Raw genomic sequence first — 113,062 nt, forward strand, 5'->3', positions numbered from 1 at the left:
ACGGCCCCTGCGTCACCACCGCGTCGCGCATCTGTGCCCACCCCTTGGCGGTGAGGGCGTCGTCGAGGCTACCGCGCAGGCCGCCACCCCGTTCGGTTTCGCCGTGGCGCAGCAGGTCCAGGTGCAAAATCATGCCGGGCGGTCCGCCACGGCGGCTTCGGCGAAGGTCGCCATTTGCCCGTGCAACGCACAGGCCAGGCGCAATAACGGCACCGCCAACGCAGCACCGCTGCCCTCACCCAGGCGCAAGCCAAGTTCCAGCAGTGGCTTGGCGTCGAGGCTCTGCAGCACATGGCGATGACCCGGTTCGGCACCGCCATGGCCGAACACCAGCCACTCGCGGCACGCCGGGTTCAAGCGCGTCGCGACCAGCGCCGCGACGGTACAGATAAACCCATCCACCAGCACCACGATGCCTTCCTGGGCACAGGCCAGATACGCACCCACCAGCGCGGCAATCTCAAAGCCGCCAAGATTGAACAACGTCTGCAATGCATCACCGTGCTGGCCGGCATGCAACGCCAGTGCGCGTTCGATCACCGCCACCTTGTGGCTGACGCCCTGGGCGTTCAACCCGGTGCCCGGCCCCGTGAGGTCGCTGACCTGGCAATCAAGCAAGGCACACGCCAACGCACTGGCAGCGGTGGTGTTGCCGATGCCCATCTCGCCACCGATAAACAGTTGCGTTCCGTTTGCCAACGCACGCCGTGCACTGTCACGACCGGCTTGCAGGGCGAGCTGTCCCTGGGCCTCGGTCATCGCCGGACCGTGGACGAAGTTAGCGGTGCCCGTGCCGATATTCAGGTGACGCACACCGGGCAGCTCCAGGGACGGCGTTACTGTCCCTAGGTCGACCACGTCCAACTGCGCATCCAGTTGCCGCGCCAATACGCTGATGGCCGCGCCACCGCTGACGAAGTTTTGCAGCATCTGCCCAGTGACTGCCTGGGGATATGCCGACACTCCTTCTGCAACCACGCCATGATCGCCAGCGAAGATGGCGATCCACAGCCGATCCACCGATGGCTTGACCTGGCCCTGCAAGCCAGCCAATTGCACTGCCAGCGCTTCCAGTTGGCCCAGAGAGCCGGCCGGCTTGGTCAGTTGCTGCTGGCGTGCCAGAGCGTGTTCGTATGCCTGCGCGTCGATCGCCTTACAAGGGTTGAGCCACCAGGTGTCAGTCATAACGCAGTACCTTTCAAAGTCAGGGGCAGGCCGGCGACGGTCAGGACAACACGCTGACACCGCTCGGCCAAGGCTTGATGCAGCCAACCGGCTTCATCCACATAGCGGCGAGTCAATTCGCCCAGCGGCACGACACCCAGACCGGTCTCGTTGCTGACAAAAATGAGTTCACCCGGCAGCGAGGCCAGGGTTTCCAGCAGTTGATCGCGCTCGAATGCCAGGCGCCCGGCGTCTTCGAGCATCAGCAGATTAGTCAGCCACAAGGTCAGGCAGTCCACCAGCAGGCACTGCCCGGCGGCTGCGTTTTCCCGCAACACACGCGCCAGTTCAATCGGCTCCTCGATCAGGCCCCAATGGTCCGGACGACGCTGGCGGTGCAGGGCGACGCGCTCGTTCATCTCGCCATCCAATGGCTGGCTGGTGGCGATGTAAGTGACAGGCAAGGCACTGTCGCTGGCGAGCTTTTCGGCCAGGCGGCTTTTGCCGGAGCGGGCGCCGCCGAGGATCAGTTGAAGCATGGGATGGCACCTCGGGTGGGCTGAAATGGGTTGACCGTCAGGCCGCCTTCGCGGGCAAGCCCGCTCCCACATTTTGAGCGTGGTGCGTCAGTTAAATCGCAGGCAAGCCAGTCCTCACAGGAGGGACGCGTGCGCACCCTTAAATCCCACATAGATTGCGCAACAACTCAGTATCCAAATGATTCTCCACCAGGTCAGCCAGGCGCTCGATATCGCGCTCGCGCAAGGCGTGGTAGTCAACCTCCTGCACGTCCTGCAACCCAGCCCAGCGCAGCAAGGCGCTGCAGGCAGCCGGGCTTTCGAACAGCCCGTGCAGGTAAGTGCCGAGGATCTGCCCGTCGTCACTCTGGGCGCCATCGCTGCGACCGTCATCGAGCAACACCGCCGCATTCGACAAGGCCTCGCCGGTCGTCACGCCCGCATGGATCTCATAACCGCTGACTTGCGCATCCTCCAGCAACAACCGCCCGCGCACATTGCGCAGTTGTTTCTCTTGTTCCAGCGTGGTGCTGAACGACAGCAGCCCAAGGCCATCGCTGGTGCCGGCAGGCCCCTCCAGGCCTAGCGGGTCGTGCACCTGCTCGCCGAGCATCTGCAAGCCGCCACAAATACCCAGCACCTTGCCGCCATAGCGCAAGTGCCGCGCCACAGCGGTTTCCCAGCCGTTGGCGCGCAGGTAGGCCAGGTCGCTGCGCACGCTTTTCGAGCCTGGGAGGATGATCAGGTCGGAGGCCGGAATGGGCTGGCCCGGGCCGACAAACTGCAGGTCCACTTGAGGATGCAGGCGCAGTGGATCGAAATCCGTGTGGTTGCTGATGCGCGGCAACACCGGCACCACCACCTTGAGCACCTGCGCCGCCTTGTCGATCTGGCGCTGGTCGATGCCATCTTCGGCTTCCAGGTGCAGGTCCATCACGTAGGGCAGAACGCCCACCACCGGTTTACCGGTGCGCGCTTCCAGCCAGTCCAGGCCCGGTTGCAACAACGCGATGTCACCGCGAAAGCGGTTGATGATGAACCCTTTGACCCGCACCTGTTCCGTGGGCGACAGCAATTCCAGGGTGCCGACCAGGTGGGCAAACACGCCGCCGCGATTGATATCGGCGATCAGCAGCACCGGGCAGTCGACCGCCTCGGCAAAGCCCATGTTGGCGATGTCATTGGCGCGCAGGTTGATCTCCGCCGGCGAGCCCGCGCCTTCGACCATCACCACCGGGTAGGCGTGGCTCAATCGAGCGTGAGAAGCCAGCACCGCCTGCATCGCAATGGCTTTGTAGTCGTGGTAGGCCACCGCGTTCATGCTGGTCACGGCGCGGCCATGGATGATCACTTGCGAACCCGTGTCGCTGTTGGGCTTGAGCAATACCGGGTTCATGTCGGTGTGCGGCGCCAGGTTGGCGGCCTGGGCCTGCACCGCCTGGGCGCGGCCGATCTCGCCGCCTTCGGCCGTCACCGCGCTATTGAGCGCCATGTTCTGTGGCTTGAATGGCGCCACTGCGACGCCCTGGCGTACCAGCCAGCGGCACAGCGCCGTCACCAGCGTACTTTTGCCGGCGTCAGAGGTGGTGCCTTGCACCATCAGCGTACTCATGTCGCTTCCTTGTAGGCGATCAGGGCCTCGTCGAGGCGCAGCCAGTCGGCCTCGGTATCGGGCAGGCCAAAGCGCAGGCTGCTGTCGTGGACAAACAGGCGCAGCAGGATGCCGCGCTGGGCCATGAATTCGTGCATGCGTTCGGCGTGGGGCGTGATCAGCCATTGGAACAAGGCACAGCCGCCCTGGGGTTGAAAGCCGTGGCGCTCCAGCAAGGCGAACAAGCGCTGGCCGGCCTCGATGCATCGCACGCGTTGCTGCACCTGCCCGGCCGTGTCGCGCAAACACACTTGGCCCAACACCCGCGTCGGCCCGCTGACGGCCCAAGGGCCGACCTGCTCGGCCAGTAACTTGAGCAGCTTGCGCTCGGCCAACACGAAGCCCAGTCGCACGCCGGCTAGGCCGAAGAATTTACCGAACGAGCGCAACACAATCAGGCCGACCTGATGCGCCTGGCCCGCCAGGCTCAGTTGCGGGGTCACGTCCATGAACGCTTCATCCACCACCAGCCAGCCGCCGCGCTGGGCCAGCCGCGAGTGCCAGTCCAACAAGCGTTGCGGGGTGAGGGTCAAGCCGGTGGGGTTATTGGGGTTGACCACCACCAACACGTCGAGGCCATCAAGGAAGAAATCGACTTCCTGCTCCTGCACTTCGCGCACCACGTAACCGGCGCGGCGCCAGGCTTCAGCGTGTTCGGCATAGCAAGGCGACAGCACGCCGACCTTGCCGGAGCGGCGCAGGCGTGGCAGCAACTGGATCGCCGCCTGGGAGCCCGGCACCGGCAATAGATGCGCAGCGCCGTAATACTCGCTGGCGGCCTGCTCCAGGCCGTCGTCGGTTTCGGGCAGGCGTGCCCAGGCGCGCAGGGGTATCTCGGGGATCGGCCAGGGCCAGGGCGCAAGGCCGCTGGAGAGATCAAGCCAGTCGGCCTCGGCTATCCCGTACTGAATCGCTGCCTTGCGCAGCCGGCCACCGTGTTCAAGCATAGAATTGCGCCCCTGCACATAGGATCAGCAGCCACAACCATACGCCGCGCTGCACCAGTTGCCAGCCCCGGTCGATGGCATCGGCATCTGCCGCCGGACCTTCGCCCAGTTGCGGGCGCTGGTGCACCTCACCGTGGTAGATCGCCGCACCGCCCAACGCCACGCCCAGGGCACCTGCACCGGCGGCCATCACCGGACCGGCGTTGGGGCTGTCCCAGGTCGGGCCCTGGGTGCGCCAGCATTTGAGCGCCAGGCGCGTCTTGCCCAGCACCGCGTAGGTCAAGGCCACCAGGCGCGCAGGAATGTAGTTCAGCACATCGTCGATTTTTGCCGCTGCCCAGCCGAAACGTTCGAAGCGTTCGTTGCGGTAGCCCCACATGGCGTCGAGGGTGTTGCTCAGGCGGTAAAGCACCACGCCCGGTACGCCGGCGACCACAAACCAGAAAATTGCGGCGAACACTGCATCGCTGCCGTTCTCCAGCACCGATTCGGTGGCGGCGCGGGCGACTTCGGTGCGGTCCAGCTCACTGGTCTGGCGGCTGACCAGGTAGCTCACGCGCTTGCGCGCTTGCTCCAGGTCGTCGCTGCGCAGGGCCTGGGCCACCGGCATCACATGCTCGCCGAGGCTGCGCATGCCGAGGGCGCAATACAACGCCAGGATCTCCAGGACCCAACCGATATACGGCGCCCACGACAACGCCGTGGCCAGCAGGGTCAGCGGCACCACGGCGATAAACCACGCCGTCACGCCATGGCTGCGCCAGCCGCGCCCCCCGGAGTTGAAACGTCGCTCGATGCGCCCGGCGAAATTGCCGAACGCCACCAGCGGATGCCAGCGCCTCGGTTCGCCCAGCAGCGCATCCAGCGCCACGGCAGCGACACACAACAAGGCCACACTCATTGACTCACTCCCCACGCATTCTCATACACCATGTCACTCAATGGCCGAGGCTCGGTCCAGCCTTCGAGTTGCAACATCGGTGCCGGGTAAAACTCGGTCACCGGCCCAAGGCACAGGACGGCCAGGGGTTTCGCGCCCGGCGGCAAACCCAGCAGATCGGCCAGCGCCTGGGGCTCGAACAGCGAGACCCAGCCCATGCCCAGGCCTTCGACGCGAGCTGCCAGCCACAGGTTCTGGATCGCGCAGGATAACGACGCCATGTCCATTTCCGGCAAGGTACGCCGACCGAAGATGTGCCGCTCGCGATCATCCATCAACGCCGCGACCAGCACTTCGGCACAGTCATGAATGCCTTCGACCTTGAGCTTCATGAATTCGTCGGAGCGCTCGCCGAGGGCCTCGGCGGTGCGTACGCGCTCTTCTTCCACCACCTGTTGAATCTGGCTACGCAAGGTGCGGTCGCTGATACGAATAAAACGCCACGGCTGCATCAGGCCGACACTCGGCGCCTGGTGCGCAGCCTGGAGCAGCCGTTGCAGCAATTCGGGAGCGACAGTGCCGCCGCTGAAGTGGCGCATGTCGCGGCGTTCGGCGATAGCGCGGTAGACGGCCTGGCGATCGGCCTCGGGAAAGGCGTTATCGGTCATGGCCTCTTCGCGGGCGAGCCCGCTCCCACAGGTTGATTGGTGAACACTGTCGATGTGGGCGCCGGCTTGTCGGCGATAACGGTCTCAAGGCTCGGCGCAAACAAGGCCGCTACCGCAGCCGGATTCGACGGGAAATAAAAATGCACGTAGGACGCGGTCATCCGCCCCTGCCGATACACCGCCTCGGCACCGCGCCCGCCATTGGGGCTCAGGCCACGGGCAATCGGCTGCCACTCGGTGCTGGTCAGGGAATGATGATAGGTGTGGCCACGCAGCGTGCCTTCAGGCAGGTCGACACTTTGCAGGGCCAGCGCCGCGAGTTTCTTTTGCATCACGGCATCGCCCTGCAGCAGGCCGACCAGTTCGGCGCGGGTGCCGTCGACGTCGGTCAGCGAGTCGAGCAGGTAGAGCATGCCGCCGCACTCGGCGAGCAAGGGTTTGCCGGCCGCGTGGTGAGCACGAATGGCGTCGAGCATCGAAGTGTTTTCCGACAGCGCCTGATGGTGCAATTCCGGGTAACCGCCGGGCAGGTAGAGGCTGTCGGCGTCAGGCAATTGGCGATCATGGATCGGCGAGAAGAAACTCAACTCGGCCCCCATCGCACGCAGCAGGTCGAGGCTGGCGCCGTAGGTAAAGGCGAAGGCTTCGTCACGCGCCACGGCGATGCGCACGCCTTTGAGCAAGGGCTCAGCCTCGATCACTTGCGGTGCGGCAAAGGTCACGGGCGGCGGCAAGGCCACTTCGCAACTGCTGCCCAACGCCTGGGCAGCAGCGTCCAGGCGCACGTCGAGGTCATTGAGTTCGCTCGCCTGCACCAGGCCGAGGTGGCGGCTGGGCAACTCGATACCGGTCTCGCGGGACAACGCACCGTACCAGCGCAGGCCTTCGGTGAGGCTACCTTCGAGCAATTGCGCATGGCGCAGGGTGCCGACACGGTTAGCCAGTACACCGGCGAACGGCAGATCCGGCTGATAACGCGCCAGGCCCAAGGCCAACGCGCCAAATGTCTGCGCCATGGCCGTGCCGTCGATCACGCCCAGCACCGGCACGCCAAAGTGTCGCGCCAGGTCGGCGCTGGACGGCGTGCCATCGAACAGGCCCATGACGCCTTCGATCAGGATCAGGTCGGCGTCCTGCGCCGCTTCCCACAGCAAGCGGCGACTTTCCTGCTCACCCACCATCCACATGTCCAATTGATACACCGGCGCACCGCTGGCGCGCTCGTGGATCATCGGGTCAAGGAAGTCCGGACCGCATTTGAACACGCGCACCTTGCGCCCCAGGTTGCGGTGCAAGCGGGCCAGCGCCGCGGTGACAGTGGTTTTGCCCTGGCCGGATGCCGGTGCGGCGATCAGGACAGCAGGGCAATGACGGGGCTGATTCAAAGTTCGACGCCCTTCTGTGCCTTGATACCGGCCTGGAACGCGTGCTTGAGCATGCCCATTTCGGTGACCGTGTCACCCATTTCGATCAACTCTGGCTTGGCGCCACGGCCGGTGACCACCACGTGCTGCATCGGAGGGCGGGCTTGCAGGTCGCTGAGGACTTGGTCGAGGTCGAGGTAACCGTGCTTGAGCGCGATGTTCAGTTCGTCCAGCACCACCAGGCCGACGGCCGGGTCTTGCAGCAACTCGCGGGACACCGCCCAGGCGGCCTCGGCGGCAGCGATATCGCGCTGGCGGTCCTGGGTTTCCCAGGTGAAGCCTTCGCCCATCACGTGGAAGCGCACTTGCTCAGGGAAGCGGCGGAAGAACAATTCTTCACCGGTGCTGTTACGCCCCTTGATGAACTGCACCACACCGCACTGCATGCCGTGGCCCATGGCCCGGGCCAGCATGCCGAACGCGGAACTGCTTTTGCCCTTGCCGTTGCCGGTCAATACCAGCAACAAACCGCATTCGTTGGGGGAATTGGCGATGCGCTCGTCGATCACGGCTTTTTTGCGCAGCATGCGTGCCAGGTGGCGTTCGTCGCGGTCGGGGGAATCGGTCATGGCAGCTCTCCGTTGGGGCTGGACAAAAACGGCGGGCAGGAAAAAAGAAAAACAGACAGCCAAGCATCGCCCACCGTGATGCTGTTGGATGTTTCAGGCCGGTCTCCGGGCTCATGAGTGGTGCGCCTGCTGTGTAGAGAGAGCAGGTGCTGGCCGACGCGGCGCCTTCCCATATCGCGGGCGATACAGTGGCAAAAAGCAGCGTCTTGTCTCATTTACCGTTGCGGGGGCAGCGCCGGAATCGCGGCAACACTGTGTACAAGTGCGCTCACTCACCGGCTTCCCTGTTTCACTCCGTCGACCCATGGGTCACAGAGCACCTGTAACAAGCGGCGAAGGTTAGTGGGTTGGGGGTGGAGCGTCAATTAAAGCTGACCTTACACTTGAACCATCGCACCGCCGCCCTCCTCTACCGTTACAGGTATCAAGGAGAACACCATGCATAAAACCAGACTCGCCCTACTCATCATGGTCGCCGGCACCCTCGCCGCCTGCGGTGAAAGCTCCACGCTTCAGGTCTCCGACGGCACCGGGCCTTCGCCCAAGTTGCCGGAACCGAACAAAACCCTGATCCCCACCGTCAACATCGCACCGGCCATCGGCTGGCCCGAGGGCGCGAAACCAACGGCTGCCGCTGGCACCCAGGTGGCGGCGTTCGCTGAGGGCCTGGACCACCCGCGTTGGCTGTACGTACTGCCCAATGGCGACGTGCTGGTGGCGGAAACCAACGCACCACCCAAGCCGGATGACGCCAAGGGCATTCGTGGCTGGGTCATGGAAAAAGTCATGGGCCGCGCCGGTGCAGGGGTGCCGAGCCCGAATCGCATCACACTGCTGCGTGACGCCGATCACGACGGCGTCGCGGAAACCCGCACGGTTTTCCTGGAGAACCTCAATTCGCCGTTTGGCATGACACTGGTCGGCAACGACCTGTACGTGGCCGACTCGGACAAGCTGCTGCGCTTCCCCTATCAACCGGGCGAAACCACGATCAAGCAAGCAGGCACCAAAGTTGTCGACCTACCAGGCGGCAGCATCAACCACCACTGGACCAAGAACGTGGTGGCCAGCAAGGACGGTAGCAAGCTGTATGTGAGCGTCGGCTCCAACAGCAATGTCGGGGAAAACGGGCTTGAAGCCGAACAGGGTCGGGCAGCGATCTGGGAAGTGGATCGCGCCAGCGGCGAGCATCGCATCTTTGCCTCCGGCCTGCGCAACCCGAACGGCATGGCCTGGGAGCCCCAGAGCGGCCAGCTGTGGACTGCCGTCAATGAGCGTGACGAGATCGGCAGCGACCTGGTGCCGGACTACATCACTTCAGTCAAGGATGGCGCCTTCTACGGCTGGCCGTTCAGCTATTACGGGCAGCACATCGATGTGCGCGTGACACCGCAGAATCTGGACCTGGTGGCCAAGGCGATTGCGCCGGACTACGCCGTGGGCCCGCACACGGCGTCTCTGGGGCTGACGTTCGCCGAGGGCAGCAAACTCCCGGCGCAGTTCAGCAACGGCGCGTTCATCGGCCAGCATGGTTCGTGGAATCGCAAGCCACACAGTGGCTACAAGGTGATCTTCGTGCCGTTCGAGGGCGGGCAACCCAAAGGGCAGCCGGTGGATGTGCTGACCGGGTTCCTCGACAAGGATGAGAAAGCCATGGGCCGGCCGGTGGGCGTGGTGATTGATCAGCAGGGGGATTTGCTGGTGGCGGATGATGTGGGGAATAAGGTGTGGCGCGTTTGGGCAGCTAAATAACTCATCTCAAGAACGCCACACAACAAGGGGGGAGCGGGCAAGCCCGCTCTCCCCTGTAGAGCGACGTCAACTCAGGGATTGCGCGCCAGGTTTGCTGGCAACACGCGCTTGGCGCTCAGGTAAGCATTCTGCCAATACGCCTTGGACAGGGTATCCAGCTTCACCGTACCGCCGGTTTGCGGCGCATGCACAAAGCGGCCTTCGCCTACATAGATCCCGGCGTGGCTCACCTGGGAACCGCCACCGGTGGCGAAGAACAGCAGGTCGCCAGTCTGCAGGTTCTGCTCGCTGACATCTTGTGCGCGCATCACGATCAGCTCGCGGGTGGTACGCGGCAGGGAGATCCCGGCCGCATCGCGGAAGACAAAACCGATCAAGCCGCTGCAATCAAACCCGGAATCCGGGGTGTTGCCGCCCCAACGGTAAGGCGTGCCGACCAGGCCCAGTGCGCGAAAGAGCACATCTTCGGCCGCAGGCGAGAAGTTTTGCGTGGAATAGTTGAACACCGGCTTGGGTTTGACCGCTACGGGAGCGGGCGGCGGTGGACGGTTTGCGCAGGCGCTGAGCAGCGCGGCGCAAACAATGAGAATCAGGCGGGCCGAGGTCGACATGTGCAGAACAATCCTGGTCTGGATGCGGCTTTCGCTGCCGAACGCTGAAAACCAGAACGCGCAAGCAAAGCTCGCGCGAACGGATTACAACAATGTCCAGGGATTCTAGCGCTTACACGTCAAACTTCAAGTATCACTTTAAGTTTACTTGCTAGCGGTAACCGTAGTCGGGGCCATGGCGAGTGCGCGCTTGGCTTCGATGAAGGTTTTGCTCCAGTAACTGTCACCCAGGTTGTCGACTCGAACACCGCCACTGCGACGGCTGCTGGAGTGGATAAACTGGTTGTCGCCCAGGTAGATACCGGCATGGCTCACTCGACCACGGCCAGCTGTACTGAAGAAAAGCAGATCACCAGGCTTGAGGTTGTTGCGCGCGACCAACGGTGCATTCACGTTGATCATTTCGCGAGTGGAGCGTGGCAGGTTCATGCCAGCTTCTTCACGAAACAGGTAGCCGATGAAGCCACTGCAGTCGAAACCGGCTTCAGAGGTACCGCCGAAACGGTAACGGGTACCGATCAGGGACATGCCGCGTTCGAGGATGCTGTCGGCCAGAACTGGAAGCTGATAAGGCTTGTTGCCGGAGAAATTGGCCAGTTCCTTTTCGGTTGCCACTTCTTCTTCGTAAACAGAAGCAGACTGTGCAGCAACGAATTTTGCCTGGTTTTGAACCTGTGGTTTTTGCTGTTCTGCCACCTGTTGAGGGTGGGAGGCGCAACCAAACAACAGGGTAACGAGTGCGAGAGGCACGAGGGGTGCGAAGCGATTTAGCATGGGCACGACCGTGGCTGATATGTAAAGAAGTCGAGACTATGCCCACTATCACATCGATTTGCAAATTCAATCGTGATCTATGTGACTTCTTGTTTGGACGATGACATCTAAGCCCTTAACACCCTTTACCTGCCTTTTGCGTGGCCAAACCGGTCAAAACGCAGGTTTTCTGGCGCCTGGAATTTGCCGGAACCCGCGAAAATAAAGGCCCGGCTACCAGCCGAGGGTTTCTTTCAGGAAAGGGATGGTCAGCTTGCGCTGGGCCTGCAAAGACGCCTGATCGAGCTGTTCGAGCAAGTCGAACAACGCGCTCATGCTGCGCGTGCCACGGGTGAGAATAAAGTGCCCCACCTCGTCGGTCAGGTGCAGGCCGCGCCGCGAGGCGCGCAATTGCAAGGCACGCAATTTGTCTTCGTCGGAGAGCGGGCGCATCTGGAAGATCAGCGCCAGGGTCAGCCGCGACTTGAGGTCGGCCAACTTGATCGGCAGCTCGCGTGGCGAGGTCGACGCGGCAATCAACAGCCGCCGACCGCTGTCACGCAGGCGGTTGAACAGATGAAACAGCGCCTCCTCCCAATCCGCCTTGCCGGCGATCGCTTGAAGATCGTCCAGGCACACCAGCTCGTATTGCTCAAGATGGTCGAAGATACCGATGCCGCGGTCCATCAACTCCGCCAGGGGCAGGTAAACCGCCGGTTCGCCCATTTGCTCGAAACGCAGGCACGCGGCCTGCAACAGGTGGGTACGCCCTACGCCGTGCTTGCCCCACAGATAGATCAGGCTTTCGGTCCACCCGGCGTCGGCTTCGCAGAGCCGCTCGACATAGCCGAGTGCAGCGGCATTGGCGCCTGGGTAGTAGTTGATAAAGGTGGCGTCATCACGCAGACGCACACCCAAGGGCAGCTGAATCGGTTTCATGCTGACTGAACGGCTCCAAACGAACCGTTAGTGGCCTCTATGTAAAGTTTGCAAAGTTTATACCCGTGACGCCGGGCGCACAATGCAACAGACCCCAAGCAAAATCAAAGGTTTGCGTTAACTTGTTGGATTTACGCAAATTGTTTGACACCGCCGCCCCTGAAACAACAAACCCGGCCTGAGCCGGGTTTATGACGAAGCCATTACAAGTCGGGGTCTTCAACCCCCGTATACACATCCGAATCCTTGTACAGGTCGTGCACATGGCGCACCAGCACCATGATCACCGCCGCCACCGGCAGCGCCAGCAGGATACCGGTAAAGCCGAACAGCTCACCGCCCGCCAGGATCGCAAAGATCACCGCCACCGGGTGCAGGCCAATCCGATCGCCGACCAGCAGCGGCGTCAGCACCATGCCTTCCAGGGCCTGGCCGACCATGAAGACCGCAACGATGCCGAGCATCGGATACAGGTCGCCGCCAAACTGGAACAGCCCCGCCACCAACGCCGCGCCGATACCAATCACAAAGCCCATGTACGGCACGATCGCAGCGAGGCCGGCGATCAGGCCGATCAACAGGCCCAGTTCCAGGCCGATAGCCATCAGGCCAGCCGCATAGATGATCCCCAGGGCCAACATCACCAGCAATTGGCCACGCACGAAGGCACCGAGCACTTCATGGCATTCTTCGGCCAGCGAGACAATGCGCTCCTCACGGTCACGCGGCAGCAGGCTGCGGATCTTGGCCATCATGAGGTCCCAGTCGCGCAGCAGGTAGAACGCGACTACCGGGATCAGCACCAGATTGGTCAGCCAACCGATCAGCGCCAGGCTGGACGCAGTGGCCTGGCTTAGCACAACGCCGACGATATCGGTGGTCTGCCCCATGTGCTCGCTGATCGCTGCCTTGACCTTGTCGAACTTCCAGAAACCATCCGCCAACCCCAGCTTGGCCTGGGCCCATGGCATCGCCGTGTGCTGCAACCAGTCGAGCATCTGCGGCGCCAGCTCATAGAGCCGGAACAGCTGCTTGGCCAGCATCGGCACCAGCACCAGCACCAACGCCGTGATGATCAGGGTAAACAGTGCGAACACCGCCACCACCCCCCAGGTACGCGACAGCCCGGCTTTCTCCAGGCGATCCACCACCGGATCGAACAGGTAGGCCAGCAGCAGCGCGACCAGGAACGGCGTCAGGATCGAATGCAGCAAGAATACAAAAACGCACAGCAGGACAATCCCGCCAAGCCACACCCAACGACGCGTATCCGCCATAAACCACTCCATCTATATAAAGAAGAAAACTTCTACCAACGAAAACGCAGTTGCGCCTGAGGTTCTGGTGCAGCCGCCGGCTGGGCACCCTCTGTCACCGGTTGCTGTACCGGCGCCTCACCCGCAGGAATTTCCTGCAGCTTGGCCAGGCTCAACTGCGTGCGCACCTGGTCAGCACTGCCGTTGACGCGATACACGATGCGACTGCCATCCACGAGCTGGGGCTGAGCGCCAAAAGGCTCGAGCAGATGACCCAGCGCGGCATAGCGCTCCAGGGTCATTCCCTGCACTTCCAGCAATTGTTCGGTGCTTACCCCAGGCTTGACCGCAAAGCGCGGTGCCAGTTTTTGGCTGACCGCCAGCATCACCGCATCGGCCACGGCGCCGGTGTCGGCTCCCTGGGCCGCGCCCTGCTCGCTCTTGTCGCCCAACCACAGACGCCACTTGGCTTGCCATTGACTGCCTTCCTGCCGCGCATGCACGGCCAGCAACGCGTCGGCGCCGTAACGCTCGGAAGCCGCGCGCAGCGGCGTGGCGTCGGCACTTTCCAGGTTAGGCGCGGTGGCGACCACCTGCTCATCCAGATCGCCCAACGGTAGACGCAACGGCAAGCCACGGTGCTGCGCCGCACGGCGCAGCGCCTGGGCCACGGTCTGGCCATCGCCCACCAGGCTGCTGCCTTCGGTAGAGTCGTTCAGCCACCAGCCGAGAATCGATGGCCGGTTGCTGCCCCAGATCGACAGGCCGGCATCACGCAGGGCGCGATCAGTGCTTACTGGGTCGAAATCCACTTGCAGGCTTTCCGGCGGACCGGCGTCGTAGCCATATTGGCTGATGATTTGTTGCGGGTCTTTGCGAACGGCCGCCAGGCCTGGGCCATCGGCAGCCTTGGCGTCGCCGGTCAGGCGGATCACCAGGGTCTGCACGGCACGCTGTGTGGCCTGGTCTCGCTCTTGCGGCGATTGGCTGCTGACGGGTTCGAGTACTTGATAAAGGCCATTGAGTGTTTCGGCATGACTCGCCAGGCTGACCAACGACAAGCAGCCTACAAAGAAGAATTTACACAGACGCATGGAAGATTCCCGAACGACAAATTTAGCGGCTGGAACAGACCGCGTGAACTCGGTTTGGCAAGGCTGTGACCACAACCACCGATAAAACATTCACAGGGTCTTGGCAGTTTTTGTACTGTCATAACGATAGCGGGTTAAAGGCTATACCTTAATACGCGCCAAAGCAGAGCCGATTAGCATTTTTTTAACCGGCTTTTTTTGCCTATATGGCCCTGCCCGTCGGCCCGAGGATGGCCGCTGCCCCTCAAGCCTGATAAAATCGCGCGCCTTCGCAGACCGTCAACGGCTGGGCCTTTTACCCAAAGCGCCTGCCCGCTCGGTCGTTACCCCTGAATCCCCCCTAAAGGCCTGGATCATGAGCAAGCAACCCTCCCTGAGCTACAAGGACGCCGGTGTAGACATCGACGCCGGTGAAGCATTGGTCGAACGCATCAAGAGCGTCGCCAAGCGCACTGCGCGCCCCGAAGTCATGGGCGGCCTGGGCGGTTTTGGCGCCCTCTGCGAAATCCCGGCCGGCTACAAGCAGCCTGTGCTGGTGTCCGGCACCGACGGCGTGGGCACCAAGCTGCGCCTGGCACTGAACCTGAACAAGCACGACACCATCGGCATCGACCTGGTTGCCATGTGCGTCAACGACCTGGTGGTGTGCGGCGCCGAGCCGCTGTTCTTCCTCGACTACTACGCCACTGGCAAGCTGAACGTGGACACCGCTGCACAAGTGGTCACCGGCATCGGCGCTGGCTGCGAACTGTCGGGTTGCTCCCTGGTCGGCGGCGAAACCGCTGAAATGCCAGGCATGTACGAAGGCGAAGACTACGACCTGGCCGGCTTCTGCGTCGGCGTCGTGGAAAAAGCCGAGATCATCGACGGCTCCAAGGTTGCCGCCGGTGACGCCCTGCTGGCCCTGCCGTCGTCCGGCCCGCACTCCAACGGTTACTCGCTGATCCGCAAGATCATCGAAGTGTCCGGCGCCGAGATCGAAAACACCCAGCTCGACGGCAAGCCGCTGACCGACCTGCTGATGGCCCCGACCCGCATCTACGTCAAGCCACTGCTCAAGCTGATCAAGGACACTGGCGCGGTCAAGGCCATGGCCCACATCACTGGCGGCGGCCTGCTGGACAACATCCCGCGCGTTCTGCCAAAAGGCGCCCAGGCAATCGTCGACGTGGCCAGCTGGCAGCGTCCTGCGGTATTCGACTGGCTGCAAGAGAAAGGCAACGTCGATGAAACCGAAATGCACCGCGTGCTGAACTGCGGCGTGGGCATGGTCATCTGCGTGGCTCAAGAGCATGTTGAAAGCGCGCTGAACGTACTGCGTGAAGCCGGCGAGCAGCCTTGGGTCATCGGCCAGATCGCCGCTGCCCCGGAAGGCGCAGCTCAGGTTGAGCTAAAGAATCTCAAGGCTCACTGATGTCGCAGACCTGTAATGTCGTGGTGCTGCTTTCCGGCACCGGCAGTAACTTGCAGGCCTTGATCGACAGCACGCGCACCGGCGACAGCCCGGTGCGCATCGCTGCGGTGATCTCCAACCGCAGCGACGCCTACGGCCTGCAACGCGCCAGGGACGCAGGTATCGACACCCGCTCCCTGGATCACAAAGCGTTCGACGGCCGTGAAGCCTTCGACAGCGCCTTGATTGAACTGATCGACGCCTTCAAGCCCCAACTCGTGGTACTCGCCGGTTTCATGCGCATCCTCAGCGCTGATTTCGTGCGGCATTACGAAGGGCGCCTACTGAATATCCACCCTTCCCTGCTGCCCAAGTACAAAGGCATGCACACGCACCAGCGTGCGCTTGATGCCGGCGACAGCGAGCACGGCTGCAGCGTGCACTTTGTCACCGAGGAACTCGATGGCGGGCCTCTGGTCGTACAGGCAGTGGTTCCGGTAGAGTCTGACGACTCAGCGCAGAGCCTTGCGCAACGGGTTCATGCCCAGGAACACAGGATTTACCCGCTGGCTGTTCGCTGGTTTGCCGAGGGGCGGTTGATTCTTGGTGACCAGGGTGCATTATTGGACGGTCAGTTACTCGCGGCCAGCGGCCACTTGATTCGAACCTAGGAGATTTTATGCGTCGCGCCCTGCTCTTCGCTTTTGCGCTGTTCGCCTTGCCTGCCGTGCAGGCAGCAGACCTTCACCCTTTCTCCGTAAGCTACACCGCCGACTGGAAACAGTTGCCCATGAGCGGTTCGGCTGAGCGCAGCCTGGCCAAGAACGGCGACGGCACCTGGACCTTGAACTTCAAGGCTTCCATGATGATCGCCAGCCTGACCGAAACCAGCGTGATCCAGTTTGACAAAGACGCCCTGCAACCGAAGAGCTACACCTTCGAACGCGGCGGCCTGGGCAAGGCGAAGAAGATCAACCTGGACTTCGACCAAGCCACCAAGAAAGTCACCGGCTTCGAAAACAAAGATCCGGTCAACGTGGCCCTGCAAAGCGGCATGCTCGACAAGTCGACCTACCAGTTGGCCCTGCAGCGCGATGTGGCTGCCGGCAAGAAAAGCATGAGCTACAACGTGGTTGAAGGCACCGACGTCGACACCTACGACTTCCGCGTGATCGGCCCGGAAAAGGTCCAGACCAAGGTCGGCTCCATCGATGCGATCAAGGTTGAGCGCGTGCGTGACCCGACACAAAGCAAGCGCATCACCCAGATGTGGTTTGCCAAGGACCAGGGCGGCATCCTGGTTGCCCTGCGCCAGGTCGAAACCGACGGCAAGGAATACAACATCATGCTGCAGGACGGTACTGTTGACGGCAAGGCTGTCAAAGGTAGCTGATCGGTAGATGGGACAAAGAGCCTCGCAGATGCGGGGCTTTTTTTCGCCTGGAGGTTTTGTGTTGAAGCGTCGACCGCTATCGCAGGCAAGCCAGCTCCCACATTTTGAAATGCATTCCAAAGGTGGGAGCTGGCTTGCCTGCGATAGCGGCGGCCCAGTCAATACAAGGCTGAAGCCTTACACCAACATGAAACTTTTGTCATAAAACTCAGCACCCTGCGACGCAATGTCACGGTTTACGCGGCCTGCGGCACTGTTGCGTTTTGTGCAATGAATTGTTGCGTGCAAAATCGGTTTACTTAGCAAGCTAACAAAACATATAACAAAGGCCTGCGACGACTTGCCGCAGATCCACCAGAGATTGGAGCAAGCAGATGACTGTAAAAGTAACTGAACGCGACGACGAACATATGTCCCACGAAGCACTGGGCCATGGGATTCATATCTGGGATGTACACCAACAAGACCTGTTGGTCGGCATGTTTCACAACGAGAGCGACGCTCATAATTATAAAAACGAGCTCGAAGCCCTTGAGATGAGACGCCAGGCGCAAGGCTCCTGAGACTCTGAAATCGCGCAGGCGTCCAGCCCCACACAGCAGCTGGACCGCCTGCAAACAAAAACCCCGCCTTTTGAGCGGGGTTTTTCGTTGCTACAGCCTTACCACATCAGATCATCGGGGATCTGGTAGGCGGCGTATGGATCATCCTCATCCGGCACTTGGCTTTCAGTGAGGATATTAAGCTGCACGATACGCTCCGGTGCGCGCTCCTGGATCTTCAGTGCCGCTTCGCGCGGGATCACCTCATAGCCGCCCCCATGGTGCACGATCGCCAGGGAGCCGTTGCTCAGCTTGTTGCGCATCAACGTGTTGACCGACAGGCGCTTGACCTTCTTGTCATCCACGAAGTTGTAGTAGTCCTCGGTGGTCAGCTTGGGCAGGCGCGAGGTTTCGATCAGTTGCTTGACCTGGGCAGCGCGGGCCTTGGCCTCGGCTTTTTCCTGCTGCTGACGGTTCAGTTCCTGGTCGCGCTTGACCTTCTCGGCCTGCGCCTCGGCAGCCAGGCGGGCCTGGGTGTCATCGGCCTCGATCTGGCCTTTGTGGACCAGGCGCTGCTGCTTCTGTTTCTCTTTGCCGACCTGCTTGGCCTGCTTTTGGTTGACCAGACCTGCTTTGAGCAACTGGTCGCGAAGGGAAAGGCTCATGGTGCTTACTCACTTAGGCAACTGCTCAACCGCAGCTGGACACATTCTTTTCCTGACGTTTGGCTTCGCCCCACAGGGCGTCCATCGTTTCGAGGGTGCAATCTTCTATGGATTGGTGCGTGTCGCGCAATGCTTGTTCGATAAATCGAAAACGTCGTTCGAACTTGGCATTGGCGCCACGCAGCGCGGATTCCGGGTCGACCTTGAGGTGACGCGCCAGGTTGACCGCTGCGAACAGCAGGTCGCCAACCTCATCGGCAATCGCCACCGGGTCGTTGTCAGCCATGGCTTCGAGCACTTCATCCAGCTCTTCGCGCACGTTGTCCACCACCGGTAAGGCGCAGGGCCAATCGAAGCCGACCTGGCCGGCGCGCTTCTGCAATTTGGCGGCACGGGACAGGGACGGCAAGGCGGTGGGCACATCATCCAGCAGGGAAAGCTGCTCGGGGGCGTCGGACTTCTCCGCGCGCTCCTCGGCCTTGATCTGCTCCCAGCGCTCCTTGACCTGCTCTTCGCTCAGTTGCGGGACATCCAATGGTGCATACAGGTCGCCGGTAGGGAATACATGGGGATGGCGACGGATCAGCTTGCGGGTAATGCTGTCGACCACCCCGACAAATTCGAAGCGCCCTTCTTCTCGCGCCAACTGGCTGTAATACACCACCTGGAATAGCAGGTCGCCCAACTCGCCTTGCAGGTGATCGAAGTCGCCGCGCTCGATGGCGTCGGCGACTTCATAGGCTTCTTCCAGGGTGTGCGGGACGATGGTGGCATAGGTTTGCTTGAGGTCCCACGGACACCCGTATTGTGGGTCCCGCAGGCGGTTCATCAGGTGCAGCAGGTCTTCAAGTGAATACATCAGTCAATCTCTACCCTTATTTCGAGCATGCTGAAGGTCAAATGTGGAAACTGGCTTGCCTGCGACGCGGGCGCCTCGGTAGGTCGGGCAGACCGAGTCGATGCTATCGCAGGCAAGCCAGCTCCCACCTTCTGAACCGCATCATGGGGTGCGATTGCGCCGCGTCTCGATGATGTTCGGCAACTGGGAAATCCGCCCCAGCAAGCGTCCCAAGGCGTCCAACCCCGGAATCTCGATGGTCAGGGACATCAACGCGGTGTTGTCCTCTTTATTCGAGCGGGTGTTGACTGCCAGCACGTTGATCCGCTCATTGAGCAGCACTTGCGACACGTCTCGCAACAAACCGGAACGGTCGTAGGCACGGATCACGATGTCCACCGGGTAGGTGAGCACCGGCACCGGGCCCCAACTGACCTGGATGATGCGCTCCGGCTCGCGACCGCCCAGTTGTAGGACCGAGGCGCAATCCTGGCGGTGAATACTCACGCCGCGGCCCTGGGTGATGTAGCCGACGATGGCGTCGCCCGGCAACGGCTGGCAGCAGCCAGCCATTTGCGTCATCAGGTTGCCTACGCCCTGGATCTGGATATCGCCGCGCTTGCCCGGCTTGTAGCCGGTGGCCTTGCGAGGGATCAGCTCCAGCTGTTCGCTGCCGCGTTCCGGCTCGACCAGTTGTTGGGCCAGGTTGACCAGTTGCGCCAGGCGCAGGTCGCCGGCACCGAGCGCGGCGAACATGTCTTCGGCGATCTTCATGTTGGCTTTTTCGGCCAACTTGTCGAAGTCCACCTGGGGCAGGCCCAGGCGCGCCAGTTCGCGCTCGAGCAAGGTTTTACCGGCGGCAACGTTCTGGTCGCGTGCCTGCAGTTTGAACCAGTGGACGATCTTCGCCCGCGCCCGCGATGTAGTGATATAGCCCAGGTTCGGGTTCAGCCAGTCGCGGCTCGGCGTACCGTGCTTGCTGGTGATGATCTCGACCTGTTCACCGGTCTGCAGGCTGTAGTTGAGCGGCACGATGCGCCCGTTGATCTTGGCGCCCCGGCAGTTGTGACCGATCTCGGTGTGTACGCGGTAGGCAAAATCCAGCGGCGTGGCACCTTTCGGCAAGTCGATGGCATGACCGTCCGGGGTGAAGATATAGACCCGGTCCGGCTCGATATCCACGCGCAACTGTTCGGCCAGGCCGCCGATATCGCCGAGTTCTTCGTGCCATTCCAGCACTTGGCGCAGCCAGGAGATTTTCTCTTCGTACTGGTTGGAGCCGGCCTTGACGTCAGTGCCCTTGTAGCGCCAGTGCGCGCACACACCCAGCTCGGCCTCTTCGTGCATGGCGTGGGTGCGGATCTGCACTTCCAAGACCTTGCCCTCGGGCCCGATCACCGCCGTGTGCAGCGAGCGATAGCCGTTTTCCTTGGGGTTGGCGATGTAGTCGTCAAATTCCTTGGGGATATGCCGCCACAGGGTGTGGACGATACCGAGTGCGGTGTAGCAGTCGCGCATTTCCGGCACCAGCACGCGTACGGCACGCACATCGTAGATCTGGCTGAAGGCCAGGCCCTTGCGCTGCATTTTGCGCCAGATGGAATAAATGTGCTTGGCACGGCCGCTGATGTCGGCTTCGACGCCGGTGGCCTGCAACTCCGAGCGCAGCTGATTCATCACGTCGGCGATAAAGCGCTCGCGGTCGAGTCGCCGCTCGTGCAGCAGTGTGGCGATCTGTTTGTATTGATCGGGCTCGAGGTAACGGAAGGACAAGTCCTCCAGTTCCCACTTGATATGGCCGATACCCAAGCGGTGCGCCAGCGGGGCGTAGATATCAAAGACTTCGCGGGCGACGCGGTTGCGTTTCTCGTCGTCGGCGGTTTTCACCGCACGGATCGCGCAGGTACGCTCGGCCAGCTTGATCAGGGCGACGCGTACGTCGTCGACCATCGCCACCAGCATCTTGCGCAGGTTCTCGACCTGGCCCTGGGTCCCCAGCACCATGGACTGGCGCGGGCTCAGGCTGGCGCTGATCGCGGCCATGCGCAGCACGCCATCGATCAGCTTCGCCACCACTGCGCCAAAACGCTGGCTGACGGTGGGCAACGGAATATGCCCTTCACGCACGCCGCGATAGAGCACGGCGGCGATCAGCGAATCCTGGTCCAGCTTGAGGTCCGCGAGGATCTCGGCGATCTCCAACCCGGTGCGAAAGCTTGAAGTGCCTTCGGCCCACAGGTTCTTGGCCGCATTGTCTTGCTGCTCAGACTCACGAGCGAACTCGCAGGCTGCTTTCAAGGCTTCACGGTCCAGTGCCGGGTCGACACTGATGGCATGATCCAGCCATGCCTCGAGATTGATACTGCCGTCGGTGTTGATCGGCTGGTGTGCTCTCACCTGTACCATCTTGCTTACCTTCCCTACGACGCACCTTGGATGCGTCAAAAATCATCGCTGACCTGCTTTACCGTAGCAAAGCTTACACACACTCCCTGGCAGGTCACGGCCTTGGAGAATGCAGGCCAGTCGGATTAAACGGGCATCCTAGCCCGCTTCAAATAACGCCATCGCCTCGACATGCGCGGTTTGCGGAAACATGTCGAGGATTCCGGCACGTTTTAGCCGGTAGCCTTGCTTGACCAACTCAACCGTGTCCCGCGCCAGCGTGGCCGGGTTGCAGGACACATACACCAGACGCTTGGCCCCAAGGGTCGCGAGCTTGCGCACAACCTCCAGGGCACCATCGCGGGGTGGGTCCAAGAGTACCGCAGAAAAGCCCTGTTTGGCCCACTCCGCGTCAGTCAAAGGCTGGGACAAATCGGCCTGAAAAAACTGCGCATTATGCAAATTGTTGCTGGCGGCGTTGCCGGCCGCCCTGTCCACCATGGCCTGTACACCTTCCACCGCCACCACTTCGCGCACCTGGCGAGCCAGCGGCAAGGCAAAATTGCCCAAGCCGCAAAACAGGTCCAGCACCCGTTCATCGGGTTGTGGCGCGAGCCACTCCAGCGCCTGGGCGACCATCGCCGCGTTGACCCCGGCGTTGACTTGCACGAAATCTCCCGGCCGGTAGGCCAGTTCCAGATCCCATGCATCCAGGCGGAAGCCGAGGGCCTGGCTTGGCTCGACAGGTTCCGGCTGTCCCTCGCAATGCAGCCACAGTTGCGCGTCATGGAAGGTGCAAAATTCTTTCAAGATGTGCACGTCCGCTTCCGACAGCGCCGCCATGTGCCGCAGCAACACGGCGGTGGACGTACCACTGAACAACTCCACATGCCCGAGCACCTGGGGCTTGCTCAAGCGACGCAGCATGTTGGGCAGGCGCTGCATGATCGGTTGCAAGGGCTGTACCAGCACCGGGCAATCGTCGATCGCGACGATGTCCTGGCTGGCCACGGCGCGGAAACCGACTTGCAGGTGCTTGGCCTTGGCATCCCAACGCACCGCCACACGGGCGCGGCGACGGTAGCCGAACTCCGGCCCACTCAACGGCGCGGCCCACTCTTGCGGTTCGACACCCGCCACACGGGACAGTTGCTCGGCGAGCATGCGCTGTTTGAGGGCAAGTTGTTCGGCATGGGGCAAGTGCTGCACGCTGCAACCACCGCAACGGCCAAAGTGCGCGCAGGGTGCCGGGCGACGCAGTTCGCTGGCCGTGAACACGCGCTCGGTGCGGGCCTCGACGATTTTGCCGTGGGTGCCCAGCACCCGCGCTTCCACGTCTTCGCCGGCCAGCGCGCCATTCACAAACCAGGTGCGGCCCTCAAAGAACACAATGCCGCGCCCGTCATTGGCCAGGCGCTCGATGACCAGGCGTTGTTTCTTGCCCACGGGAATCTGCGGGGCTCGGCTGCCGCCGGTCGGTTGGAAGCGCAAGCCTCTCTCGTGCTTGGCCATCAGTTGGGCGCGTCGAAGATGCCGGTCGACAGGTAACGGTCGCCTCGGTCACAGATGATCGCGACAATCACCGCGTTTTCCACCTCTTTGGACAAGCGCAACATACCGGCCACGGCGCCACCGGAGGACACGCCGCAGAAGATGCCTTCTTCACGGGCCAGGCGGCGAGTGGTGTCTTCGGCTTCACGCTGGGCCATGTCGATGATGCGATCCACGCGCGTGGCGTTGTAGATCTTCGGCAGATACTCTTCGGGCCAGCGGCGGATGCCCGGGATGGCCGCGCCTTCCATCGGTTGCAGGCCAACGATCTGGATCGCCGGGTTCTGCTCCTTGAGGTAGCGCGAGTTGCCCATGATGGTACCGGTGGTGCCCATGGAACTGACGAAATGGGTGATGGTGCCCTGGGTCTGGCGCCAGATTTCCGGACCAGTGGTGGTGTAGTGCGCCTCGGGGTTGTCACCGTTGGCGAACTGGTCCAGCACCTGGCCACGGCCTTCGGCGGCCATGCGCTCGGCGAGGTCGCGTGCGCCCTCCATGCCTTCTTCCTGGGTCACCAGCACCAGCTCTGCGCCATAGGCGGTCATCGCTGCCTTGCGCTCGGCGCTGCCGTTGTCGGGCATGATCAGCACCATCTTGTAGCCCTTGATCGCCGCGGCCATGGCCAGCGCGATCCCGGTGTTACCCGACGTGGCTTCGATCAGGGTGTCGCCGGGCTTGATCTGCCCACGCAACTCGGCGCGGGTAATCATCGACAGCGCCGGGCGGTCTTTTACCGAACCGGCCGGGTTGTTCCCTTCGAGCTTGAGCAACAGGGTATTGCTGGTTTCACCCGCCATGCGTTGCAAGCGGACCAGGGGTGTATTGCCGACGCAATCGGCGATTGTAGGGTACTGCAAGGTCATGGCGTATTCGCAATCCAGACTGCGGGGGCGAACATCATACCGGGAAAGCCTGGCGCGCCATATCACGCAAAGTGCGGTGCTTATGGCTTAAAGGAATAAGCAGGGACTGTGTCGACTGGGAGGACGCTATCGCAGGCGAGCCAGCTCCCACAGAGATCGTGGGATCAACCTGGAATCTGCGAAGCGGCCCCCTCCATGCAGGCGCTGGCTTGCCTGCTACTGCATCTGTCCGTCGCCATGATTCTTGCGAAATATCTCGTGCCCCATCGCTGCGATCTGCCCCTCGATCAATGCATCAAAAGGTCTGAGCAACGGCTCGAATGAAGTCGGCGCTTCCAACACCTGCAATGCCTGCACAATCGCCTCCACGGTCGACAGCGCACCCGGACCAGGCGCCTTGCGCAGCCGATAGCGGGACACGGCGCCCTCTGCCACTGTCACTCGGGGCAACGCCGCCAGCAATGGATTGAGGTGCAACAGTTTGCGCGCCTTGCGCCAAGTACCATCAGGCACTACCAGTAACAAGGGTTGATCCCCCGGTACGTAGGCCTGCAGCGGCTGCGCATCGTCCGCCGGAAACAGCAGGCGCGCCTGATAACCGGGCGGGTTCAACAAGGTTGGCAGATCATCGAATACCTCACCCACCACGCACTGCGCATTCTTCAAGCCCAGCGCCGCCAGCCGCGCGGTATTCAGGGCGTGGTTGACCTCGCTCGGGTGCTGCAACAGCAACACCCGCGTGCGGCTGTCGAGGCTGGGGATCAGCGCGCACAAGCAATGGGCAGTGGGCCGCAGGCAGCGGGGGCATCGGGGTCTGGACATGGTGTTTTCAGGCCTGGTTGAGCTGGGTCTTGAGCAAGTCGCGGAAGGTCTGGATCAGTGGTTCACGGCTACGGCCACGCCGCATGATCATCGAGAACGGCGCCTGGTAGCCAAAGGTCGCCGGCAGTAATACGCGCAAATCCCCCTTGTCGGCCCAGGCCTGGGCGTAATGTTCGGGCAGGTAGCCGATATAGGCGCCGGACAGCACCAGGATCAGCTGTGCCTCCATACTTTCCACCGTCGCGGCGCTGTGCTTGAAACCGTGGCGCGCCAACTCGGCCTGGCTCCAGTAGCCGCGACCGACCATGCGTTGCTGGGTGATCACCTGTTCGGGGATTCGCCGCTCGTTGAACAGCGGGTGCCGGGTACTGCAATACAGCCAGTGCTGTTCGCGGTAGAGCGGCATGTAGATCAACCCGCTCATGCGATTGGAAAAGGCGCCGATGGCCAAGTCCAGGCGATTGTCCTGCACACCGAGTTGCAGCTCATAGGGACTCATCACCGACAAATGCAAGTGCACCGCCGGGTGCTCAAGGGTGTAGGCACCGATGACTTCGGCGAACGGCAGGGCTTTGTCGCTGACCGTCGAGTCGAGCACACCGAGCTTGAGCGTGCCGCGCAACTCGCCTTTCAACGCCGCAGCGTATTGCTCGAAGCCTTCCAGCTCCCCCAGTAACCGCAGGGTTTCCTGATGGAACAGCTCGCCCTTGCTCGTCAGGCTGAAGCCGCCCCGGCCGCGATGGCACAGCACCAGGCCCAACGCTGACTCCAGCTGGCTCATATAAGTGCTGATGGCCGAGGTGGACAGGTTGAGTTCGTGCTGGGCATTGGCAAACCCCTGGTGGCGCACAACGCTGACGAAGATGCGCAGGAGTTTCAGGTCGGGCAAGGCGTTGGCCATGGGTTCTCCAGAAACACACAAAAACCGGCGTGAGCGGGCTTGCTCGCGAATGCGGTGGATCAGTGGAGCTATCTGTGGCTGACACGCCGTATTCGCGAGCAAGCCCGCTCCCACCTTTGAACCGAGTTTACCTCACGCATTAGTTTAGAAAAATCTGAACTAAGTATTTGCCCCTGCCGATTCTTTCGTTTCCACGTATTTCGCAGAATCGGCCCCTAATAAACAAAACAACGATGAGGCACTCCCGTGGACAAGATTTTTCACCAACCACTGGGCGGCAACGAAATGCCGCGCTTTGCCGGCATCGCCACCATGATGCGTCTTCCCCACCTGCAAACGGCCAAGGGCCTGGATGCCGCCTTTGTCGGCGTGCCTCTGGACATCGGCACTTCGCTGCGCGCCGGCACCCGTTTCGGGCCGCGTGAAATCCGCGCCGAATCCGTGATGATCCGCCCCTACAACATGGCCACCGGCGCCGCACCGTTCGATTCACTGTCGGTTGCGGACATCGGTGACGTGGCGATCAACACCTTCAACCTGCTGGACGCCGTGCGCATCATCGAGGAAGCCTACGATGACATCCTCGAGCACGACGTGATCCCGCTGACCCTGGGCGGCGACCACACCATCACCCTGCCGATCCTGCGGGCGATCCACAAGAAGCATGGCAAGGTCGGGCTGGTGCACATCGATGCCCACGCCGATGTGAACGACCATATGTTCGGCGAGAAAATCGCCCACGGCACCACCTTCCGCCGCGCCGTGGAAGAAGGCCTGCTCGATTGTGACCGCGTGGTACAGATCGGCCTGCGCGCCCAGGGCTACACCGCCGAAGACTTCAACTGGAGCCGCAAGCAGGGTTTCCGTGTGGTCCAGGCTGAAGAATGCTGGCACCACTCGCTCGCGCCGCTGATGGCCGAAGTGCGGGAAAAAGTCGGCGGCGGCCCGGTGTACCTGAGCTTTGACATCGATGGCATCGACCCGGCCTGGGCCCCCGGGACCGGCACCCCGGAAATCGGCGGGCTGACCACCATCCAGGCAATCGAGATCATCCGTGGCTGCCAGGGCCTCGACCTGATTGGTTGCGATCTGGTAGAAGTTTCGCCGCCCTATGACACCACCGGCAACACCTCGCTGCTGGGCGCCAACCTGCTGTACGAAATGCTCTGCGTACTGCCTGGCGTGGCGCACCGCTGATGAGCACGCACCAAGTGCTGCAAGCCGCCGCCGACCTGGTGGCGGCCTTCGCCCGCAATGACCGCGCCGCCTACTTCGGCGCGTTCACAGTCGACGCCAGCTTTGTGTTCTACACCCTCCCCCAGCCGCTGCTCAGTCGCGATGCCTACCAGGCGTTGTGGGACAGCTGGCGCCGGGACGAGGGGTTCGAGGTGCTGTCATGCACGTCGAGCAACGCCGTTGTCAGCCTGCAGGGTGACGTGGCGATATTTATTCATGACGTGGCCACCGAGCTGCGCATGAACGGGGAGCAATTCAATAGCCAGGAACGCGAGACCATTGTCTTCAAACGGCAAGGACTTGGCGCAGAACAACAAGAAGGCCTGTGGCTGGCCTGTCACGAACATTTGTCCGCTATGCCGGAAGGGCTGCCGCCCCATTAGCCAATGTGATCGGAGCTGATCATGAATAATAAAAACAACGATAAACGTATTCGCAAGATAGAAACCAACGGGGTCGAACAGATCCCGGACGATGAACGTACCGCCGGCCCCAAGGATCTGTTCCGCCTGATCTTCGGCGGTGCCAACACCTTTGCCACCGCCGTACTGGGCTCCTTCCCCGTGCTGTTCGGCCTCTCATTCCAGGCCGGCGCCTGGGCGATTGTGCTAGGCGTGCTGGTGGGTGCGCTGATCCTGGCGCCCATGGGCCTGTTCGGGCCGATCAATGGCACCAACAACGCCGTGTCTTCCGGTGCGCATTTTGGCGTGCACGGGCGGATCGTCGGCTCGTTCCTCTCGCTGCTGACCGCCATTGCGTTCTTCTCACTGTCGGTGTGGAGTTCGGGCGACGCACTGGTCGGCGGTGCGAAGCGCCTGGTTGGCCTGCCGGAAACCGACTTGACCCTGGGCCTGGCCTACGGTGTGTTCGCAATTCTGGTACTGACCGTGTGCATCTACGGCTTTCGCTTCATGCTGTGGGTCAACCGCATTGCGGTGTGGGCGGCGAGCCTGCTGTTCTTGCTGGGCATCTTCGCCTTCGCGCCGGCTTTCGACAGCCACTTCGCCGGCACGGTGGGCCTGGGCCAGACCGGTTTCTGGGCCGCCTTCATCGGCGCCGCGCTGGTGGCCATGAGCAACCCGATTTCCTTCGGTGCGTTCCTGGGCGACTGGTCGCGCTACATCCCGCGTGAAACGCCAAAAATGCGCATCATGCTGGCAGTGGTCCTGGCGCAAATCGCTACCTTGATCCCCTTCCTGTTCGGCCTGGCCACCGCGACCATCGTGGCGATCAAGGCGCCGGACTACATCGCGGCCAATAACTATGTTGGCGGTTTGCTCGCAGTGGCGCCGACCTGGTTCTTCCTGCCGGTGTGCCTGATCGCGGTGATCGGCGGCATGTCCACCGGCACCACCTCGCTGTATGGCACGGGCCTGGACATGTCCAGCGTGTTCCCGCGGCTGCTGTCGCGGGTCAAGGCCACCTTGCTGATCGGGGTGATGTCGATTGCCTTCATCTTTATCGGACGTTTCGCCGCCAACCTGGTGCAGAGCGTGTCGACCTTCGCCGTGCTGATCATCACCTGCACCACGCCGTGGATGGTGATGATGATCATCGGCCTGATCGTGCGCCGCGGCTTCTACTGCCCGGATGACCTGCAGGTGTTCACCCGCGGTGAAACCGGTGGCCGCTACTGGTTCAGCCATGGCTGGAACTGGCGTGGCCTGGGCGCGTGGATTCCGAGTGCGCTGGTGGGCCTGTGCTTCGTCAACCTGCCGGGGCAGTTCGTCGGGCCACTGGGCAACCTGGCCGACGGCATCGATATCAGCCTGCCGGTAACCCTGGGACTGGCCTCGGTGGTGTACCTGACCTTGCTTCGCGTGTTCCCGGAACCGGCGGCCGTATACGGGCCGACCGACCCCCGCAGCAAGCGCATGGATGCGCACGTTAAACCGGCGCTGCAACAGGCCGCCTGATCCCCATAAAAACGATAATCGGAGACTCGCCGTCATGGCTTTGGATTTATTCGTCGTACTCATCTACGCCGCCGGCATGCTCGTGCTCGGCTATTACGGCATGCGCCGCGCCAAGACCCACGAGGACTACCTGGTAGCCGGGCGAAACCTCGGCCCGTCGCTGTACATGGGCACTATGGCCGCCACGGTCTTGGGCGGCGCGTCCACCGTCGGCACCGTGCGCCTGGGCTACGTGCATGGCATCTCCGGCTTCTGGCTGTGTGCCGCGCTGGGCATGGGCATCATTGCGCTAAACCTGTTCCTGGCCAAGCCGCTGTTGAAGCTGAAGATCTTCACCGTGACCCAGGTCCTCGAAAAACGCTACAACCCCATGGCCCGACAGGCCAGCGCCGTGATCATGCTGGCCTACGCGCTGATGATCGGCGTGACCTCGATCCTGGCCATCGGGACCGTGCTGCAAGTGCTGTTCGGCCTGCCGTTCTGGATCTCGGTATTGCTCGGCGGTGGTGTCGTGGTGGTGTACTCGACCATTGGCGGCATGTGGTCGCTGACCCTGACCGATATCGTGCAGTTCGTGATCAAGACCGTCGGCCTGATGTTCATCCTGCTGCCGATCTGCCTGTACCGCGTTGGCGGCTGGGACGAGCTGGTGGCCAAGCTGCCCGCGTCGAGCTTCAGCTTCACCGCGATCGGCTGGGACACGATCATCACCTACTTCATGATCTACTTCTTCGGCATCCTGATCGGCCAGGACATCTGGCAGCGGGTATTCACCGCGCGTGACGAAAAGGTCGCCAAGTATGCAGGCACGTTCGCCGGCTTCTACTGCATCCTCTACGGCCTGGCGTGTGCACTGATCGGCATGGCCGCGCACGTGCTGATCCCGGACCTGGATAACGTCAACAACGCATTCGCAGCCATTGTGAAAATGTCGCTGCCCGACGGCATCCGTGGCCTGGTGATCGCCGCTGCTCTCGCGGCGATGATGTCCACCGCCAGCGCCGGCCTCCTCGCCGCCTCCACCGTGCTGACCGAAGACCTGCTGCCGCGCCTGCGTGGCGGCAAACAGTCGAGCCTGGCCGTCAACCGCCTGTTCACGATGCTGACCGGTATTGCCGTGCTGGGGATCGCATTGGTGGTGAGCGACGTGATCAGCGCACTCACCCTGGCGTACAACCTGCTGGTGGGCGGTATGTTGATCCCGCTGATCGGCGCGATCTTCTGGAAACGCGCGACGACATCGGGTGCGATCACCTCCATGACCCTGGGCTTTGTGACGGCGCTGGTGTTTATGTTCAAGGATGGCTTGGATGCAAACACGCCGATCTACTACAGCCTGGCGATTGGCTTGGTGAGTTTTGTGCTGGTGAGCTTGCTGTCGCGCCGACCAGAGGGCGTGGCGGCTCGCGCGGCTTGAGAGCGCGCGGGGTTTAAAGCGGTTTCTTCAGCGGGCACGACGTCGGAGGTCGTGCCCGTTTTTTTTCATTGATACAGTGCCGAACTCGCAGCAGCTTTTACCTGGATGATTTCCTGGACCAGGCAGGCCCAGATCAACCCAAGTGTTATGCACTCGGAATATGTTGCCCCGTCCACAATCAGGTTGGATGCGACGCAATGGACTATCGAAATTCCATCCAGCGCCCCTCCCCCCTGCGCAGTGATCACGAACTGCTCCCTGCTCAGCTCTGCAATTTGCACCAGGCCCAGATGCTGGGGAAGGAATTCAACCCCAGACCGGAGCAACAGCGACGTAATCCCAGCCAGGAAACAGCTGGATTCCAGACCGTCTGCTGATGCATCAATCGAAGGATTGTCCGCCAGGAGCTTTTCAAACAGCTCGATGCCTACGCCGTTGAACTCGTCAGTCAAATACCGATTCGCGAGCAGTAGGTAATCGTCATGCTGCGCATTGGCAGTCGTCATCACAGACCCTCGACCGACTCCATCGTTGGCCTGACTTCCCTCGTATACTGTGACCCGATAATTTGCCAGGCGGAACATCAAGGCTTGCAGCAGGCCGTTGATACCTCGACCGATGATGGAGACGCAGGGCGCATCGGCAGAGGCGTGCTGGGCGGGGATCATCAATGACTGCGCGCGCTTGCGCCTGACTATGCCGTGCAAGGCCTTCAAGCTCAACTGCACTGAAACGGCGCAATCTAGGTCGCACTGGCAAGCTTCGGTGGTGGCCGCGTGTGTAGTCAGCGTCGCGGGCTTACGCCAGGTGGAGACACTGCAACCGAGCGCTTGCGTGCGCATCCGAAATGCATCCAATGCCCCGGGGGCACAGTCCAGTACAAGCTGGGTGTGTTCGGCAATTGCCAGGGTTTGCAACGCGTCATCACTGAAGATATCCGGTTTGGAGACACAGACCAGGCGAGCGACTTTGTCCATACGCTGAATCAGGGCTCTCTCAATGCGATAAGCGGCGTCACCCTTCAGGGATAAGCAAAGGGGGACAGCACAGGCCCCCTCCAGCGCCTCGGACCAGTCCTCCACGAATGACACTCGACTGTTAATATTGCCCGCTGAACGGCCGTGTCTATCCACTACTTTGACCCGGACCTCCGGATCACGATCAAGTAAGCGTTTGACAAGCTCTTTACCCACATTGCCGTATCCCAGCACACAGATATCAGGAGGTAGGGAGCCATCGGCCCGCTTCAACCAGTGCGCGATATAGACAGCGATATGCGACGCTTCAACCCCTGGCGTGTTGCCGACTCGGATACCCTTGGACTCGCACAAATTCAGCCGTACGTTATCCAGGCTGTTGCCTCTGCGGATTAAATGGAGGTCCCCAAAAGGGTGGGATATACGCCATTGCTCAATGACATCGGCATCGATGGCTTGGCCGCCGACAATCATCATCGATGGACGCAAGAGCCCGATCTGGATAAGCAGTGCCTGTTTGCCGATCGTCGGGGGAAGAAACACGACGTTATCGGGCGCCCGTGCCTTCCAACCCCTCGAGGCCGGTGCGATATGCAGAATATTGCCGGTTGTGGCGATAAGTGACGCGGCGACGGGCGGAACTGAAGAGAGCAACATAGATGTGTCTCCAACCGTTCTGACTGATGCCCAAAAGGGGCGTTCAATCACGTTGGGGCGCTGTAAAAATGCGCTGGCGTTTTAACCTATGCGTATCTCTCGAATGGGATAAGCCAGCCAATTCTGACTGTCAGGTAGTCCAATTCCGACCATAAGACGCCAAAGCCTGACGGATAGATTCCTTGGGGTTGTTCCGCACCCTTACCGCGTTGACCTTCCAAACAAATCACCGCACGCCTTGCAGCCGAAAAAATACAGCTCGGTTGCCGGGCACTCGATCTCCCCTGTCGCGCCCGCCCTCACTCGCCAAATACAGGCCTTGCCGCGATATTTCAGCGTGCCTTCCAGGTAACAAGGCGCCCAGTCGTACTCGTCATGCAGCGTGCGCCCATCAATAGGCTCAGCGCGCTTGAAGAAGGATGCGATCTCGCCCTCATCCAGCGCAACGTCACGGGGTCGACAGCGTTCGGGCTCGCCAGAGCGAAAATTCGATATGGAAATTTCGTCAATATCTGGAGGGGAAGCTGCGCACCCGGCGAGTATTACCCACACGCCAAACAACCATGGCCGTAGGCTCATTGCCACACCGCGCTGCTGGCTTCGCCTGGGTGTTTGTAGGCGATTTGCGGATGCGTGTAGACGTCTTCGGGGGTCAGGCCGAAATGACCATACAACTCTGCCACCAACCACTGCAGCGCTTGATTCTGCAGGGCAGTCACCTCTTCGTAACGGGCAGCATCCAGATGCTTGCCAACCAATTCAATCCCCAAGGAATCCGCGTTCATCGGGTATCGCTCAGGGTAGTCCTTGGTGCGCTCATAGCGGTCCAGCGCGCGAATCTGCAACGTCCAAGTGAGCGCTTGGATTGTCTGAATTTGCGCGGTGTCGCACTTGGCCTGATCAGTGGCCAGGCATTTGGAACGCAGGTAGCGACCCACGTGGTAACAGCGTTTTTTGAGGCTGGCCGTCTGGTAGATCACACCATTTTTCTCAATGAGAAAATGCGCCCCGCTTCCCTTGGCCAGGTAACCGTTGAAGGTGTGCTGGGCGGTTGGGGCGTCCGTTTGATGGACCACCAGCGCGCTCACGCCGCGCAAATCACCGTGTTCGATCGTTTGAAACCGACGGGGTTTGACCCTGTCGGACATCAACATTCCTTCGTTATCAATGCGCGACATTCCAATGCCCATTCATCCATGTGAAGGCGAAAATATAGAAGGACGAGCGGGAAAAGGGCACGGATGACGGAATAAGAAGAAGTCTCTGACGACGAGACGCGCAACGTCAGATAATTGCGGGCAGTACGAAATGAACAACGGCTGCACTCGAATAACAGGGACTGGAACACGCCCTGTTGAATGCCCCACGGTGCAGCGCCCGCGCGACGGGATCGCGTGAGCGCTTCACGACTTACCTGCGACGTGGGCGACGCTGCTCGTCATCTGTGCGAATAGGCACCGGCTGCAGCGGAGGCTCGATCAAGCCCAGTGCAACACCCAGATCATGGAGCCAGTTTTGAATTTTCTCTTTCATGGTTGCCCCCTTTGAGGGTAATGCTGGTAGGCGCAAGTTCTGTCGCCTTTTCCTACACTGATAGTAGCCCTAAGTCCTACGTATTGCTTGAACGAAACCACAACGAACTATTACTGAATTGATCCAAATCCTGACGGATCGTTCAAGCAATCGCTCGTGCGTCTTGCAGGACCTTGGCCTTGCCCTCTTGCTGCAGGTCGATCCATGCGTTGAGGTTAGCGCCGAGCATACCCTTTCGCCACATCAGCCAGGTTGTCGCAGTAGCAAAAGGCCCTGTCAGCGGATGAACGGACACACTGTCCTTGCCTGGCAGGCTGGCGAGCATGGATTCAGACATCAACGCCACCCCGGATCCAGCGATCACGCAGGCGAGCATGCCTTGATACGACTCGATCTCAATCGCCCGGCCCATGGCCACCCGCTCGTGGGAAAACCAGGTTTCCAGGCGCGTGCGGTAGGCGCAACTGCGACGGAAGGTGAACACCGAGCGGCCCGCCACGTCCTGCGGCCCGCGTACCGGCGGGTGATCGGCTTCGCAGATCAGCACCAGGCGTTCCTCGCACAGGGCTACGCCGTCCAGGGAGGCGACGGTGATGGGGCCGTCCACAAAGGCAGCATCCAGGCGACCGGTAATCAGGCCTTCGAGCAGCTCGCCGCTGGGTGCCGACTGCACCTGAAGGTTCACCATCGGATAAGCCTTGTGATAACCCGCCAGCAACTTCGGCAAATGAACCGCCGCCGTGCTGTACATGCTACCCAGCACAAAGTCACCAGCCGGTTGCCCACCTTGTACGGCGCCGTGGGCTTCGTCGTGCAGGGCCAGCAGACGGGTGCTGTAGTCCAGCAACACTTTGCCCGCTGGAGAAAGCTGCAAGCGTTGGCGCTCGCGCACGAACAACTCGACCCCAAGTTGTTCCTCCATCTGTTTGAGCCGGGTCGACAGGTTTGACGGCACGCGGTGCAGGCGCTCGGCCGCACGGGTAATGGAGCCCTCTTCCGCCACGGCCTGGAAAATGCGCAATTGACTGAACTCCATACCTTTCTCCAAAACTGAACAAGTTACTCACTATTATTCAATTTTACAGAAAGTCAATCCGCTTTAGCCTGAAGGTATTCGTTTACCCGCAGGAAACTTGACCATGTCCCCTTTGATTCGCTTACTTGCCAGCTTTGTCGCCCTGATGATGGCGATGGGCATTGGCCGCTTCGCCCTCACGCCACAAATGCCGCATCTGCTCAGTGAGGGGCAGATCGACTTGACCGGCGCAGGCCTGATTGCTGCCGCCAATTACTTGGGCTATTTCGTGGGGGCAGTCGATTCGATCTTTGCGCGCAGCCATCACCACGTGCGCGGGCGCTTGTATGGCGGGCTATGGTTGTGTGTGCTGCTGACGCTGGCGTCGTACTGGGCCCATGGGTTCTGGCCACATCTATTGCTGCGCTTTGGTACCGGTGTCGCGAGTGCCTGGGCACTGGTGATGATCACCAGCCTGAGCCAGCCGCTGGCAATTGCTGCCGGGCGTCCGCGCCTGGGTGCGTTGGTATTCGCCGGGCCTGGACTGGGCATTCTGCTGACCGGGTTGCTGGCGCTGGGCTCCAACCTGTTGGGGCAACGCTCGGCAACCTTGTGGCTGGTGTACGGCGCGGTAGCGTTGGTGATGTTGCTGGCGATTTTGCCGTTCCTGCCCAAGCCGTCTGCCGCCGCCATCCCCGACGCCGGCCACTCAGCGGCGGGCAGTAATGGCAGCATCGCGCATTTGTGCTGGATCTACGTGTTGTACGGCCTGGGCTACATCATCCCGGCGACATTCTTGTCGCAGATGGCCAGCGCGCAATTCAGGGGCGCCTGGCAGGCTGACCTGTTCTGGCCGTGCTTTGGCCTGGCGGCCGCGATCGGCGTAGGGGTGGCGACCCTGCGTCGCAAGGATCCAGACACCACCCGCCGCTGGCTGATGACCACGCTGTGGCTGCAGGCGGCCGGCGTATTTGCCTGCCTGCTGGGCAATGGGTGGGGCCTGGCACTTGGGGTGTTGCTATGTGGCGGGCCGTTCCTGGCGTGCATGCAGTTGGTGATGGCACGCTTGCGGGACGTCGCCCCTCACGGCTATCAGCGCAGCACCGGGCTGCTGACCGCGAGCTTTGCCATCGGCCAATTGAGCGGTCCGCTGCTGGCGTCGGTCAGCAGCCACCTGAGCGGTGGCCTGCAACCGGCACTGGTAATCGCCGGCACAGGCTTGCTGGTGGCGGGCTCGGTGCTGGTCAGCCGGCAACCATTGGCGCAGGCACACGCACCTGCTCACGCCGCGCCAGCACCAGGAAAAACAGCCCACCCAGGAAGCACCCGGTAAACCAGGCAAAGTTGGCCATGCCCTGCAACGCCGGGGTGAAGGTGATCGCGACGCCCACCAGCGTCGCCGGCACCAGCGCCTTGACTGCCGTCCAGTTCACGCCGCCGTCGAAGTAGTAGCGCCCGCTTGGGCTGTCGTCAAACAGCGCATCCACGTCAATCTTCTGCTTTTTGATCAAGTAGAAATCCACCAGCAGAATCCCGAACAGCGGCCCGATGAAGGCTGCGAGGATATCCAGTGTGTAGTGAATCATCAGCGGGTTATTGAACAGGTTCCACGGGGTGATGAAGATCGATGCCACGGCAGCGATCATCCCGCCCGCGCGCCAACTGATTTTGCTCGGTGCGACGTTGGCGAAGTCAAACGCCGGGGAGACGAAGTTGGCGACGATATTGATGCCAATGGTCGCGGTGACAAAAGCAAAGGCGCCCAGCAGCACCGCCATGTTGTTATCGATGCGTGAAACCGTGGCGATCGGGTCATGAAGCATTTCACCAAACACCGGCAAGGTGCCCGAGACGATCACGACGGTCACCAGGGAAAATGCCAGGAAATTTACCGGCAGCCCCCAGAAGTTGCCGCGCCGCACGTCCTGCATGCTGCGGCAGTACCGGCTGAAGTCGCCGAAATTCAGGGTCGGCCCGGAGAAATACGACACCACCAGCGCCGTCGCCACGATCACCTGGCCAAACGCCTGCCAGCCCGACAATGACTTCTCCGCCAGCGTAAAGCTGATGTTCGACCAACCGGCCTTCCACACGATCCAGCCAGCCAGGGCAAACATTACCGCGTACACCACCGGCCCCGCCCAATCGATAAAACGGCGGATGGACTCCATGCCGGCCCAAAATACCGCCGCTTGCAAAAACCATAGGCTAAGGAAACCAAACCAGCCGAGGTAGGACAGGCCTGCAAAATGCGGCTCTGCGTAAACCGCCATCTGTGGGAAGAAACGCAGCACCACGATGATCAAGGCACTCGAAGCCAGATACGTCTGGATCCCATACCAGGCCACGGCAATTAAGCCGCGAATCACCGCCGGAATATTCGCGCCAAACACACCAAACGCCAGCCGGCAGATCACCGGATAAGGCACGGCGGCCTGCTGGCTCGGCTTGGCCACCAGATTGGCGATCAACTGCACGATACAGATACCCGCAAGCAAGGCGATCAAGACCTGCCAACTGGCCAGGCCCAGGGCGAAAAGGCTGGCGGCAAACACATAACCGCCGACGCTGTGCACGTCGCTCATCCAGAAAGCGAAAATGTTGTACCAGGTCCACTTCTGCGGCAGTGGCCCCAAGTCCTGGTTATACAGGCGCGGGCTGTAGCCTTTGGGCAATTGTTCGGTCATCGCTGGGCTCCTCGAAATACCGGCCTGCGCTTCCGTTGCGGGGGTGCATACGGGAGGCGGCATGGTTTGTATACGAGACAGTCAGCAGAATGCGTGCCAATTGAAGCCAATCCCTCTGGGACGGCGCTCCAAAGGGGTTGATACAGGGCTATAGAATAGGGATACGCTCAGCAACGGTGCACATACATCCTGTACACAATCAGCGGTGCACTCGTTGTGCACACAGGTAACCCACCGTGCAGCATGCGGCGGTCAGGAATGTACCCCAGGCCATGTCCATGACCGCAAGCTGGGCAGACCAGCCTTGCAGCGTGGCCCAGTTGCTCAGGTCATAGGTGCCATAGGCGACCAGGCCCAGCAACGCACCCAAACGTGCGGCACGTTGCCAGCTTGCGCTGGGCAGCACCACAAAGACCACACAGCCAAAGACGTACAACAGATAGAACAGCCCAGCAGGCAATAGGCGGGGTTGATCCAGCATCAGCGAACCCAGCAGGGATCTATAGGTGGGCCCCATGACAACGCCGAGCCAGAGCCCATCCAGGATCAGGAAGGCGATCAACGTGCCGAGGTAGGCGAACAACGATTTCTTGGACATCGATACACCTTCTGTAGGAGCGGGCTTCCAGCAATGGCTTCCGAGAGAACATCCCGAAACCATTGGCATCATCGCCGACAAGCCGGCGCCTACAGAAGAGCAAAACGCACTCAGCTTAGTTCAATGCGATCCGCGTGAATCACGATCTGGCCCTGCTTATACAGCGCACCGATGGCTTTCTTGAAGTTGCCCTTGCTCACGCCGAACACGTTACTGATCACCGCCGGGTCGCTCTTGTCGCTGACCGGCAAGGTGCCGTTGTTTTCACGCAACTTGGCCAGGATCTTCGAGTTCAGGCTGGAGGCCGCTTCCTGGCCAACCGGCTGCAGGCTCAGGCTGATATTGCCGTCGGCGCGGATCTCTTTGATAAAACCTTTTTCTTCCTTGCCCGGGCGCAGGAACTTGAACACTTCGTTCTTGTGGATCAAGCCCCAGTGCTTGTTGTTGATGATCGCCTTGAAACCCATGTCGGTGGCTTCGGCCACCAGCAGGTCGACTTCCTGGCCCACTTGGTAGTTGGCAGGGGTCTTGTCCAGGTAGCGATCCAGGCGTGCAGTGGCGGTGATGCGCTTGGTGTGCTTGTCGAGATAGACGTGCACGACGCAATATTCACCGGCGCTCAACTGACGTTTTTCTTCCGAATACGGCAGCAACAGATCCTTGGGTAAACCCCAGTCGAGGAACACGCCAATACTGTTGACTTCCACCACTTTCAAACTGGCGAATTCGCCAACTTGAACTTTGGGTTTTTCAGTGGTGGCGATAAGTTTGTCATCGCTGTCCAAGTAAATGAAAACGTTAAGCCAGTCTTCATCTTCACTGGGAATATCCTTGGGGATATACCGATTCGGCAAGAGGATTTCACCGTCTTGCGCACCGTCCAGGTACAAACCAAAGTTAGTGTGTTTAACCACTTGCAAACTGTTGTAGCGCCCGACTAAAGCCATTTCCAATACCCTCATTGCGTGGGCGACATTCTACCCGAGTTGCGCCCGCGACGCGCGCGCACCTGAAAAAACGCGGCCTGGCGTGGCCTTCCAGTGGCACGCCCCCGCTCGTCTGATCGATCGGCTGAATTTTCAAGCACTGCCAACCGTCCCCAGCGCCAATGGTTTCCAGTTAAAACAGCAAGTTAGAGGCTTATTTCAAAGATTAACTATGACTGTTTCCGGCCCCGGCACTTATTCCCGGAGGATATTTACCAAGCAATTGTCAAGTATTTCCTGTACGATGCCTGGCCAAGTTAATTTTCTACAGGTTAGTGGCCGCCATGCGCGTAAAAGCATCCAACAGCAAAGCAAAGCCAGCTCCCGCCGTTGAAACCAGCGAGTCGATCAACAGCCAGATTGCTGCGTTCCTCAAGTCCGGCGGCGAAATCCAGCAAATTGCCAAGGGCGTCAGTGGCCAGACATTCGGCCCATCCAAGCAGATCAGCCTGGGTAAAAAGTAATACCGCGCAACACTCCTGGTCCCTACGCGTCTTGCCTTCAAGGCGCTAGGACTAGACCCCGAAACACGATCCCCACCCTTTCACAACCACGCTAATCGACGAACGGGCCTCATCTGCGGGCATTCGCCGGTATGCTTGCACACGTCTAGCACGGGCATCTGCCCGATTTTCTCCGTCACTGCTCCTCGCTTTTCATGGAGTGAAGCATGTTCAAATCCTGCATAGTCCTGGTCGGTGCCCTGGTTGCCAGCCCTCTCGCCGAAGCGCAGATCTTTCAGCGCGAATTGGGCGACTTCGACCTGAAATTAGGCACTACGCCCAGTCGCAGCATGGCCCAGGGCCTGGTCAAGCCGACGTCCCCCGGCAGCGACTCGTTCCACGGCGGGCTGGACCTGAGCCACGACAGCGGCCTGTACTTCGGTCAGTTCTCACCGAACATGGGCCTGTCCTCATCCAGCAACCTCGAAGTCGACTCCTACATGGGGTTCAAACACCCCTTCGACCAGACCTTGGGCTACGAAGTGGGCTTGATCCACTACAGCTACCCCACGCTCAGCCCCCTCGACAGCCAGGAGTTCTACGGCGGCCTGAACCTATTGGGCAATCGCTTTGGCGCATCCTTCAGCAACGACCCGGACCGTCAGGACAGCACCCTGTTCGCCGACCTCGGCGGGACGCAGCCCTTCGGCATCGGGGTCAGCATGAAATACACCACCCACCAGCTGGGTACACCGGTGTCGGTGGACGGCGGCTCCATTCGCACCTTCAGCGACTGGTCAGTGCAGTTCTCCCGCGAGTGGATGGGCGTTGACCTGAACCTTATCTACAGCGATTCCAGCCTGAGCGGCGGAGATTGCTCGGCCTATTCCGGACACAATTCGCAATGCGATGGCCTGTTGACGCTGAAGGCTGCGCGGTCGTTTTATTAATGGGCTGAACTGTCGCACCCGGCGCAGGTTCACATGCAATAACCCACATTGCGAAGGACCCGCCCATGCTGCGTCGGCTCAAATTACTGGTGGTATTACTGACACTGAGCCTCGTGCTCGCTGGCTGTAATCGCGTGGGCCTGGCCTATCGCAACCTGGACGTGATCATCCCTTGGACACTCAACGACTACCTGGACATGAACGCCGGGCAGAAAAGTTGGTTCAACGACACACTCAAGGAGCACCTGGCCTGGCACTGCACCACACAGCTTCCGGGCTACCTGGACTGGCTGGATCGCCTGCAGCAGATGGTCGACGACAACAAGGTCACCGACGCCGCGTTGCAGACCCGCACCACCGAAGCCAAAAAAGCCATTGCTGAAGTCGCCCGCGAAATTACGCCGTCGGCCATTGAGTTGTTGCAAGGGCTGGACGACCAGCAGGTCGCGGAAATGAACGACGCCCTGGCCAAGGACCTGCGCAAGCGCCAGGACGAATACCTCAAGCCGCCGCTGGCCAAGCAGATCCAGCAACGCGCCGAGCGGATGAATAAGCGCCTGGATGCATGGATGGGTCCCCTGAGTGACAGCCAGAAAAACCGGGTCACGGCCTGGTCCATTGGCCTTGGAGAACAAAACCAGCAATGGATCGGCAACCGCGCGCACTGGCAGGCGCAATTTATCGACGCCGTGAAGCACCGCACGGACGCTGATTTCGCGCAGAAGATGCAGCAATTGCTGGTAGATCGGGAAAGCCTATGGACGCCAGAATACCGCGTCGCCTATGCGCAGACCGAAGCCGCAGCACGCAGCCTGATCGTGGATCTGATGGCGCAAAGCACCGTCCAACAGCGACTGAAGCTGACGCAGAAAATCGACGGCGTACGCAGCGACTTCAAGGCGCTTAAATGCCTCAAGGCCACTGCGAGCTAAACAGCGGGGAGCGGGCTTGCTCGCGAAAGCGATGCGTCAGTGCCAATTGCAATGCCTGACACCCGCTTTCGTGAGCACACCCGCCCCCACACTCGCCCGCATGGTGGTCACTCAGGCAATCTGAGCCTTGGACGCCACCTCGGTAAAGGTTGCGGGATCCAGCGCATCCACCTGCTCATCCAGCACCTGACGCGGATGGTCATTGCCGGGAATCGAGCTGTCGATCAGCGCCAACAACTGAGCACCGAGCGCCGTCAGGATGAAATTCTCGCCATTACCGCCCTCTTCCTCGGGGCGTGATTCGATAAAGCCACGCTTGAACAGCAGCGCTTCATAATCCGCGGCGGTCTTCTTGAGCGCGTCGAGGTTGCCGGTGGACTCGCCCGCCGTGGCCTTTTCGGCCGCCTCCTGCTCGGCGTATTTGCGCGGGGCGAAGCTGCCCTCGCCGTTCTGCACTTCATGCAGCAGACGTTCGATCAGATCCCAGTTGTAAGTCGTCATCCTGATTCCTCCTGCAGGCTGGTGGAAAGTAGCCCGTCAAGGTTGTGACAGGTCGCGTCACTGGCCGTTCAGCCGAATAGACGGACGTCATTTCTCTGAACTTTCCAGACGTTCGCGGCCTCAACAGCACATAACCGCCAAGGAGGTCTGCCCATGAAAACCCTGATGAACCTGGCCATCGTCGCCACGCTAGCCGCCGCCCTGCCCGCCTGGGCCTGTACGCCCGATGAGGCCACGGCCAAGCGTGAGCAACTGGCCCAGGAAGTGGCCAAACTGACCGAACAGAACCCGACCAAGGCCAAGGAGATGAACGACGAGCTGCAGAAGATGGACCTGGATACGCAAAGCGCGGAGTTCCCCGACAAATGCCAGTTGATCGACGCCCGGCTCAAGGAACTCAAAGAAGCCGCGGCTAAAGCCAAAAACTGATGGCGAAAAAAAACCGGACAAACGTCCGGTTTTTTTATGTCACAAGACGCTTATTCAGCCGCTGGCGCTTCCGGCTTGCGGCGCTTGAGTGGCGCCATGCCGTCCTTGCTGACGAGCGACAGGTTGTCGGTCTTCGGACGGTTGGCGATCTTGCGCTTGGTCGGTGACTTGGCCCCGGTCTTCTTTTTGTCGCCCTTGGCGTCAGTCTTTTTCTTCTTCACGCCGACAGCCTTGCCCGACGCCTTGACCTTCTTCGGCCCGGTGTAGGTGCCTTTGACTTCCTTGATGGTGCGCCGCTCGAACGACTGCTTGAGGTAGCGCTCGATGCTCGACATCAGGTTCCAGTCACCGTGGCAAATCAGCGAGATGGCCAGGCCATCATTGCCGGCACGCCCGGTACGGCCGATACGGTGTACGTATTCGTCGCCACTGCGCGGCATGTCGAAGTTGATCACCAGGTCCAGGCCATCCACGTCCAGGCCGCGCGCGGCAACGTCGGTAGCCACGAGGATCTTCACGCCGCCAGCCTTGAGGCGGTCGATGGCCAGTTTGCGATCCTTCTGGTCTTTCTCGCCGTGCAGCACGAACGCCTTGTATTCCTGGGCGACCAGGCGACCGTAGATGCGGTCGGCGGCAGCGCGGGTGTTGGTGAACACGATGGCTTTCTGATAGGTCTCGTTGGCCAGCAGCCAATTGAGGATCTGCTCTTTGTGCACATTGTGGTCAGCGGTGACGATCTGCTGGCGCGTCGTCGCGTTGAGGTCGCTGACGTTGTTGACCTGCAGGTGCTCAGGGTTGTTCAGCACCTTGGCGACCATCTCACGCAAGGTCGAACCGCCGGTGGTGGCGGAGAACAGCATGGTCTGCTGGCGGTTGACGCATTCGCCCACCAGGCGCTGTACGTCGTCGGCAAAGCCCATGTCGAGCATGCGGTCGGCTTCGTCGAGCACCAGCACTTCGACTTCCTTGAGGTCGAGGTTGCCGGCGTTGAGCTGCTCGATCATGCGGCCCGGGGTGCCGATCAGAATGTCCGGCACCTTGCGCAGCATGGCAGCCTGGACCTTGAAGTCTTCGCCACCGGTGATCAGGCCGGACTTGATGAAGGTGAACTGCGAGAAACGCTCCACTTCCTTCAGGGTCTGCTGGGCGAGCTCGCGGGTTGGCAGCAGGATCAGGGTCTTGATGCTCACGCGGACTTTGGCCGGGCCGATCAAGCGATGCAGGATCGGCAGGACGAAAGCGGCGGTCTTGCCGCTACCGGTTTGAGCCGTCACCCGCAGGTCACGCCCTTCGAGCGCGAGCGGGATGGCCGCTGCTTGCACAGGCGTAGGCTCGACAAATTTAAGCTCGGCCACGGCTTTGAGCAGGCGTTCGTGCAGGGCGAATTGGGAAAACACGGGTGCTACCTCGAAGAAATACAAAAAATCAGCTGCATAGGTTACCGGTTTCGGGCGTCCAAACCGAGTTTCTTTACGCGAACGGTGCTATTGAGCTGCTTTTTTGTCAGGGTATTTGTCCGCGACGTCAACTTTGATGCACTTAAATGCTCTAATCGCCCCGTCTTGTCCCAACAGAAGAATCGTTTTCACCCATGGATATCAAACAGCTCTGGCTCAACGCCCAGGACCTCTGGGGCGCCCTCGATGAACACCCACTGCTGCACGCCAGCCTCGGTTTGCTGGTACTGCTGGTGGTGGCCCTGTTGCTCGGGCGCGTGGCGCGTTACCTCATCCTCCACGCCGTCAAACTGCTCGGCCGGCAGCCGGCCCTGCACTGGCTCAACGATCTGCGGCACAACAAAGTCTTCCATCGCCTGGCGCAGATGACGCCGTCCCTGGTGATCCAGTTCGGCCTTTACCTGGTGCCGGACCTGAGCAAGACCGCCATCCTGTTCATCGGCAACGTCGCCCTGGCGCTGACCATTCTGTTCCTGGTGCTGGCCATGAGCGCCCTGCTCAGCGCCTTGCTCGACATCTACGCCCGCACCGAGCACGCGCGCACCCGCTCGATCAAGGGCTATGTGCAGTTGGCGAAGATGGTGCTGTTCGTGTTTGGCGCGATCATCATCGTCGCCACCCTGATCGACCGCTCGCCCCTGTTGCTGCTGTCAGGTCTCGGTGCGATGTCGGCGGTGATCCTGTTGGTGTACAAGGACACCCTGCTGTCGTTCGTCGCCAGCGTGCAGTTGACCAGCAACGACATGCTGCGGGTCGGCGACTGGATCGAAATGCCCCAGGTCGGCGCCGACGGTGACGTGGTGGACATCACCCTGCACACGGTTAAGGTGCAGAACTTCGACAAGACCATCGTCTCCATCCCCACCTGGCGCCTGATGTCCGAGTCGTTCAAGAACTGGCGCGGCATGCAGGCGTCCGGCGGACGCCGTATCAAGCGCAGCGTGTTCATCGATGCCAGCGGTGTGCGCTTCCTGCGTGACGATGAAGAACTGCGCATGACCCAGGTACACCTGCTCACCGACTACATCGGGCGCAAGCAGGCTGAGCTCAAGGCCTGGAACGAAGCACAGGGCCACAGTGCGCAACTGTCGGCCAACCGCCGCCGCATGACCAACCTCGGCACCTTCCGTGCCTATGCCCTGGCTTATCTGAAAAGCCACCCGGACATCCAACCGAACATGACCTGCATGGTGCGCCAGATGCAGACCACCGCCCAGGGCGTGCCGCTGGAGATCTACTGCTTTACCCGTACCACGGCGTGGGCCGATTACGAGCGCATACAGGGGGATATCTTCGATTACTTGCTGGCGGTGTTGCCCGAGTTTGGCTTGAGCCTGTATCAACAACCAAGCGGCAACGACCTGCGGGCGGGCATCTTGCCGGCGGTGATGGGGGCCAGCCAGCTGCCGGCCCCGGAAAGTCGCTCGATCTAAGCCACGGAGCGGTTGGGCGACTTCACGCCCAACCGACTGAGCCACACCGCCCCCACAATCACCAACCCACCCAGGGCCAAACGGCCCAGCGGTTCGTGCTGGTTCCAGATCAGCAGGTTGAGCAGCAAGCCCACCGGCACATGCAAGTTGTTCATCACCGCCAGCGTGCCACCCTGTACCAGGCACGCCCCCTTGTTCCACCAGTACATCCCCAGCGCAGTGCTGACCAGGCCAAGGAACACCAGCACGCCCCATTGCAGTGGCGCGTCCGGCAGGAAGTCAGCCTTGCCGAACAGCAGGAACGCCGGCAACACCACCAGCAACGCGCCCACATAGAAGTAACCAAAACGCCGATAGTGCGGCAAATCGCTCGGATAACGCGCCACTAGGTGCTTGTACATGACCTGCCCGGCGGCATAGGTGAAGTTGGCCAGTTGCAGTAGCAAGAAGCCCCCAAGGAAGTGCGGCGTGATCTGGTCGAAGCGGATCACCGCCGCGCCCGCCACCGCCACCAGCGCGGCGATCAGCGCCCAGGGGTTGAAGCGACGGTTGAGGGCATCTTCGATCAGGGTCACGTGCAGCGGCGTGAGGATAGTGAATAGCAGCACCTCTGGCACCGTGAGCACGCGAAAGCTCAGGTACAGGCACACGTAGGTCACGCCAAACTGCAGCGCGCCGATCACCAGCATGCCGCGCATGAACGCCGGCTCCACCGAGCGCCAGCGGGTCAGCGGGATGAAAACCAACCCGGCGAGCAGCACGCGCACCAGCACGGCGAAGTAGCTGTCGACGTGACCGGCGAGGTATTCGCCGATCAAGCTGAAGGAAAATGCCTGAATCAGGGTAACAACCAGTAAGTAGCCCATGCGCGCCTCATTTCGAATGGGCGGGACATTAAAGGTTTTCGGCGGTTGAAGAAACTCGGGGCAAAAAAAACCCGACCTCGCTAAAGCGTCAGTCGGGCAGGAGCACTCAGGAGCAAAAGTGCAAAGGGAGGTTCGTTACGCGTACTTGAAGGGTTTGCGTGGGACTAGATAAACATCGCGGGATTATCTGGCGATTAAAGGATCAGGCGACCTGTGCCAACAACGCCTTGGCGTGGTTGATGCCCTTCTCCTGGAAGTCTGCACTGAGGTTCACCCCTTCAGCATGAATGAAGGTGACGTCATGAATCCCGATAAAAGCCATGACCTGACGCAGGTACGGTTCCTGGTGATCGGAGCTGGCGCCGGTGTGGATGCCGCCGCGAGCGGTGAGCACGAAGGCGCGCTTGCCGGTCAGCAAACCCTGGGGTCCGGTGGCGGTGTACTTGAACGTCACGCCGGCCCGCAACACGTGGTCCAGCCAAGCTTTGAGGGTGCTGGGGATGGCGAAGTTGTACATCGGTGCGGCCATCACCAGGACGTCGGCGGCCAGCAGTTCGTTGGTCAATTCGTCGGAGCGATCCAGAGAGACTTGCTCACTTTCGTTGCGCTGATCCGCAGGTTTCATCCAGCCACCCAGCAAGTTGGCGTCCAGGTGCGGGACCGGGTTGAGGGCCACGTCACGCACGGTGATCTGATCCGCCGGGTGCGCGGCCTGCCACTGGCTGATGAACTGCTGGGTCAGTTGGCGGGAAACCGAATCCTGCTGGCGGGCGCTGCTTTCGATGATCAGAACATTGGACATGGCTTTGTAGGCTCCATCTGTAATTGCTGTAAGTCGATGGAGTGAAGATTAAACAGAGCCAATTCGATAAAAAAGCGCAAAAAACTGCTATAACCCATCTATAAATTTGTTTATAAGCGGAGCATTGCTGTCAGCATGCTCCGCTGCCGTACTACTTCGGTGAGCAGGCCAGGGCGATACGCATCTTGATAATGGCGCGGTTGAACTTGGCCGTGGTGTTGGTGCTTTTGCCCGCTGGCACCGTGACAGTCCTGCGGCGCGGCGATTCCGGGCCGTTGGTGAAGGTTACCGAGCAAACGGCGTCCTGGGTGCCGTAGTTATTCAGTTGGATCGAGCTGATATCGCCATCCACGTCGGAGGCGGTGTAATCGATGCTCACGCCGTCGATCTTTTTAGTGACGTCGATGGGGTACGCGAACGCGCTCATCGGCAGCAACGCCAGCAACACACAACAGAATTTTCTCATTCGGCAGTCTCCAATAAGGACTGCTAGCTTAGGACAAGAGGAACCCATCTTGAAAGCGCCCCGCGTTACCCTCGATCAATGGCGCACGCTGCAGGCCGTGGTCGACCATGGTGGCTTCGCCCAGGCGGCTGAAGCGCTGCACCGTTCGCAGTCCTCGGTGAGCTACACCGTGGCCCGCATGCAAGACCAGCTCGGTGTGCCGCTGCTGCGCATCGATGGGCGCAAGGCAGTGCTCACCGACGCCGGTGAAGTGCTGTTGCGTCGCTCGCGGCAACTGGTAAAAAACGCCAGCCAGCTGGAAGACCTCGCCCACCATATGGAACAGGGCTGGGAAGCCGAGGTGCGGCTGGTGGTAGACGCGGCCTATCCGAATGCGCGCCTGGTCCGGGCGCTCACCGCGTTCATGCCGCAAAGTCGCGGTTGCCGCGTGCGCCTGCGTGAAGAGGTGTTGTCGGGCGTCGAGGAACTGCTGCTCGATGGCATGGCCGACCTGGCCATCAGCGGGTTCATCATCCCCGGCTACCTGGGCACGGAAATGAGCGATGTGGAATTCATCGCCGTGGCCCACCCCGACCACTCGCTCCATCGCCTGAACCGCGAACTGAGCTTCCAGGACCTGGAAAGCCAGATGCAGGTGGTCATTCGCGACTCCGGCCGCCAGCAACCGCGGGATGTGGGTTGGCTCGGCGCCGAACAGCGCTGGACGGTCGGCAGCCTGGCCACCGCCGCCACGTTCGTCAGCAGCGGCCTGGGCTTTGCCTGGTTGCCTCGCCACCTGATCGAGCGCGAACTCAAGGAAGGCCTGCTCAAGCAGCTACCCTTGGAAAAAGGCGGCAGCCGCAATCCAACGTTCTACCTGTATTCGAACAAAGACAAACCCCTGGGCCCGGCGACGCAGATCCTCGTGGAACTGCTGCGCACCTTTGATACCGCCCCACTGGACGCGCCTTTCGCCGCCCCCCAGCAAGCCTGAAACGGAGTTCATGCATGGCCTGGTTCGACCATGAAGGATGCAGCCTGCACTACGAGGAATACGGCCACGGCACGCCGCTGATCCTGATCCACGGCCTGGGCTCCAGCAGCCAGGATTGGGAACTGCAGGTGCCGGTGCTCGCCCGGCATTACCGCCTGGTCGTGGTGGACGTGCGTGGCCATGGGCGCTCGGACAAACCCCGCGAACGCTACAGCATCCAGGGCTTCACCTTTGATCTGCTGGCGCTGATCGAACACCTGGACCTGCCGCCCGCCCATGTGGTGGGGTTGTCCATGGGCGGCATGATCGCCTTCCAGTTGGCCGTGGACGAACCTGCACGCGTCAAAAGCCTGTGCATCGTCAACAGCGCGCCGCAGGTGAAGGTGCGCAGTGTCGACGATTATTGGCAATGGGCCAAACGCTGGAGCCTGGCGCGCGTGCTCAGCCTGGATACCATCGGCAAGGCCTTGGGCGACCGCTTGTTTCCCAAGCCACACCAGGCCGACCTGCGCCGCAAGATGGCCGAACGCTGGGCAAAGAACGACAAACGTGCTTATCTCGCCAGCTTCGATGCGATTGTGGGCTGGGGCGTCCAGGAACGACTTTCCAGGGTCACCTGTCCAACCCTGGTCATCAGCGCCGACCACGACTACACCCCCGTGGCGCAAAAAGAAAACTATGTAAAACTGCTGCCCGATGCGCGACTGGTGGTGATCGAAGATTCTCGCCATGCCACGCCCTTGGATCAACCCGAAGTCTTTAACGCAACCCTGCTCGATTTTCTAAAGACCGTCGAAACCACTACCCAGGATCACTGACCCATGCTGAAAAAAATCGCCTTCTTTGCCGGTTCTGTTTTGTTCGCTGCCAACCTGATGGCGGCCGAACCCGCCAAGGCGCCTCACGTCCTGATCACCACCACCAATGGCGACATCGAGATCGAACTCGACCCGGTCAAGGCGCCGATCAGCACCAAGAACTTCCTCGCCTATGTCGACAGCGGCTTCTACACCAACACGATTTTCCACCGTGTCATCCCGGGCTTCATGGTCCAGGGCGGCGGCTTCACCCAGGCAATGACCCAGAAGCCAACCAAGGACCCGATCAAGAACGAGGCCAGCAACGGCCTGCATAACGTACGTGGCACCTTGTCCATGGCACGTACCAACGATCCGAATTCGGCCACCAGCCAATTCTTCATCAACGTCGCCGACAATGCCTTCCTCGATCCGGGCCGCGACGCCGGTTACGCCGTGTTCGCCAAGGTGGTCAAGGGCATGGACGTGGTCGATGTGATCGTCAATTCGCAGACCACTACCAAGCAGGGCATGCAGAACGTGCCAATCGATCCTGTGTACATCAAGTCGGCCAAGCGCATCGACTGAGGTAGCAGGTAGTTCCGCGCGCAGCCCACAAGGCCGCGCGCGCATTTGAAAGGAGAGCCCGCCCTGCGGGCGTCATACTTAATGCTCTATCGTCGTTTTGAACAACTGATCGATATTTTCCGCGACGCCCCCAGCGCCGCCCCGCCCGATAAAGTCCTGCCCTTCTACCTCTACTACCTGCGCCAGGTATGGCCGCATTTCGCTGCCTTGCTGGTGGTGGGCCTGATCGGTGCGCTGATCGAAGTGGCGCTGTTCAGCTACCTGAGTCGCATCATCGACCTGGCCCAGGGCACGCCGCCGGCCAACTTCTTCCAACAGCACAGCACCGAGCTGATCTGGATGGCCGTGGTCGCCCTGTTGCTGCGCCCGATCTTCGGCGCCCTGCATGACCTGCTGGTGCACCAGACCATCAGCCCCGGCATGACCAGCCTGATTCGTTGGCAGAACCACAGCTACGTGCTCAAGCAGAGCATCAACTTCTTCCAGAATGACTTCGCCGGGCGGATTGCCCAGCGCATCATGCAAACCGGCAATTCGCTGCGCGACTCCGCCGTGGCCGCGGTGGATGCGATCTGGCACGTGGCAATCTATGCCGTCAGTTCCCTGGTGCTGTTCGCCGAGGCCGACTGGCGCCTGATGATCCCGCTGGTGACCTGGATCGTCAGCTACAGCCTGGCGCTGCGCTATTTCGTACCGCGGGTGAAGGAGCGCTCGGTGATTTCCTCCGAGGCACGCTCGAAACTGATGGGCCGTATCGTCGACGGCTACACCAACATCACCACCTTGAAGCTGTTCGCCCATACCCAGTACGAGCAGGAATACGCCAAGGAAGCGATCATCGAGCAGACCGAGAAAACCCAGCTGGCCAGCCGCGTGGTCACCAGCATGGACATCGTGATCACCACCATGAACGGCCTGCTGATCGTCACCACCACCGGCCTTGCGCTATGGCTGTGGACGCAGTCGCTGATCTCGGTGGGCGCGATTGCCCTGGCCACCGGCCTGGTGATTCGTATCGTCAACATGTCCGGATGGATCATGTGGGTGGTCAATGGCATTTTCGAAAACATCGGCCAGGTGCAGGACGGCCTGAAAACCATCGCACAGCCACTGGCCGTGATCGACCGCGACAACGCCCCGCGCCTGAGCGTGCCCCATGGCGAAGTGCGCTTTGAGCAGGTGGATTTCCACTACGGCAAGAAGAGCGGCATCATTGGTGGCCTCAACCTTGAGATCAAGGCCGGTGAGAAGATCGGCCTGATCGGCCCGTCCGGCGCGGGCAAGTCGACCCTGGTCAACCTGCTGCTGCGTCTCTACGACCTGCAAGGCGGGCGCATCCTGATCGACGGCCAGGACATCGCCGAAGTGGCCCAGGAAACCCTGCGCGAGCAGATCGGCATGATCACCCAGGACACCTCGCTGCTGCACCGTTCGATCCGCGATAACCTGCTCTACGGCAAACCCGACGCCACCGACGAAGAACTCTGGGCCGCAGTGCACAAGGCGCGTGCCGATGAGTTCATCCCGCTGCTGTCGGACTCCGAGGGCCGCACCGGGCTGGACGCACACGTGGGTGAGCGCGGGGTGAAGCTCTCCGGTGGGCAGCGCCAACGTATCGCCATCGCCCGCGTACTGCTCAAGGATGCGCCGATCCTGATCATGGACGAAGCCACCTCTGCGCTGGATTCGGAAGTGGAAGCGGCGATCCAGGAAAGCCTCGAAACCCTGATGCAGGGCAAGACGGTGATCGCGATCGCGCACCGGTTGTCGACCATTGCGCGGATGGACCGCCTGGTGGTGCTGGAGAAAGGCCAGATTGCCGAGAGTGGCAGCCACGCCGAGTTGCTGGCCCACGGCGGCTTGTATGCGCGGTTGTGGCAGCACCAGACCGGTGGGTTTGTGGGTATTGACTGAAACATCACCCCGACCCCGTGTGGGAGCTGGCTTGCCTGCGATGTCAGTCTACTAGCCAGCCCCCCCGATACTGCCCCATCGCTATCGCAGGCAAGCCAGCTCCCACCACTTGATTTGCGCCAGTCGCCCTGATCCAAAGAGCCCTGGCGTTTTTCATGCCCTGGATTTGTGCCCCAACCCTGCTGTAATCAGTGCAGTGCCCAGACGGGCGCTGAAGTAAATCTGCAGGGAGCATCACTGATTTACTGATTGGGTAGAGCGATCTATCAAGGACGGGCTGCATGTCTTTGTTCAAGCGTTCAATCACAGAGGGGCTGGGTACGTTTTGGCTGGTGTTGGGTGGGTGCGGGAGTGCGGTGTTGGCCGCAGCATTTCCCGCAGTCGGGATCGGGTTGTTGGGCGTAGCCCTGGCGTTCGGGCTCACAGTGCTGACCATGGCGTTCGCCATTGGGCATATCAGCGGATGTCACCTCAACCCGGCGGTATCGGTGGGGCTGGTCGTGGGCGGAAGGTTTCCGGCCAGGGAGTTACCGGCGTACATCGTGGCGCAGGTCGTCGGTGGCACCATCGCCGCTGCGCTGTTGTATTTCATCGCCAGCGGCAAACCGGGGTTCGAACTGGCATCAGGCCTGGCGTCCAACGGCTATGGCGAACATTCGCCGGGCGGTTATTCGTTGGCGGCGGGGTTTGTCACTGAGTGGGTGATGACTGCCATGTTCGTGTTGATCATCCTCGGCGCCACCGACCGTCGCGCCCCACCGGGCCTCGCGCCCATCGCGATCGGGCTGGCGCTGACACTCATCCACCTGATCTCCATCCCCGTCACCAACACATCAGTCAACCCGGCCCGCAGTACGGGCCCGGCACTGATCGTCGGCGGGTGGGCGATCCAGCAATTGTGGATGTTCTGGCTCGCGCCGATGCTCGGCGCGGTAACCGGTGGGCTCACCTACCGTTGGCTGGGCGAGGAGGCGCCAGGCTGAGGCAAAACGGGTTCAGCCCTGCCGATAAGGCAGGGCTGCCCTCATAGGGCGGACTCTCACCCTTGATGGGCCTGCATGTACTGGCGCAATAGCTGGTTGATACGCGTCTGGTAACCAGACCCTTGACCTTTGAACCACTCCAGCACATCAGCATCCAGCCGGATAGTGACCGCCTGCTTCACTGGAACACGTAACTCTGCATGCCGGAAAAAATCGGCATCCAGCTCAGGAATATCGCTGGTATCGATCTCTTTATCATTCATCTTGGCCAAGCGCTCCCAATCAGTTTTCGATGTTTGCGTCATAATATTTGGCCTCCTTCTTGGTTGCTTTTCGGGCGGAGATGATACGGATCACGTCACCACATCGCTCGGTGTATACGACCACACCCATTAACAATTTGATCCAGCCAATACTAATCCAACGCTCCTCGCCATAATCCGCTCGATCATCGCGTAAGGCCAGCATTGGGTGCCTAAAGATATCTGGGACGTCATTGAAATCGATGCCGTGCTTAACAATATTGGCTTTATTTTTGGACTCATCCCACTCAAATAACATGGCACATCCTGTATGTACTTTTGTACATACAGGGTAGCGATCTCAGCCGTTCAGGAAAGCGCTACCCGACCGGTGGACTCAGCCCTGCCGATAAGGCAGGGCTGCCCTCGCCTCCTCGGCATATGCCGCGATCCCAATCCGCTCGCGCTCCAGGAAATCCTCAACGGCATTCTTCAGCCCCGGATGGCGCAGGTAGTGCCACGACCGCGTAATCACCGGTTCAAACCCGCGAATCAACTTGTGTTCGCCCTGTGCGCCCGCGTCGAAACGTTGCAGGCCGTGGGCGATGGCGTAGTCCATGCCCTGGTAGAAGCAGGTTTCGAAGTGCAGGCGGTCGAACTCGGCCAGGCAGCCCCAGTAGCGGCCGTAGAAACTGTCGCCACCGATCAGGCTGAAGGCCATGGCCACCGGGCGTGTGCCTTGTTTGGCCAGCACCACGCGGATCGCCTCGGGCATGCGCTCGGCCAGCAGGCTGAAAAACGCGCGGGTCAGGTAGGGCGATTGGCGGCGCACAGCGTAGGTGTTGGCGTAGCAGGCGTAGACAAAGTCCCATTGCGCTTCGCTCAGCTCATGGCCTTGCAGCCACTCGAAATCGATGCCCTGCCCCGCCACCTGTTCGCGCTCTTTGCGCATCTGCTTGCGCTTGCGAGAGCTCAGGGCGTCGAGGAAGTCCTGGAAGTCGCGGTAGCCACGGTTCTGCCAGTGAAACTGACAACCAAGGCGCTGCAACCAACCCGGTTGCTGGGCCAGTGCAGCGTCGGCCAGGTCATCTGTGAAGTTGATATGGGCACTGGAAAGCCCTTCGATCTCCAGGTAGCCCGGAAGGCTCTTGAGCAGCTCGAAACCCTCATCAGCACTGGCGGCCAACAGACGCGGACCGCTCACAGGGCTGAAGGGCACCGCCGTCAGCAGCTTGGGATAATAGTCGATACCGGCACGCTCACAGGCATCGGCCCAGGCGTGATCGAACACGTACTCGCCGTAAGAGTGCCACTTGCGATAACTGGGTAACGCTGCCACCAGCCGATCGCCCTCCCAATGCAACAGGTGCTCCGGCTGCCAGCCCGATTGCGGGCCCAGGCTGGCGCTGTCTTCCAAGGCGCTCAGGAAGGCATGGCGCACGAACGGCTGGGCCTGTGGCACCAAGGCATCCCAGGCCTGCGGGGCGATTTCGGACAAGCTGTCCAGGCGTTGCAACGGCATCGGCATCCTCACTACTTCAGGGCGTGAAAGCTTGGCGAGTATCGCTGATCGCCGGACATCGCACACCCCCGTTTCGCGCGACAAGGCTCTAAAACAATAGTTCCGAACATGAAAAATTTGTCATGTAGATGACATCACTTCGCCACTGCGTCGTCATAAACGATCGTGATACTGACGCCTGTTTTTAGAGCGCCTGGTTCTAGCAGGTGGTTATTTTTCCGTCCGTCATCGGTCGGTTGTGTCCTGGATGGTCTGCCATCCCTCCTCACTTTCGGAGATTGATATGCGTCTTGCTTCCACTAAAACTGCGGCGGTCCTGTGCGGTGGCCTGCTACTGGCCCTGAGCGTTCCAGCCAGCGCTGCAGTCGACGCTAAATTGCTCGACATGCTCAAGGCCAACGGCCAGATCACCGCTGCGCAGTACACCGAACTGCAAAGCGAATTGGCCAAAGACCAGAAAGAACAGCAGATCGCACGGCAAGCTCAACAAGAGACCAACGAACAGATCGCGGCCACCGCGAAGAAAACCAATGAGCTGAGCAGTTTCGACCAGAAGCTGGCCTGGGCTGCCAAAACCCAGCTCAAGGGCGACGTGCGCTTCCGCCACGAGACCATCAAGATCGACGGCACCCCCAACAATGGCGGCAAGGACAAGGACCGCGAGCGTATCCGTGCCCGCCTGGGCGCGTTCACCGAGATCAACTCGCAAGTCGACACCGGCATTCGTGTCGCCACCGGCAGCAGTGACGACGCTCGCTCCACCAACCAGGATCTGGATGGCTACTTCAACAAGAAGTCGATCTGGCTGGACCTGGGCTACATCGACTACCACCCGACCCAAATCAAGAACCTGCACGTGATCGGCGGCAAAATGCTGCAACCTTGGGTCAGCATGGGTGACGTGATCTGGGACAGCGATATCAACCCGGAAGGCCTGGCCCTGACCTACAAATACCCAGTGGGCAGCAGCGCCGAGCTGTTCGGCAGCCTGGGTAACTACAGCCTCAAGGACAACGTCAACGGCGACGGCGTGCAGTTTCGCAATGACCTGCGCATGACCGCCGGCCAGTTGGGCTCTCGTTTCTCGCTGACCGACAATCTGAAACTGACCCTGGGCGGCAGCGTCTATGCCTTCCAGAACGATGAAGACAGCCGTTGCCCGACCACCACCGGCACCACGCCTGGCTGCTTGACCCCAAGCGAAACCGTGGCGAATACCACGGCCGGCAATGCCAGCGAGTACCGCCTGTACGAAGGCTTCAGCCAAGTGGATATCGGCGGCCTGGCTGTTCCGTTGTCGTTCTATGGCCAGTACGTGCAAAACACCAAGGCCACGGATAAAGACAAGGACACCGCCTGGCTGCTCGGTGCCAAGTCCAAAGTGTTCGGCTTCAACCTGGACTACAACTACCGCGATGTACAACGGTATGCGGTGGTGGGTGCCTTCACCGACTCGGACTTCGCCGGCGGCTTTACCGGTGCACGCGGTCACAAGTTCAAAGTCGGTTACGACATCGACAAGAACTTTGCCATCGGCGCCACATACTTCCTGACCAAAGCGGACTACGCCAGCGCCACTGGCTATCGCGATGCCAACGCCAATACCCTGCAGTTGGACGCAGAAGCGAAGTTCTAAGAAAGATCGCTGAACGCTTCAAGCTACACGCTTCAAGGAAGAGCAGGCCACTCGCAGCTTTGAGCTAACCGCTTGAAGCTGCTTCCTTAACAGCCTTGCGTGGGTGGGCCGGTCCCCATCATCCGTCCGCTCCCCCCACGCGAGCCTGGTTATTCCCCGTCTTTGTGATCCTTGAGCCGCTCGGCAGCCAGCCGCTGCGCCAGGGCATCCACACCCTCTACCGGCTCGTCCGGCATGATCTTCAGGGTTGCCTGCATGAGGCGCATCTGACGGATAAAGCGCCGGCAGTTCGGGCAAAACATCAAGTGATGACGCACCAGCAGACGCTCGCGAAAGGTCAGTTGCCCATCGAGATAGTCACTGGAACGTGCCACTTGTTCTTTACAGGTCAACATTCGCCCGTTTCCTCAAAATGCTCCACCGTCGCGAAGACTTTAAGCCGTGCTCGATGCAACAGCACACGGACATTGGAGAGCGACAGCGTCAGAAGATTACAGATTTCTTCCAACTCCAGGCCCTGGCGTTCACGCAGCACGAGCACGCTGCTTTGCAACGCCGACAGACTCAGCAACGTATGCTCCAGGCATTTACGCAGCTCATCCTCGGTCAGCAGGGCTTCCGGGGTGTCCTGGTGCCAGGCGTAGGGCGCTACCGCCCAGTGCCCATCGTCGGGGGTGAAGCGATCATCGCCGATCGTGCCATGGGGCGAAGGCAGGTCGTCGAGCAATACCTCGCGTCGATTCTGCTTGTAGCGCCCCTTGGCGGCGTTGGCGGTAATGGTCAGCAGCCAGGTCTTTAGGCTGGAACGCCCTTCGAACTTGGACAGGTTGCGCACCACCGACAGCCACGCATCCTGCACGACTTCATCGGCGTGGCGCTGGCCGACGATGGCATACGCCACCGCCCGCATGGCGCTCTGGTAGGTGGTGACCAGCTCCTTGAAGGCCCGTTGCTCACCCTGGAGCAGCCGTTCAAGCAGGTGCGCGTCGTCCGCTGCTGCCATGTCTACCTCAGTCCCACTGTGGGAATGCAATCGATGTGGGAGCTGGCTTGCCTGCGATGGCATCACCTTGACCTGACTGACAGACCGAGGTGCCTGCATCGCCGGCAAGCCCGGCTCCCACACTTGACGGTGTTAACCCGCTCGATCAGCGTTTGCGCAGGATCACGCTGCCGATCGAGTAACCCGCGCCGAACGAACTGAGCACCGCAATGGAGCCCTCGGGCAGGTCATCCTGGTAGGTGTGGAACGCAATCACCGACCCCGCCGAGCTGGTGTTGGCGTAGGTATCGAGGATCACCGGTGCTTCTTCCACCGACGCTTCACGGCCCAGCAGTTTCTTCACGATCAGGTGGTTCATGCTCAGGTTGGCCTGGTGCAGCCAGAAGCGTTTCACATCGGCCACGTTCAGCTGGTTTTCTTCCAGGTGCACGCCAATCAGCTCAGCCACCATCGGGCACACATCACGGAACACCTTGCGGCCTTCCTGTACGAACAGCTTGTCTGGCGCGCCGACACCCTCTGGCGCAGTGCGGTTGAGGAAACCGAAGTTGTTACGGATGTTATTGGAGAACTTGGTCAGCAGCTTGGTGCTTACCACGTCGAACTGATGCTTGGAGGTCGCCAGGTCGGCACGCTCCAGGACCACGGCAGTGGCCGCGTCACCAAAGATGAAGTGACTGTCGCGGTCGCGGAAGTTCAGGTGACCGGTGCAGACTTCCGGGTTGACCATCAGGATCGCCCGCGCCTGCCCCAGCTGGATGCTGTTGGCGGCATTCTGGATGCCGAAGGTGGCCGAGGAACACGCCACGTTCATGTCAAATCCAAAACCCTCGATGCCCAGGGCTTCCTGGACTTCAATGGCGATGGCCGGGTAGGCGCGCTGCAGGTTGGAACAGGCGACGATCACACCGTCGATGTCAGCGGCGGTCTTGCCGGCGCGCTGCAGGGCTTGTTCAGCGGCGCCGACGGCCATCTGGCAGAGTACCGACCACTCATCGTTGCTGCGCTCGGGCAGGCGTGGGGTCATGCGCTGAGGGTCGAGAATGCCGTCTTTGTCCATCACGAAGCGACTCTTGATACCCGAGGCTTTTTCGATGAAGGCTGCACTGGATTCAGTCAGCGCCTGCACTTCACCGCGCTCGATGGCGTCGGCATTGTCGCTGTTGAACTGATGCACGTAGGCATTGAAAGACTGCACCAGCTCTTCGTTTGAGATGCTGTTGGCCGGGGTGTACAGGCCAGTGCCGCTGATGACGACGTTATGCACGGTCGTTCCTCTAAATCTGTCAGGCAGAAGATATTGGTACCGTCGTACCAAACTGTAAGTAGTCCGATTCCGCACCGCGGACACCAAACTGGCATCGCTTTATTCCATCGCGTCGCAGCCCTTCACGACGATCCCGGCATTTATAACCGCGAAGTTTGCCACAAACCCCGGCATTTGGCGCCATCTCGCAGATGAGCCCATTTTAATGTGGGAGCGGGCTTGCTCGCGAAAGCGGCGCTTCAGTCACGCAGGTGTCAACTGAATGGCCGCATCACGAGCAAGCCCGCGCCTACACTGGACCTGCCTCGCCTGGGAAACCGGGAAAGGTTCAGGCGTCTACCAAACTCCATTGCTTGCTCAGGCGCTTGTCGGAAATCGGCACCTTGGTCCCCAACTGCTGGGCAAACAATGACACCCGATATTCCTCCAACCACCAGCGATACAGCTCCAGCTGGGGATCGCGCTTGCCTTCCTGGGCATGTTTTTTCAAACGGTTTTCATACTGCGTCCACAGACCGCCCAGTTCGCCGCTCCAAACCCGGTCTTTTTGCACCTGGCTGGGCAATTTCTCCAGGCGCAACTCGATGGCCTTGAGGTAACGCGGCAACTCCTTGAACCACGGCGCCGGCGTTTCCCGCACAAACCCTGGGTAGACCAGGTTGCTCAACTGCTGCTTGATGTCGTTCAAGGCCACGGCCTGGGCCAGGTCGATCTTGCCTTTGAAGCGTTTTTGCAAGCCATGCCAGAGTTTCAGCACCTCCAGGGTCAGGCGCGCCAGCCGTTCGGCGTGTTCTGTCCAACTGCCGCGCTTGCGCTCGGCCAAGGCCGCCAAACCGGCGCCGTCACGCGGCAGGCTGGCTTCGCCTTCCAACACGCACGTGTCGAGGCTGGCCAGCAGAATGTCTTCTACCAGCGCATCGATACGCCCCAGTTCGCGGTACATCAGCCCCAGTTCGGTCAGGCCCGGCAATTTGCCGCGCAGGAATTTCGCCGGTTCCGCCAGTTGCTGCATCAGCAGGCGCTGCAACGCACGGCGATGCTGGAACTCAGCCTCGGCGGCGGTGGAGAAGCGCCCTTCCTTGACCGTGCCATTGTCTTCCACCAGCGCCGGGTACACCGTCATCGACAGCCCGGCGATCTTCTGCTGCGTCTTTTCGGCCACCGCCGCAAATACCTTGGCTTCCACCGGCTGTTGGCTTTTCGCAGTCTGCGGCACGGCCAGCGCGGCCTGGCTGGCCTCGGCAAACCGCGCCGTCAGCTCAGCCAGGTCGCGGCCTTCGCCGAGGAACTTACCCTGGCCGTCGACCACTTCCAGGTTCATCTTCAGGTGGCTTTCGACCTGCTGCGCGGCTTCGGCCCAGGCCTCATCGCTGACCCGTGCCCCGGTCATGCGCAGCAACTCGCGGCCCAGCGCCTGGGGCAACGAGCCCTGGCCGAATTCGATGCGTTGCAGGGCGGCCTTGACGAAGTCCGGCACCGGCACGAAATTCTTGCGCAGCGCCTTGGGCAGGTTGCGCACCAGGGCGATGCACTTGGCTTCGATCACCCCGGGCACCAGCCACTCCAGGCGCTCGGGCGGCAGCGCCGGCAGCAACGGTGCCGGCACGCGCAGGGTCACGCCGTCACGCGGGTGGTTGGGTTCGAAGTGGTAACTCAACGCCAGTTCCAGGTCGCCCAGGTGCAGGGTGTCCGGGTAATGCGCGGCGGTGACTTCACTGGCCTCGCGGGCCAGCACGTCTTCCTCGCGCATGATCAGCAATTGCGGGTCTTTCTGGCTGTTGACCTTGTACCAGCTGTCGAAGGTCGCGGTCTGGTGAATCTCCGCCGGCAAACGCGCATCGTAGAAGGCGAACAGCGTTTCTTCATCCGCCAGGATATCGCGACGGCGCGCCTTGGCTTCCAGTTCGTCGAGTTGCTCCAGCAACTGCTGGTTGGCGGTGAGGCATTTAGCCCGCGATTGGATCTCGCCACGCACCAGGCCTTCGCGGATAAACAACTCGCGGGACACCACCGGGTCAATCGGCCCGTAATGCACCGGGCGACGGCCGACCACGATCAGCCCGAACAGGGTGATCTGCTCAAAGGCCACGACCTGGCCGCGTTTCTTCTCCCAGTGGGGCTCAAAGTGGTTTTTCTTGATCAGGTGCCCGGCCAGCGGCTCGATCCAGTCGGCGTCGATCTTGGCCACCATGCGCGCATACAGCTTGGTGGTCTCCACCAACTCGGCGGTCATCAACCATTGCGGACGCTTCTTGCCGATGCCCGACGAGGGGTGAATCCAGAAACGCCGTTGACGCGCGCCGAGGTAATCGCCGTCTTCAGTCTTCTGGCCGATCTGGCTGAGCAGGCCGGACAACACCGCCTTGTGCAGTTTCGGGAAGTCCGCCGGCTCTTTGTTGACCGTCAACTGCATGTCGCGGCAGATCAGGCTCAACTGACGATGAGAATCACGCCACTCGCGCAGGCGCAGATAATTGAGGAAGTTCTTGCGACACCAGTTACGCAGCGGGCTGGCCGTCAGTTCCTGGCGCTGCTCTTCGAAACCGCGCCATAGGTTGACCAAGCCGGCGAAATCCGAATCCGGGTCTTTCCATTGAGCATGAGCCTGGTCGGCGGCCTGTTGACGCTCCGGCGGGCGCTCGCGTGGGTCCTGGATCGACATGGCGCTGGCGACGATCAGCACTTCCTGCAGGCTGCCGAGCTTGGCCGCTTCGAGCAACATGCGGCCCATGCGCGGGTCTACCGGCAGGCGCGCCAACTGACGGCCCAGCGGGGTGAGCTGGCTGTTGCGGTCAACCGCCGACAGCTCTTGCAGCAGGTTGAAACCGTCGCTGATGGCCTTGCCGTCAGGCGGCTCGATAAACGGGAAGTCGGTGATTTCGCCAAGGCGCAGGTGCAGCATCTGCAGGATCACGGCAGCGAGGTTGGTGCGCAGAATTTCCGGGTCGGTGAACTCCGGACGGCCGATAAAATCTTCCTCGCTGTACAAGCGGATGCAAATCCCCGGCTCGACCCGACCACAGCGGCCTTTACGCTGATTGGCGCTGGCCTGGGAAATCGCCTCGATCGGCAGGCGCTGCACCTTGGCGCGGTAGCTGTAGCGGCTGATGCGCGCGGTACCGCTGTCGATCACATAACGAATGCCCGGCACGGTCAGCGAGGTCTCCGCGACGTTGGTCGCCAGCACCACGCGCCGGCCCGGATGCGACTGGAAAATGCGCTGCTGTTCGGCCGGCGACAGGCGTGCGTACAGCGGCAGGATCTCGGTGTGCTTGAGCTGGGCCTTGCGCAGCATGTCGGCGGCGTCGCGGATCTCGCGCTCACCCGGCAAAAACACCAGCACATCGCCGGGGCTGCGTCGCTCGCTGCGCTCATAAGCCGCGATTTCGTCGAGGGTGGCAAGGATCGCCTGGTCAACCGTCAAGTCATCATCGACGCGGTTGCCCTCTTCGTCCTGCTCCAGGGTCAGCGGTCGGTACCAGGTGTCCACCGGGAAGGTACGGCCCGACACTTCCACAATGGGCGCATCGTCGAAATGCTTGGAGAAGCGCTCCAGGTCGATGGTCGCCGAGGTGATGATGACCTTCAGGTCCGGGCGACGCGGCAGCAGGGTTTTCAGGTAACCCAGCAGGAAGTCGATGTTCAGGCTGCGTTCGTGGGCTTCGTCGACGATGATCGTGTCGTAGCGTTCCAGGTAGCGGTCGTTCTGGGTTTCCGCCAGCAGGATACCGTCGGTCATCAGCTTGATCAGCGTGTTGGAATCGCTTTGGTCTTCGAAGCGCACCTGATAGCCGACCAGCGCGCCAAGCGGTGTCGCCAGCTCCTCGGCAACCCGGCTGGCCACGCTGCGTGCGGCGATACGGCGTGGCTGGGTGTGACCGATCAGGCCGAACTGGCCACGACCGATTTCCAGGCAGATCTTCGGCAACTGGGTGGTTTTACCCGAACCGGTCTCACCGGCAATGATCAGCACCTGGTGCTTGTTCAGTGCCTCTTTGATCTCATCGCGCTTGGCCGCAATCGGCAGGCTGTCGTCGTAGCGAATCACCGGCAGGCTGGCACGCCGCGCCGTGACCTGGGCACAGGACGCCTGCATGCGCGCGACCCACTGCGCCAGCTTTTCCTCGTCGGGCTTCTTGCGCAGCTCAAGCAGCTGCCGACGCAAGCGGTGGCGGTCGGCGAGCATGGCGTGATCGAGGTTTTTGAGCAGTTGGTCGATAGTGGGCGCTTGGTCGGTCATCAGGTCGGCAAAAGTCTTTTGGGTAAGGCAGGTGAGGCCTGCACAGCATTAATCGATTGGATCGGGGGATTGTCGCAGATTTCCACACGTTCGGAGACGCTCCATCACGATGCGATGGTTGCTGCGCCTACCGCCATAGCGACTTTTACTACAACGCTTAGGGCCCCATTCGTACTGCTGAAAAGCGAAAGTCCGATTTGATGGGTGAGGGAGTCAGGCTTCAATAAGTCTCCAGATACGTCTGGCCAATCAGAACATCCCCCCTTTGAAAGCGGAGCTTATTATGCCAATCGATTCTGTCACCTCGCGCCTGCCGAACTACCAGGACGCCATGCGGGCCCAACCGCGCTCGACAGGCACGTTGCCACCGCCGCGCTATGAGTTCGCTCCGGCCTATTCCGAAAAGCCGTCTTCTGCGCCCGCCCGCAGCCAAGTCTCTTCGGAGCCGGCAACCAACCTGAGGGCAAATAGAATCTCCAACTTCCACTCTACAAGCCAGGCAGTACGAGGAATGAATTTTATGAGCGGCCTTTGACTCGGCAGCCTTTGCCGAGACGACTGCTTCTAACTATGAGGATCTCGAATGCCAATTGACTCCCTCCGCTACAGCAACGCGTCTAACCGTTACGCGGACAAATACCAGAGCATTGCGCCTGAATCCAGTTCATCTCGAGGTTCTTGGATGCAGACCTCCAGCAGCTCTGGCGCATCGGCATCACTCGTCAACAAACAACCCTTTTCCGCGTTGAGCGCTGACAAACAAAAACAGCTCCATCAGACGAGGTTAAACAAAGATACCCTGGAAAACCTACCCACCCACTTCCCGAGTTCGGCCCTGCCTAAAACGGTTTATGAGCCGACCATCAACTTGATGAAAAAACGGATCGACAATCTCGAGTCCCGCCCTGAAAGCAAAAATCCGCTGACCATGCTGAAGCATTCCAGGGAAGACAAAAAACTCGATAAAGCGATTAATCAACACATGGGGACGCTGTACAAACAAGCGCGTGACGTTCAGCTCAATGGCACCAACCCAACCGACCGAAATCGTGCAAGCAACGTCACGGACCAGTTGACTGCCATGGGTCGAACGGACGCCTGGTTCAAAGACATACGCACAGAAAACCGCAAGGGCGGTGCCTAGCGTCAACCGCAAGTGCGACGTTGATGTTTTTCGCGCACAAGGCCCGCTCGCCCCTCAAGGGCGGGCGGGCTCTTTGCGCCGATACGGAAACACATCAATCACCTTCCCCGCCCTAATCGCCTCCTGCAGGCCCTTCCAGTAATCGGCGTTGTACAGCTCGCCATGCAACTCATCGAACAGCTTGCGCTGGCCGGCGTCGGCGAACAGGAACGGCGGGAATTCCTCGGGGAACACGTCCAGCGGGCCGATGGAGTACCAGGGCTCGGAGGCCATTTCATCCTCGGGGGTGCGCGGTGCCGGTATATGGCGGAAGTTGGCCTCGGTGAGAAAGCAGATTTCGTCGTAGTCGTAGAACACCACGCGGCCGTGTCGAGTGACGCCGAAGTTCTTCAGCAGCATATCGCCGGGGAAGATATTCGCCGCCGCCAATTGCTTGATCGCCAGGCCGTAGTCTTCCAGGGCATCGCGCACCTGGGCGGCGTTGGCATTGTCGAGGTAGAGGTTGAGCGGGGTCATGCGCCGTTCGGTCCAGCAGTGACGGATAAGGACGGTATCGCCTTCCACTTCGACGGTACCGGCAGCCACTTCCAATAACTCGGCCAGGCACTGCGGTTCAAACTTGCTCAGGGGGAAACGGAAGTCGGCGAACTCCTGGGTGTCGGCCATGCGCCCGACGCGATCGACGCTTTTAACCAGGCGGTATTTCTCGATCACCGTGGAGCGGTTAACGTTTTTCGACGGCGAAAAACGGTCCTTGATGATCTTGAACACCGTGTTGAAGCCCGGCAGGGTAAACACGCTCATGACCATGCCCCGTACGCCAGGGGCCATGATGAACTGATCGTCGGTGGTAGCCAGGTGGTTGATCAGCGCGCGGTAGAACTCCGACTTGCCGTGCTTGTAGAAACCAATGGAGGTATACAACTCGGCAATGTGCTTGCCCGGCAGGATGCGCTTGAGGAAGCCGATGAACTCCGCCGGCACCGGTACGTCGACCATGAAGTAAGAACGGGTGAACGAGAAGATGATCGACACATCGGCTTCGTCGGTGATCAGCGCATCGATCTGGATACCCTGCCCTTCACGGTGCAACAGCGGAATCACCAGCGGCCATTGTTCGTCGCGGGTGTAGATGCGTCCTACGAGGTACGCGCCTTTATTACGGTAGAGCACCGAGGAAAACAGCTCGACCTTGAGGTCCGGGTCCTTGCACACCCAGTCCGGCAGGCTTTCGCGCAGCTGGCTTTCGAGGCGATTAAGGTCGGCGGCCAGGTCCCCGTAGGGTTCGCTGAAACGGTAGTCGGCAAAGATCTGCACGAGCATTTCCGGGATTTTCCCGGTAGGCATGTAGGTGCGCGTCTGTGCTGCCCGTGCGCGGCGCAGGCTGGGCCGGGTGGTGTGGACAAACATGCAGCCGTCGCTGATCAGGTCGTGACTGAACAGGCCGCAGAAGATCGAGTTGTACCAGGTCTCCGACAACTCATCGTCGAAGCGCAGGTCAATCAGGCCAATGTAGGCGCTTTTCACCAGCGGCCACACCTCAATGTCGAGTAACGCGGCGCCGTCGAAGTGCTCACGCAGGCGCGCGGTGACTTCGCTGACTTTTTCTTCGTAGAGGTTGATCCGTGCCGCAGACGCTGCCTGGCCCTGTTGCCACTGGGCCTTTTCAAAACGCTCGCGGGCGCCGTCGGTGATCTGGCGGAAGTGCTCACGGTAATCGTCGAAGCCATCGAGGATCATCTGGGCGACAGCGAGGGCGGACTGCGACATGCGGGAAACCTCTGCGGGCATCTGGAAGCCCTGAGCTTAGCCAGTGTGCCGGGGTAGGAGAAGGATCATTTTTTGTACGACCTTGTACAAGTTCGTTCATTTCGTAGATTTATTTTCAATGCCTGTAATTCGACCACCCGGTCAATAAATGTACCATTGAGTATTACCGGGGTGCTCCTGCACGCCCTTAACGGCGGGCCCTGGCCGGTTGGGCAAGCGAACTGGCCGCCCTGTCGGCCTTGATGGTCCACCCAAGACTTTGGATCCAACTAAGGGAAACCCTGATTACCTCCTTGATGGCACTTTGATATATAGCGCGCCCTCTCCCACCCTAACAAGGTCAGAAGACCGATCCGGGAGCAGGTTCTAATCGCCTAAGGAGCATTGAGATGTCATTGAGGAACATGAGGATCGGCCTGCGTGCCAGTCTGAGTTTTGCGGTTTTGGCCAGCTTGCTGGTGATTGTGGGGATGTTTGGCCTGGGCCAGATGGCCAAGCTGCGGCAAAGCGCGCTGGTCATCGAAGAATCGTGGATGCCGAGCATCGAGAACATCCACGACAGCGCGGCCTACGTGGCCAGCATCCGCCTGGAGGCCTTGCGCCTGGCGACGACTGACGAGTCGCGGGTGCGCGACACCAGCAAAGCCCTGCTTACCCGCCAGCGTACTGAACTGCAAGGGCTACTGGAGCGCCACGAAACCTTGCTGAGCGGTGAGGCCGAGCGCGACTTGCTGAACACGTTGAAAGCCAATGTGACCACCTACCTCGCCATCGTGAACCAGATGATCGCCCTGGTGGACAAGGATCAGCAACAAGACGCCATCGACCTGCTCACCAGCCGCCTCGCCCCCCAAGGCACGGTCCTCAACCAGAGCCTGGAAGACCTGATCGTGTTCAACCAGAACGGCGTCGAAGCGGCGGCGGATTCGGCGGCGCAGATGTATTCCAGCGCCCAGTGGATCGTCGGCCTGATCATCGTCTTCGCACTGATCGCCACCTTGCTGCTCGCCTGGCTGCTGACCCGCAGCATCACTGCCCCGCTGGGCCAGGCCCTGATCGTGGCACGCACCATTGCCGGCGGCGACCTGAGCCAGCCGATCACTGTCGACGGCAAGGACGAACCCGCCCAATTGCTCACGGCCCTGGCCACCATGCAGACGCAATTGCAGGGCACCATCCGTGGCATCAGCGAGTCGGCGCAGCAACTGGCGTCGGCGGCCGAAGAAATGAGCTCGGTGATGGAACAAAGCACCCGTGGCCTGCAGGCGCAGAACGATGAGATCGAACAGGCCGCCACCGCCGTGACCGAAATGAGCGCGGCGGTGGACGAAGTCGCGGGCAATGCAGTGTCCAGCGCCGAGGCGTCCCAGGCGTCCGACGAGGACAGCAAGCACGGCCACTACCAGATCAGCGAAACCATCAGCTCGATCCAGAACCTGGTCGACGAAGTGCTCGGCGCCTCCAACAAGGCCGAAGGCCTGGCAGTCCAGGCCCAGGACATCAGCAAGGTGCTGGAAGTGATTCGTGGCATCGCCGGGCAGACCAACCTGCTGGCGCTCAACGCCGCCATCGAGGCAGCCCGCGCAGGTGAGGCCGGGCGTGGTTTTGCGGTGGTGGCCGATGAAGTGCGCTCCCTGGCGCAACGCACCCAGGATTCCACCGAAGAAATCGAGCAGATGATCACCGGTATCCAGCGCGGTACCCAAGACACCGTCGACGCCCTGAACAGCAGCGCCGAACACGCCGGCCAGACCTTGCAACGGGCCAACGGCGCCGGCAATGCCCTGGAAAAAATCACCGCCGCCATCTCGCAGATCAGCCAGCGCAACCTGGTGATCGCCAGCGCCGCCGAGCAGCAGGCGCTGGTGGCACGCGATGTGGATCGCAGCCTGGTGAACATCCGCGACCTGTCCACCCAGACCGCCGCCGGCGCCACCCAGACCTCGGCCGCCAGCCAGGAGCTGTCACGCCTGGCGGTGGACCTGAATGGGCTGGTGACGCGGTTTGTCCTGTAATCAGTGAAAGCGGCGTGCAACACTCGCCGCCTTATTGATAGAGGAGTGCTCCGTGAGACCTGTCGACACCTTGTACTTGCTGGGGCTCGCCGCCATCTGGGGCGCGAGCTTCCTGTTCATGCGCATCATCGCGCCGGAGATTGGCACGGTACCGACTGCGTTTTTCCGCGTGTCGATTGCCGCCGCCGGGTTGCTGGTGATCCTGGCGATGATGCGGGTGAGCTGGGATTTCCAGGGCAAGTTCAAGACGGTACTGCTCTTGGGGGTGATCAACTCCGGGATTCCGGCGACCATGTATTCGGTGGCCGCCCAAGTGCTGCCAGCGGGTTACTCGGCGATCTTCAATGCGACCACGCCGTTGATGGGTGTACTGATTGGCGGGTTGTTCTTCAGCGAACGCCTGACCCCGTCGAAAGTCGCCGGGGTATGCCTGGGGCTGTTGGGCGTGGGTGTGCTGACCCGCGCGGGGCCGGTAGCGTTTGACCTGGAATTGTTGATGGGCGCGCTGGCCTGTTTGCTAGCGACCACGTGCTACGGCTTTGCCGGGTTCCTCGCACGGCGCTGGCTGGATCAGCGTGGTGGTTTGGACAGTCGCCTGTCAGCCCTGGGCAGCATGCTCGGGGCTACATTGTTCCTGCTGCCGTTCTTTGCCTACAGCGCCATCAGCCAGCCGCCCGCCAGTTGGGGTGGGTGGCAGGTGTGGTTATCGCTGCTGGGGTTGGGGCTGGTATGCACGGCGTTTGCCTACATTCTTTACTTCCGATTGCTGTCGTCCATCGGGCCGGTCAAGTCGATGACCGTGACCTTCATGATTCCGCCATTTGGCGTGCTGTGGGGCGCATTGCTGCTGGATGAGCCGTTGTCGATGGCGCATCTGTATGGCGGGGTGTTGATTGCAGGGGCGCTGTGGCTGGTGTTGCGGCCGAAAAAACCCCTGTAGGCGGTTGGCTTGCCGGTGATGGCGTTCTTGCGGACGCTATCGCCGGCAAGCCGGGTGCCTACAGGGAGGTGTATCAGCCCTTGCGGAAGACAAATACCAACCCGATGATGATCAACCCCATCCCCAGCAGGCTCAGCATCGCGAGCTTGTTACCGAAGATCAGGTAGTCCATCACCGCCGTCACCGCCGGCACCAGGTAAAACAGACTGGTGACATTCACCAGGTTGCCTCGGGCGATCAGGCGGTACAGCAATAGCGTGGCCAGCAACGACACCACCAACCCCATCCACAACACGGGCAGGTAAAAACCGCTGGCGTGCTCAAAGTGGAACGGCTGGAACGGCACGAACACCGAGCACATCACCAGCCCTGCCAGGTATTGCACCGGCAGCGTGCCCAGGGGGTTGTCGGTGATGCGCTTCTGCATGATCGAACCCAACGTCATGCTGGCCAGGGCCAGCAGGCCGAACAGCATGCCCGCCAGGGACATGCCGGATAAACCGATGCCCTGGTAGACCACCATGATCAGCCCCGCCAACCCAAGGCCCAGGCCGAACACGCGGCGCAGCGAGCGCTGGCGTTCTATCAGCACCACGGTGAGGATCGGCTGCACGCCCATGAGGGTTGCCATCACGCCGGGAGTGACGTTGAGGTCCAGGGCCAGCAGATAAAAAATCTGATAAGCCCCCAACAACACCCACCCGGTCGCCGCCGCATACAGCAGGGGCTTGCCGGGGCGCGGCAGTTTCAGCTTGAGGATCGGTACCAGCACCACCAGACCTGCAAGGGCAATGGCAAAGCGGATTAACAGGAACGCAAAGGGAGACGCGTGGGCCAGGCCCCATTTGGAGAAGATCGCCCCGCTGCTCCACAGCAGGACGAACAGGCTCGTCGAGGCCGCCGCGGCCACGGATTGTTTCGAAAGAACAGACATGGTTACCACCTGTCATCAGGCAAGAAAGCCAATTCAGCAGACGCTGAAACTCAGTAGGTTTTTTTCAGGCGGGCAGACGGGAACAGCGATTCGCTGATCAGCCCGAAATGCCAACACCCGGCGGTGATACGACTGCGTACACCGGCGTGCTACTGACAGGTGGGGGGTAGTGACTGATCTGCGCAGGCTGCTTTTCCCCGCACGGCACGACCACGGCGCTGACCGCTGAATCGACTACCGCTATGCGCTGGAGAGCTGGCATGGGCTGATCTTGTGTGAAGGGATGAAGAGGCTGGGACTATAACCAGCCGTGGATAGGTTTTGCAATCATCCTGGGTGGAGGAGTTTTCATGTGGGTCCTGCAGGGCGCGTCGCTATAATGCCGCCCAGTTTTTTCCAAGGATTTCTCATGATCGCATTGCCCTGGCTGTACCTGGTGCTTCTTTCCATCGGCTATGGACTGGCCCTGGCCTACGGGCAACTGGGGGCGCTGGCATGGGTGTCTATCGCCCTGCTGTTGCTCGCCGGGTACGCCGTCCGCCAGCAGCGCACGCCTTGGGCGCGCTACGTCGGCCACGGTTTGTTCATCGTACTGGCCCTGAGCCTGGCGATGCACTGGCTGCCGGGTTTCTACAATGGCCGCGGCATTGCCCCGCAACGCTTCACCGACGATGCCGTGCCCTTCTCGATGTACCTGAACCAGGACAAACCGCTGATTGGCTTCTGGCTGTTGCTGGCCTGCCCGTGGATTGTGGCGCGGCGCTCGCTACGCCTGTCCATCTGCGTGGCGGCCCTGGCCCTGACCCTCACCGCCATCGCCGCCCTGGGCGGTGCAGCCTTGCTGGGAATGATCACCTGGGCGCCGAAGTGGCCCGTACAGGCCTGGCTGTGGGTGCTCAATAACCTGCTGCTGGTGACGCTGGTCGAAGAAGCCCTGTTCCGTGGGTATGTCCAGGGCGGCCTGAGCCAGCGCTTCAAACACCTGCCTTACGGCGAGAACCTGGCGCTGCTGCTGGCCTCACTGCTGTTCGGCCTGGTGCACCTCGGCGCGGGCTGGCACTGGGTGCTACTGGCGAGCATCGCCGGGGTGGGTTATGGCCTGGCCTATCGCTTTGGCGGCCTGGGCGCGGCGGTGGCGACGCACTTTGGTTTGAATCTGCTTCACTTCGGTTTGTTTACGTACCCGATGCTGGCCGGGTGACCCCGTTCCTGCATGGACAGCGCGATTGTTGCAAATTTAAGTTAAATAAACCGCCGTTCTTGCCGATACCCCTTGAAAGCCTTGCGGATTGAACAATCATGCGTAATAACCAACCCGTTACCCAGCGCGAACGTACCTTCCCCGCTCAGCAACGGTTGATCTCCACCACTGATGCCAAAGGCGTGATCACCTACTGCAACGACGCCTTTGTCGAGATCAGTGGGTTCTCCCGCGACGAACTGGTGCGTGCCCCGCACAACCTGGTGCGTCACCCGGATGTTCCGCCGGCGGTGTTCGCGCACATGTGGTCAACGCTCAAACAAGGCTTGCCATGGATGGGCATTGTCAAGAATCGCTGCAAGAGCGGTGATCACTACTGGGTCAACGCCTACGTGACGCCGGTCTTCGAAGGCAATCAGGTCGTCGGCTACGAATCGGTGCGCATCAAGCCCACTGCCGAGCAGATCCGCCGCGCCGAAGCGCTCTACCGCCGCATCAACCAGGGCAAGTCGGCGATCCCCCAGCGCGACAAGTGGCTGCCGGTGTTGCAGGACTGGCTGCCGTTTATCCTGGTCAGCCAATTGAGCTTCATGATCGGTGCGTCGCTCAACTCCCACTGGGGCTTTGCCCTGGCGGCGGGGTTGTCAGTGCCATTGGGCCTGCTGGGCCTGAGTTGGCAACAGCGCGGCCTCAAGCGCCTGCTGCGCCTGGCCGAGCAGACCACTTCCGACCCGTTGATCGCGCAGATGTACACCGACAGCCGGGGCGCCCAGGCGCGTTTGGAAATGTCGATCCTCAGCCAGGAAGCACGCCTGAAAACCTGCCTCACACGCTTGCAGGATACGGCCGAACACCTCAACGACCAGGCCGCGCAGTCCAACACCCTGGCGCATAACAGCTCCAGCGGCCTGGAACGCCAGCGCGTGGAGACCGAACAGGTGGCCACCGCCGTCAACCAGATGGCGGCCACCACCCAGGAAGTCGCCAGCCATGTGCAGCGCACCGCCGATGCCACCCAGGAAGCCAATCGCCTGACCGGTCGCGGCCGCGATATCGCCGGGGAAACCCGCGAAGCGATCCAGCGTCTGTCGGTGGCCGTGGGCGAGACGGGCGTGACCGTCACCCAACTGGCCAAGGACAGCGATGAAATTGGTGGCGTGGTCGATGTGATCAAAGGCATTGCCGACCAGACCAACCTGCTGGCGCTCAACGCCGCCATTGAAGCCGCGCGTGCCGGCGAGATGGGCCGTGGGTTTGCGGTCGTTGCTGACGAAGTCCGTCAATTGGCGCAGCGCACCGCTGAATCGACCGGGCAGATCCATGCCCTGATCGCCAAGCTGCAACAGACGGCCGCTGCCGCCGTGCAAACCATGGACGCCGGGCATCGCCAGGCCGAAGAAGGCGTGGCGCGGGTGATGGAGGCGGATCAGGCGCTGGTGGGAATCAGCGAAGCGGTGGCGCACATCACCGACATGACCACCCAGATCGCCGCCGCGACTGAAGAGCAAAGCTCAGTGGCCGAAGAGATCAGCCGTAACATCAGCACCATTGCGTTGCTGGCGGACCAGACGTCGGAACAGGCGATGAACTCGGCGCAGTTGAGTGAAGAGCTGACCCATACGGCGAATACCCAGTATTCGCTGGTGGAGCGGTTCAACCGGTAGACCGCTTTCGCGAGCAAGCCCGCTCCCACATTTGAATGCATTCACACATCAAAATGTGGGAGCGGGCTTGCTCGCGAAGGGTCCCTAACAGGCGCCGAGAAACTCAGCGACCTTCACCGCCGCAGCCGCCAAATGCTGCTCATGCGTAAACCCCGACGCCTTCAACGGCTTCAAGTCATGATCCCCCGCCACCAACCACATCACCTCGATGCTCGGCGATAACACATACCCCTCCACCGTCGCCCGATTGCCCAGGGCATCGCGCTCGCCCTGCACAATCAAGGTCGGCGTCTTCAACCCCGCCAGATGCTCGACCCGTGGCTTCTCCGGCTTGCCCACGGCGTAGAACGGATACCCCAGGCACACCAGCGCATCGGCGCCCACTTCATCAGCCAACAAACTGGCCATGCGCCCGCCCATGGACTTGCCGCCAATCGCCAGTTTCCCAGCGACATGACGTCGCACCTCGGCAACCACCTCGCGCCAGGCTTCCAGCAGTTTAGGCGCCGGATTCGGCGGGCGTTTGCCGCCGTCCGCCCGGCGTTGGGCCATGTAGGGAAACTCGAAGCGCAACACGTTCACGCCATGCCCGGCAAGGCGTGCAGCCATGTCGTCCATGAAGCCTGAGTCCATCGGTGCGCCGGCGCCGTGGGCCAGGATCAACGTCACCGGCGCGCCCTTCGCAGCAGTCGATGCGGCATCCCACAACCAGCCCCGTTCCCGCACACACTGCGCCCATTGATCCCCGTCAATACTGGCCTTGTGCTCTTTGCCCATGCTTGCCTCGCTTTTTAGTCTGCCTATAACTCCAGCCCAAGTGCCGCATTTGCTTGGGTTGAACCGTGGATGGGGAACCATGAACACTACTTTAAGTACCGCCTATAACTACAAGGTGGTCCGCCAATTCGCCATTATGACGGTGGTGTGGGGCATCGTCGGCATGGGGCTCGGGGTTTTTCTCGCCGCCCAATTGGTCTGGCCTGCACTCAACTTCGATTTGCCCTGGACCAGCTTCGGCCGCCTGCGCCCGTTGCACACCAACGCGGTGATCTTCGCCTTCGGTGGCTGCGCGCTGTTCGCCAGCTCCTTCTACTCGGTACAACGCACCTGCCAGGCGCAGCTGTTCGCGCCGAAAATCGCCGCGTTCTGCTTCTGGGGCTGGCAGCTTGTCATTCTCTTGGCCGCCATCTCGTTGCCACTGGGCTACACCAGTTCCAAGGAGTACGCCGAGCTGGAGTGGCCGATCGACATCCTGATCACCATCGTCTGGGTCGCCTACGCCATCGTGTTCTTTGGCACGATCATGAAGCGCAACACCAAGCACATCTACGTCGGGAACTGGTTCTTCGGTGCGTTCATCATCACCGTGGCCATCCTGCATATCGTCAACAACCTGGAAATCCCGGTCAGCCTGACCAAGTCCTACTCCCTCTATGGCGGTGCGACGGATGCCATGGTGCAGTGGTGGTATGGGCACAACGCGGTAGGCTTTTTCCTCACCGCCGGCTTCCTGGGGATGATGTATTACTTCGTGCCCAAGCAGGCCGAGCGTCCGGTGTATTCCTATCGTTTGTCCATCGTGCACTTCTGGGCGCTGATCACCCTGTACATCTGGGCCGGCCCCCACCACTTGCACTACACCGCGCTGCCGGACTGGGCGCAGTCGCTGGGCATGGTGATGTCGCTGGTGCTGCTGGCCCCGAGCTGGGGCGGCATGATCAACGGCATGATGACGCTCTCGGGTGCCTGGCATAAGTTGCGCAGCGACCCGATCCTGCGCTTTCTCGTCGTCTCGCTGGCCTTCTATGGCATGTCGACGTTCGAAGGCCCGATGATGGCGATCAAGACCGTCAACGCCCTCTCCCACTACACCGACTGGACCATCGGCCACGTCCACGCTGGCGCCCTCGGCTGGGTGGCGATGATCTCCATCGGCGCGCTGTACCACATGATCCCGAAAGTCTTCGGTCGCGAGCAGATGTACAGCCTCGGCCTGATCAACGCGCACTTCTGGCTGGCCACCATCGGCACCGTGCTCTACATCGCCTCGATGTGGGTCAACGGCATCGCCCAGGGCCTGATGTGGCGTGCGGTCAACGAAGACGGCACCTTGACCTACTCCTTCGTCGAAACCCTGGTGGCCAGCCACCCAGGCTTCATCGTGCGGCTGGTGGGCGGTGCGGTGTTCCTCAGCGGAATGTTCCTGATGGCTTACAACACGTGGCGCACCGTGCGTTCGGCGCAGCCAGTCGAAGCCGCCACCACTGCGCAGCTGGCCTGAGGAGTCTGAGATGAAACACGAAACGATTGAAAAGAACGTCGGCCTGCTGATGTTGCTGATGGTGCTCGCCGTGAGCATCGGCGGCCTGACCCAGATTGTCCCGCTGTTCTTCCAGGACGTGACCAATAAGCCGGTGGAAGGCATGAAACCCTACACCGCGCTGCAACTGGAAGGCCGTGACATCTACATCCGCGAAGGCTGCGTACAGTGCCACTCGCAGATGATCCGCCCGTTCCGCGCCGAGACCGAGCGCTACGGCCACTACTCGGTCGCCGGCGAGAGCGTGTGGGACCACCCGTTCCTGTGGGGCTCCAAGCGCACCGGTCCGGACCTGGCGCGCGTCGGCGCACGCTACTCGGACGACTGGCACCGCGCGCACTTGTACAACCCGCGCAACGTGGTGCCGGAGTCGAAAATGCCAGCCTACCCGTGGTTGGTCACCGCCCAGGTCGACAGCAGCCACACCGAGACCAAGTTGAAAGTGATGCGCACCCTCGGCGTGCCGTACACCGACGACGACATCAGCGGCGCCGTGGCCAGCCTCAAGGGCAAGACCGAGATGGACGCGCTGGTGTCGTACCTGCAAGTGCTCGGCACCGCCATCAAGAGCAAGAGGTGAACCATGGGATTTGACTTCGATGCGGGCACCCTCCGCGGCCTCGGCACGCTGGTGGTCGCCATCGCCTTTATCGGCTTGTCGCTGTGGGTGTTCAACAGCCGGCGCAATGCGGAATTCGAGCAGGCACGCCTGCTGCCCTTCGCCGATGAACCCTCTCCATCCGACGCTCAAGAAGAGCCTGCAATAAGGAGCACTCGGCCATGACCCTATTCTGGAGTACATGGATCTGCGTACTGACCCTCGGCAGCCTGATCGGCTTGACCTGGCTTTTGATCGGCACCCGCAAGGGCGAGACCAAAGGCAGCGTCGACCAGACCATGGGCCATGCCTTCGACGGTATCGAGGAATATGACAACCCGCTGCCCCAGTGGTGGTTCATGCTGTTCGCCGGCACCCTGGTGTTTGCGGTCGGCTACCTGATCCTCTACCCGGGCCTGGGCAACTGGAAAGGCGTGTTGCCAGGCTATGAAGACGGTTGGACCCAGACCAAGGAATGGGACAAGGAAATGGCCAAGGCCGACGCCAGGTTCGGGCCGATCTTCGCCAAATTCTCGGCCATGCCCGTGGAAGAAGTCGCCAAAGACCCGCAAGCGCTGAAAATGGGCGGTCGCCTGTTTGCCTCCAACTGCGCGGTGTGCCACGGCTCGGACGCCAAGGGCGCGTTTGGTTTCCCGAACCTGGCGGACAACATCTGGCGCTGGGGGGGGTCGGCCGAGGCGATCAAGACCACCATCCTGAACGGCCGTCATGCGGCGATGCCGGCCTGGGGTGACATGCTCGGCGACGAAGGCGTGAAGAACGTCGCCGCCTATGTACGCCACGATCTGGCCAAGCTGCCCCTGCCGGCTGATAGCACTGCCGACCTGGCGGCTGGCCAGACTGCATTCAACACCACCTGTGTTGCCTGCCACGGTCCGGAAGGCCACGGCATGGAAGCCATGGGGGCGCCCGACCTGACCAAGCCGGCCGGCTACATCTACGGCACCAGCCTCGCGCAGTTGCAGCAGACCATCCGTCACGGCCGCCAGGGCCAGATGCCAGCGCAGGAAGCGCTGCAGGGCAATGACAAGGTGCACCTGCTGGCGGCTTACGTGTATAGCCTGACCCATCAATAGCAGCAGGTGAGCGGCAAGATTTAAGCGTCAAGCTGCAAGTGACGAGCCCCCCGCTCTGATCTTGCAGTTGCTTTTACGTGCAGCTTGCAGCTTGAAACATCCCACCGCCGCTCTGCGGCCCTTTGTCACACCCTTCCAAAGCACACCTTTCCCCCCCTCACTTTCGGGTCTACGCTTGTTCCCACAGCGGACCAATCCTGGCGTACGCAACGACATTCGTTGCGACCCCAAAATTTTCCTGTCCACTCGATCAGCTTTCGATTTCTGATTTTGTCCCTACGCAAAACATGGAAAGGGCGCAGAATCTGGCGTGGAACGCATTGATACAGGTCAGCCATTGCGTTGCAATGGCCCCTCGCTTTCTACATACTTGCGGCCGATTTTACCTATAAAAAAACCTAAACCGTGGAACCTTAGAATGAGCACAGCAATCAGTCCGACTGCTTATAACTATAAGGTAGTCCGCCAGTTCGCCATCATGACGGTGGTCTGGGGGATCCTTGGCATGGGGCTCGGGGTGTTCATCGCCTCGCAATTGGTTTGGCCGGAATTGAATTTCGGCTTGCCATGGACGACCTTCGGTCGCCTGCGCCCGCTGCACACCAACCTGGTGATCTTTGCCTTCGGTGGATGTGCCCTGTTTGCCACCTCCTACTATGTCGTGCAGCGAACCTGCCAGACGCGACTGATCTCCGACAGCCTCGCGGCCTTCACCTTCTGGGGCTGGCAAGCGGTCATCGTGAGCGCCATCGTCACCCTGCCACTGGGGTACACCACCACCAAGGAATACGCCGAGCTGGAATGGCCGATCGCCATTTTGCTCGCCATCGTGTGGGTGACCTATGCCGTGGTGTTCTTCGGCACCATCGTCAAGCGCAAGACCAAGCACATCTACGTGGGCAACTGGTTCTACGGCGCCTTCATCCTGGTGACGGCGATGCTGCACATCGTCAACCACGCTTCGTTGCCGGTGAACCTGTTCAAGTCCTACTCGGCCTACGCCGGGGCCACGGACGCGATGATCCAGTGGTGGTACGGCCACAACGCCGTCGGGTTTTTCCTGACCACCGGTTTCCTGGGGATGATGTACTACTTCGTGCCGAAACAGGCCGAACGTCCTATCTACTCGTATCGCCTGTCCATCGTGCACTTCTGGGCGCTGATCACCCTATACATCTGGGCCGGCCCGCACCACTTGCACTACACCGCGCTGCCGGACTGGGCGCAGTCCCTGGGCATGGCCATGTCGATCATCCTGCTGGCCCCGAGCTGGGGCGGCATGATCAACGGCATGATGACCCTGTCGGGCGCCTGGCATAAGCTGCGCACCGACCCGATCCTGCGCTTCCTGGTGGTGTCCCTGGCGTTCTACGGCATGTCGACCTTCGAAGGGCCGATGATGGCCATCAAGACTGTCAACTCGCTGTCCCACTACACCGACTGGACCATCGGCCACGTACACGCCGGCGCCCTCGGTTGGGTGGCGATGATATCCATCGGCGCGCTGTACCACATGATCCCCAAACTGTTCGGCCGAGCGCAGATGCACAGCGTCGGGCTGATCAACACCCACTTCTGGCTGGCAACCATCGGTACCGTGCTCTATATCGCCTCGATGTGGGTCAACGGCATCACCCAGGGCCTGATGTGGCGTGCGATCAACGATGACGGCACCCTCACCTACTCCTTCGTCGAAGCGCTGCAAGCCAGCCACCCGGGCTACATCGTCCGCGCCCTGGGCGGTGCGTTCTTTGCCGCCGGCATGCTGTTCATGGCCTACAACGTCTGGCGCACCGTGCGTGCTTCCGACCCTGCAGAAGCCGAAGCCGCCGCCAAGATCGCCGTTGTGGGAGCCCACTGATGAAGCATGAAGTAGTCGAGAAGAATATCGGCCTGCTGGCCTTCTTCATGGTCATCGCCGTGAGTATCGGCGGCCTGACCCAGATCGTTCCGCTGTTTTTCCAGGACGTGACCAACAAGCCGGTGGAGGGCATGAAGCCGCGCACCGCCCTTGAACTGGAAGGCCGCGACGTCTACATCGCCAACGGTTGTGTCGGCTGCCACTCGCAGATGATCCGTCCGTTCCGTGCAGAAACCGAACGCTACGGCCATTACTCGGTCGCCGGTGAAAGCGTGTGGGACCACCCGTTCCTGTGGGGCTCCAAGCGGACCGGCCCGGACCTGGCCCGTGTCGGCGGGCGTTACTCCGATGACTGGCAACGTGCGCACTTGTACAACCCGCGCAACGTCGTGCCCGAGTCGAAGATGCCGGCGTACCCGTTCCTCGTGGAAAACAAGCTCGACGGCAAGGACACCGCGAAGAAGATGGAAGTCTTGCGCACCCTGGGCGTGCCCTACACCGACGAAGACATCGCCGGTGCAGCCGCCGCCGTGAAGGGCAAGACCGAAATGGACGCATTGGTGGCCTACCTGCAAGGCCTGGGCACCCTCATCAAAAGCAAACGGTGACCTACATGGATATCGGGATGATTCGAGGCCTGGGCACCGTTGTGGTGATGGTGGCCTTTATCGGCCTGGCGTTGTGGGTGTTCAGCCCCAAGCGCAAGTCGGAGTTTGACGACGCGACCATGCTGCCCTTTGCGGATGATCCCGAAGCCATCAAGCACGTCGAGCAAGCTTCTAGGAGTAACAAAGAATGACTACGTTCTGGAGTCTGTACGTCACAGTCCTCAGTCTGGGTACCATCTTCGCCCTGACCTGGCTGCTGCTGTCCACCCGCAAGGGCCAGCGCGCCGAGCAAACCGACGAAACCGTCGGCCACTCCTTCGACGGCATCGAGGAGTACGACAACCCGCTGCCCAAGTGGTGGTTCATGCTGTTCGTCGGCACCATCATCTTCGCCCTCGGCTACCTGGCGCTGTACCCTGGCCTGGGCAACTGGAAAGGCCTGCTGCCGGGCTACGGCTACCTCGACAACGACAAGCAAACCCCCTTCGCCAATGGCCAGACCGGCTGGACGGGCGTGCACGAATGGGAAAAGGAAATGGCCAGGTCGGACGCCAAGTTCGGCCCGATCTTTGCCAAATTCGCCTCGATGCCGATTGAAGAAGTGGCCAAGGACCCGCAAGCCCTGAAGATGGGTGGCCGCCTGTTCGCCTCCAACTGCTCGGTGTGCCACGGTTCCGACGCCAAGGGCGCCTATGGCTTCCCTAACCTGACCGATGCCGACTGGCGTTGGGGTGGCGAGCCGGCCACCATCAAGGAAACCATCATGAAGGGCCGCCACGCGGTGATGCCAGCCTGGCTGGATATCCTCAAGGAACAAGGCGTCAGCGATGTGGCCGCGTTCGTCGTCACCAACCTCGACGGCCGCAAGCTGCCGGAAGGCGTCAAGGCGGACGTTGCCAACGGCGAGAAACTCTTCGCCGCCAACTGCGTGGCCTGCCACGGCCCGGCCGGCAAAGGCACCCCCGCCATGGGCGCCCCCGACCTGACCCACCCGGGCGCCTTCATCTACGGTTCCAGCTTCGCCCAACTGCAGCAGACCATCCGTTGGGGCCGCCAGGGCCAGATGCCTGCGCAGGAGCAACTGCAAGGGAACGACAAGGTGCACTTGCTGGCCGCGTATGTTTACAGCTTGTCCCATGGGGATAAGAAGGCCGAAGAGCAGTAAGACAAACGGCAATGAAAACTGGCCTTGCCAGCGGTAGCTGGCAGGGTCTTTTTTTGAAGACACCACAGACCCACATTTGCCTGGCTTTGTTTTAAGTAACCGAGGCTCTGCCGCCCACCACAACCGCCAAAACCGTCCATACTTCCCAAGTCAATTGATCCAGATCACATACACCATCAATTAATTTCCCCCAACGCGACCAAAGGTCGCACCCTTTGCGCAGCACCGGGGGCGTATCATTAGGCCACTGCAACACCCCTAATTTGACCCCGGTTGGCACGTACTGGCCGAGGCAAATCTCCACCGCCGTGGGATGCAATGATGAGCAACCAAATACCGGTACACGACGTTACCCCGCCTACCAAAAACGCGAGCCAATCCGTCGACCTCTACGCGTCACGAGAGAAAATCTACACCCGCGCCTTCACCGGCCTGTTTCGCAATCTGCGCATGCTGGGTGGTGCCGGCCTGTTCCTGCTCTACTTCGGCACGGTGTGGCTGAACTGGGGCGGCCACCAAGCCGTGTGGTGGAACTTGCCGGAGCGTAAGTTCTTTATTTTTGGCGCGACGTTCTGGCCCCAGGACTTCATCCTGCTTTCGGGCATCCTTATTGTTGCGGCGTTTGGCCTGTTCTTCATCACCGTGTACGCCGGTCGCGTGTGGTGCGGTTACACCTGCCCGCAAAGCGTGTGGACGTGGATCTTCATGTGGTGTGAAAAGGTCACTGAAGGCGACCGCAACCAACGCATCAAGCTCGATAAAGCGCCGATGGGTGCCAACAAATTCCTGCGCAAATTCAGCAAGCACACCCTATGGCTGCTAATCGGTTTTGCTACCGGCATGACCTTTGTCGGCTACTTTTCGCCGATCCGCGAACTGGTGTTCGACTTCTTCACCGGCCAGGCCGATGGCTGGTCGTATTTCTGGGTAGGTTTCTTCACCCTCGCCACCTATGGCAACGCCGGCTGGCTGCGCGAACAGGTGTGTATCTACATGTGCCCGTATGCGCGTTTCCAAAGCGTGATGTTCGACAAAGACACCCTGATCGTCTCCTACGACCCGCGCCGTGGTGAGGTCCGTGGCCCGCGCAAAAAAGGCACTGACTACAAGGCCGAGGGCCTGGGCGATTGCATCGATTGCACGATGTGCGTGCAGGTGTGCCCGACCGGTATCGATATCCGCGACGGCCTGCAGATCGAGTGCATCGGCTGCGCGGCCTGTATCGACGCCTGTGACAACATCATGGACAAGATGGAGTACCCACGCGGCCTGATCAGCTACACCACCGAACACAACCTGTCGGGGCAGAAAACCCACAAGCTGCGTCCTCGCTTGATCGGCTACGCCCTGGTATTGCTGACGATGATCAGCCTGTTGGTGGCGGCCTTCTTCATGCGCTCGCTGGTGGGTTTCGATGTGAGCAAGGACCGTGTGCTGTACCGCGAAAACGCCGAAGGCCGGATCGAAAACGTGTACAGCCTGAAGATCATGAACAAGGACCAGCGTGACCACACCTACGTGCTCGACGCCGCCGGCCTGCCCGACCTCAAGTTACAAGGCCGCCGCGAGATCAAGGTGGCTGCCGGAGATATCGTCAGCATGCCGGTGGAGCTGTCGAGTGCGCCGGAGCAATTGCCGTCGAGCACCAACGAGGTGAAATTCATCCTCACCGATGCCGATGACGCCAGCGTCCACATTGAAGCCAAGAGCCGATTCATCGGCCCGCAAGTTCGTTAATCAAGAGAACCGAACAATGTCCGTAGCAACTGCCGCAAGCCCTTGGTACAAGCACCTCTGGCCCTGGATCATCATCGGGATCCTGGCCTGCTCGGTGACGCTGACCCTGTCCATGGTCACCATTGCGGTGAATAACCCGGACAACCTGGTCAACGACAACTACTACGAGGCCGGCAAAGGCATCAACCGCTCCCTGGACCGCGAGCTGCTGGCCCAGACCCTGCAATTGCGCGCCAAGGTGCACCTGGATGAGCTGACCGGTGAAGTCGAGGTGAACCTCACCGGCAACAGCAACCCGACCACGTTGGAATTGAACCTGATTTCCCCGACCCAGCCGCAGAAGGATCGCAAGATCAACCTGGCCCGCAGTGACAGCGAACCCGGCCGCTACATTGGCCAGGTCACCGACAAGGTCGAAGGTCGGCGCTTCGTCGAATTGCTCGGTGTGGAAGGTGATCGTACCTGGCGCATGTTCGAGGAAGAACTGGTCAGCCACGACAAGGACTTGCTGCTGGGTGATGAGCCGTTGCAAGGCGCCGAAGACCTGAAGAAGTAAAAAGCCTGCGCTTCGCGCATCGCGGGCAGGCCCGCTGCCACACTGGATCACGGTCCCTGTGGGAGCCGGGCTTGCCCGCGGTGAGGCCCTAACAGCCGACTAAGATCCATAGCCATGACCAGCCCAATCCCCTGCTACCACTGCGCCCTGCCCGTCCCGCCAGGCAGCCGTTTCACCGCAGTGATCCTCGGCGAACACCGCGAGCTGTGCTGCCCCGGCTGCCAGGCCGTGGCCGAAGCGATCGTGGCCGGCGGCCTGGAAAGCTATTACCAGCACCGCAGCGAAGCCTCGGCCAACCCCGAGACGCTGCCGGTGCAACTGGTGGACGAGCTGGCGCTGTATGACCGCGCCGATGTGCAAAAACCCTTTGTGCGCCACGACGGCGAACTGGCTGAAGCCACCTTGCTGATGGAAGGCATCAGCTGCGCCGCCTGCGGCTGGCTGATCGAAAAACACTTGCGCCGCCTGCCCGCCGTGGCCGAGGCCCGGCTGAACCTGTCCAACCATCGCTTGCAGGTGCGCTGGGCGGACGGGCAGCTGCCGCTGAGCCAGTTGCTCAGCGAGTTGCGCCATATCGGTTACGCCGCGCATCCCTATCAGGCGGACCGCGCTGCCGAACAACTGGCCAGTGAAAACCGCCTGGCCCTGCGTCAATTGGGCGTGGCCGGCCTGCTGTGGTTCCAGGCCATGATGGCGACCATGGCCACCTGGCCGGAATTCAATATCGACCTGAGCCCGGAGCTGCATGTGATCCTGCGCTGGGTGGCGATGTTTCTTACCACACCCATCGTGTTCTACAGCTGCGCACCGTTCTTCAAGGGCGCCCTGCGCGACCTGCGCACGCGCCACCTGACCATGGATGTCTCGGTGTCATTGGCCATTGGCGGCGCCTACCTGGCGGGCATCTGGACCGCGATCACCGGCGTGGGTGAGTTGTACTTCGATGCAGTGGGCATGTTTGCGCTGTTCCTGCTGGCCGGTCGTTACCTTGAGCGCCGGGCCAGAGAGCGCACGGCCGCCGCCACCGCGCAGTTGGTGAACCTGCTGCCCGCCTCGTGCCTGCGGCTCAAGACCGATGGCCAAAGTGAACGCATCCTGCTCCCGGAACTGGTGCTGGGTGACCGCGTCCTGGTGCATCCGGGCGCCGTGCTGCCGGCGGACGGGGTGATCCTCGACGGCCAATCGAGCATCGACGAATCCCTGCTCACCGGTGAGTACCTGCCACAACCGCGCCAGACCGGTGACGCAGTCACGGCGGGCACGCTGAATGTCGAGGGGGCCCTGACCGTCGAAGTGCGTGCCTTGGGCCATGAAACGCGATTGTCCGCCATCGTGCGCCTGCTGGAACGGGCCCAGGCCGAGAAACCACGCCTGGCGCAGATCGCTGACCGCGCCGCGCAGTGGTTCCTGTTGTGCTCGCTGATTGCCGCCGCCCTGATCGGCTTGCTGTGGTGGGAGCTGGACGCGTCACGGGCGTTCTGGATTGTGCTGGCAATGCTGGTGGCGACCTGCCCGTGTGCATTGTCCCTGGCCACCCCCACCGCCCTCACCGCCGCCACCGGCACCTTGCACAAACTCGGGCTGCTCCTGACCCGTGGTCATGTGCTGGAAGGGCTGAACCAGATCGACACGGTGATTTTCGACAAGACCGGCACCCTCACGGAAGGACGCCTGGCGTTGCGCGCCATCCGCCCCTTGGGCGCGTTGAGCACTGACCTGTGCCTGAGCCTCGCCGCCGCCCTGGAACATCGTTCCGAACACCCGATTGCCCGCGCCTTTGGCCGCGCACCGCTGGTCGCCGATGAGGTGCTCAGTTCGCCTGGGCTTGGCCTGGAAGGCCGCGTGGGTGAGCGTCTCCTGCGCATTGGTCAACCGGGTTTCGTCTGCGCACTCAGTGGCTGCCCGATTCCCGCAGCGCCGGAGGTCTCTGGCCAATGGCTGCTGCTCGGCGACCGCGAAGGCGCCCTGGCCTGGTTTGTGCTCGACGACCGCCTGCGCTGCGACGCGCCCGCATTGCTGGCCGCGTGCAAGGCGCGCGGATGGCGCACGCTGCTGCTGTCCGGGGACAGTTCGCCGATGGTCGCCAGTGTCGCCGCTGAGCTGGGGATCGATGAAGCCCACGGCGGCTTGCGCCCCGATGACAAGCTGCAGGTGCTGCAACGACTGCACAAGGAAGGCCGCAAGGTGCTGATGCTCGGCGACGGGGTCAACGATGTGCCGGTACTGGCCGCAGCCGATATCAGCGTGGCCATGGGCACGGCCACCGACCTGGCCAAGACCAGCGCCGACGCGGTGTTGCTGTCCAACCGCCTGGATGCCTTGGTACAGGCTTTCACCCTGGCGCGACGCACCCGCCGGGTAATCATTGAAAACCTGCTGTGGGCCGGGCTGTACAATGGCCTTATGCTGCCGTTTGCCGCCCTGGGCTGGATCACCCCCATCTGGGCCGCGATCGGCATGTCCCTCAGTTCGTTGACCGTGGTACTCAACGCCCTGCGCCTGACTCGCCTGCCGAGCGCGCCGGTGGCCCGAGCCCCTTCAGTAACCCGCCCGCTGCCGGCTTGAACCGCGCGGGCATGGAGTGCAGATGCCAGCTTTATACGTGATGATTCCGGCGGCGCTGCTGTTAGTGGGCGTGGCCATCTACATCTTCTTCTGGGCAGTGGACAGCGGCCAGTACGACGACCTCGACGGCCCGGCCCACAGCGTGCTGTTCGACGACCAGGACCCTAACCATCTGGCCGCCATCGACGAAGCCAACGACGCCGAACACCCGCCCAAGCCCAAAGACCCACCCCATGCTTGAACTGGCGCCGCTGCTGGTCTCCGCACTGATCCTTGGCCTGCTGGGCGGCGGGCATTGCCTGGGCATGTGCGGCGGGTTGATGGGTGCACTGACCCTGGCGATCCCCAAGGAACAGCGCGGCCGCAGGTTTCAACTGCTGCTGGCCTACAACCTGGGGCGCATCCTCAGTTATGCCGCGGCCGGCGTGTTGATCGGTTTGGCCGGCTGGGCGGTGGCGAACAGCCCGGCGGCGATGTTCATGCGCGTACTGGCCGGGCTGCTGCTGATCAGCATGGGCCTGTACCTCGCCGGCTGGTGGAGCGGCCTCACCCGTATCGAAAGCCTCGGGCGCGGCCTGTGGCGCTATATACAGCCCGTCGCCACCCGTTTGCTGCCGGTGTCCAGCCTGCCGCGCGCATTGCTGCTGGGCGCGCTATGGGGTTGGTTGCCGTGCGGGTTGGTCTACAGCACGTTGCTGTGGGCGGCGAGCCAGGGCAATGCACTGGACAGCGGGTTGCTGATGCTGGCATTCGGCTTGGGTACCTGGCCGGTATTGCTGGCGACGGGCTTGGCCGCCGAGCGGGTGACGGCGCTGCTCCGCAAACGCAGCGTACGCGTGGCTGGCGGCTTGCTGGTCATACTCTTCGGTATCTGGACGTTACCCGGGCCGCACCAGCACTGGTTGATGGGCCACTGAATCACCCTGTGGCATAGCGCCGCTCCCCGTTGATGCAAATCAACATGCCACCTGCGGCGCGCCCCTAGACTCGGCCCACTAGCCTATCCGGGGGAACGCCCGCATGCTCGACGCCATTCGTTGGGACGCCAATCTGATTCACCGCTACGACCTCGCGGGACCGCGCTACACGTCCTACCCCACCGCCGTACAATTCGACAGCCAGGTCGGCACGTTCGACCTGCTCCACGCCCTGCGCGACAGCCGCAAGGCCGTAAGGCCCCTGTCGCTGTACGTGCATGTGCCGTTCTGCGCGAACATCTGCTACTACTGCGCCTGCAACAAGGTCGTCACCAAGGACCGTGGCCGCGCCCAGGCCTACCTGCAACGCCTGGAGCAGGAAATCCAGCTGGTGGCCTGCCACCTCGACCCTAAACAGCGGGTGGAACAGCTGCACTTTGGCGGCGGCACCCCGACCTTTCTCAGCCACGACGAACTGCGCCAGGTCATGAACTGCCTGCGCCAGCATTTCAACCTGCTGGACGACGACTCCGGCGACTACGGCATCGAGATCGACCCTCGCGAGGCGGACTGGGCCACCATGGGCCTGCTGCGTGAGCTGGGTTTCAACCGCGTGAGCATCGGCCTCCAGGATCTCGACCCCGAGGTGCAACGGGCCGTCAATCGCCTGCAAAGCCTGGAGGAAACCCGCGCGGTGATCGATGCGGCGCGCACCCTGCAATTTCGCTCGATCAATATCGACCTGATCTACGGCCTGCCCAAGCAAACGCCGATCAACTTCGCGCGCACCGTGGAAGAGGTGATCAGGCTGCAACCGGACCGCTTGTCAGTGTTCAACTACGCCCACCTGCCGGAGCGCTTCATGCCCCAGCGGCGCATCAACACCGACGAACTGCCGTCCCCGGCGTCAAAACTCCTGATGCTGCAAACCACCATCGAGCAACTGACCCAGGCCGGCTACCGCTACATCGGCATGGACCACTTCGCTCTGCCGGACGACGAGCTGGCGGTGGCCCAGGAAGAAGGCACCCTGCAACGCAACTTCCAGGGCTATACCACGCACGGGCATTGCGATCTGATCGGGCTCGGGGTGTCGGCGATCAGCCAGATCGGCAACCTGTACTGCCAGAACAGCAGCGACCTCAACGGCTACCAGAACACCCTGGCCGGCGCACAGCTGGCCACCAGTCGTGGCCTGGTCTGCACCACGGACGATCGGTTGCGACGGGCGGTGATTCAGCAGTTGATCTGTAATTTCAGCCTGGCATTCGAGGCGATCGAGCAGGCCTTCACCATTGATTTTCGCGGCTACTTTGACGACATCTGGCCGCAACTCGAGGTCATGGCCCAGGATGGCCTGATCGAACTCGACGCCCAGGGCATTCGTGTGCTGCCGGCTGGGCGGTTGCTGGTGCGTTCGGTGTGCATGGTGTTCGATGCCTACCTGGAGCACCAGAACAGGCAGCGATTTTCACGGGTGATTTGAGCCGGCGTTACCGCGACGCCAGGCTCATGGCCTCCATCTGCGACTCGGCGGGCTCGTCTTTCATGGCCTTGCCCAGTTGCAACTGGGCCATCGTCAGGCTGCTCTGCAGCATCGCCAACGCCGACTGCAGGTTACCCACCCGAGTCATGCGCTGCTCCGGACTCATGGAGGTGTCGGCCTGGGCCGCAGCGATCTCGGCCATTTTATCCGCGATCTGTTTTTTCAACTCACGGATCATTTTCAGCAACTGCTTGACGTTGTCCTTGAGGTTGCTGTCGTCGATGTCTTTATTGGAATCATTCTTGGCAGCCTGGAAGCCGGCACTGGAAATCGTCACCGCGACACCCTCGACCGGCTTGGCGTCGGCCTGTGGGGCCAATGGATTGCCAGCGTCTTCTTCCACCGCGTCCTTTTTCGGGTCCGGCACTGTAGGAATATGAACACTTGAGGGGTTAACACCACCGATGGAAAGCATGATCCGAGCCCTGGATTATTGAGGTACACGTCTGTATCGACCCTGATACAAAAAGCTTTATACCGCTGCCGGTTTTTTGTACACGCTGGCCTCAGCGCCCCCCGGTGCGTTACCCTTACGTCTTATGTGTGTTTTCCCACAAGGATCTAAGAAATGTCCGAGCCAGTTAAACTGCGCGCTCACAGCCAGGCTCATTGCAAGGATTGCAGCCTGGCCCCCCTCTGCTTGCCACTTTCGTTGAATTTGGAAGACATGGATGCGCTGGACGAGATCGTTAAACGCGGTCGCCCGCTGAAAAAAGGCGAGTTTCTGTTTCGCCAGGGCGACAAGTTCGATTCCGTTTATGCAGTACGTTCGGGTGCGCTGAAGACATTCAGCCTGAGCGACGGCGGCGAGGAGCAGATCACCGGGTTCCATCTGCCCAGCGAACTGGTGGGGTTGTCGGGCATGGACACCGAGATTCACCCGGTGTCGGCCCAGGCGCTGGAGACCACCTCGGTGTGCGAAATACCCTTTGAGCGCCTGGACGAACTGGCGCTTCAATTGCCGCAACTGCGCCGCCAGTTGATGCGCGTCATGAGCCGCGAGATTCGCGATGACCAGCAAATGATGCTGCTGTTGTCGAAAAAAACCGCCGATGAACGCATCGCGACCTTCCTGGTCAACTTGTCGGCGCGGTTCCGTGCCCGTGGGTTCTCGGCCAATCAGTTCCGCTTGAGCATGTCGCGCAATGAAATCGGCAACTACCTGGGCCTCGCGGTAGAAACCGTGTCCCGCGTGTTTACCCGCTTCCAGCAAAACGCACTGCTGGCCGCCGAAGGCAAGGAAGTGCATATCCTCGACCCGATCCAGCTGTGCGCGCTGGCGGGTGGTTCGCTCGAAGGTTAAGAGAGCGGCGGGGCCCGGCACCTGCGGCGCGCCAATCGGCGAGGCCGCAGGTATACTTCGAGTCCGTTTCCAGCCCCAGGACTCTTCGACGATGACCTTCGATTCGTTCGACATCAAATCCCTGATCCGCCCTGTCATCGACTTCCCCAAGCCTGGGGTGATCTTCCGTGACATCACGCCCCTGTTCCAATCGCCCCGCGCCCTGCGCCTGGTGGCGGACAGCTTTGCCCAGCGTTATGTCGAAGCCGATTTCACCCATATCGGCGCGATGGATGCGCGCGGTTTCCTGATCGGCTCGATCATCGCCTATCAACTGAACAAGCCGCTGATCCTGTTCCGCAAGCAGGGCAAGCTGCCAGCGGACGTACTGGCCGAGGGTTACCAGACCGAGTACGGCGAGGCCTTCCTGGAAGTGCATGCTGACAGCCTGTGCGAGGGCGACTCGGTATTGATGTTCGATGATTTGATTGCCACGGGCGGCACCCTGATCGCGGCGGCGAACCTGGTGCGGCGCATGGGGGCAAAGATCTTCGAAGCGGCGGCGATCATCGACCTGCCGGAGCTGGGGGGTTCGCAACGCCTGGAAGACATGGGGATTCCGACGTTTTGTTTGACGCAGTTTGCATTGACTGAACGGTAAGGGTCGCCAGGGCTGGCCTCATCGCAGGCAAGCCCGCTCCCACAGTTAACGGTGTTCATCAATCAAACTGTGGGAGCTGGCTTGCCTGCGATGAGGCCCGAAAGACCAGCAAGGATTACAACCCCATCTGCTTACTGATGATCTCGTTCATCACCTCCCGCGTCCCCCCGCCAATCGACAGGATGCGGTTATCCCGATACAACCGCTCCACCAGGTTACCGCGCATATAACCCTGCCCACCGAGGATCTGCACGGCGTCGTAGGTGACGCGATCAGCGGTGTCGGTGGCGAGGTTCTTGGCCATGGAGATCTCCTTGATCACGCTGATGCCGGCGGCCATTTTTGCCGCCTGCCGGTAGGTGAATTCGCGGGAGACTTCCACGGCGGTCGCCATCTCTGCCAGGCGATGCTTGATCACCTGGAATTTGCCGATGGGCTTACCGAAAGCTTCGCGCTGGGTGGCCCATTTGAGACTTTCCTCCAGGGCCAACTGCGCGGTCATGTTGGCCATCAGGGCCAGGGCCAGGCGTTCGCTCTGGAAGTTGCCCATGATGCAGGCAAAGCCCATGTTCTCAGCGCCGATCAAATTGCCTACGGGCACCCGGCAATCGTCGAAGAATAATTCAGCCGTGTCCGACGCCCACCAGCCCATTTTCTTCAACGGCTGGCCCACGTTGAAACCGGGGGTGTCTTTTTCGATCAGCAGCAAGCTGATACCGGCAAAGCCCGGCCCGCCAGTACGTACGGCCACGGTGTAGAAATCGGCGCGGATACCGCTGGTGATGAACGTCTTGCTGCCGCTGACGCGGTAATGGTCACCGTCGCGAATGGCGCGGGTCTGCAGGCTGGCCACATCGGAACCACCGCCCGGTTCAGTGACCGCCAGGGCGATGATCTTCTCGCCCGACAACACCTGGGGCGCCACGCGCTCGCGCACCTCGGGCCGGGCCCATTTGACGATCGGCGGCAGGCCGATATCCAAGGAGCCCAGCCCCGCCACGACACCGCCCGAGCCACAGCGCATCAACTCCTCGCTGGCGGCCACCTTGGCGAACAAGTCACCTCCATGGCTTCCTCCCAGGGCTTCGGGATAACCAATACCAAGGATCCCCGCCGCGCCGGCCTTGAGGTACAGCTCCCGCGGGAAACTGTGCGCCTCCTCCCACTGCTCGATGCCCGGCAACATCTCGCGCTCGACAAAGCGACGCACGCTGTCGCGGACCAATTGGTGGCTGGGGTCGAAGTAGTCCTGATAGGCAGACATCGGCAAGCTCCATGGCGAGATGGAGCGAACTTACCAAGCGCTTGCTTGGTTATCAACCCCCCTACAAAACCCGCCGCCCACCTGTGTGTTGCCGTGTTCTTTAGAGCGCGATCGGTTTACGTCCGGCAAAGGAATGCGCCAGCGTCCCACCGTCCACCATTTCCAACTCGCCACCTAGCGGTACGCCGTGGGCAATGCGCGAGGTGATCAAGCCTTTGTTGGTCAGCAATTGGGCGATGTAATGCGCGGTCGCCTCACCTTCCACCGTCGGGTTGGTGGCCAGGATCACCTCGGTAAACGAGCCCTGTTCTTCGATGCGAGCCACCAGCTGCGGAATGCCGATGGCTTCAGGGCCCAGGCCGTCCAACGGCGACAGGTGACCCTTGAGCACGAAGTAGCGCCCGCGATAGCCGGTCTGCTCGACCGCGTAGACATCCATCGGCCCTTCCACTACGCACAGCAGCGTGTCGTCACGGCGCGGGTCGGCGCATTGCGGGCAGAGTTCTTCCTCAGTAAGGGTGCGGCACTGGCGGCAGTGCCCTACCCCGGTCATGGCCTGGCTGAGGGCCTGGGCCAACCGAGTGCCGCCACTGCGGTCACGCTCGAGCAATTGCAGCGCCATACGCTGGGCGGTTTTCTGACCCACGCCCGGCAATGTGCGCAGGGCGTCGATCAGTTGGCGAATCAGGGGGCTGAAGCTCATGGGCAATGGTCCGACAAAACAACGAGACGCGGTTTATACCCGCGCCCCGGATTAGCGTCAAATCCTCAATCCTGCGCGACGCGCACCACCAACTTGCCGAAGTTGCGCCCTTCCAGCAAACCGATAAAGGCTTCGGGCGCCTGCTCGAGGCCGTCCACCACGTCTTCGCGGAACTTGATCTTGCCGTCCCGCACCCACGGCGCCATGGCGCTGAGGAACTCGGGCTGGCGGTCACCGTAGTCATCGAAGACGATAAAGCCCTGGATGCGCACTCGCTTGGTCAACAGCGTGCGCTGCAGCGCCGGCAAGCGGTCAGGCCCGCTGGGCGCTTCATGGGCGTTGTACCCGGCGATCAGGCCGCACAGTGGAATGCGCGCCTTGGGGTTGAGCAGCGGCACCACCGCATCGAACACCTTGCCGCCGACGTTTTCATAATAGATATCGACGCCCTTGAAGCACGCCAGGGCCAGATCATCGGCAAAGGTCGCGCTCTTGTGGTCGACGCAGGCATCGAAGCCCAGTTCGTCCACCACATAGCGGCATTTCTCGGCGCCCCCCGCGATCCCGACGACGCGCAGGCCCTTGAGCTTGGCCACCTGCCCCACCACTGAGCCCACTGCACCGGACGCGGCTGCCACCACCAAGGTTTCCCCATCCTTGGGCTGGCCGATGTCCATCAGGCCCATGTAGGCGGTCATCCCCGGCATGCCCAGCACGCCCAAGGCCATTGACGGGCTGGCCAGCCCATTGGGCACGGGCATCAGGTTGCGACCATCGGAAATGCTGTGGCTTTGCCAGCCGGTAGAGCCGACCACCAGGTCGCCCACTTCGAATTTTGGATTACGTGATTGCTCGATACGGCTGACAGCCCCGCCGGTCATCACCTCGTCGATCTCCACCGGGGCTGCGTAGGACGGTGCATCGCTCATACGTCCACGCATGTAGGGGTCGAGGGAAAGGTACAGGGTTTTCAGCAGGACCTGGCCGTCTGCGAGCTCCGGCAGATTGACGCGCTCCAGGCGGAAATTCTCCGGGGTCGGTGCGCCTTGGGGGCGTGAAACCAGGACAATGCGCTGGTTCAGGGTCGGTTCTTGAGGCATGAAGGGGCTCCTTTATCGAATGCGTCGGTATAGGGTGCAGACCATGCGTGACGTGCCAGGGTTCGATCCAATTGGCACAAACAAAAATGCCAGGCACGAGGCCTGGCATTGGAGTCTAGCTAACGCTCACCCATCAGAACGGCAGTTTCATGCCCGGTGGCAGTTGCATGCCAGCGGTCACGCCGCCCATTTTTTCCTGGCTGTTGGCTTCGATCTTGCGCACGGCGTCGTTGACGGCCGCGGCGAACAGCGCCTCGAGCATTTCCAGGTCATCTTCGCCAACGCCTGGCAAGACGCTTGGGTCGATGCTCACGCGCTTGATGTCGTGACGACCGGTCATCACGACGCTGACCATATCGCCACCGGCTTTACCGGTGACTTCGGCGTTGGCCAGTTCTTCCTGCATCTTGGCCATCTTTTCCTGCATCTGCTGTGCCTGCTTCATCAGGCCGGCCATGCCACCTTTCATCATGGGAATCACCTCAAAAGTACGTGGATCAATTAATAGCCCGGTTTCATGACGCCTGGGGCACCGGGGCTTCGACAGGTTCAATAGTATCGTGACGGACGACCGCACCGAACTGTTGCATCATTTGCTGGATGAGCGGATCACCCTGGATCGAATCCTCGGCCTCACGCTGACGGTTGATACGTCGACGGGTCGCGGCCTGGGCCGGGGTTTCCTGCTCGGGCTTGATCAGCTCGATGGTGATGGTCAGCGGGCGCTCATGGTACTGGTTAAGCGCATCGTTGAGGCGGCGCTGCTGGGTGGCGTTGAACAGGGCGCTGTGGGCCGGGTCCAGGTGCAACAGCCAGTGGTCGCCCTCGATGGAGATCAGTGTGCAGTTGGCGGCGATGCTGCCGGTCATGCCGGAAATCGGCAATTTGGGGAACAGCTCCAGCCATTGCAGGGCCAGGCCGGTGGCCGGGGCTGCAGCGGGTTCCGCCTCGGGCTCGGGGGCCGGTTCGGCGGTGTGTTCGCTGGCCAGGTCGTCCAGGTAGCTGTAGGCGGAATCCATGTCCGGCTCGATGTAGTCTTCGTCCAGCGGCGGTTCGTCGTCGAGGTCGATACCCGGCGTGGCGGCTTCCACCTGAGCCACGGTGGGCTCGGGAACCGGTGCAGACACCCACTCGGGAGCATCCGGCACTACGCTGTCCGGGGTCGGCGTGGGCATCGGCGTCAGTTCGGGCTGCTCACCGCTGGTTTCCAGCACAGGCTCCACGGCCGGCGCCAACTCGACGTCGACGTCCGCCTCTACCGGATCATTCCAGGGCAGGTCGACGACCGGCTCAGGCTCACTCGCTGGCTCAGGCTCGACCACTGGCGCAGCAGCGACAGGCTCAGGCTCAGCCAGCGCAGCGACAGGCGTCGGCGCAGCCGCCACTGGCGCAGCCACTGCCGCGCCAGCCACTGGTTTGGCGGAATCAACTGTGGCCTGGCTGATCCCCACTGGCTTTAGCGGCTGTCTCGGCGCATCGGGCGCGTCGGCGGGCCGGAAGGCCAGCATTCGCAGCAGCACCATTTCGAAGCCCCCGCGCGGGTCGGGCGCCAGGGGCAGGTCGCGGCGACCAATCAGGCCCATCTGGTAGTAGAACTGCACATCTTCGGCCGGCAACGCCTGCGCCAGGGCCAGCACGCGGTCGCGGTCGCCATGGCCGTTGTCGACCCCTTCAGGCAGGGCCTGGGCGATAGCAACGCGGTGCAGCACATTGAGGATTTCCGAGAGCACGCCATTCCAGTCCGGGCCTTGCTCCGACAGGTGACGCACGGCTTCAAGCAACGCCTTGGCGTCGCCTTCGATCAGCGCGTGCAACACGTCGAACACCTGGCCGTGGTCCAGGGTCCCGAGCATGGCGCGCACGTCGGCGGCCATGACCTTGCCTTCACCAAAGGCGATGGCCTGGTCGGTGAGGCTCATGGCATCACGCATCGAGCCATCGGCGGCGCGGCCGAGCAACCACAGTGCGTCGTCTTCGAACGGTACGTTCTCGACACCCAGCACGTGGGTCAAATGCTCGACAACCCGCTCGGGGGTCATGTTTTTCAGGGAAAACTGCAGGCACCGCGACAGAATCGTTGCAGGAAGTTTCTGCGGGTCAGTGGTGGCCAGGATGAATTTGACGTAGGGCGGCGGCTCTTCCAGGGTTTTCAACAAGGCGTTGAAGGAATGGCTCGACAACATGTGCACTTCGTCGATCAGGTAGACCTTGAAGCGGCCACGGCTGGGCGCGTATTGCACGTTGTCGAGCAGCTCGCGAGTGTCTTCGACCTTGGTACGGCTCGCGGCGTCGATTTCGATCAGGTCGACAAAGCGCCCTTCGTCGATTTCCTTGCACACCGAGCAGGTGCCGCACGGCGTCGACGTGATACCGGTTTCACAGTTCAGGCATTTGGCGATGATGCGCGCAATGGTGGTCTTGCCCACGCCCCGGGTACCGGTGAACAGGTAGGCATGGTGCAGCCGTTGGCTGTCCAAGGCATTGATCAGAGCCTTGAGCACATGGGTCTGGCCGACCATTTCGCGGAACGAGCGCGGACGCCATTTACGTGCAAGAACCTGATAACTCATCGAAAACCGTCGCAACTGGGAAGCGGGAGCCGGTAATGCTAGCGGAGCAAGGGGGAAATTGCATCCGGCACGCTCGCCTAATCTGACTAAGCTTGCGTGGTTGGCCCCAAAAAGGCCTGAACCCGGAGTGTGTATGCGCGTAGTCCTGGGCGCTTTATGGATGATCACCGCGGCTTGCCTCGCAGCGCCTGCACCGTTGCGCTTCTCGGTTTCCGACAGCTGGGCCATGCCCATGGTGCAACTGGAAGACGGCCGGCCTACCCAGGGTATTTTGTATGACCTGATGTTGAGCCTGGCCACCCAGGTCGGTCGACCCGCGCAATTCCATGTACTGGCGCGGGCGCGTATCGCGGGCGCCATGCAGCACGGCGACATCGATGTGCGCTGTTATGTCACCCAGGCCTGGGTCGACAACCTGTCCGGTGATTACACCTGGAGCCTTCCCTTGATGGTGCAGCGCAACCTGTTGGTCAGCACCCACATTCCCCCGCAGCCGGTGCAGGTCGGCAAACTGGCACCACAAGCCATCGGCACGGTGCTCAATTACCGCTATGCCACCCTCGAACCGCTGTTTGCCAGCGGCCAACTCAGCCGCGACGATGCCCGCAGCGAAGAGCAGGTGCTGCACAAACTGGTGGCTGGGCGCTTCAAGTTTGCCGTGACCAATGAATGGATCCTCGACCGCTTCAACCAGCGGATGCCAGTGGGCAAACGGCTGCACAAGGTCGCGGTGATCGATGAGCAGAACCTCGGCTGCACCGTGCGCAATGACCCGGACGTGCCGGTGCAGCAAATCCTGCGCACCTTGCTGCGGATGAAGATGTCGGGCGAAATCGACCAGATCATCCAGCTCTACACCGGTGAGACTCCTGACAGGAACTGACAGCACCGCCTTATAGACTCGGCGCCCTCAATCAAACGAGCGTTCCCAAGGAGCCCGCATGAACACCGTCGCCCATTACTTCCTGCTGTATGTGGACAGCCCGGCCACCAGTGCCAACTTCTATAGCCGCCTGCTGGACAAGCCGCCGGTGGAGCTCAACCCGACCTTCGCCCTGTTCATTCTCGATAATGGGGTAAAGCTGGGGCTGTGGTCGCGCCATACCGTGCAGCCAGCGGCCCGGTTCACGGGCGGTGGCGGTGAAGTGGGGGTGTCCCTGGCCAACCAGGCCGCCGTGGATGCCTTGCACGACCAATGGGTCGAGCGCGGCGCGACAATCATCCAGTCACCGACCACCCTGGACTTCGGCTACACCTTTGTCGCCCAAGACCTCGATGGCCACCGGTTGCGCGCATTCTGCCTGAGTGACTGACCGCCAGCGCCCTTCCAGGCTGATGGCGGCGACGCTGGCCAACACGATTACGCCGCCCAGTGCCACTTGCAGGGCGATGTGCTCGCCCAGCAGTGTCGCCGCCATCGTCATCGCCACCGGCGGGATCAGGTACATCGCCACCGACGCGCGGCTGACCTCGACGTGTTTCAACACATACCCCCAGGCCAAGTAGGCCAGGGCGCTGGGGAAAATCCCGAGCACCAGCACCGCGAGGTTCTCCGACAAAGGCGCCTGCATCACGGCGGCGGGCAGGCCCGGCAGGTTCACGCACAGCATCAAGGTGCCCGCCCACACCATGTAGCACGCCATCGTCAGCGGGCTGTAGCGATGGGCATAGTGTTTCTGGATGGCGAAATACAGGCTCCAGGACACCGCCGCCAGCAGGATCAGTAAGCCGCGCGGGTCGATGTCACCCACGGCGTGATCGCCCCAGATCACCACCAGTACGCCGAGCAACCCCAGCAACACGCAGCTCCAGCGCCACAGGCTGACCCGCTCCTTCAAGCAGAAAAACGCGATCAGCCCGCTGAACAGCGGCGCCGATTGCGCCAGCACGCTGGACGCCGCCGCCGTCACGAATTGCTGGCCGTAATTAAGGCTGGTGTGGTGCAGGAACACGCCGAAAAAACTCAGCACCAGCAGCCACGGCAAATCCCGCAGACGTGGCCGGCCGATGCCCAGCACCAGTGCCACGCCGGCCATGAACACCGAGGCGATCAGAAACCGCAGCAACGCAAGCTGGCCGGGGCCGTAGCTGTGCAGCCCCATGTGCACGCCAATCGGCGAATAGGCCCAACAGAGGATGACGCTGGCGATGACTAGCGTAAGCTTCAGGGGTGACGGGGTATTCATCGACGGCATCCACGCACTGAGAAGGAATGCCGTCAGTCTTGGCTGGGGCAAGGCCCAGGACAATTAACCGTTTCTGACTTCTGAAATCACTGGAACTGAGCAATGGAACTGGCCCAACTGAAAATGGTGCGAGCCGTGGCACAAACCGGCAGCGTGGCCCAGGCCGCCGTGCAATTGCATTGCGTGCCGTCCAACATCACCACGCGTATCAAGCTGCTGGAAAACGAGTTGGGCACACCGCTGTTTATCCGCGCCGGGCGTGGGCTGGCGATCAGTGCTGCCGGTGAGATCTTCCTGGAATACTGCGAACGCATTCTGGCGTTGGTGGACGAGTCCAAGCGCGCCGTGGACGCCAACGCCATTCCCCGTGGCACCCTGCGTATCGGCGCAGTGGAGTCCAGCGCCAGCGGGCGCCTGCCGCCGCTGCTGGCGGAATATCACCGGCGCTACCCGGATGTCAGCCTGGAACTGGTGACCGGCGCCTGGGGCGAACTGCTCGACGATCTGCAACACCACCGCCTGGACGTGGCGCTGGTGGCTGCCGGCAACAAACGCGCGAAGCTCGAACACAGCGTGGTCTACAGCGAACGCCTGGTGCTGATCGCCAGCGCCTCGAGCGAACCTATCCATAGCGCCGAAGACCTGGCCGGCCGCACCCTGCTGGTATGGCCACCCGGCTGCCCCTACCGGGCGGCGCTGGAGAATTGGGTCAAGCCCCACGCCTTCAAGCCGACCATTGCCAGCTATGCCAGCTGGGGCACGATCATCGGTTGTGTCAGTGCGGGGATCGGCGTGGCGCTGGCGCCGGAAGGCATCCTGGCCCGCTATGAACAGGCCAATCAGCTGGCGTCGTACCGCTTTGAGGAACTGCAGGCGGTGGACAACCTGCTGTTCTGGCACAAGGACACGCAACGGCACCTGGCGCGGGATGCGTTTGCCGGATTACTGCGCGAAACATTCGGTGGATGAAGACCCGCTCGCACATTTAGATTTTTATCGTTCAGCGCTTGGGAGCTGCCAGCCGCGCGTACTGATCCTGGCTGATCCATCCGGTAAACGAGCGATCATCGGCATTGATGAACTCGACCTGGGCCCAGCCATCCTTGAATGCCAGCACACCGACCACGTCATTCTTGACGATGTACGGACGCTTGGCGGCCTTGGCACTTGGATTTTTCAGCAGGTATGCCTTGTCGGCTGAGACCTTGACCAGGCCGATCCATTTTTTGCTGGCGGTCTGGGTCAGGTCCAGGCCGGTGGCAATCTCCGGCATCAGCACATTGAGGCAACCCGGATGCTGACGGCCTTCTGCCACGGTCAGGGTCACGCCATCGGACGACGGTGCCACGCTGCCGGGGTAAGCGTCGTCGAGCCACGTGGTCAGCGCGGCGGGCGGGCCTTGCAGGTAGAACGCGCAACCGCGGGTCACGCCCTCGCCCATTGTTTGCGAATAGTAGCCTTCGACCTGGTGCTCAGGCGTCACCGCCAGCATCAGCTCTTCGTATTTGCCCGAATGCAATGCGGGTGAACCGGCAAAGGCAGGCGCAACGGCGCACAACGACAACACACCCAGTGCTAGAAAACGGATCATCTTATTTTTTCCCTTCAAGTTTCTCGTAGGCTTTTTGCATAAGGACGTCATAGTTGCCGTAGTCCTCGCCGTTATAGTTACGGGCCATGCCGGTAAAATCCTTGCTTTTCATGGCTTTCATCAACGCCGGGCTCTTGCTGCAAAATCCGAGGAATGCCTTTAGTTGATGACCGGCATTCACTTTTAATGCCGCAGAGAATTCAAACACTGTCTTGTAACCGCAGGAGGCGTAGTTGAACCCCATGATCTGAAACATGCCCCACGACGCCGACATCAACGCGGCTTCCTGATCCAGGGCAAAGGCAGTGGCCATGGTTTCCCAGGCCTTGGCCTGGTCCTTGTTATTGGTCTGCCACTGCGGCCCGGCCTTTTTCTTGTAGGGGTACGACAGCAGCGGGTGCGCCTGGTCGTAAATGTGTTTGGTGTACTTGCGAAACAGGTGCCCCTCGAACGCGATCACCGGCAACTTGGCCGGCCCGAAGCCGGAACGCCCTCCGGATTCCACGGTGGCAAACGCCTTGATGATATTCACCGAAATGCCATTACCCAACTGTGTGGCGGCATTCTGGAAGTCGGTCTCGCTCAGGGTCATGCCCCCATCGCACGTGGCCTGGAGCATCAATTGGCGGTTGCGCTTCTCGGCCTCGATCATCGCCCGCATGCGGTCCAGGTAGACATTGACCGTGGCCTGCACCGCATCCCCCTGATTGTTGCCGAACGCATTCAGGAAGGTCGGTATGCGCATGCTCGGGAAGGCTTTGACCGGCACCTTCACCGCCTCCTCGATCAAGCTGTTGAAGGTTTTACCGGTAGGGTCGATCACGCCATCGGGGTGGGCGTATTTGAGATGGCGAAACTGGTACTGGCTGATGCACTGCACCAACTGGCCGTCGCACTTGCCGTTTTCGGCCAGCGGAAAACCCAGCTTGGGAATGATCAGATTGAATAAATACTGGATGCACTGCACATCGGCGGGCAAGTTGCGGGCTTTACCGGGCGCGCCTACCGAAGCACTGATAAGACGGGGCAACCCTTGCAGGCTTTTCATCACAGACATCCTTGTTAGTTAAAGATGTGGTGGCACTTCAATATCAACTCCCTCCCCTTGTCATACTCTGAAACAAGTGGCTGGCGGAAACTAACAAGGTAGTTTTGGGTTGTCCAGAGCGACCGGTGAAAGTTGTGAAACAGCCGAATTAATTAACTCAGTAACCGTGGAATTCCCGGGTTTTCTGATATTTGTGGAAATCAATCCACTCGACCACATCGTAAGGCAGGTAAAGCTGCACCCGCGCCCGGGAGATGGCGATGTAGACCTCGCAGAGTCGTTGGTCGAACGCGTAGGCATCCTTGAACTTCACGTTGGTGAGCAACTCGGGTGTCAACAGCACCCGATCGAACTCCATACCGCCTGCCTCTTCCGCCCGCATCAGCAGGCAGCGCTTGCCAGGGACGCCACCCAGGCGGTTCAAGCGTGTGATATCGGCCACGTTGAAGCCTTTTTCCAGCTCACTCTCCACCCACAGGAACGCCTCATCGAACTGGCTGGCATCACGCACCTGCTGCCAGTCGTCCAGGTCGCTGAAATACGCGTGGGGGCCATTGTCATTGTGCTCGTTGCTGTAGAACTCCGGCTTGAACAAGGCGATGACGCTGATCATAAAGCGTTGCAGATCCTGCTGCGCCGCGCTGTCGGGGAAACCGAACGGGCAATTGGCTTGCTGCAACTGGATCGCCCACTTCATGGTGTCCCAATAGGACGCGGTCAACACCACGCAGCCTTCCGGTGGCACGAAGCCCTGGGGGTAGTGTTCGATGCCGACGTCGGCATCCCGCGCGCCTTCGAAGGGCGTCTTGCACTTCTGCGAATGCACACTGATCAACGGGTTGACCAAGCGCTCGACGTTGCGGCCCGAGCGCACGGAATAACTGATGTCCGTGTGCCGGACCTCACGCTTTCTGCGGACCATCACACCGCGGGCCAATTGGTATTCATCGCCGAGGGTAATCAGCACCTGGCGGCCGCGCTCGATAATCTGCAGCAGCGACGGCGGGATGTCCTGGCTTTCATCGATCAACACGTGGGTGTACCGGGGCGGCACCACACAGCCTTCAAGGCAGGCGCGCTTGATCAGCCACAGCGCCGCGAAGGCGGTCTGGCCGGCCCATTGCGGGTTGGCCTCCAGGTACGTCCACAAACGGCTGGAATACTCCAACAGCGCCTGGGCATCCACGCTGGACAACGGCTGTTTGAAATGCGGCAAATGCCTGGCCGACAGACTGTGATGGCTGGAATGGCAGTAGCTTTCGAGCACCTTCAGGCAGATATCGAGTGTTGCCGCGCCATCGTGCCCCCGCCAGCCATGGATATTAAGGGCCTGGGACACTTCGTGTTTACCGGGCAACCTGGCCGGCGTGTTCTGAGCGCCGGGTCGTGGCCCCTGCAACAGGGCCTTGGCGAAGGCGGCAAAGGTCGAACCGGCCTTGCTGTCTTTCGCCAGCCCCATACGCTCGCGCAGCGTCGCCAGTTTTGCCCCGGTACGCGCCAGCACCAGGGTCTGCGCGGGGCGCAGGCACTCCATCAAGGCGCCGAGCAGGTGGCTTTTGCCAATGCCCGCGTAGCCTTGCACATGCAGGTCTTCGTTCAGGTTGGCGCGAAACGTCCGCACCAGTTTGTCCTGGGCCGGGCTGAGCCAGCGTTCGCGGTGACGGGGCGTGATCATCTGCTGGCTGAACGGGTCATTGCTGCGTAGATGCCGAACTTTGTAGCCGATATCCCATTTGCCCGAAGGCAGCAGGTATTCCCGCGCCGCGACTTCTTCAGCCGACAGCAGCCGCAAGTTGACGGTCTTGAGTGCATTGAAACCGAAGTACAGCTTGCGCGGATCGAACAGCCGCTGGGCTTCGGACAGCAACGTCGCGGCGCCCCCAGGCTGCGCGTCTACCGCCCAGTCGATCAGCTTGGTCAGGATGCGCTCGGCGCCGGCGCACGTCAGGTCTTTTTCCGCGGCCTGGGTGAGGTTCTGGATGACCAGCACGGCGGCCAGCTCCGGGTCCGTGAGGCCGGCCAGGGCCTTGGCGCCGTCCACCCCGAGCAGGGCCGTGCAGGTTTCATCCGTGACAGGCAGGAAGACAGGGCTGGATAAATCAAAGTGTTCCGGTTGCATAGTTCCTCACAGCCAGGAAATCAGGGATTGCCCTGACCACCCAGCTCAAACCGATATTCTCCAAGAGAGCCTGACATACCGCCGCCATGGGGACGCGCGTCGGGCGTAGAGACCATCGCCGTGACCTGCTGCTGGAGTTCGAAGACCGCCATATCGAGCAGCCTGCGCAGGTCCTCGGCACGGTGTGCGGCCACATTCAATTGCAGCGTATAACCACCAGCAAGCGGCGGCGGCGCGGGCTCGGCGAGCGATGCGGGCTCATCGGCCACGTCGGTCGCACGGATCATTTGCGCCTCGCTGAGGATCTCCGCGTGCTCGTCATCCATGAGGTCCAACACCCTTGATAACTCCAGGGTCTGTTCAGGGTGCGATTGGATGCGATCCTTGATTTCCAGGCGCCGCATCTGCCATTCCCGCAGTTTTTCGCGAGTGAGGTCGTCGACTTTTTCCACGTGTGCTGTCTCCGGATGCCAGGCACTGGAGTATGCCGCCATGGGCTGCCTGATGGCAGATGGCGTGAAAGCATTTTTGAATTGATAGTGAAGAGGTACTGCAAGAAAGAGCGTTATGGAGGCAACCCCACCAGCCACACCCCGGCACACAATGTTCCCGCTGTGGCTGCTGCCTTCCGGCTCTGACCAGGTTCACGGGTAATCGTTGCGGGGGGACCGATGGGGTCACCATAACGACGCTGGCCTCTCGGCAAGCCGCGCCATTGTACCGATCTCATCGGAAGTTACAACCGTTCGGGCCGGATAAAAAATATGAAGGGGCTCAAGTACTTGCCACAGCCCTCAGCATCACGCTTGTCCCCTGTGGGAAGGGGCTTGCCCCCGATGACGGTCTACCGGCCCATAAATCAGTTAACGGGCGCACCGCCATCCGGGGCAAGCCCCCTGCCACAGTGGCTCATCATTGTGCCAAGACCACCTCATCCGCCCGGCCACCCTCTTCCTGGATCACCAGGTGAATGAAGTGCAGCTTGGCGATCACCGCCGGTGGCAGCACGAAGGGATAGAAATCCGGCTGGCCCATGCTGCGTGACAGTTCGTTGAGCATGCCGGCCAGCTCGATCCAGGCGTTGACGAACGACAGGAACGCCGCGCCGCCGGGATGCTCAGGATCGTAGAGCGTGCTGAGGGGGAATGGCTGGTAATCCAGGTCCATCTCGCGGGCGCTCATGCCAAAGCCGAGGGCGGTGTCGACAGCATCCATCATGTGCAGGTAGTGGGCCCAGGTTTCGGCCCAGTCTTCCCAGGGGTGCATGGTGGCGTAGGCGCTGACGCAGGTTTGCTGCCAGTCAGGGCGTGGGCCGTTCTGGTAGTGGTAGTCGAGTGCATCGGCGTAACTGGCGCGTTCGTCGCCGAACAGGCTGCGAAACGGTTCAAGCCAGTGGGTATTGGCGATCAGGCGATCCCAGTAGTAATGGCCGACCTCATGGCGAAAGTGACCGAGCAGCGTGCGGTAGGGTTCGCGCATCTGTACGCGAACCTTCTCACGGTGGGCGTCGTCGGCTTCCTTGATGTCGAGGGTGATCAAGCCGTTCGCATGGCCCGTCATCGGCGCATTGCCTTCCAGGTCGATACCGACGAAGTCAAAGGCCAGGCCGCTGTCTTCATCAGCGGTCTTGGGCACCACTTTAAGGCCGAGGCTGATCAATTGCGCGACCAGCCGGCGCTTGGCGGTTTCGACTTTGCGCCAGCGCTCAGGGTTTTCCGCGATCGACAGGTCGGGGATGGTGCGGTTGAGGCTGCACGCCACGCACAGCGGCGCGGTGCTGTGCGCTGGGATCAGCCAGTTGCAAGCGGCCGGTGTGTCGAGGTTGGCGCAGCGACGGAAGGCACCAGCGTCGAGGTTGCCATCTTGCAGCCAGGTGCCTTCGACCGGGCCGGGCTGCAGGGAAGCAAGCCGGCTTTGTTGCGGTTGATAGCCCAGCAATGCCTGGCAGGCCAGGCATTGGCTGTTGCGAAAGAACAGGGATTGGCCGCAGCGGCACTCCCATACCTTGCTGTCACGAGACGTACCGGCTACGAAGGGTGCAGCAATGCGCGAACTGAGTTGCTCGAAGTAGCGGAACATGGCGATCTCTCCCTGGGTGACTGAGACTAGATCAATTCCCTTCGAAGATCGTTCCGAAAATATAACGATACCTTGCAGGAGCCCGGCTTTGCGGCGATGACGATTTCGCGCACGTATCGCCAGCAAGCCGGGCGCCTACCGTGGAGGGGTGTCAATCGACCTTGATAGCGTGCTTGGCGAGGAAGGCGACGAAGGCGTCTTCGTCCAACACCTTCACGCCTAGTTCATTGGCCTTGGCCAGTTTGGAACCCGCGCCCGGCCCGGCCACCACGCAGTGGGTCTTCGCCGAGACGGAACCGGCCACCTTGGCGCCGAGGCTTTCGAGCTTGTCCTTGGCCACGTCACGGCTCATCAGCTCCAGGGAGCCGGTGAGCACCCAGGTGTGCCCAGCTTCGGGCAACCCTTCGACGACTTTCTTCTCGCTCAGCCAGTGCATGCCGAAGTCCTTGAGCTGCTGCTCAATGGCCAGGGCGCGGTTGACGTTGTCTTGGTTATCAAAAAAGTCGCGTACGGCCTTGGCCTGCTTCTCGGGCAGGGCCTGGCGCATATCCAGCCAGTCGGCCTTGATCACACCTTCGAGGGTGACGAACTTGTCCGCGAGTTTCTGCGCAGCGCCAGGGCCGACGCTCGGCACGTGCAGCTTGTCGAGCAAACCACCCAGGGTAGTGCTGGCGGCGAATTCGGCGCTCAGCTCGCCCTCCTCCTGCAATTGCAGCGCGCATTCCTGCGGCGACAACAGTGCGCCGATCACGTCCTGGTTGTGGCCGTCCTCGAAGAAGCTGTGGATCTCGTGCGCGACTTCCAGGCCAACGTCCGGCAAGTACGTGAGCACTTCCGGCAAGGCCTTCTGCACGCGCGCCAGCGAAGCCAGGGAGCGCGCCAGCACCTTGGCGGTCTCCTCGCCCACGTCGGGGATGCCCAGGGCATAGATAAACCGCGCCAGGGTCGGGGTCTTGCTGTTCTCGATGGCGGTGATCAGCTTCTTGCTGGAGATGTCGGCAAAGCCTTCCAGGTCGATGATCTGCTCGTACTTGAGCTTATAGAGATCAGCGGGTGAGCCGATGAGCTTTTCATCCACCAGTTGCTCGATGGTCTTGTCACCCAGGCCGTCGATGTCCATGGCGCGGCGCGAGACAAAATGGATGATCGCTTGCTTGAGCTGTGCGGCACAGGCCAGGCGGCCGACGCAGCGGTACACCGCGCCTTCGGTGACGGTTTCCTTGCCCTTGCTGCGTTTGACCAGTTGCGTGCGCTCCACATGGGAGCCGCACACCGGGCAGGTTTCGGGGATCTGCACGGCACGGGCATTTTCCGGACGGCGCTCGGGCACCACGGACACCACCTGAGGGATCACATCACCGGCGCGGCGGATGATCACGGTGTCGCCGATCATCAGGCCCAGGCGCGCGACTTCGTCCATGTTGTGCAAGGTGGCGTTGGACACGGTCACACCCGCGACCTTGACCGGCTTGAGCCGCGCCACGGGGGTGACGGCGCCGGTGCGGCCGACCTGGAATTCCACGTCGAGCAGTTCAGTCAGCTCTTCCATGGCCGGGAATTTATGCGCGATGGCCCAGCGCGGCTCGCGGGCGCGAAAGCCCAGTTCACGCTGGGAGGCAATGCTGTTGACCTTGAATACCACGCCATCGATCTCATAGCCGAGGCTGCTGCGCCGCTCGCCAATATCGCGGTAGTACTCCAGACATGCCTGGATGCCCTTGGCCAGCTTCAGTTCGTGGCTGATGGGCATGCCCCATTTCTGCAACTGCTTCAGGTTGCCGATATGGGTATCGCTGATGTCGGCGGTTACCTGGCCAATGCCATAGCAGCAGAACTCCAACGGGCGACTGGCGGTGATCTTCGAATCCAGTTGGCGCAGGCTGCCGGCCGCGGCATTGCGCGGGTTGGCGAAAGTCTTGCCGCCGACTTCCAGTTGCGAGGCATTGAGCCGTTCGAAACCGGCCTTGGACATGAACACTTCGCCACGCACTTCCAGGGTTGCCGGCCAGCCGCTGCCGTGCAGTTTCAACGGAATATTGCGCACGGTGCGCACGTTGACGCTGATGTCCTCACCGGTGGTGCCGTCACCCCGGGTGGCGCCGCGTACCAGTTCGCCGTCCTGATACAGCAGGCTCACCGCCAGGCCGTCCAGCTTCGGTTCGCAGCTGTATTCCACCGCTGCACCGCCACCGAACAAGTCCCCCACCGGCAGGTCGAGGCCTTCGGTCACCCGGCGATCGAATTCGAGCAGGGTGGTTTCATCAAAGACGTTACCGAGGCTGAGCATCGGAATTTCGTGCCGTACCTGGGTGAACGCCGACAACGCCGCACTGCCGACCCGCTGCGTCGGCGAATCGCGCGTTACCAGGTCCGGATGCTCGGCTTCCAGGGCCTTGAGCTCGTGGAACAGCCGGTCGTACTCGGCGTCCGGAATGCTCGGCTCGTCGAGGACGTGGTAACGGTAGTTGTGCTGATCCAGTTCAGCGCGCAGTTCGAGAATGCGGGTGTGGGCGGCGGTCATGGGTGTTCTCTCAGAAAGCAAAAGAGCAGCCGAAGCTGCTCAATATGTTAGTGCGCTTATTCTACTGACAACGCTGAAGACCAATCCTCAGCGTTTCTGTGTCAGGGCGCGACGCTCGAACTCGACGATGCGCTGACGGTAATGTTCGATGGTTTGCGCGGTGAGGACGCTACGCTGGTCGTCCTTGAGCTCGCCATTGAGTTCCTGGGACAGCTTGCGGGCCGCGGCCACCATCACGTCGAACGCTTGTTTCGGGTGACGCGGGCCTGGCAAACCAAGGAAGAAGCTCACGGCCGGGGTGCTGAACAGGTCGATATCGTCCAGATCAAACGTGCCCGGCTTGACGGCGTTGGCCATGGAGAACAGCACTTCACCGTTACCGGCCATGCTCTCGTGACGGTGGAAAATATCCATCTCGCCAAAACGCAGGCCGCTTTCGAGGATGTTCTGCAGCAAGGCCGGGCCTTTGAAGCCAGCGGCGTCGCGGCAGATCACGCTGATCACCAGCACTTCTTCGGCAGCCGGCTGGTCGTTCACCGATTGGCGCGACGCCGTTTTACCCAAGTTTTCATCCGGGAAATCATCATCGCGGCTGCTGAAGCTCGGGCCTTCGTCGACGTCAAGGTTCAGGTCACCCTGATGCGGCTCGGCCACGGCGGCATTGGCGCGCTTGCCACGCTTGGAGGACGGCTCGCGGGCTTCACGCACGGGTGCGCTCATCGAGGGCAAGTCGTGCTCGTCCAGTTGTGGCTCTTTATGGGTATCCAGCACACGGGGCGGCCCCAGCAGCTCGGCGCTGCCGTCGTCGTCGGGCAAGTTGGACAGGTTACGGTCCAGACGGAATTTGAGCTTGCCCTTGCCACCGCGCATCCGGCGCCAGCCATCAAAAAGAATACCGGCAATGACAATAATGCCGATGACGATCAGCCACTCGCGCAGACCGATTTCCATGTAATCCCGTGCCTCTAATAAAAAATGCTGAAAAATAAGGGGTTTAGCAACGTGCAAACCGCTTTAAAACGTGGCGCCAACTCTATGTTCTGACTGACGTTTTGCCCACGCATACGAAAATTTGACATTAAACTAGCACGACCAAAGATAACTTTACACCGTCTGTCAAAATGCCTTGAACAAATATGTCCATTTGCCACTTTCGCCAGGCCGGTAAATCGTCCTACAGCGTGCTAGGAATTTTCTCTGTTGGCGCGGCTCAGGATTCAACCATCGCCATCGCTTCTTCCACATCCACCGCCACCAGGCGCGAACAACCCGGTTCGTGCATCGTGACACCCATCAACTGATCAGCCATTTCCATGGCGATCTTATTGTGGGTGATATAGATGAACTGCACGGTCTGGGACATCTCCTTGACCAACCGCGCGTACCGTCCAACGTTAGCGTCATCCAGCGGGGCGTCAACTTCGTCGAGCATGCAGAACGGCGCCGGGTTCAACTTGAAGATGGCAAATACCAGGGCCAGTGCGGTCAGGGCTTTCTCGCCGCCGGACAACAAATGGATGGTGCTGTTCTTCTTGCCCGGAGGCCGCGCCATGATCGTTACCCCTGTATCGAGTAGATCTTCGCCCGTCAGTTCCAAGTAAGCGCTGCCACCGCCGAAAACTTTCGGGAATAAGGCCTGTAAACCGCCATTAATCTGATCAAAGGTATCTTTGAAGCGGTTACGGGTTTCCTTGTCGATCTTGCGGATCACGTTTTCCAGGGTGTCCAGCGCTTCCACCAGATCGGCGTCCTGGGCATCCAGATAGCGCTTACGTTCCGATTGCTGCTGGTATTCGTCGATGGCTGCGAGGTTAATCGCGCCCAGGCGCTGGATACGCGCGGCAATGCGCTCGAGTTCTTCTTCGGCTTCTTTTTCGTTGGCCTGGGCGGTCAGCGTATTGAGCACGCCGTGCAGGTCGTAGCCGTCTTCCAGCAATTGGTCTTGCAGGGTCTTGCGGCGCACGGTCAGGGCTTGCCACTCCATGCGCTGTTGTTCGAGTTGGCCGCGGATCAACTGGGATTGCTGCTCGGCCTGGGTGCGGCGTTTTTCGGCGTCGCGCAGTTCGCGGTCGGCGTCTTCCAGGGCGATCTGCGCGGTCTTGAGCTCTTCGTCGACGGTCATGCGCTTGTCGAGCAACTCTTCGAGCTTGAGGCGGAGTTCTTCGAGCGGCGCTTCGCCCTCTTCGAGGTTGAGGCTCAGTTGCTCGCGCTTTTCGGTGAGGCGCTCGGATTGCATCTCCAGGCGCTCAAGGGCCTGGGCCGTCGACGCGTGCTGGGCCTTGAGCGAACCCAAGCGCACGGCCAACTGGTGGGCGTGGTCCTTGTGCTGGCGCGCCTCCTGGCGCACGCGGTCGAGGCGCTCGCGCAAGCTGTCGCGCTGGGCCAGCAGCAGTTCGCGCTGCTCGGTGTCCAGCGCCATGCTGTCGAGGGCTTCCTGCAAGTGCAGGCGGGCCTCACCAATCTGTTCGTGTTCGAGCGCGCGTTGCTCGCCCATCTCGGCGACTTCTTCGTCAAGCCGGGTGCGGCGCAGGGTCAGTTGCTCGACCTTGGCTTTGCTCGCAGAAAGCTGGGCCTTGAGCTCGCCTTGCTGGCGCGCTTCGTCCTGCAGGAGGCGGCGCAGGTGTTCGCGGCCGGTCTCTTGCTGGCGCTGGGTGGCGCGCAGGGTTTGCAATTCGGTTTCCAGGCTTTCGAGGGTGGCTTCACGCTCTTCGCGCTCGGCGGTCAGGTTGACGATTTCCTGGCCACGGGCCAACACGCCGCTTTCCGCTTCACTGGCGCGGCGCACGCGCAGGAAATGGCGCCCCACCCAATAGCCGTCGCGGCTGATCAGGCTTTCGCCGGCCGCCAGTTGGCCGCGCTGGGCCAGGGCCTGCTCAAGTGAGTCGACCGGCCTGACCTGGCCCAGCCACGGCGACAGATCAATCGCCGCTTCAACTTTATCCAGCAAGCTGCCCGGCACCCGTGTGCCATCGGCAGCCGGGCTGAGCAAACGCAAATCACCCTGGGCAAAACCGGCCAGGTCGAAGCCGCCAAAGTCATCGACCAATACGGCTTGCAGGTCGGCGCCTAAAACGGTTTCTACCGCCAACTCCCAACCCGCCTCGACTTTCAACCCCTCGGCCAGGCGCGGGCGTTCGGCCAAATGCTGATCGCGCAGCCATTCGGCAGTGCCAGTGCCTGGGTCCAATGCGGCTTGCTGCAAGGCTTCAAGGGAGGCCAAACGACCGTTGAGCCGCTGCAGATCGCCCTGAGCCTGTTGCTGCGCCTGGGTCGCCTGTTGCAGCTGCTGACGCAATTGCTCCAGGCGCTCCACTTGTTGTTCTTCGCTGGCTTCCAGTTCCTCCAGCGTCATCTCGCTTTCGGCCAGTTGCTCGCTCAGCTCCATGATGGCCGCGTCTTCCGGGTCGGCGGCGAGCAGCACGCGCTCTTCCTGCAGACGACGCTGGCGCTCGGCCAGGCGCTCCATGCTGGTTTCCAGCTGCTGGATGCGTGACTGCTGCACCTCGGCCTGGCGGCGCGGCTCGGCGGACTTGAGGTTGAACGTGTCCCACTGCTCCTGCCAGCCGTGCATGGTGGTTTCGGACTCTTCCAGCGCGGCGGCGGCTTCTTCGGCGGCGGCGCTGGTGATTTCCTGCTCGGGGATGAGCATGTCGAGTTCTTCGCCGAGGGTCAGCAGCAAAGTGCGGTCGTGGCCCAGGTGCGATTCGGTTTCCAGGCGCGCGCGCTCGGCTTCTTTCAAATCATCCTGCAACTGGCGCAGCCGCTGCTGGCCGTGCTGGATGCTCTGCTCCACGCGAGCAATGTCGCCCCCCACCGAATAGAAGCGGCCTTGCACCAGATTGAAGCGCTCGGACAGGTCATGGTGACCGTCACGCAGGCGTTCGATGCTGGCGTCGGCGTTGCGCTGCTCGGCCACCAGGGCTTCGAAGCTGATTTCCTGGGTGCCGATGATCGCTTCGCGCTGCCCCACCTGGTCATTCAGCGCCTGCCAACGCAAGGCCGACAATTGCGCCTTGAGCTGGCGCTCCTCGCCCTTGTATTCCTGATACTTCTCGGCAGCCTGGGCCTGGCGGTGCAGGCGCTCCAACTGGCGCTCCAGCTCTTCGCGCAGGTCGGTCAGGCGAGCGAGGTTCTCGTGGGTGCGGCGGATGCGGTTTTCGGTCTCGCGGCGGCGCTCCTTGTACTTGGAGATGCCGGCCGCTTCCTCGATGAAGTTACGCAGGTCCTCGGGCTTGGCTTCGATCAACTTGGAGATCATGCCCTGCTCGATGATCGAGTAGCTGCGCGGGCCCAGGCCCGTGCCGAGGAAAATATCGGTGATGTCACGACGGCGACACTTGGTGCCGTTGAGGAAATAGCTGTTCTGGCTGTCGCGGGTCACTTTGCGGCGAATGGAAATTTCCGCGTAGGCCGCGTACTCGCCGATCAACGTGCCATCGGAGTTATCGAACACCAGCTCGATGCTGGCCTGGCTGACGGGCTTGCGGCTGGTGGAGCCGTTGAAGATGACGTCGGTCATCGACTCGCCACGCAGGTTTTTTGCCGAGCTCTCGCCCATCACCCAGCGGACGGCGTCGATGATGTTCGACTTGCCGCAACCATTGGGCCCGACCACCGCCGCCATGTTACTGGGGAAGTTCACCGTGGTCGGGTCGACGAAGGACTTGAACCCCGCCAGTTTGATGCACTTGAGCCGCACGTCTAGGCGTCCGCCAACGCAGCGATGACCAGCGAGCAACTGCGCTGGCCGTAGGCCGACAGCACCTGGCGGATCTGCACCAGGTCGCGCGCCAGCACGGCGGCAAGCAACTGCTCGAACAGCGCCAGGTACTCGCTCATGGAAGCCTTGCGTTGATCCAGCGCGAGGTAATAGGCGCGGTTCATCGCCGGCTGCAGGTTCTCGACGGTTTCCTGCAAGTAGGGGTTATTGGCGAAGGGGTACGCGGCGCGCATCACATTGAAGCTTTCTTCGACGAAGGCGCGGATGTCCTGGCGCTCGAAGCTGCCCACCAGCCGTTGCTGGATCTGCAGGAACGGCGCCATGTCGGCCTGCACACGCCAACCTTCGGCAACCGCGTTGCCGAGCAGGATGTACAACTCCCCCATCAAGGTGCACAGGCTCTGCACCTTGTGGGCGGTGAGTTCGGTGACATGGGCGCCACGACGCGGCAAGATCGCGATCAAGTGACGGCGTTCGAGGATCAGCAAGGCTTCGCGCACGGAACCACGGCTGACGTTGAGTGCCAGCGTGACCTTTTGCTCCTGGATCCGCTCCCCAGGCTTGAGATCGCCGCGAATGATGCGTTCGGCGAGGTGGTGAGCGATTTGCTCGGCGAGACTGTCCGGCGCCTTGAACGTCATGTTTTCCCTTCAAAATCTTCTATCGGTACAAGCGCGGCAGTGTAGCGCATTGGCCCGCTGATGGCGCTACGCCCACCGTGGCGAATTTGGCATGAAATAAGCAACACGCAAACCCCATAAGCCGCCAAAAACAACGGTTCCAGAAGACTGGACCATAATTGAAAGTGTTGCGATCGCAATTTCTTGACCTTCTGGTCAGAAAATCGTTGACCGAAAAGTCAGACATGACTAGATTCGGCGCAAAGCGGTTAACAACAATAATGAGTCTGCGAGGCCTTCCGTGATCCAGTTTTTACTCAACCAGGAACTCCGTAGCGAGCACGCCCTGGACCCCAACCTGACTGTGCTCAACTATTTGCGTGAGCACCTGGGCAAATCCGGTACCAAAGAGGGCTGCGCCAGCGGCGACTGCGGTGCGTGCACCGTGGTGGTCGGCGAGTTGCACACGGACGACCAGGGGGCCGAACATATTCGTTATCGCAGCCTCAACTCGTGCCTGACCTTTGTGTCGTCGCTGCACGGTAAACAACTGATCAGCGTCGAGGACCTCAAGCACCAGGGCCAACTCCACAGCGTGCAGCAGGCCATGGTGGAGTGCCATGGTTCGCAGTGCGGCTTTTGTACCCCTGGTTTCGTGATGTCGCTGTTCGCCCTGCAAAAGAACAGCGAAGCGCCGGACAGCCAGAAGGCCCATGAAGCCCTGGCCGGCAACCTGTGCCGCTGCACCGGCTATCGTCCGATCCTCGCGGCTGCCGAACAGGCCTGCTGCAACAAACCTCAGGACCAGTTCGACAGCCGTGAAACCGAGACCATCGCCCGCCTCAAAGCCATCACCCCGACGCAAACCGGTGAACTCAACAGCGGCGACAAACGCTGCCTGGTGCCGCTGACCGTCGCCGACCTGGCCGACCTTTATGACGCCTATCCGCAAGCCCGCCTGCTGGCCGGCGGCACCGACCTGGCGCTGGAAGTCACCCAGTTCCACCGCACGCTGCCGGTGATGATCTACGTTGGCAACATTGAAGAAATGAAGCGCATCGAAGACTTCGACGACCGCCTGGAAATCGGCGCTGCCACCGCCCTTTCCGACTGCTACGCCGCGCTGCACCACGCATACCCGGACTTCGGCGACCTGCTGCACCGCTTCGCCTCCCTGCAAATCCGCAACCAGGGTACCCTCGGCGGCAATATCGGCAACGCGTCGCCAATTGGCGATTCGCCGCCGCTGCTGATCGCCCTCGGCGCACAGATTGTGCTGTGCAAGGGCGAGACACGCCGCACGTTGGCGCTCGAAGACTATTTCATCGATTACCGTGTCACCGCCCGCCAGGACAGCGAGTTCATCGAGAAGATCATCGTGCCGAAGGGTCACGCGTTGTTCCGCGCCTACAAGGTTTCCAAGCGCCTGGACGATGATATTTCCGCCGTCTGCGCCGCGTTCAATCTGAAGATCGACAACGGTGTGATTCGCGAAGCCCGCGTCGCGTTCGGCGGCATGGCCGCCACGCCCAAGCGCGCCAAGAGCTGCGAAGCCGCGTTGGTCGGCGCCACCTGGAACAGCGCCACCGTGGAAAAAGCCTGCGCCGCCCTGGCCCAGGACTTCACCCCCTTGTCAGACTTCCGCGCCAGCAAGGAATACCGCCTGCTCAGCGCCCAGAACCTGCTGCGCAAATACTTCATTGAACTGCAAACGCCGCACATCGAGACTCGGGTGACCGCTTATGTCTAACCATCACGCCGTCGTTAAAACCCAGGCCGAACTCGCCGAGCTGTTTGCCCGCGACCTCACCTCCGGGGTCGGCCGCAGCGTCAAGCATGACAGCGCCGCCAAACATGTTTCCGGCGAAGCGCAGTACATCGATGACCGCCTGGAATTTCCCAATCAGTTGCACCT

General features: G+C 61.3%; 107 protein-coding genes, 1 other RNA gene and 1 riboswitch (2 of these 109 only partly in view). Of the genes, 47 read left to right on the plus strand and 61 right to left on the minus strand.

What is annotated here, in order from left to right; translation table 11 throughout:
- The 9 genes from cobC to cobO all read right to left on the minus strand — a co-directional run.
- A protein-coding gene (cobC, locus tag ATH90_RS20620; RefSeq protein ID WP_098467173.1) for an alpha-ribazole phosphatase family protein crosses the window boundary here: on the minus strand, window positions 1-133 show its start. It extends 443 nt beyond the left edge of the window; 133 of the gene's 576 nt are visible here — the first part of the coding sequence; the start codon lies at window positions 131-133; the stop codon falls past the left edge of the window.
- A complete protein-coding gene (gene cobT, locus ATH90_RS20625) occupies window positions 130-1,185 on the minus strand; it encodes a nicotinate-nucleotide--dimethylbenzimidazole phosphoribosyltransferase (protein ID WP_098467174.1) in 1,056 nt (351 codons plus the stop codon). Before cobT ends, cobC begins: the two co-directional genes overlap by 4 nt.
- Complete coding sequence (gene cobU / locus ATH90_RS20630; protein ID WP_034108025.1) at window positions 1,182-1,703, minus strand: bifunctional adenosylcobinamide kinase/adenosylcobinamide-phosphate guanylyltransferase; 522 nt, start codon at window positions 1,701-1,703, stop codon at window positions 1,182-1,184. Before cobU ends, cobT begins: the two co-directional genes overlap by 4 nt.
- A gap of 139 nt (window positions 1,704-1,842) precedes the next feature.
- Window positions 1,843-3,294 carry a cobyric acid synthase gene (locus ATH90_RS20635; RefSeq protein WP_098467175.1) on the minus strand — a complete coding sequence of 484 codons (1,452 nt, stop codon included), beginning with the start codon at window positions 3,292-3,294 and terminating at the stop codon, window positions 1,843-1,845.
- Complete coding sequence (gene cobD, locus ATH90_RS20640; protein ID WP_034108029.1) at window positions 3,291-4,280, minus strand: threonine-phosphate decarboxylase CobD; 990 nt, start codon at window positions 4,278-4,280, stop codon at window positions 3,291-3,293. Before cobD ends, ATH90_RS20635 begins: the two co-directional genes overlap by 4 nt.
- Window positions 4,273-5,181 (minus strand): adenosylcobinamide-phosphate synthase CbiB, encoded by a 909-nt coding sequence (cbiB, locus tag ATH90_RS20645; RefSeq protein WP_034108031.1) that lies wholly within the window; start codon window positions 5,179-5,181, stop codon window positions 4,273-4,275. The genes cobD and cbiB overlap by 8 nt, the downstream gene beginning before the upstream one ends.
- Window positions 5,178-5,828 carry a 5,6-dimethylbenzimidazole synthase gene (bluB, locus tag ATH90_RS20650; RefSeq protein ID WP_034108033.1) on the minus strand — a complete coding sequence of 217 codons (651 nt, stop codon included), beginning with the start codon at window positions 5,826-5,828 and terminating at the stop codon, window positions 5,178-5,180. Before bluB ends, cbiB begins: the two co-directional genes overlap by 4 nt.
- Complete coding sequence (locus ATH90_RS20655; protein ID WP_098467176.1) at window positions 5,825-7,213, minus strand: cobyrinic acid a,c-diamide synthase CobB; 1,389 nt, start codon at window positions 7,211-7,213, stop codon at window positions 5,825-5,827. Before ATH90_RS20655 ends, bluB begins: the two co-directional genes overlap by 4 nt.
- Window positions 7,210-7,821: a cob(I)yrinic acid a,c-diamide adenosyltransferase gene (gene cobO, locus ATH90_RS20660; protein ID WP_034108037.1), complete on the minus strand. Its 612-nt coding sequence runs from the start codon at window positions 7,819-7,821 to the stop codon at window positions 7,210-7,212. The genes ATH90_RS20655 and cobO overlap by 4 nt, the downstream gene beginning before the upstream one ends.
- Window positions 7,822-7,900: 79 nt before the next feature.
- Window positions 7,901-8,160: riboswitch (cobalamin riboswitch) on the minus strand.
- A 99-nt stretch (window positions 8,161-8,259) separates the two neighbouring features.
- On the opposite strand from cobO, the gene ATH90_RS20665 reads away from it, so the two are divergent.
- A complete protein-coding gene (locus tag ATH90_RS20665; protein WP_098467177.1) occupies window positions 8,260-9,573 on the plus strand; it encodes a PQQ-dependent sugar dehydrogenase in 1,314 nt (437 codons plus the stop codon).
- Window positions 9,574-9,644: 71 nt separating this feature from the next.
- Here the strand turns inward: ATH90_RS20665 and ATH90_RS20670 are convergent, their stop codons facing one another.
- From ATH90_RS20670 to ATH90_RS20690, 5 genes are all read right to left on the minus strand, one after another.
- Entirely contained in the window at window positions 9,645-10,184 is a 540-nt protein-coding gene (locus ATH90_RS20670) for a C40 family peptidase (protein ID WP_034108041.1), read from the minus strand.
- Window positions 10,185-10,328: 144 nt separating this feature from the next.
- Window positions 10,329-10,958: a C40 family peptidase gene (locus ATH90_RS20675; RefSeq protein WP_034108043.1), complete on the minus strand. Its 630-nt coding sequence runs from the start codon at window positions 10,956-10,958 to the stop codon at window positions 10,329-10,331.
- Window positions 10,959-11,171: 213 nt separating this feature from the next.
- Window positions 11,172-11,876, minus strand: a complete 705-nt coding sequence (gene hda, locus ATH90_RS20680; RefSeq protein ID WP_025855817.1) for a DnaA regulatory inactivator Hda — start codon at window positions 11,874-11,876, stop codon at window positions 11,172-11,174.
- 203 nt (window positions 11,877-12,079) lie between these two features.
- A complete protein-coding gene (locus tag ATH90_RS20685) occupies window positions 12,080-13,153 on the minus strand; it encodes an AI-2E family transporter (RefSeq protein ID WP_010208663.1) in 1,074 nt (357 codons plus the stop codon).
- A 32-nt stretch (window positions 13,154-13,185) separates the two neighbouring features.
- The gene (locus tag ATH90_RS20690) at window positions 13,186-14,226 is read right to left on the minus strand and encodes a DUF2066 domain-containing protein (RefSeq protein ID WP_098467178.1); all 1,041 of its coding nucleotides are present in this window, start codon (window positions 14,224-14,226) and stop codon (window positions 13,186-13,188) included.
- 355 nt (window positions 14,227-14,581) lie between these two features.
- Here ATH90_RS20690 and purM point away from each other — a divergent pair, with 355 nt between their 5' ends.
- The 4 genes from purM (at window position 14,582) to ATH90_RS20710 (ending at window position 17,575) form a co-directional block, all read left to right on the plus strand.
- Window positions 14,582-15,640 (plus strand): phosphoribosylformylglycinamidine cyclo-ligase, encoded by a 1,059-nt coding sequence (gene purM / locus ATH90_RS20695; protein ID WP_098467179.1) that lies wholly within the window; start codon window positions 14,582-14,584, stop codon window positions 15,638-15,640.
- A complete protein-coding gene (gene purN / locus ATH90_RS20700; RefSeq protein ID WP_034108050.1) occupies window positions 15,640-16,290 on the plus strand; it encodes a phosphoribosylglycinamide formyltransferase in 651 nt (216 codons plus the stop codon). The genes purM and purN overlap by 1 nt, the downstream gene beginning before the upstream one ends.
- 8 nt (window positions 16,291-16,298) lie before the next feature.
- The gene (locus tag ATH90_RS20705; protein WP_034108052.1) at window positions 16,299-17,012 is read left to right on the plus strand and encodes a DUF3108 domain-containing protein; all 714 of its coding nucleotides are present in this window, start codon (window positions 16,299-16,301) and stop codon (window positions 17,010-17,012) included.
- Window positions 17,013-17,386: 374 nt separating this feature from the next.
- Window positions 17,387-17,575 (plus strand): hypothetical protein, encoded by a 189-nt coding sequence (locus tag ATH90_RS20710; RefSeq protein WP_010208657.1) that lies wholly within the window; start codon window positions 17,387-17,389, stop codon window positions 17,573-17,575.
- 98 nt (window positions 17,576-17,673) lie between these two features.
- On the opposite strand, the gene ATH90_RS20715 is transcribed toward ATH90_RS20710, so the two are convergent.
- The 7 genes from ATH90_RS20715 to ATH90_RS20745 form a co-directional block, all read right to left on the minus strand.
- Complete coding sequence (locus ATH90_RS20715; protein WP_025855811.1) at window positions 17,674-18,219, minus strand: DUF2058 domain-containing protein; 546 nt, start codon at window positions 18,217-18,219, stop codon at window positions 17,674-17,676.
- Window positions 18,220-18,244: 25 nt separating this feature from the next.
- Window positions 18,245-19,078 (minus strand): nucleoside triphosphate pyrophosphohydrolase, encoded by an 834-nt coding sequence (gene mazG, locus ATH90_RS20720; protein ID WP_098467180.1) that lies wholly within the window; start codon window positions 19,076-19,078, stop codon window positions 18,245-18,247.
- 141 nt (window positions 19,079-19,219) lie between these two features.
- Window positions 19,220-21,463 carry a GTP diphosphokinase gene (gene relA, locus ATH90_RS20725; protein ID WP_034108057.1) on the minus strand — a complete coding sequence of 748 codons (2,244 nt, stop codon included), beginning with the start codon at window positions 21,461-21,463 and terminating at the stop codon, window positions 19,220-19,222.
- Between the two features lie 138 nt (window positions 21,464-21,601).
- Window positions 21,602-22,954, minus strand: a complete 1,353-nt coding sequence (rlmD, locus tag ATH90_RS20730) for a 23S rRNA (uracil(1939)-C(5))-methyltransferase RlmD (protein ID WP_098467181.1) — start codon at window positions 22,952-22,954, stop codon at window positions 21,602-21,604.
- On the minus strand, window positions 22,954-23,856 hold the full coding sequence (gene cysM, locus ATH90_RS20735; RefSeq protein ID WP_025855807.1) for a cysteine synthase CysM: 903 nt from the start codon (window positions 23,854-23,856) through the stop codon (window positions 22,954-22,956). Before cysM ends, rlmD begins: the two co-directional genes overlap by 1 nt.
- Window positions 23,857-24,072: 216 nt before the next feature.
- A complete protein-coding gene (locus ATH90_RS20740) occupies window positions 24,073-24,678 on the minus strand; it encodes a tRNA-uridine aminocarboxypropyltransferase (protein ID WP_098467182.1) in 606 nt (201 codons plus the stop codon).
- Between the two features lie 7 nt (window positions 24,679-24,685).
- Entirely contained in the window at window positions 24,686-25,579 is an 894-nt protein-coding gene (locus ATH90_RS20745) for a LysR family transcriptional regulator (RefSeq protein WP_069077960.1), read from the minus strand.
- 246 nt (window positions 25,580-25,825) lie between these two features.
- Between ATH90_RS20745 and speB the strand changes: the two genes are divergently transcribed.
- The 4 genes from speB to ATH90_RS20765 are packed head-to-tail and all read left to right on the plus strand — an operon-like array spanning window position 25,826 to window position 30,148.
- On the plus strand, window positions 25,826-26,776 hold the full coding sequence (speB, locus tag ATH90_RS20750; protein WP_034108065.1) for an agmatinase: 951 nt from the start codon (window positions 25,826-25,828) through the stop codon (window positions 26,774-26,776).
- Window positions 26,776-27,198 (plus strand): YybH family protein, encoded by a 423-nt coding sequence (locus ATH90_RS20755; protein WP_069077961.1) that lies wholly within the window; start codon window positions 26,776-26,778, stop codon window positions 27,196-27,198. The genes speB and ATH90_RS20755 overlap by 1 nt, the downstream gene beginning before the upstream one ends.
- Window positions 27,199-27,219: 21 nt before the next feature.
- Entirely contained in the window at window positions 27,220-28,731 is a 1,512-nt protein-coding gene (locus tag ATH90_RS20760; protein ID WP_034108069.1) for a purine-cytosine permease family protein, read from the plus strand.
- A 34-nt stretch (window positions 28,732-28,765) separates the two neighbouring features.
- Window positions 28,766-30,148 (plus strand): sodium:solute symporter family protein, encoded by a 1,383-nt coding sequence (locus ATH90_RS20765; RefSeq protein WP_034108071.1) that lies wholly within the window; start codon window positions 28,766-28,768, stop codon window positions 30,146-30,148.
- A 65-nt stretch (window positions 30,149-30,213) separates the two neighbouring features.
- Here the strand turns inward: ATH90_RS20765 and ATH90_RS20770 are convergent, their stop codons facing one another.
- The 5 genes from ATH90_RS20770 to ptrR form a co-directional block, all read right to left on the minus strand.
- Window positions 30,214-31,782: an NAD(P)-dependent oxidoreductase gene (locus tag ATH90_RS20770; protein WP_098467183.1), complete on the minus strand. Its 1,569-nt coding sequence runs from the start codon at window positions 31,780-31,782 to the stop codon at window positions 30,214-30,216.
- 201 nt (window positions 31,783-31,983) lie between these two features.
- Window positions 31,984-32,361: a hypothetical protein gene (locus ATH90_RS20775; RefSeq protein WP_069077965.1), complete on the minus strand. Its 378-nt coding sequence runs from the start codon at window positions 32,359-32,361 to the stop codon at window positions 31,984-31,986.
- A complete protein-coding gene (locus tag ATH90_RS20780) occupies window positions 32,358-32,960 on the minus strand; it encodes a peptidoglycan recognition protein family protein (RefSeq protein ID WP_034108077.1) in 603 nt (200 codons plus the stop codon). Before ATH90_RS20780 ends, ATH90_RS20775 begins: the two co-directional genes overlap by 4 nt.
- A 232-nt stretch (window positions 32,961-33,192) precedes the next feature.
- Window positions 33,193-33,315 (minus strand): PA1414 family protein, encoded by a 123-nt coding sequence (locus tag ATH90_RS29755; protein ID WP_003193089.1) that lies wholly within the window; start codon window positions 33,313-33,315, stop codon window positions 33,193-33,195.
- 142 nt (window positions 33,316-33,457) lie between these two features.
- A complete protein-coding gene (gene ptrR, locus ATH90_RS20785; protein WP_034108079.1) occupies window positions 33,458-34,351 on the minus strand; it encodes a putrescine utilization regulator PtrR in 894 nt (297 codons plus the stop codon).
- A gap of 103 nt (window positions 34,352-34,454) precedes the next feature.
- Between ptrR and ATH90_RS20790 the strand changes: the two genes are divergently transcribed.
- Window positions 34,455-35,663 (plus strand): MFS transporter, encoded by a 1,209-nt coding sequence (locus tag ATH90_RS20790; protein WP_069077967.1) that lies wholly within the window; start codon window positions 34,455-34,457, stop codon window positions 35,661-35,663.
- On the opposite strand, the gene ATH90_RS20795 is transcribed toward ATH90_RS20790, so the two are convergent.
- From ATH90_RS20795 to ATH90_RS20805, 3 genes are all read right to left on the minus strand, one after another.
- Complete coding sequence (locus ATH90_RS20795; protein WP_034108085.1) at window positions 35,575-37,017, minus strand: NCS1 family nucleobase:cation symporter-1; 1,443 nt, start codon at window positions 37,015-37,017, stop codon at window positions 35,575-35,577. The two genes, ATH90_RS20790 and ATH90_RS20795, sit on opposite strands and share 89 nt — an antisense overlap.
- A 199-nt stretch (window positions 37,018-37,216) precedes the next feature.
- Window positions 37,217-37,615: a DUF2177 family protein gene (locus ATH90_RS20800; protein WP_034108086.1), complete on the minus strand. Its 399-nt coding sequence runs from the start codon at window positions 37,613-37,615 to the stop codon at window positions 37,217-37,219.
- A gap of 110 nt (window positions 37,616-37,725) precedes the next feature.
- Complete coding sequence (locus tag ATH90_RS20805; protein ID WP_034108087.1) at window positions 37,726-38,562, minus strand: CvfB family protein; 837 nt, start codon at window positions 38,560-38,562, stop codon at window positions 37,726-37,728.
- A 323-nt stretch (window positions 38,563-38,885) separates the two neighbouring features.
- On the opposite strand from ATH90_RS20805, the gene ATH90_RS20810 reads away from it, so the two are divergent.
- The 3 genes from ATH90_RS20810 to ATH90_RS20820 all read left to right on the plus strand — a co-directional run bounded on the left by ATH90_RS20810 (window position 38,886) and on the right by ATH90_RS20820 (window position 40,926).
- Window positions 38,886-39,065, plus strand: a complete 180-nt coding sequence (locus tag ATH90_RS20810) for a hypothetical protein (RefSeq protein WP_003193095.1) — start codon at window positions 38,886-38,888, stop codon at window positions 39,063-39,065.
- Between the two features lie 206 nt (window positions 39,066-39,271).
- Complete coding sequence (locus tag ATH90_RS20815) at window positions 39,272-39,994, plus strand: TorF family putative porin (RefSeq protein WP_034108089.1); 723 nt, start codon at window positions 39,272-39,274, stop codon at window positions 39,992-39,994.
- Window positions 39,995-40,059: 65 nt separating this feature from the next.
- Window positions 40,060-40,926, plus strand: a complete 867-nt coding sequence (locus ATH90_RS20820) for a DUF6279 family lipoprotein (protein WP_098467184.1) — start codon at window positions 40,060-40,062, stop codon at window positions 40,924-40,926.
- A gap of 111 nt (window positions 40,927-41,037) precedes the next feature.
- Here the strand turns inward: ATH90_RS20820 and ATH90_RS20825 are convergent, their stop codons facing one another.
- Window positions 41,038-41,427 (minus strand): transcriptional regulator, encoded by a 390-nt coding sequence (locus ATH90_RS20825; protein WP_098467185.1) that lies wholly within the window; start codon window positions 41,425-41,427, stop codon window positions 41,038-41,040.
- Window positions 41,428-41,580: 153 nt separating this feature from the next.
- Here ATH90_RS20825 and ATH90_RS20830 point away from each other — a divergent pair, with 153 nt between their 5' ends.
- Window positions 41,581-41,856: a hypothetical protein gene (locus ATH90_RS20830; protein WP_098467186.1), complete on the plus strand. Its 276-nt coding sequence runs from the start codon at window positions 41,581-41,583 to the stop codon at window positions 41,854-41,856.
- Between the two features lie 50 nt (window positions 41,857-41,906).
- Here ATH90_RS20830 and ATH90_RS20835 read toward each other — a convergent pair whose 3' ends face one another.
- Window positions 41,907-43,253, minus strand: a complete 1,347-nt coding sequence (locus ATH90_RS20835; RefSeq protein ID WP_034108097.1) for a DEAD/DEAH box helicase — start codon at window positions 43,251-43,253, stop codon at window positions 41,907-41,909.
- A 194-nt stretch (window positions 43,254-43,447) separates the two neighbouring features.
- Here ATH90_RS20835 and ATH90_RS20840 point away from each other — a divergent pair, with 194 nt between their 5' ends.
- Complete coding sequence (locus ATH90_RS20840; protein WP_034108099.1) at window positions 43,448-44,746, plus strand: mechanosensitive ion channel family protein; 1,299 nt, start codon at window positions 43,448-43,450, stop codon at window positions 44,744-44,746.
- On the opposite strand, the gene ATH90_RS20845 is transcribed toward ATH90_RS20840, so the two are convergent.
- The 3 genes from ATH90_RS20845 to ATH90_RS20855 form a co-directional block, all read right to left on the minus strand.
- On the minus strand, window positions 44,743-45,612 hold the full coding sequence (locus ATH90_RS20845; RefSeq protein ID WP_098467187.1) for a carboxylate/amino acid/amine transporter: 870 nt from the start codon (window positions 45,610-45,612) through the stop codon (window positions 44,743-44,745). The two genes, ATH90_RS20840 and ATH90_RS20845, sit on opposite strands and share 4 nt — an antisense overlap.
- Before the next feature lie 202 nt (window positions 45,613-45,814).
- Window positions 45,815-46,414: an FMN-dependent NADH-azoreductase gene (locus ATH90_RS20850; protein WP_034108103.1), complete on the minus strand. Its 600-nt coding sequence runs from the start codon at window positions 46,412-46,414 to the stop codon at window positions 45,815-45,817.
- Between the two features lie 151 nt (window positions 46,415-46,565).
- A complete protein-coding gene (locus ATH90_RS20855; protein ID WP_034108105.1) occupies window positions 46,566-46,880 on the minus strand; it encodes a 3-phosphoglycerate kinase in 315 nt (104 codons plus the stop codon).
- Window positions 46,881-46,929: 49 nt separating this feature from the next.
- On the opposite strand from ATH90_RS20855, the gene ATH90_RS20860 reads away from it, so the two are divergent.
- From ATH90_RS20860 to aqpZ, 5 genes are all read left to right on the plus strand, one after another.
- On the plus strand, window positions 46,930-47,853 hold the full coding sequence (locus ATH90_RS20860; protein ID WP_034108106.1) for a PA3225 family LysR-type transcriptional regulator: 924 nt from the start codon (window positions 46,930-46,932) through the stop codon (window positions 47,851-47,853).
- A 14-nt stretch (window positions 47,854-47,867) separates the two neighbouring features.
- On the plus strand, window positions 47,868-48,671 hold the full coding sequence (locus ATH90_RS20865; protein WP_034108108.1) for an alpha/beta fold hydrolase: 804 nt from the start codon (window positions 47,868-47,870) through the stop codon (window positions 48,669-48,671).
- Between the two features lie 3 nt (window positions 48,672-48,674).
- Window positions 48,675-49,238: a peptidylprolyl isomerase A gene (locus ATH90_RS20870; protein ID WP_010208614.1), complete on the plus strand. Its 564-nt coding sequence runs from the start codon at window positions 48,675-48,677 to the stop codon at window positions 49,236-49,238.
- 81 nt (window positions 49,239-49,319) lie between these two features.
- Window positions 49,320-51,152: an ABC transporter ATP-binding protein gene (locus ATH90_RS20875; protein ID WP_069077972.1), complete on the plus strand. Its 1,833-nt coding sequence runs from the start codon at window positions 49,320-49,322 to the stop codon at window positions 51,150-51,152.
- 281 nt (window positions 51,153-51,433) lie between these two features.
- Window positions 51,434-52,135, plus strand: a complete 702-nt coding sequence (aqpZ, locus tag ATH90_RS20885; protein ID WP_034108114.1) for an aquaporin Z — start codon at window positions 51,434-51,436, stop codon at window positions 52,133-52,135.
- Between the two features lie 56 nt (window positions 52,136-52,191).
- Here aqpZ and ATH90_RS20890 read toward each other — a convergent pair whose 3' ends face one another.
- The 3 genes from ATH90_RS20890 to ATH90_RS20900 all read right to left on the minus strand — a co-directional run bounded on the left by ATH90_RS20890 (window position 52,192) and on the right by ATH90_RS20900 (window position 53,899).
- A complete protein-coding gene (locus tag ATH90_RS20890; protein ID WP_034108115.1) occupies window positions 52,192-52,440 on the minus strand; it encodes a BrnA antitoxin family protein in 249 nt (82 codons plus the stop codon).
- A complete protein-coding gene (locus ATH90_RS20895) occupies window positions 52,418-52,696 on the minus strand; it encodes a BrnT family toxin (RefSeq protein WP_098467188.1) in 279 nt (92 codons plus the stop codon). Before ATH90_RS20895 ends, ATH90_RS20890 begins: the two co-directional genes overlap by 23 nt.
- Window positions 52,697-52,774: 78 nt before the next feature.
- On the minus strand, window positions 52,775-53,899 hold the full coding sequence (locus ATH90_RS20900) for a GNAT family N-acetyltransferase (protein WP_098467189.1): 1,125 nt from the start codon (window positions 53,897-53,899) through the stop codon (window positions 52,775-52,777).
- A gap of 283 nt (window positions 53,900-54,182) precedes the next feature.
- On the opposite strand from ATH90_RS20900, the gene ATH90_RS20905 reads away from it, so the two are divergent.
- Window positions 54,183-55,535 carry a putative porin gene (locus ATH90_RS20905; protein ID WP_034108118.1) on the plus strand — a complete coding sequence of 451 codons (1,353 nt, stop codon included), beginning with the start codon at window positions 54,183-54,185 and terminating at the stop codon, window positions 55,533-55,535.
- Between the two features lie 149 nt (window positions 55,536-55,684).
- Here ATH90_RS20905 and ATH90_RS20910 read toward each other — a convergent pair whose 3' ends face one another.
- From ATH90_RS20910 to hrpA, 4 genes are all read right to left on the minus strand, one after another.
- Window positions 55,685-55,930, minus strand: a complete 246-nt coding sequence (locus ATH90_RS20910; RefSeq protein WP_034108120.1) for an anti-sigma factor family protein — start codon at window positions 55,928-55,930, stop codon at window positions 55,685-55,687.
- Window positions 55,924-56,538 (minus strand): RNA polymerase sigma factor, encoded by a 615-nt coding sequence (locus tag ATH90_RS20915; protein ID WP_098467190.1) that lies wholly within the window; start codon window positions 56,536-56,538, stop codon window positions 55,924-55,926. Before ATH90_RS20915 ends, ATH90_RS20910 begins: the two co-directional genes overlap by 7 nt.
- A 145-nt stretch (window positions 56,539-56,683) precedes the next feature.
- Window positions 56,684-57,805 carry a beta-ketoacyl-ACP synthase III gene (locus tag ATH90_RS20920; protein ID WP_034108123.1) on the minus strand — a complete coding sequence of 374 codons (1,122 nt, stop codon included), beginning with the start codon at window positions 57,803-57,805 and terminating at the stop codon, window positions 56,684-56,686.
- A gap of 328 nt (window positions 57,806-58,133) precedes the next feature.
- Window positions 58,134-62,045 carry an ATP-dependent RNA helicase HrpA gene (gene hrpA, locus ATH90_RS20925; protein WP_098467191.1) on the minus strand — a complete coding sequence of 1,304 codons (3,912 nt, stop codon included), beginning with the start codon at window positions 62,043-62,045 and terminating at the stop codon, window positions 58,134-58,136.
- 583 nt (window positions 62,046-62,628) lie between these two features.
- On the opposite strand from hrpA, the gene ATH90_RS20930 reads away from it, so the two are divergent.
- Window positions 62,629-63,189 (plus strand): hypothetical protein, encoded by a 561-nt coding sequence (locus ATH90_RS20930; RefSeq protein WP_069077978.1) that lies wholly within the window; start codon window positions 62,629-62,631, stop codon window positions 63,187-63,189.
- A gap of 54 nt (window positions 63,190-63,243) precedes the next feature.
- Here ATH90_RS20930 and aceK read toward each other — a convergent pair whose 3' ends face one another.
- Window positions 63,244-64,959, minus strand: a complete 1,716-nt coding sequence (gene aceK, locus ATH90_RS20935; protein ID WP_098467192.1) for a bifunctional isocitrate dehydrogenase kinase/phosphatase — start codon at window positions 64,957-64,959, stop codon at window positions 63,244-63,246.
- 404 nt (window positions 64,960-65,363) lie between these two features.
- On the opposite strand from aceK, the gene ATH90_RS20940 reads away from it, so the two are divergent.
- The gene (locus ATH90_RS20940) at window positions 65,364-66,974 is read left to right on the plus strand and encodes a methyl-accepting chemotaxis protein (protein ID WP_392396915.1); all 1,611 of its coding nucleotides are present in this window, start codon (window positions 65,364-65,366) and stop codon (window positions 66,972-66,974) included.
- A gap of 52 nt (window positions 66,975-67,026) precedes the next feature.
- Window positions 67,027-67,914, plus strand: coding sequence for a DMT family transporter (locus ATH90_RS20945; protein WP_034108128.1), 888 nt, complete (start codon window positions 67,027-67,029; stop codon window positions 67,912-67,914).
- 73 nt (window positions 67,915-67,987) lie between these two features.
- On the opposite strand, the gene ATH90_RS20950 is transcribed toward ATH90_RS20945, so the two are convergent.
- Window positions 67,988-68,848, minus strand: a complete 861-nt coding sequence (locus ATH90_RS20950; protein ID WP_098467193.1) for a DMT family transporter — start codon at window positions 68,846-68,848, stop codon at window positions 67,988-67,990.
- A gap of 409 nt (window positions 68,849-69,257) precedes the next feature.
- Here ATH90_RS20950 and ATH90_RS20955 point away from each other — a divergent pair, with 409 nt between their 5' ends.
- Both ATH90_RS20955 and ATH90_RS20960 read left to right on the plus strand, forming a co-directional pair.
- Window positions 69,258-70,049, plus strand: coding sequence for a CPBP family intramembrane glutamic endopeptidase (locus ATH90_RS20955; RefSeq protein WP_069077982.1), 792 nt, complete (start codon window positions 69,258-69,260; stop codon window positions 70,047-70,049).
- Between the two features lie 98 nt (window positions 70,050-70,147).
- Entirely contained in the window at window positions 70,148-71,713 is a 1,566-nt protein-coding gene (locus ATH90_RS20960) for a methyl-accepting chemotaxis protein (RefSeq protein ID WP_034108134.1), read from the plus strand.
- Between the two features lie 84 nt (window positions 71,714-71,797).
- Here the strand turns inward: ATH90_RS20960 and ATH90_RS20965 are convergent, their stop codons facing one another.
- Window positions 71,798-72,490, minus strand: coding sequence for an alpha/beta family hydrolase (locus ATH90_RS20965; protein ID WP_098467194.1), 693 nt, complete (start codon window positions 72,488-72,490; stop codon window positions 71,798-71,800).
- Window positions 72,491-72,569: 79 nt separating this feature from the next.
- On the opposite strand from ATH90_RS20965, the gene ccoN (ATH90_RS20970) reads away from it, so the two are divergent.
- From ccoN (ATH90_RS20970) to hemN, 14 genes are all read left to right on the plus strand, one after another.
- Complete coding sequence (gene ccoN / locus ATH90_RS20970; protein WP_034108138.1) at window positions 72,570-73,994, plus strand: cytochrome-c oxidase, cbb3-type subunit I; 1,425 nt, start codon at window positions 72,570-72,572, stop codon at window positions 73,992-73,994.
- A gap of 10 nt (window positions 73,995-74,004) precedes the next feature.
- Complete coding sequence (ccoO, locus tag ATH90_RS20975) at window positions 74,005-74,613, plus strand: cytochrome-c oxidase, cbb3-type subunit II (protein ID WP_034108140.1); 609 nt, start codon at window positions 74,005-74,007, stop codon at window positions 74,611-74,613.
- Between the two features lie 3 nt (window positions 74,614-74,616).
- Window positions 74,617-74,817 carry a cbb3-type cytochrome oxidase subunit 3 gene (locus tag ATH90_RS20980; RefSeq protein WP_034108142.1) on the plus strand — a complete coding sequence of 67 codons (201 nt, stop codon included), beginning with the start codon at window positions 74,617-74,619 and terminating at the stop codon, window positions 74,815-74,817.
- Window positions 74,814-75,728, plus strand: a complete 915-nt coding sequence (gene ccoP, locus ATH90_RS20985; RefSeq protein WP_034108144.1) for a cytochrome-c oxidase, cbb3-type subunit III — start codon at window positions 74,814-74,816, stop codon at window positions 75,726-75,728. The genes ATH90_RS20980 and ccoP (ATH90_RS20985) overlap by 4 nt, the downstream gene beginning before the upstream one ends.
- Window positions 75,729-76,146: 418 nt before the next feature.
- The gene (gene ccoN / locus ATH90_RS20990; protein ID WP_034108146.1) at window positions 76,147-77,589 is read left to right on the plus strand and encodes a cytochrome-c oxidase, cbb3-type subunit I; all 1,443 of its coding nucleotides are present in this window, start codon (window positions 76,147-76,149) and stop codon (window positions 77,587-77,589) included.
- Window positions 77,589-78,197 (plus strand): cytochrome-c oxidase, cbb3-type subunit II, encoded by a 609-nt coding sequence (gene ccoO, locus ATH90_RS20995; RefSeq protein WP_025854274.1) that lies wholly within the window; start codon window positions 77,589-77,591, stop codon window positions 78,195-78,197. The genes ccoN (ATH90_RS20990) and ccoO (ATH90_RS20995) overlap by 1 nt, the downstream gene beginning before the upstream one ends.
- Window positions 78,198-78,202: 5 nt before the next feature.
- Window positions 78,203-78,388, plus strand: coding sequence for a CcoQ/FixQ family Cbb3-type cytochrome c oxidase assembly chaperone (locus ATH90_RS21000; RefSeq protein ID WP_016775513.1), 186 nt, complete (start codon window positions 78,203-78,205; stop codon window positions 78,386-78,388).
- Entirely contained in the window at window positions 78,385-79,362 is a 978-nt protein-coding gene (ccoP, locus tag ATH90_RS21005; RefSeq protein ID WP_034108149.1) for a cytochrome-c oxidase, cbb3-type subunit III, read from the plus strand. Before ATH90_RS21000 ends, ccoP (ATH90_RS21005) begins: the two co-directional genes overlap by 4 nt.
- Before the next feature lie 321 nt (window positions 79,363-79,683).
- On the plus strand, window positions 79,684-81,099 hold the full coding sequence (gene ccoG, locus ATH90_RS21010; protein ID WP_034108151.1) for a cytochrome c oxidase accessory protein CcoG: 1,416 nt from the start codon (window positions 79,684-79,686) through the stop codon (window positions 81,097-81,099).
- Window positions 81,100-81,115: 16 nt separating this feature from the next.
- On the plus strand, window positions 81,116-81,655 hold the full coding sequence (locus ATH90_RS21015) for a FixH family protein (protein WP_034108154.1): 540 nt from the start codon (window positions 81,116-81,118) through the stop codon (window positions 81,653-81,655).
- Between the two features lie 114 nt (window positions 81,656-81,769).
- Window positions 81,770-84,220: a heavy metal translocating P-type ATPase gene (locus ATH90_RS21020; protein ID WP_098467195.1), complete on the plus strand. Its 2,451-nt coding sequence runs from the start codon at window positions 81,770-81,772 to the stop codon at window positions 84,218-84,220.
- Between the two features lie 22 nt (window positions 84,221-84,242).
- Window positions 84,243-84,461 carry a cbb3-type cytochrome oxidase assembly protein CcoS gene (gene ccoS / locus ATH90_RS21025; protein ID WP_034108158.1) on the plus strand — a complete coding sequence of 73 codons (219 nt, stop codon included), beginning with the start codon at window positions 84,243-84,245 and terminating at the stop codon, window positions 84,459-84,461.
- The gene (locus tag ATH90_RS21030) at window positions 84,454-85,137 is read left to right on the plus strand and encodes a sulfite exporter TauE/SafE family protein (RefSeq protein ID WP_034108160.1); all 684 of its coding nucleotides are present in this window, start codon (window positions 84,454-84,456) and stop codon (window positions 85,135-85,137) included. The genes ccoS and ATH90_RS21030 overlap by 8 nt, the downstream gene beginning before the upstream one ends.
- Window positions 85,138-85,240: 103 nt before the next feature.
- The gene (gene hemN, locus ATH90_RS21035; protein WP_069077988.1) at window positions 85,241-86,623 is read left to right on the plus strand and encodes an oxygen-independent coproporphyrinogen III oxidase; all 1,383 of its coding nucleotides are present in this window, start codon (window positions 85,241-85,243) and stop codon (window positions 86,621-86,623) included.
- A gap of 7 nt (window positions 86,624-86,630) precedes the next feature.
- Here hemN and ATH90_RS21040 read toward each other — a convergent pair whose 3' ends face one another.
- Window positions 86,631-87,098 carry a hypothetical protein gene (locus ATH90_RS21040; protein WP_069077989.1) on the minus strand — a complete coding sequence of 156 codons (468 nt, stop codon included), beginning with the start codon at window positions 87,096-87,098 and terminating at the stop codon, window positions 86,631-86,633.
- Window positions 87,099-87,251: 153 nt separating this feature from the next.
- Between ATH90_RS21040 and fnr the strand changes: the two genes are divergently transcribed.
- Together fnr and ATH90_RS21050 are read left to right on the plus strand one after the other, a co-directional pair.
- Complete coding sequence (fnr, locus tag ATH90_RS21045; RefSeq protein WP_015885309.1) at window positions 87,252-87,986, plus strand: fumarate/nitrate reduction transcriptional regulator Fnr; 735 nt, start codon at window positions 87,252-87,254, stop codon at window positions 87,984-87,986.
- Between the two features lie 91 nt (window positions 87,987-88,077).
- Window positions 88,078-88,626, plus strand: a complete 549-nt coding sequence (locus ATH90_RS21050) for an adenine phosphoribosyltransferase (RefSeq protein WP_046035975.1) — start codon at window positions 88,078-88,080, stop codon at window positions 88,624-88,626.
- Between the two features lie 115 nt (window positions 88,627-88,741).
- On the opposite strand, the gene ATH90_RS21055 is transcribed toward ATH90_RS21050, so the two are convergent.
- From ATH90_RS21055 to dnaX, 5 genes are all read right to left on the minus strand, one after another.
- The gene (locus tag ATH90_RS21055; protein WP_034108168.1) at window positions 88,742-89,890 is read right to left on the minus strand and encodes an acyl-CoA dehydrogenase family protein; all 1,149 of its coding nucleotides are present in this window, start codon (window positions 89,888-89,890) and stop codon (window positions 88,742-88,744) included.
- Window positions 89,891-89,990: 100 nt separating this feature from the next.
- Window positions 89,991-90,593, minus strand: a complete 603-nt coding sequence (gene recR, locus ATH90_RS21060) for a recombination mediator RecR (RefSeq protein ID WP_034108170.1) — start codon at window positions 90,591-90,593, stop codon at window positions 89,991-89,993.
- A 65-nt stretch (window positions 90,594-90,658) separates the two neighbouring features.
- Complete coding sequence (locus ATH90_RS21065) at window positions 90,659-91,693, minus strand: NADP-dependent oxidoreductase (protein WP_034108171.1); 1,035 nt, start codon at window positions 91,691-91,693, stop codon at window positions 90,659-90,661.
- A 133-nt stretch (window positions 91,694-91,826) separates the two neighbouring features.
- Window positions 91,827-92,165: a YbaB/EbfC family nucleoid-associated protein gene (locus tag ATH90_RS21070; protein WP_003175481.1), complete on the minus strand. Its 339-nt coding sequence runs from the start codon at window positions 92,163-92,165 to the stop codon at window positions 91,827-91,829.
- Window positions 92,166-92,208: 43 nt separating this feature from the next.
- The gene (gene dnaX, locus ATH90_RS21075; RefSeq protein ID WP_098467196.1) at window positions 92,209-94,263 is read right to left on the minus strand and encodes a DNA polymerase III subunit gamma/tau; all 2,055 of its coding nucleotides are present in this window, start codon (window positions 94,261-94,263) and stop codon (window positions 92,209-92,211) included.
- 133 nt (window positions 94,264-94,396) lie between these two features.
- Between dnaX and ATH90_RS21080 the strand changes: the two genes are divergently transcribed.
- Together ATH90_RS21080 and ATH90_RS21085 are read left to right on the plus strand one after the other, a co-directional pair.
- A complete protein-coding gene (locus ATH90_RS21080; RefSeq protein ID WP_034108175.1) occupies window positions 94,397-95,146 on the plus strand; it encodes a substrate-binding periplasmic protein in 750 nt (249 codons plus the stop codon).
- A 58-nt stretch (window positions 95,147-95,204) separates the two neighbouring features.
- Window positions 95,205-95,576, plus strand: a complete 372-nt coding sequence (locus ATH90_RS21085; RefSeq protein WP_034108177.1) for a VOC family protein — start codon at window positions 95,205-95,207, stop codon at window positions 95,574-95,576.
- Here ATH90_RS21085 and ATH90_RS21090 read toward each other — a convergent pair.
- The gene (locus ATH90_RS21090; protein ID WP_098467197.1) at window positions 95,490-96,449 is read right to left on the minus strand and encodes a DMT family transporter; all 960 of its coding nucleotides are present in this window, start codon (window positions 96,447-96,449) and stop codon (window positions 95,490-95,492) included. The two genes, ATH90_RS21085 and ATH90_RS21090, sit on opposite strands and share 87 nt — an antisense overlap.
- A gap of 102 nt (window positions 96,450-96,551) precedes the next feature.
- On the opposite strand from ATH90_RS21090, the gene ATH90_RS21095 reads away from it, so the two are divergent.
- Window positions 96,552-97,418, plus strand: coding sequence for a LysR family transcriptional regulator (locus tag ATH90_RS21095; protein ID WP_034108181.1), 867 nt, complete (start codon window positions 96,552-96,554; stop codon window positions 97,416-97,418).
- A 31-nt stretch (window positions 97,419-97,449) separates the two neighbouring features.
- Here the strand turns inward: ATH90_RS21095 and ATH90_RS21100 are convergent, their stop codons facing one another.
- The 10 genes from ATH90_RS21100 to ATH90_RS21145 all read right to left on the minus strand — a co-directional run bounded on the left by ATH90_RS21100 (window position 97,450) and on the right by ATH90_RS21145 (window position 111,168).
- A complete protein-coding gene (locus ATH90_RS21100; protein WP_034108182.1) occupies window positions 97,450-98,040 on the minus strand; it encodes a hypothetical protein in 591 nt (196 codons plus the stop codon).
- 1 nt (window position 98,041) lies between these two features.
- Complete coding sequence (locus ATH90_RS21105) at window positions 98,042-99,088, minus strand: N-acetylmuramidase family protein (protein ID WP_069077993.1); 1,047 nt, start codon at window positions 99,086-99,088, stop codon at window positions 98,042-98,044.
- Between the two features lie 157 nt (window positions 99,089-99,245).
- On the minus strand, window positions 99,246-101,207 hold the full coding sequence (locus ATH90_RS21110) for a hypothetical protein (RefSeq protein ID WP_098467198.1): 1,962 nt from the start codon (window positions 101,205-101,207) through the stop codon (window positions 99,246-99,248).
- A 20-nt stretch (window positions 101,208-101,227) separates the two neighbouring features.
- Window positions 101,228-101,659 carry a hypothetical protein gene (locus tag ATH90_RS21115; protein WP_098467711.1) on the minus strand — a complete coding sequence of 144 codons (432 nt, stop codon included), beginning with the start codon at window positions 101,657-101,659 and terminating at the stop codon, window positions 101,228-101,230.
- A 125-nt stretch (window positions 101,660-101,784) separates the two neighbouring features.
- Window positions 101,785-101,881, minus strand: an RNA gene (ffs, locus tag ATH90_RS21120) — signal recognition particle sRNA small type.
- Window positions 101,882-102,119: 238 nt separating this feature from the next.
- Complete coding sequence (locus tag ATH90_RS21125; RefSeq protein ID WP_034108185.1) at window positions 102,120-103,286, minus strand: zinc-binding metallopeptidase family protein; 1,167 nt, start codon at window positions 103,284-103,286, stop codon at window positions 102,120-102,122.
- A 151-nt stretch (window positions 103,287-103,437) separates the two neighbouring features.
- A complete protein-coding gene (ligA, locus tag ATH90_RS21130) occupies window positions 103,438-105,807 on the minus strand; it encodes an NAD-dependent DNA ligase LigA (protein ID WP_098467199.1) in 2,370 nt (789 codons plus the stop codon).
- A gap of 87 nt (window positions 105,808-105,894) precedes the next feature.
- Complete coding sequence (gene zipA / locus ATH90_RS21135) at window positions 105,895-106,758, minus strand: cell division protein ZipA (protein ID WP_034108189.1); 864 nt, start codon at window positions 106,756-106,758, stop codon at window positions 105,895-105,897.
- 259 nt (window positions 106,759-107,017) lie between these two features.
- Window positions 107,018-110,506: a chromosome segregation protein SMC gene (gene smc, locus ATH90_RS21140; RefSeq protein ID WP_034108191.1), complete on the minus strand. Its 3,489-nt coding sequence runs from the start codon at window positions 110,504-110,506 to the stop codon at window positions 107,018-107,020.
- Between the two features lie 2 nt (window positions 110,507-110,508).
- Complete coding sequence (locus ATH90_RS21145; RefSeq protein WP_034108193.1) at window positions 110,509-111,168, minus strand: GntR family transcriptional regulator; 660 nt, start codon at window positions 111,166-111,168, stop codon at window positions 110,509-110,511.
- Window positions 111,169-111,448: 280 nt separating this feature from the next.
- Between ATH90_RS21145 and xdhA the strand changes: the two genes are divergently transcribed.
- The gene (gene xdhA, locus ATH90_RS21150) at window positions 111,449-112,897 is read left to right on the plus strand and encodes a xanthine dehydrogenase small subunit (RefSeq protein WP_069077999.1); all 1,449 of its coding nucleotides are present in this window, start codon (window positions 111,449-111,451) and stop codon (window positions 112,895-112,897) included.
- Window positions 112,890-113,062 carry the beginning of a xanthine dehydrogenase molybdopterin binding subunit gene (gene xdhB, locus ATH90_RS21155; RefSeq protein ID WP_034108197.1) on the plus strand. 2,227 nt of this gene lie beyond the right edge of the window, so only the first 173 of its 2,400 coding nucleotides appear in the window; its start codon is at window positions 112,890-112,892; its stop codon lies beyond the right edge, outside the window. Before xdhA ends, xdhB begins: the two co-directional genes overlap by 8 nt.

Origin of the sequence: Pseudomonas lurida (assembly GCF_002563895.1) — a bacterium.
GTDB lineage: Bacteria > Pseudomonadota > Gammaproteobacteria > Pseudomonadales > Pseudomonadaceae > Aquipseudomonas > Aquipseudomonas lurida.

Excerpts from the sequence above, each read along its gene's own strand:
- ATH90_RS20845 (WP_098467187.1), bottom strand. The coding sequence starts at position 45,612 with ATGGGCTACTTACTGGTTGTTACCCTGATTCAGGCATTTTCCTTCAGC.
- ATH90_RS21040 (WP_069077989.1), bottom strand. The coding sequence starts at position 87,098 with ATGCTTTCCATCGGTGGTGTTAACCCCTCAAGTGTTCATATTCCTACA.
- ATH90_RS21020 (WP_098467195.1), top strand. The coding sequence starts at position 81,770 with ATGACCAGCCCAATCCCCTGCTACCACTGCGCCCTGCCCGTCCCGCCA.
- ATH90_RS20980 (WP_034108142.1), top strand. The coding sequence starts at position 74,617 with ATGGGATTTGACTTCGATGCGGGCACCCTCCGCGGCCTCGGCACGCTG.
- ATH90_RS20840 (WP_034108099.1), top strand. The coding sequence starts at position 43,448 with ATGGATATCAAACAGCTCTGGCTCAACGCCCAGGACCTCTGGGGCGCC.
- cysM (WP_025855807.1), bottom strand. The coding sequence starts at position 23,856 with ATGACCTTGCAGTACCCTACAATCGCCGATTGCGTCGGCAATACACCC.
- mazG (WP_098467180.1), bottom strand. The coding sequence starts at position 19,078 with ATGTATTCACTTGAAGACCTGCTGCACCTGATGAACCGCCTGCGGGAC.
- ATH90_RS20830 (WP_098467186.1), top strand. The coding sequence starts at position 41,581 with ATGAAAACCCTGATGAACCTGGCCATCGTCGCCACGCTAGCCGCCGCC.
- ATH90_RS20810 (WP_003193095.1), top strand. The coding sequence starts at position 38,886 with ATGCGCGTAAAAGCATCCAACAGCAAAGCAAAGCCAGCTCCCGCCGTT.
- ATH90_RS21105 (WP_069077993.1), bottom strand. The coding sequence starts at position 99,088 with ATGAAAAGCCTGCAAGGGTTGCCCCGTCTTATCAGTGCTTCGGTAGGC.
- ccoO (WP_034108140.1), top strand. The coding sequence starts at position 74,005 with ATGAAACACGAAACGATTGAAAAGAACGTCGGCCTGCTGATGTTGCTG.
- ATH90_RS20875 (WP_069077972.1), top strand. The coding sequence starts at position 49,320 with ATGCTCTATCGTCGTTTTGAACAACTGATCGATATTTTCCGCGACGCC.
- ATH90_RS20665 (WP_098467177.1), top strand. The coding sequence starts at position 8,260 with ATGCATAAAACCAGACTCGCCCTACTCATCATGGTCGCCGGCACCCTC.
- ccoP (WP_034108144.1), top strand. The coding sequence starts at position 74,814 with ATGACCCTATTCTGGAGTACATGGATCTGCGTACTGACCCTCGGCAGC.
- cbiB (WP_034108031.1), bottom strand. The coding sequence starts at position 5,181 with ATGAGTGTGGCCTTGTTGTGTGTCGCTGCCGTGGCGCTGGATGCGCTG.
- ATH90_RS21015 (WP_034108154.1), top strand. The coding sequence starts at position 81,116 with ATGTCCGTAGCAACTGCCGCAAGCCCTTGGTACAAGCACCTCTGGCCC.
- ATH90_RS20940 (WP_392396915.1), top strand. The coding sequence starts at position 65,364 with ATGAGGATCGGCCTGCGTGCCAGTCTGAGTTTTGCGGTTTTGGCCAGC.
- ccoO (WP_025854274.1), top strand. The coding sequence starts at position 77,589 with ATGAAGCATGAAGTAGTCGAGAAGAATATCGGCCTGCTGGCCTTCTTC.
- ATH90_RS21070 (WP_003175481.1), bottom strand. The coding sequence starts at position 92,165 with ATGATGAAAGGTGGCATGGCCGGCCTGATGAAGCAGGCACAGCAGATG.
- ATH90_RS20715 (WP_025855811.1), bottom strand. The coding sequence starts at position 18,219 with ATGAGCCTTTCCCTTCGCGACCAGTTGCTCAAAGCAGGTCTGGTCAAC.
- ATH90_RS20800 (WP_034108086.1), bottom strand. The coding sequence starts at position 37,615 with ATGTCCAAGAAATCGTTGTTCGCCTACCTCGGCACGTTGATCGCCTTC.
- ATH90_RS20820 (WP_098467184.1), top strand. The coding sequence starts at position 40,060 with ATGCTGCGTCGGCTCAAATTACTGGTGGTATTACTGACACTGAGCCTC.
- ATH90_RS20865 (WP_034108108.1), top strand. The coding sequence starts at position 47,868 with ATGGCCTGGTTCGACCATGAAGGATGCAGCCTGCACTACGAGGAATAC.
- ATH90_RS20635 (WP_098467175.1), bottom strand. The coding sequence starts at position 3,294 with ATGAGTACGCTGATGGTGCAAGGCACCACCTCTGACGCCGGCAAAAGT.
- ccoP (WP_034108149.1), top strand. The coding sequence starts at position 78,385 with ATGACTACGTTCTGGAGTCTGTACGTCACAGTCCTCAGTCTGGGTACC.
- ATH90_RS20890 (WP_034108115.1), bottom strand. The coding sequence starts at position 52,440 with ATGACGCAAACATCGAAAACTGATTGGGAGCGCTTGGCCAAGATGAAT.
- ATH90_RS20705 (WP_034108052.1), top strand. The coding sequence starts at position 16,299 with ATGCGTCGCGCCCTGCTCTTCGCTTTTGCGCTGTTCGCCTTGCCTGCC.
- aceK (WP_098467192.1), bottom strand. The coding sequence starts at position 64,959 with ATGTCGCAGTCCGCCCTCGCTGTCGCCCAGATGATCCTCGATGGCTTC.
- ccoS (WP_034108158.1), top strand. The coding sequence starts at position 84,243 with ATGCCAGCTTTATACGTGATGATTCCGGCGGCGCTGCTGTTAGTGGGC.
- ATH90_RS20765 (WP_034108071.1), top strand. The coding sequence starts at position 28,766 with ATGGCTTTGGATTTATTCGTCGTACTCATCTACGCCGCCGGCATGCTC.
- bluB (WP_034108033.1), bottom strand. The coding sequence starts at position 5,828 with ATGACCGATAACGCCTTTCCCGAGGCCGATCGCCAGGCCGTCTACCGC.
- ATH90_RS21080 (WP_034108175.1), top strand. The coding sequence starts at position 94,397 with ATGCGCGTAGTCCTGGGCGCTTTATGGATGATCACCGCGGCTTGCCTC.
- ATH90_RS21085 (WP_034108177.1), top strand. The coding sequence starts at position 95,205 with ATGAACACCGTCGCCCATTACTTCCTGCTGTATGTGGACAGCCCGGCC.
- ccoN (WP_034108138.1), top strand. The coding sequence starts at position 72,570 with ATGAACACTACTTTAAGTACCGCCTATAACTACAAGGTGGTCCGCCAA.
- ATH90_RS21090 (WP_098467197.1), bottom strand. The coding sequence starts at position 96,449 with ATGAATACCCCGTCACCCCTGAAGCTTACGCTAGTCATCGCCAGCGTC.
- ATH90_RS20895 (WP_098467188.1), bottom strand. The coding sequence starts at position 52,696 with ATGTTATTTGAGTGGGATGAGTCCAAAAATAAAGCCAATATTGTTAAG.
- ATH90_RS20855 (WP_034108105.1), bottom strand. The coding sequence starts at position 46,880 with ATGAGAAAATTCTGTTGTGTGTTGCTGGCGTTGCTGCCGATGAGCGCG.
- ATH90_RS21110 (WP_098467198.1), bottom strand. The coding sequence starts at position 101,207 with ATGCAACCGGAACACTTTGATTTATCCAGCCCTGTCTTCCTGCCTGTC.
- ATH90_RS21125 (WP_034108185.1), bottom strand. The coding sequence starts at position 103,286 with ATGTTCCGCTACTTCGAGCAACTCAGTTCGCGCATTGCTGCACCCTTC.
- fnr (WP_015885309.1), top strand. The coding sequence starts at position 87,252 with ATGTCCGAGCCAGTTAAACTGCGCGCTCACAGCCAGGCTCATTGCAAG.
- ATH90_RS29755 (WP_003193089.1), bottom strand. The coding sequence starts at position 33,315 with ATGAAAGAGAAAATTCAAAACTGGCTCCATGATCTGGGTGTTGCACTG.
- ATH90_RS21000 (WP_016775513.1), top strand. The coding sequence starts at position 78,203 with ATGGATATCGGGATGATTCGAGGCCTGGGCACCGTTGTGGTGATGGTG.
- ATH90_RS21065 (WP_034108171.1), bottom strand. The coding sequence starts at position 91,693 with ATGCCTCAAGAACCGACCCTGAACCAGCGCATTGTCCTGGTTTCACGC.
- ligA (WP_098467199.1), bottom strand. The coding sequence starts at position 105,807 with ATGACCGCCGCCCACACCCGCATTCTCGAACTGCGCGCTGAACTGGAT.
- ATH90_RS20710 (WP_010208657.1), top strand. The coding sequence starts at position 17,387 with ATGACTGTAAAAGTAACTGAACGCGACGACGAACATATGTCCCACGAA.
- ATH90_RS20910 (WP_034108120.1), bottom strand. The coding sequence starts at position 55,930 with ATGTTGACCTGTAAAGAACAAGTGGCACGTTCCAGTGACTATCTCGAT.
- ATH90_RS20825 (WP_098467185.1), bottom strand. The coding sequence starts at position 41,427 with ATGACGACTTACAACTGGGATCTGATCGAACGTCTGCTGCATGAAGTG.
- dnaX (WP_098467196.1), bottom strand. The coding sequence starts at position 94,263 with ATGAGTTATCAGGTTCTTGCACGTAAATGGCGTCCGCGCTCGTTCCGC.
- ATH90_RS20745 (WP_069077960.1), bottom strand. The coding sequence starts at position 25,579 with ATGGCCAACGCCTTGCCCGACCTGAAACTCCTGCGCATCTTCGTCAGC.
- hemN (WP_069077988.1), top strand. The coding sequence starts at position 85,241 with ATGCTCGACGCCATTCGTTGGGACGCCAATCTGATTCACCGCTACGAC.
- purM (WP_098467179.1), top strand. The coding sequence starts at position 14,582 with ATGAGCAAGCAACCCTCCCTGAGCTACAAGGACGCCGGTGTAGACATC.
- ATH90_RS20900 (WP_098467189.1), bottom strand. The coding sequence starts at position 53,899 with ATGCCGTTGCAACGCCTGGACAGCTTGTCCGAAATCGCCCCGCAGGCC.
- hda (WP_025855817.1), bottom strand. The coding sequence starts at position 11,876 with ATGAAACCGATTCAGCTGCCCTTGGGTGTGCGTCTGCGTGATGACGCC.
- ATH90_RS20965 (WP_098467194.1), bottom strand. The coding sequence starts at position 72,490 with ATGGGCAAAGAGCACAAGGCCAGTATTGACGGGGATCAATGGGCGCAG.
- ATH90_RS20805 (WP_034108087.1), bottom strand. The coding sequence starts at position 38,562 with ATGGCTTTAGTCGGGCGCTACAACAGTTTGCAAGTGGTTAAACACACT.
- recR (WP_034108170.1), bottom strand. The coding sequence starts at position 90,593 with ATGAGCTTCAGCCCCCTGATTCGCCAACTGATCGACGCCCTGCGCACA.
- ATH90_RS21095 (WP_034108181.1), top strand. The coding sequence starts at position 96,552 with ATGGAACTGGCCCAACTGAAAATGGTGCGAGCCGTGGCACAAACCGGC.
- ATH90_RS20770 (WP_098467183.1), bottom strand. The coding sequence starts at position 31,782 with ATGTTGCTCTCTTCAGTTCCGCCCGTCGCCGCGTCACTTATCGCCACA.
- ATH90_RS20960 (WP_034108134.1), top strand. The coding sequence starts at position 70,148 with ATGCGTAATAACCAACCCGTTACCCAGCGCGAACGTACCTTCCCCGCT.
- ATH90_RS20790 (WP_069077967.1), top strand. The coding sequence starts at position 34,455 with ATGTCCCCTTTGATTCGCTTACTTGCCAGCTTTGTCGCCCTGATGATG.
- ATH90_RS20905 (WP_034108118.1), top strand. The coding sequence starts at position 54,183 with ATGCGTCTTGCTTCCACTAAAACTGCGGCGGTCCTGTGCGGTGGCCTG.
- ATH90_RS20670 (WP_034108041.1), bottom strand. The coding sequence starts at position 10,184 with ATGTCGACCTCGGCCCGCCTGATTCTCATTGTTTGCGCCGCGCTGCTC.
- ATH90_RS21030 (WP_034108160.1), top strand. The coding sequence starts at position 84,454 with ATGCTTGAACTGGCGCCGCTGCTGGTCTCCGCACTGATCCTTGGCCTG.
- hrpA (WP_098467191.1), bottom strand. The coding sequence starts at position 62,045 with ATGACCGACCAAGCGCCCACTATCGACCAACTGCTCAAAAACCTCGAT.
- zipA (WP_034108189.1), bottom strand. The coding sequence starts at position 106,758 with ATGGAAATCGGTCTGCGCGAGTGGCTGATCGTCATCGGCATTATTGTC.
- ATH90_RS20755 (WP_069077961.1), top strand. The coding sequence starts at position 26,776 with ATGAGCACGCACCAAGTGCTGCAAGCCGCCGCCGACCTGGTGGCGGCC.
- ATH90_RS20690 (WP_098467178.1), bottom strand. The coding sequence starts at position 14,226 with ATGCGTCTGTGTAAATTCTTCTTTGTAGGCTGCTTGTCGTTGGTCAGC.
- ATH90_RS20740 (WP_098467182.1), bottom strand. The coding sequence starts at position 24,678 with ATGTCCAGACCCCGATGCCCCCGCTGCCTGCGGCCCACTGCCCATTGC.
- rlmD (WP_098467181.1), bottom strand. The coding sequence starts at position 22,954 with ATGGCCAAGCACGAGAGAGGCTTGCGCTTCCAACCGACCGGCGGCAGC.
- ATH90_RS20675 (WP_034108043.1), bottom strand. The coding sequence starts at position 10,958 with ATGCTAAATCGCTTCGCACCCCTCGTGCCTCTCGCACTCGTTACCCTG.
- ATH90_RS20870 (WP_010208614.1), top strand. The coding sequence starts at position 48,675 with ATGCTGAAAAAAATCGCCTTCTTTGCCGGTTCTGTTTTGTTCGCTGCC.
- cobD (WP_034108029.1), bottom strand. The coding sequence starts at position 4,280 with ATGCTTGAACACGGTGGCCGGCTGCGCAAGGCAGCGATTCAGTACGGG.
- ATH90_RS20795 (WP_034108085.1), bottom strand. The coding sequence starts at position 37,017 with ATGACCGAACAATTGCCCAAAGGCTACAGCCCGCGCCTGTATAACCAG.
- ATH90_RS20850 (WP_034108103.1), bottom strand. The coding sequence starts at position 46,414 with ATGTCCAATGTTCTGATCATCGAAAGCAGCGCCCGCCAGCAGGATTCG.
- ccoN (WP_034108146.1), top strand. The coding sequence starts at position 76,147 with ATGAGCACAGCAATCAGTCCGACTGCTTATAACTATAAGGTAGTCCGC.
- ATH90_RS20915 (WP_098467190.1), bottom strand. The coding sequence starts at position 56,538 with ATGGCAGCAGCGGACGACGCGCACCTGCTTGAACGGCTGCTCCAGGGT.
- ATH90_RS20780 (WP_034108077.1), bottom strand. The coding sequence starts at position 32,960 with ATGTCGCGCATTGATAACGAAGGAATGTTGATGTCCGACAGGGTCAAA.
- ATH90_RS20930 (WP_069077978.1), top strand. The coding sequence starts at position 62,629 with ATGCCAATTGACTCCCTCCGCTACAGCAACGCGTCTAACCGTTACGCG.
- ATH90_RS21100 (WP_034108182.1), bottom strand. The coding sequence starts at position 98,040 with ATGATCCGTTTTCTAGCACTGGGTGTGTTGTCGTTGTGCGCCGTTGCG.
- ATH90_RS21055 (WP_034108168.1), bottom strand. The coding sequence starts at position 89,890 with ATGTCTGCCTATCAGGACTACTTCGACCCCAGCCACCAATTGGTCCGC.
- cobT (WP_098467174.1), bottom strand. The coding sequence starts at position 1,185 with ATGACTGACACCTGGTGGCTCAACCCTTGTAAGGCGATCGACGCGCAG.
- aqpZ (WP_034108114.1), top strand. The coding sequence starts at position 51,434 with ATGTCTTTGTTCAAGCGTTCAATCACAGAGGGGCTGGGTACGTTTTGG.
- ATH90_RS20760 (WP_034108069.1), top strand. The coding sequence starts at position 27,220 with ATGAATAATAAAAACAACGATAAACGTATTCGCAAGATAGAAACCAAC.
- ATH90_RS20775 (WP_069077965.1), bottom strand. The coding sequence starts at position 32,361 with ATGAGCCTACGGCCATGGTTGTTTGGCGTGTGGGTAATACTCGCCGGG.
- ATH90_RS21050 (WP_046035975.1), top strand. The coding sequence starts at position 88,078 with ATGACCTTCGATTCGTTCGACATCAAATCCCTGATCCGCCCTGTCATC.
- ATH90_RS20685 (WP_010208663.1), bottom strand. The coding sequence starts at position 13,153 with ATGGCGGATACGCGTCGTTGGGTGTGGCTTGGCGGGATTGTCCTGCTG.
- ptrR (WP_034108079.1), bottom strand. The coding sequence starts at position 34,351 with ATGGAGTTCAGTCAATTGCGCATTTTCCAGGCCGTGGCGGAAGAGGGC.
- ATH90_RS21145 (WP_034108193.1), bottom strand. The coding sequence starts at position 111,168 with ATGACGTTCAAGGCGCCGGACAGTCTCGCCGAGCAAATCGCTCACCAC.
- ccoG (WP_034108151.1), top strand. The coding sequence starts at position 79,684 with ATGAGCAACCAAATACCGGTACACGACGTTACCCCGCCTACCAAAAAC.
- purN (WP_034108050.1), top strand. The coding sequence starts at position 15,640 with ATGTCGCAGACCTGTAATGTCGTGGTGCTGCTTTCCGGCACCGGCAGT.
- ATH90_RS20815 (WP_034108089.1), top strand. The coding sequence starts at position 39,272 with ATGTTCAAATCCTGCATAGTCCTGGTCGGTGCCCTGGTTGCCAGCCCT.
- relA (WP_034108057.1), bottom strand. The coding sequence starts at position 21,463 with ATGGTACAGGTGAGAGCACACCAGCCGATCAACACCGACGGCAGTATC.
- cobO (WP_034108037.1), bottom strand. The coding sequence starts at position 7,821 with ATGACCGATTCCCCCGACCGCGACGAACGCCACCTGGCACGCATGCTG.
- cobU (WP_034108025.1), bottom strand. The coding sequence starts at position 1,703 with ATGCTTCAACTGATCCTCGGCGGCGCCCGCTCCGGCAAAAGCCGCCTG.
- ATH90_RS20955 (WP_069077982.1), top strand. The coding sequence starts at position 69,258 with ATGATCGCATTGCCCTGGCTGTACCTGGTGCTTCTTTCCATCGGCTAT.
- ATH90_RS20950 (WP_098467193.1), bottom strand. The coding sequence starts at position 68,848 with ATGTCTGTTCTTTCGAAACAATCCGTGGCCGCGGCGGCCTCGACGAGC.